The organism is Gemelliphila asaccharolytica (assembly GCF_001553005.1).
In the GTDB taxonomy this organism is placed as follows: Bacteria; Bacillota; Bacilli; order Staphylococcales; family Gemellaceae; genus Gemelliphila; species Gemelliphila asaccharolytica.
Genome location: NZ_KQ959874.1, coordinates 31,200 through 113,818 on the forward strand (window position 1 = coordinate 31,200; position 82,619 = coordinate 113,818).

The 82,619-nt window shown below is 24.2% G+C and carries 79 protein-coding genes and 1 other annotated feature; of the genes, 74 read left to right on the top strand and 5 right to left on the bottom strand.

Features of this window, described 5'->3' with window-relative positions:
* Window positions 1-362: 362 nt before the first annotated feature.
* The 7 genes from HMPREF1871_RS03105 (at window position 363) to HMPREF1871_RS03135 (ending at window position 5,418) form a co-directional block, all read left to right on the top strand.
* Window positions 363-905, top strand: a complete 543-nt coding sequence (locus HMPREF1871_RS03105; protein ID WP_198145756.1) for a helix-turn-helix domain-containing protein — start codon at window positions 363-365, stop codon at window positions 903-905.
* Between the two features lie 28 nt (window positions 906-933).
* On the top strand, window positions 934-2,037 hold the full coding sequence (locus tag HMPREF1871_RS03110; protein ID WP_066129968.1) for an ABC transporter ATP-binding protein: 1,104 nt from the start codon (window positions 934-936) through the stop codon (window positions 2,035-2,037).
* Complete coding sequence (locus tag HMPREF1871_RS03115; RefSeq protein WP_066129970.1) at window positions 2,030-2,839, top strand: ABC transporter permease; 810 nt, start codon at window positions 2,030-2,032, stop codon at window positions 2,837-2,839. Before HMPREF1871_RS03110 ends, HMPREF1871_RS03115 begins: the two co-directional genes overlap by 8 nt.
* Window positions 2,839-3,642, top strand: a complete 804-nt coding sequence (locus HMPREF1871_RS03120) for an ABC transporter permease (RefSeq protein ID WP_066129972.1) — start codon at window positions 2,839-2,841, stop codon at window positions 3,640-3,642. The genes HMPREF1871_RS03115 and HMPREF1871_RS03120 overlap by 1 nt, the downstream gene beginning before the upstream one ends.
* A complete protein-coding gene (locus HMPREF1871_RS03125; RefSeq protein WP_066129973.1) occupies window positions 3,643-4,725 on the top strand; it encodes an ABC transporter substrate-binding protein in 1,083 nt (360 codons plus the stop codon).
* A gap of 281 nt (window positions 4,726-5,006) precedes the next feature.
* Window positions 5,007-5,189 (top strand): hypothetical protein, encoded by a 183-nt coding sequence (locus HMPREF1871_RS03130; RefSeq protein WP_066129975.1) that lies wholly within the window; start codon window positions 5,007-5,009, stop codon window positions 5,187-5,189.
* Between the two features lie 37 nt (window positions 5,190-5,226).
* Window positions 5,227-5,418: a hypothetical protein gene (locus HMPREF1871_RS03135; RefSeq protein WP_066129977.1), complete on the top strand. Its 192-nt coding sequence runs from the start codon at window positions 5,227-5,229 to the stop codon at window positions 5,416-5,418.
* A gap of 47 nt (window positions 5,419-5,465) precedes the next feature.
* Here the strand turns inward: HMPREF1871_RS03135 and HMPREF1871_RS03140 are convergent, their stop codons facing one another.
* Window positions 5,466-5,678: a hypothetical protein gene (locus HMPREF1871_RS03140; RefSeq protein ID WP_066129979.1), complete on the bottom strand. Its 213-nt coding sequence runs from the start codon at window positions 5,676-5,678 to the stop codon at window positions 5,466-5,468.
* Window positions 5,679-6,301: 623 nt separating this feature from the next.
* Between HMPREF1871_RS03140 and HMPREF1871_RS03145 the strand changes: the two genes are divergently transcribed.
* From HMPREF1871_RS03145 to rpmA, 15 genes are all read left to right on the top strand, one after another.
* Window positions 6,302-7,501: a DUF2130 domain-containing protein gene (locus tag HMPREF1871_RS03145; RefSeq protein WP_066129981.1), complete on the top strand. Its 1,200-nt coding sequence runs from the start codon at window positions 6,302-6,304 to the stop codon at window positions 7,499-7,501.
* Between the two features lie 14 nt (window positions 7,502-7,515).
* The gene (locus HMPREF1871_RS03150) at window positions 7,516-8,379 is read left to right on the top strand and encodes a DMT family transporter (protein ID WP_157058048.1); all 864 of its coding nucleotides are present in this window, start codon (window positions 7,516-7,518) and stop codon (window positions 8,377-8,379) included.
* Window positions 8,380-8,385: 6 nt separating this feature from the next.
* A complete protein-coding gene (locus HMPREF1871_RS03155; RefSeq protein ID WP_066129982.1) occupies window positions 8,386-9,327 on the top strand; it encodes a C39 family peptidase in 942 nt (313 codons plus the stop codon).
* 71 nt (window positions 9,328-9,398) lie between these two features.
* Window positions 9,399-10,130 (top strand): MBL fold metallo-hydrolase, encoded by a 732-nt coding sequence (locus HMPREF1871_RS03160; protein WP_066129983.1) that lies wholly within the window; start codon window positions 9,399-9,401, stop codon window positions 10,128-10,130.
* 2 nt (window positions 10,131-10,132) lie between these two features.
* The gene (locus tag HMPREF1871_RS03165; RefSeq protein WP_066129985.1) at window positions 10,133-10,768 is read left to right on the top strand and encodes an NfeD family protein; all 636 of its coding nucleotides are present in this window, start codon (window positions 10,133-10,135) and stop codon (window positions 10,766-10,768) included.
* A gap of 11 nt (window positions 10,769-10,779) precedes the next feature.
* Window positions 10,780-11,772 carry a flotillin-like protein FloA gene (gene floA / locus HMPREF1871_RS03170; protein WP_066129987.1) on the top strand — a complete coding sequence of 331 codons (993 nt, stop codon included), beginning with the start codon at window positions 10,780-10,782 and terminating at the stop codon, window positions 11,770-11,772.
* A gap of 27 nt (window positions 11,773-11,799) precedes the next feature.
* Entirely contained in the window at window positions 11,800-12,123 is a 324-nt protein-coding gene (locus HMPREF1871_RS03175; protein WP_066129990.1) for a hypothetical protein, read from the top strand.
* 317 nt (window positions 12,124-12,440) lie between these two features.
* Window positions 12,441-13,748, top strand: a complete 1,308-nt coding sequence (locus HMPREF1871_RS03180) for a thymidine phosphorylase (protein ID WP_066129992.1) — start codon at window positions 12,441-12,443, stop codon at window positions 13,746-13,748.
* Window positions 13,749-13,756: 8 nt separating this feature from the next.
* Window positions 13,757-14,395 carry a deoxyribose-phosphate aldolase gene (deoC, locus tag HMPREF1871_RS03185; protein ID WP_066129994.1) on the top strand — a complete coding sequence of 213 codons (639 nt, stop codon included), beginning with the start codon at window positions 13,757-13,759 and terminating at the stop codon, window positions 14,393-14,395.
* Window positions 14,396-14,597: 202 nt separating this feature from the next.
* A complete protein-coding gene (locus HMPREF1871_RS03190) occupies window positions 14,598-16,778 on the top strand; it encodes a RelA/SpoT family protein (protein WP_066129996.1) in 2,181 nt (726 codons plus the stop codon).
* Between the two features lie 6 nt (window positions 16,779-16,784).
* Window positions 16,785-17,234: a D-aminoacyl-tRNA deacylase gene (dtd, locus tag HMPREF1871_RS03195; protein WP_066129998.1), complete on the top strand. Its 450-nt coding sequence runs from the start codon at window positions 16,785-16,787 to the stop codon at window positions 17,232-17,234.
* A 9-nt stretch (window positions 17,235-17,243) separates the two neighbouring features.
* Window positions 17,244-18,659 carry an SH3 domain-containing protein gene (locus tag HMPREF1871_RS03200; protein WP_066130000.1) on the top strand — a complete coding sequence of 472 codons (1,416 nt, stop codon included), beginning with the start codon at window positions 17,244-17,246 and terminating at the stop codon, window positions 18,657-18,659.
* 51 nt (window positions 18,660-18,710) lie between these two features.
* Window positions 18,711-18,789 (top strand) — a sequence feature (ribosomal protein L21 leader region).
* A 19-nt stretch (window positions 18,790-18,808) separates the two neighbouring features.
* The gene (gene rplU / locus HMPREF1871_RS03205; RefSeq protein ID WP_066130002.1) at window positions 18,809-19,120 is read left to right on the top strand and encodes a 50S ribosomal protein L21; all 312 of its coding nucleotides are present in this window, start codon (window positions 18,809-18,811) and stop codon (window positions 19,118-19,120) included.
* Window position 19,121: 1 nt separating this feature from the next.
* Window positions 19,122-19,451, top strand: a complete 330-nt coding sequence (locus tag HMPREF1871_RS03210) for a ribosomal-processing cysteine protease Prp (RefSeq protein WP_066130003.1) — start codon at window positions 19,122-19,124, stop codon at window positions 19,449-19,451.
* A gap of 2 nt (window positions 19,452-19,453) precedes the next feature.
* Window positions 19,454-19,738, top strand: coding sequence for a 50S ribosomal protein L27 (gene rpmA, locus HMPREF1871_RS03215; protein WP_157058051.1), 285 nt, complete (start codon window positions 19,454-19,456; stop codon window positions 19,736-19,738).
* 31 nt (window positions 19,739-19,769) lie between these two features.
* On the opposite strand, the gene HMPREF1871_RS03220 is transcribed toward rpmA, so the two are convergent.
* On the bottom strand, window positions 19,770-20,768 hold the full coding sequence (locus HMPREF1871_RS03220) for a hypothetical protein (RefSeq protein WP_066130008.1): 999 nt from the start codon (window positions 20,766-20,768) through the stop codon (window positions 19,770-19,772).
* Between the two features lie 24 nt (window positions 20,769-20,792).
* Entirely contained in the window at window positions 20,793-22,118 is a 1,326-nt protein-coding gene (locus HMPREF1871_RS03225) for a hemolysin family protein (protein ID WP_066130010.1), read from the bottom strand.
* A 271-nt stretch (window positions 22,119-22,389) separates the two neighbouring features.
* Between HMPREF1871_RS03225 and purR the strand changes: the two genes are divergently transcribed.
* The 14 genes from purR (at window position 22,390) to prmC (ending at window position 39,503) form a co-directional block, all read left to right on the top strand.
* Window positions 22,390-23,223 (top strand): pur operon repressor, encoded by an 834-nt coding sequence (purR, locus tag HMPREF1871_RS03230; protein WP_066130012.1) that lies wholly within the window; start codon window positions 22,390-22,392, stop codon window positions 23,221-23,223.
* Entirely contained in the window at window positions 23,223-24,614 is a 1,392-nt protein-coding gene (gene glmU / locus HMPREF1871_RS03235) for a bifunctional UDP-N-acetylglucosamine diphosphorylase/glucosamine-1-phosphate N-acetyltransferase GlmU (protein ID WP_083505629.1), read from the top strand. The genes purR and glmU overlap by 1 nt, the downstream gene beginning before the upstream one ends.
* A gap of 98 nt (window positions 24,615-24,712) precedes the next feature.
* Window positions 24,713-26,020, top strand: a complete 1,308-nt coding sequence (locus HMPREF1871_RS03240) for a DRTGG domain-containing protein (RefSeq protein WP_066130014.1) — start codon at window positions 24,713-24,715, stop codon at window positions 26,018-26,020.
* A 20-nt stretch (window positions 26,021-26,040) separates the two neighbouring features.
* Complete coding sequence (locus tag HMPREF1871_RS03245) at window positions 26,041-27,024, top strand: DHH family phosphoesterase (RefSeq protein ID WP_066130016.1); 984 nt, start codon at window positions 26,041-26,043, stop codon at window positions 27,022-27,024.
* A 48-nt stretch (window positions 27,025-27,072) separates the two neighbouring features.
* Complete coding sequence (locus HMPREF1871_RS03250) at window positions 27,073-30,741, top strand: PD-(D/E)XK nuclease family protein (protein ID WP_066130018.1); 3,669 nt, start codon at window positions 27,073-27,075, stop codon at window positions 30,739-30,741.
* A gap of 65 nt (window positions 30,742-30,806) precedes the next feature.
* Window positions 30,807-31,697: a membrane protein insertase YidC gene (gene yidC / locus HMPREF1871_RS03255; RefSeq protein WP_157058049.1), complete on the top strand. Its 891-nt coding sequence runs from the start codon at window positions 30,807-30,809 to the stop codon at window positions 31,695-31,697.
* A gap of 235 nt (window positions 31,698-31,932) precedes the next feature.
* Window positions 31,933-32,679, top strand: a complete 747-nt coding sequence (locus tag HMPREF1871_RS03260; protein WP_066130020.1) for an RsmE family RNA methyltransferase — start codon at window positions 31,933-31,935, stop codon at window positions 32,677-32,679.
* A 26-nt stretch (window positions 32,680-32,705) separates the two neighbouring features.
* Window positions 32,706-33,008, top strand: coding sequence for a DivIVA domain-containing protein (locus tag HMPREF1871_RS03265; protein ID WP_066130022.1), 303 nt, complete (start codon window positions 32,706-32,708; stop codon window positions 33,006-33,008).
* An 11-nt stretch (window positions 33,009-33,019) separates the two neighbouring features.
* Window positions 33,020-34,192 carry a bifunctional phosphopantothenoylcysteine decarboxylase/phosphopantothenate--cysteine ligase CoaBC gene (gene coaBC / locus HMPREF1871_RS03270; RefSeq protein WP_066130024.1) on the top strand — a complete coding sequence of 391 codons (1,173 nt, stop codon included), beginning with the start codon at window positions 33,020-33,022 and terminating at the stop codon, window positions 34,190-34,192.
* 8 nt (window positions 34,193-34,200) lie between these two features.
* Window positions 34,201-36,555, top strand: a complete 2,355-nt coding sequence (priA, locus tag HMPREF1871_RS03275) for a replication restart helicase PriA (protein WP_066130026.1) — start codon at window positions 34,201-34,203, stop codon at window positions 36,553-36,555.
* 119 nt (window positions 36,556-36,674) lie between these two features.
* Window positions 36,675-36,923, top strand: a complete 249-nt coding sequence (locus HMPREF1871_RS03280) for a type B 50S ribosomal protein L31 (RefSeq protein WP_066130028.1) — start codon at window positions 36,675-36,677, stop codon at window positions 36,921-36,923.
* A gap of 59 nt (window positions 36,924-36,982) precedes the next feature.
* Complete coding sequence (locus HMPREF1871_RS03285) at window positions 36,983-37,564, top strand: thymidine kinase (protein WP_066130030.1); 582 nt, start codon at window positions 36,983-36,985, stop codon at window positions 37,562-37,564.
* 14 nt (window positions 37,565-37,578) lie between these two features.
* Window positions 37,579-38,661, top strand: a complete 1,083-nt coding sequence (gene prfA, locus HMPREF1871_RS03290; protein WP_232297359.1) for a peptide chain release factor 1 — start codon at window positions 37,579-37,581, stop codon at window positions 38,659-38,661.
* Window positions 38,661-39,503 carry a peptide chain release factor N(5)-glutamine methyltransferase gene (gene prmC / locus HMPREF1871_RS03295; protein WP_066130034.1) on the top strand — a complete coding sequence of 281 codons (843 nt, stop codon included), beginning with the start codon at window positions 38,661-38,663 and terminating at the stop codon, window positions 39,501-39,503. The genes prfA and prmC overlap by 1 nt, the downstream gene beginning before the upstream one ends.
* Window positions 39,504-39,680: 177 nt before the next feature.
* Here prmC and HMPREF1871_RS03300 read toward each other — a convergent pair whose 3' ends face one another.
* On the bottom strand, window positions 39,681-40,925 hold the full coding sequence (locus HMPREF1871_RS03300; RefSeq protein ID WP_066130037.1) for a replication-associated recombination protein A: 1,245 nt from the start codon (window positions 40,923-40,925) through the stop codon (window positions 39,681-39,683).
* Between the two features lie 142 nt (window positions 40,926-41,067).
* On the opposite strand from HMPREF1871_RS03300, the gene HMPREF1871_RS03305 reads away from it, so the two are divergent.
* The 3 genes from HMPREF1871_RS03305 to HMPREF1871_RS03315 are packed head-to-tail and all read left to right on the top strand — an operon-like array spanning window position 41,068 to window position 43,984.
* Window positions 41,068-42,822 (top strand): 2-oxoacid:acceptor oxidoreductase subunit alpha, encoded by a 1,755-nt coding sequence (locus tag HMPREF1871_RS03305; RefSeq protein ID WP_066130039.1) that lies wholly within the window; start codon window positions 41,068-41,070, stop codon window positions 42,820-42,822.
* The gene (locus HMPREF1871_RS03310) at window positions 42,822-43,691 is read left to right on the top strand and encodes a 2-oxoacid:ferredoxin oxidoreductase subunit beta (protein ID WP_066130041.1); all 870 of its coding nucleotides are present in this window, start codon (window positions 42,822-42,824) and stop codon (window positions 43,689-43,691) included. The genes HMPREF1871_RS03305 and HMPREF1871_RS03310 overlap by 1 nt, the downstream gene beginning before the upstream one ends.
* An 8-nt stretch (window positions 43,692-43,699) precedes the next feature.
* Window positions 43,700-43,984, top strand: coding sequence for a hypothetical protein (locus HMPREF1871_RS03315; protein WP_066130043.1), 285 nt, complete (start codon window positions 43,700-43,702; stop codon window positions 43,982-43,984).
* A 34-nt stretch (window positions 43,985-44,018) separates the two neighbouring features.
* Here the strand turns inward: HMPREF1871_RS03315 and HMPREF1871_RS03320 are convergent, their stop codons facing one another.
* A complete protein-coding gene (locus tag HMPREF1871_RS03320; protein WP_066130045.1) occupies window positions 44,019-45,161 on the bottom strand; it encodes an FtsW/RodA/SpoVE family cell cycle protein in 1,143 nt (380 codons plus the stop codon).
* A 245-nt stretch (window positions 45,162-45,406) separates the two neighbouring features.
* On the opposite strand from HMPREF1871_RS03320, the gene mutS reads away from it, so the two are divergent.
* The 35 genes from mutS to HMPREF1871_RS03490 all read left to right on the top strand — a co-directional run bounded on the left by mutS (window position 45,407) and on the right by HMPREF1871_RS03490 (window position 82,515).
* A complete protein-coding gene (gene mutS, locus HMPREF1871_RS03325; protein ID WP_083505630.1) occupies window positions 45,407-47,908 on the top strand; it encodes a DNA mismatch repair protein MutS in 2,502 nt (833 codons plus the stop codon).
* A gap of 16 nt (window positions 47,909-47,924) precedes the next feature.
* Entirely contained in the window at window positions 47,925-49,808 is a 1,884-nt protein-coding gene (mutL, locus tag HMPREF1871_RS03330; RefSeq protein WP_066130046.1) for a DNA mismatch repair endonuclease MutL, read from the top strand.
* Window positions 49,809-49,814: 6 nt separating this feature from the next.
* Window positions 49,815-50,723, top strand: coding sequence for a tRNA (adenosine(37)-N6)-dimethylallyltransferase MiaA (miaA, locus tag HMPREF1871_RS03335; protein WP_066130048.1), 909 nt, complete (start codon window positions 49,815-49,817; stop codon window positions 50,721-50,723).
* The gene (locus HMPREF1871_RS03340) at window positions 50,723-51,514 is read left to right on the top strand and encodes a RecX family transcriptional regulator (RefSeq protein WP_066130050.1); all 792 of its coding nucleotides are present in this window, start codon (window positions 50,723-50,725) and stop codon (window positions 51,512-51,514) included. The genes miaA and HMPREF1871_RS03340 overlap by 1 nt, the downstream gene beginning before the upstream one ends.
* Window positions 51,515-51,526: 12 nt before the next feature.
* The gene (lepA, locus tag HMPREF1871_RS03345; RefSeq protein WP_066130053.1) at window positions 51,527-53,347 is read left to right on the top strand and encodes a translation elongation factor 4; all 1,821 of its coding nucleotides are present in this window, start codon (window positions 51,527-51,529) and stop codon (window positions 53,345-53,347) included.
* Entirely contained in the window at window positions 53,340-54,485 is a 1,146-nt protein-coding gene (gene hemW / locus HMPREF1871_RS03350; protein WP_232297357.1) for a radical SAM family heme chaperone HemW, read from the top strand. Before lepA ends, hemW begins: the two co-directional genes overlap by 8 nt.
* A gap of 112 nt (window positions 54,486-54,597) precedes the next feature.
* A complete protein-coding gene (gene pnp / locus HMPREF1871_RS03355; RefSeq protein ID WP_066130056.1) occupies window positions 54,598-56,685 on the top strand; it encodes a polyribonucleotide nucleotidyltransferase in 2,088 nt (695 codons plus the stop codon).
* 12 nt (window positions 56,686-56,697) lie between these two features.
* A complete protein-coding gene (locus HMPREF1871_RS03360) occupies window positions 56,698-56,937 on the top strand; it encodes a DUF2129 domain-containing protein (protein WP_066130059.1) in 240 nt (79 codons plus the stop codon).
* Between the two features lie 14 nt (window positions 56,938-56,951).
* Window positions 56,952-57,503, top strand: a complete 552-nt coding sequence (gene rsmD, locus HMPREF1871_RS03365; protein ID WP_066130060.1) for a 16S rRNA (guanine(966)-N(2))-methyltransferase RsmD — start codon at window positions 56,952-56,954, stop codon at window positions 57,501-57,503.
* 3 nt (window positions 57,504-57,506) lie between these two features.
* Complete coding sequence (coaD, locus tag HMPREF1871_RS03370; protein WP_066130061.1) at window positions 57,507-58,007, top strand: pantetheine-phosphate adenylyltransferase; 501 nt, start codon at window positions 57,507-57,509, stop codon at window positions 58,005-58,007.
* Window positions 58,004-59,095, top strand: a complete 1,092-nt coding sequence (locus HMPREF1871_RS03375) for an undecaprenyldiphospho-muramoylpentapeptide beta-N-acetylglucosaminyltransferase (protein ID WP_066130063.1) — start codon at window positions 58,004-58,006, stop codon at window positions 59,093-59,095. Before coaD ends, HMPREF1871_RS03375 begins: the two co-directional genes overlap by 4 nt.
* Window positions 59,082-59,702: a phosphatase PAP2 family protein gene (locus HMPREF1871_RS03380; protein WP_066130065.1), complete on the top strand. Its 621-nt coding sequence runs from the start codon at window positions 59,082-59,084 to the stop codon at window positions 59,700-59,702. The genes HMPREF1871_RS03375 and HMPREF1871_RS03380 overlap by 14 nt, the downstream gene beginning before the upstream one ends.
* Window positions 59,689-59,943, top strand: a complete 255-nt coding sequence (locus HMPREF1871_RS03385; RefSeq protein WP_066130067.1) for a YhdT family protein — start codon at window positions 59,689-59,691, stop codon at window positions 59,941-59,943. The genes HMPREF1871_RS03380 and HMPREF1871_RS03385 overlap by 14 nt, the downstream gene beginning before the upstream one ends.
* Entirely contained in the window at window positions 59,936-61,396 is a 1,461-nt protein-coding gene (panF, locus tag HMPREF1871_RS03390) for a sodium/pantothenate symporter (protein WP_066130069.1), read from the top strand. The genes HMPREF1871_RS03385 and panF overlap by 8 nt, the downstream gene beginning before the upstream one ends.
* The gene (locus HMPREF1871_RS06275) at window positions 61,393-61,566 is read left to right on the top strand and encodes a DUF6501 family protein (protein ID WP_198145754.1); all 174 of its coding nucleotides are present in this window, start codon (window positions 61,393-61,395) and stop codon (window positions 61,564-61,566) included. Before panF ends, HMPREF1871_RS06275 begins: the two co-directional genes overlap by 4 nt.
* 12 nt (window positions 61,567-61,578) lie before the next feature.
* A complete protein-coding gene (locus HMPREF1871_RS03395; RefSeq protein WP_066130071.1) occupies window positions 61,579-62,037 on the top strand; it encodes a LysM peptidoglycan-binding domain-containing protein in 459 nt (152 codons plus the stop codon).
* Between the two features lie 108 nt (window positions 62,038-62,145).
* A complete protein-coding gene (clpX, locus tag HMPREF1871_RS03400; protein ID WP_066130073.1) occupies window positions 62,146-63,369 on the top strand; it encodes an ATP-dependent Clp protease ATP-binding subunit ClpX in 1,224 nt (407 codons plus the stop codon).
* Between the two features lie 11 nt (window positions 63,370-63,380).
* Window positions 63,381-65,681, top strand: coding sequence for an endopeptidase La (gene lon / locus HMPREF1871_RS03405; RefSeq protein ID WP_066130075.1), 2,301 nt, complete (start codon window positions 63,381-63,383; stop codon window positions 65,679-65,681).
* Between the two features lie 2 nt (window positions 65,682-65,683).
* Window positions 65,684-66,271, top strand: a complete 588-nt coding sequence (gene yihA / locus HMPREF1871_RS03410) for a ribosome biogenesis GTP-binding protein YihA/YsxC (RefSeq protein WP_066130078.1) — start codon at window positions 65,684-65,686, stop codon at window positions 66,269-66,271.
* 24 nt (window positions 66,272-66,295) lie between these two features.
* Entirely contained in the window at window positions 66,296-66,673 is a 378-nt protein-coding gene (gene acpS / locus HMPREF1871_RS03415) for a holo-ACP synthase (protein WP_066130080.1), read from the top strand.
* On the top strand, window positions 66,663-67,799 hold the full coding sequence (gene alr / locus HMPREF1871_RS03420) for an alanine racemase (RefSeq protein WP_066130082.1): 1,137 nt from the start codon (window positions 66,663-66,665) through the stop codon (window positions 67,797-67,799). Before acpS ends, alr begins: the two co-directional genes overlap by 11 nt.
* Window positions 67,800-68,014: 215 nt before the next feature.
* Complete coding sequence (locus HMPREF1871_RS03425; protein ID WP_066130085.1) at window positions 68,015-69,820, top strand: acyltransferase family protein; 1,806 nt, start codon at window positions 68,015-68,017, stop codon at window positions 69,818-69,820.
* A 145-nt stretch (window positions 69,821-69,965) separates the two neighbouring features.
* Window positions 69,966-70,676, top strand: a complete 711-nt coding sequence (gene deoD / locus HMPREF1871_RS03430) for a purine-nucleoside phosphorylase (RefSeq protein ID WP_066130087.1) — start codon at window positions 69,966-69,968, stop codon at window positions 70,674-70,676.
* A 33-nt stretch (window positions 70,677-70,709) separates the two neighbouring features.
* Window positions 70,710-72,425, top strand: coding sequence for a phospho-sugar mutase (locus HMPREF1871_RS03435; protein ID WP_066130089.1), 1,716 nt, complete (start codon window positions 70,710-70,712; stop codon window positions 72,423-72,425).
* Between the two features lie 34 nt (window positions 72,426-72,459).
* On the top strand, window positions 72,460-72,960 hold the full coding sequence (locus tag HMPREF1871_RS03440) for an acyl-CoA thioesterase (protein WP_066130091.1): 501 nt from the start codon (window positions 72,460-72,462) through the stop codon (window positions 72,958-72,960).
* A 3-nt stretch (window positions 72,961-72,963) separates the two neighbouring features.
* Window positions 72,964-74,190 carry a peptidase T gene (pepT, locus tag HMPREF1871_RS03445; RefSeq protein ID WP_066130093.1) on the top strand — a complete coding sequence of 409 codons (1,227 nt, stop codon included), beginning with the start codon at window positions 72,964-72,966 and terminating at the stop codon, window positions 74,188-74,190.
* A 68-nt stretch (window positions 74,191-74,258) separates the two neighbouring features.
* Window positions 74,259-76,103 carry a translational GTPase TypA gene (gene typA / locus HMPREF1871_RS03450; protein ID WP_066130095.1) on the top strand — a complete coding sequence of 615 codons (1,845 nt, stop codon included), beginning with the start codon at window positions 74,259-74,261 and terminating at the stop codon, window positions 76,101-76,103.
* A gap of 26 nt (window positions 76,104-76,129) precedes the next feature.
* The gene (locus HMPREF1871_RS03455) at window positions 76,130-76,861 is read left to right on the top strand and encodes a zinc metallopeptidase (protein ID WP_066130096.1); all 732 of its coding nucleotides are present in this window, start codon (window positions 76,130-76,132) and stop codon (window positions 76,859-76,861) included.
* Window positions 76,862-77,326: 465 nt separating this feature from the next.
* Entirely contained in the window at window positions 77,327-77,665 is a 339-nt protein-coding gene (locus HMPREF1871_RS03460) for an Asp23/Gls24 family envelope stress response protein (protein ID WP_066130098.1), read from the top strand.
* A gap of 11 nt (window positions 77,666-77,676) precedes the next feature.
* Window positions 77,677-78,063, top strand: a complete 387-nt coding sequence (nusB, locus tag HMPREF1871_RS03465) for a transcription antitermination factor NusB (RefSeq protein WP_066130102.1) — start codon at window positions 77,677-77,679, stop codon at window positions 78,061-78,063.
* Between the two features lies 1 nt (window position 78,064).
* Window positions 78,065-79,342: an exodeoxyribonuclease VII large subunit gene (gene xseA / locus HMPREF1871_RS03470; RefSeq protein WP_066130105.1), complete on the top strand. Its 1,278-nt coding sequence runs from the start codon at window positions 78,065-78,067 to the stop codon at window positions 79,340-79,342.
* Window positions 79,335-79,541 carry an exodeoxyribonuclease VII small subunit gene (gene xseB, locus HMPREF1871_RS03475; protein WP_066130108.1) on the top strand — a complete coding sequence of 69 codons (207 nt, stop codon included), beginning with the start codon at window positions 79,335-79,337 and terminating at the stop codon, window positions 79,539-79,541. Before xseA ends, xseB begins: the two co-directional genes overlap by 8 nt.
* On the top strand, window positions 79,528-80,391 hold the full coding sequence (locus HMPREF1871_RS03480) for a polyprenyl synthetase family protein (RefSeq protein WP_066130109.1): 864 nt from the start codon (window positions 79,528-79,530) through the stop codon (window positions 80,389-80,391). The genes xseB and HMPREF1871_RS03480 overlap by 14 nt, the downstream gene beginning before the upstream one ends.
* 42 nt (window positions 80,392-80,433) lie before the next feature.
* Complete coding sequence (locus HMPREF1871_RS03485) at window positions 80,434-81,675, top strand: aminotransferase class I/II-fold pyridoxal phosphate-dependent enzyme (RefSeq protein ID WP_066130111.1); 1,242 nt, start codon at window positions 80,434-80,436, stop codon at window positions 81,673-81,675.
* Between the two features lie 207 nt (window positions 81,676-81,882).
* Window positions 81,883-82,515, top strand: a complete 633-nt coding sequence (locus HMPREF1871_RS03490) for an MBL fold metallo-hydrolase (protein WP_066130113.1) — start codon at window positions 81,883-81,885, stop codon at window positions 82,513-82,515.
* The last annotated feature ends 104 nt before the right edge of the window (window positions 82,516-82,619 follow it).

Below are 82,619 nucleotides of genomic sequence, written 5' to 3' on the forward strand. Positions count from 1 at the left end.
TTTTTTTTTTTTTACAAAATTAGTAATGAAAGAGGAAAAAATGCAAAAAAAGGAGATTAGAAAAATTATATAATTTAGTACTACAAAAAGGGATAAGAAAAAATAAATATTAAAACTCAAAAAATAAAAATAAGAATAAAAAAAGTTCCTAATACTAAATAATTTTAAGATACTTGTTGGATATATTTTATTATAAATAAATTTAATAAGAGTAAAATAAGCATTAATTTTTAAAAAATAATTGATTTAATCAGAAAAATAATGTAAAATACAAAAGGTAAACATCAAGTTTTATTTAACTAAACTTTCAAACAATAAGTTTATTTTTACTAAATATTTTAATTATAATGGGAGAAATAATGATATCAATAGGTAATAAAATAAGGAGAATTCGTATACAAAAGGGATTAACTCAGGAAGAATTAGGAGAAAGAACGGATCTTTCTAAGGGATATATTTCTCAGGTAGAAAGAGATTTATCTTCTCCATCAATGGAAACATTTTTTGCAATATTAGAAGTGTTAGGATGTAACCCTAAAGATTTTTTTGATGAAGATAAAGAAGAGCAAAAAATATTGTATAAGGAAGAAGATCAGACAACTTATGAAGAAGAAGATTTAGGATATAAATTAAAATGGTTAGTTGCAGAATCTAATGAAAAAGAAATGGAATCTGTTATACTGACGTTAAAAAAATATTCAAGTTATAAAACTTTTTTGCCGTCAGAGTCAGAAACTTTATGTTATGTAATAGAAGGCAAATGTAAATTGATATTTGGTAAAAAAGAGTACATAGCAAAAAAAGGAGAAAGTTTTTATTATGGAGCAACAAAAGAACATACTTTGACTAATTCTTTTGATAAAGAATGTGTTGTTTTATTAGTAGTAACAAATTCATATTTGTAGATATATTTTATTTTTATAGGAGAAAAAAATGATAAATATTGTTGAATTTAAAGATGTTTCTATGTCATTTGGAAGTCTTAAAGTTTTAAAAAATATTGATATTGAAATAGAAAAAGGAAAATTTTATACAATACTGGGTCCAAGTGGATGCGGTAAAAGTACTGTATTAAAGCTTATAGGAGGATTTTTAGAACCAAAATCGGGAGAAATTTTTATAAATTCTAAAAAAGTAAATGATATTCCTGCAAATCATAGACAGGTTAATACTGTTTTTCAAGATTATGCATTATTTCCTCATATGAATGTTTATGAAAATATTGCTTTTGGCTTAAGAATAAAAAATTATAAAGAAGATATAATAAGAAAAAAGGTAAAAAAAACGTTAAAATTAGTTAATCTTTCTGGTTTTGAAAAAAGAGAAATATCAGAAATGAGTGGTGGGCAAAAACAACGTGTGGCTATAGCAAGGGCTATTATAAACGAGCCAGAAATAATTTTATTGGATGAATCATTATCTGCATTAGATCTAAAATTAAGACAAGAAATGCAATATGAACTTAGAGAATTACAGCAACAAACAGGAATAACATTTATTTATGTTACTCATGATCAAGAAGAAGCGTTAGCAATGAGTGATTACATATTTGTTATGAATAATGGGAAAATAGAGCAAAGTGGGACACCACTTGATATATATGATGAGCCAATAAATAGATTTGTAGCAGATTTTATTGGAGAATCAAATATTGTTAATGCAATAATGCTTGACGATTATTTAGTTGAAATATATGGAAAAGAATATGAATGTGTGGATGCTGGAATGCCAAAAAACAAAAAAGTGGATGTAGTAATTCGCCCAGAGGATATAACAATAACGGACTTAAATAAAGGAAAGATAAAGGTTATTGTAGATAATCAATTATTTAGAGGAGTACATTATGAAATTTGTTGTCTAGATGATCAAAACAATGAATGGATTATTCATTCTACAAAACCCGCTGTAACAGGAGATAGAGTATCATTAGATTTTGATCCAGAGTCTATTCATATTATGTTACCAGGTGAAACAGAAGAAGAATTTGATGCACGTTTAGAATCATATGAAGGTGATGAGGAGGAAGAAAATGTTTAATAAAAAAACTAGGATAATCTTTTTATTACCTTATCTTCTTTGGATGATATTTTTTGTTATATTACCAATTGGTCTTATTTTTTACAATTCTTTTAAAAATGTTAATGGTGAATTCACATTAAACAATTATTATGAATTTTTTGGAAAAACTTATATATGGATGACTTTTTATAGTTTTTTTTATGCATTTTTAATAACTCTATTTTGTTTAATAATAAGTTATCCCTTGGCTTTTATTATAAGTAAAAGTAAACATAAAGAATTACTTTTATTACTTATAATTTTGCCTACATGGATAAATATTCTTTTAAAAACATATGCTTTTATAGGGCTTTTTTCGAAACATGGAGGAGTAAATCAATTTTTAGAGTTTATAGGAATAGGAAGTCAAGAATTACTTTTTAATTCTTTTTCTTTTGTTTTTGTAGCTAGCTATATATTTTTGCCATTTATGCTTCTTCCTATTTACAATTCAGTATCAAGTATAAATAAAAATTTAATAGAAGCATCATATGATTTAGGAGCAGATTTTAAAACTACTTTATTGAAGATAATATTCCCTCTTACAAAAGAAGGAATAAAAACAGGAGTTCAAGTAACTTTTATTCCATCATTATCTATATTTATGATAACAAGACTTATAGCTGGAAATAAAATTATAAATTTAGGAACGTCAATAGAAGAACATTTTTTAGTTACACAAAATATCGGTTTAGGTTCTACAATAGCAGTATTTTTAATTTTAATTATGGCTATAATAATGGTATTGACATCAAATAAAAAATCCATGGGGGTAAAATAATGAAAAAATTATATTCAAAGATATATTTAGCTATTATTTTTATTATTTTATATATTCCTATATTGTATCTATCTTATTTCTCATTTAGCTCAGGTAGAACTATGCTTTCTTTTGAAGAATTTTCACTTATTCATTATAAAGAATTGTTAGAAAATACTAGAATGATAGTAATTATAATAAATACAATTGTTGTTGCACTTTTATGTGGAGTTTTTTCATCAATTTTAGGAACTTTTGGAGCTATAAGTATATATTCATTAAAAAGGAAAAAATTAAAAAATAAATTTCTAGTAGCAAACAATATACTTATAGTAAGTCCTGATGTAATAATAGGATGTTCATTTTTACTTGTTTTTTCATTTATTGCAGAAAAATTAGGTATAGAATCATTTCAGGGATTTTTCTCAGTTCTTATTTCGCATATAGCTTTTAGTGTACCCATTGTAGTTCTAATGGTTTTACCTAAATTGTATGAAATGCCAATATCTATGATTGATGCAGCTGTTGATCTTGGTGCAAATTATTATAAGGTTATAACAAAAATAATAATACCTTATATAACACCAGGAATTTTATCAGGATTTTTCATGGGATTTACATACTCATTAGATGATTTTGCAGTTACTTTTTTTGTGACAGGAAATGGCTTTCAAACATTATCAGTTGAAATATATTCAATGGCAAGACAGGGAATTAATTTACAAATTAATGCAATTTCAACATTATTAACACTGTTTATTGTAATAGCAGTAATAATTTACTATGTAATAAACGTTACAAAATTAAAAAAAGGAGTAAATTAAATGAAAAAATTAGTGTACTCAGCTTTAGCTATTATATTATTTTCTATTTTATTACTAGAATCAAGACAGTTTATTGATGCGACAGAGCACGGTAGCAATAACACTCTTACCATATTTAATTGGGGAGAGTATATTGATCCAGAATTACTTGAAGAATTTACAAATCAAACAGGAATTAAAGTTATTTATGAAACATTTGATTCAAATGAAGCTTTACTTACAAAAATGAAATCAGGTCATGTTTCTTATGATATTGTCATTCCTTCAGACTATATGATAGAAAAAATGATAAATTTTGATCTGTTACAAAAAATAGATAAGACTAAAATTACAAATTATAGTAATTTAAATGAAGAATTATTAAATAAAAGTTTTGACGTAGATAACAAATATTCTATACCTTATTTTTGGGGAACATTAGGAATTGTTTATAATAAAGAATTAGTAGATAAAGACTTGAAATTTGAAAAATGGGATGATCTTTGGGATGAGAGATTAAAAAATGAAGTGATTTTAGTAGACGGTGCGAGGGAAATGCTTGGTATAGCACTTCAATCTGAAGGTTATTCTGTTAATGAAACTGATGAAATTAAATTAAGATTAGCAGAAAAAAAATTAGAACTTATGGGGTCCAATATAAAAGCAATTAATAATGATGAAAAAACTATGATTATGGTAAATTCGGATGCAAAGGTTGCTGTAACATTTTCAGGAAGTGCAGCTAAAATGATTGATGAAAATGATAAATTAGTATATTCAGTTCCTAAAGAGGGAAGTAATATTTGGTTTGACAATATGGCAATTCCCAAAAATGCAAAAAATGTAGAAGCTGCACATAAATTTATAAATTTTATGTTAGAACCAAAAAACGCTGCAAAAAATGCAAAATTCATAGGATATGCAACACCTGTAAAAAATGCTTATGATATTTTAGGGAAAGAAATAGTAACAGACGAACAGTTTTATCCCAATGAAGAAACGATGCACAATTTAGAAGTATATGATGCACAGTCACAAAAAATTGTTCAGTTACAAAACGATCTTTTTTTAGAATTTAAGATAAATATAGCCAGAGGATATTAAATTTAATAATATAATAAGAGAAAATTTTTATGATTATATTTTTTAATATCATATATATAAACTATACTATTACTATAAAATAAATAATAAAAACTAGACACTTGTTATAAAAATAAGTGTCTTTTATAATTTTTTTCAAAATAATTAAGTAATTATATTAAAAAAATAATAAAATTAACATTTATAAAAATATAATAATATTAAAATATATTGAAAAAAATATTAATAAATGATATATATATTAAAATATTTTTTAAAAAACAAAAAAGGAGGTAAATAATATGAGAAATATTTTTAAAAAATTAATAACAATATTAACGATTTTTGCTTTTATATCTACTACAGTAGTCTTTACAAGTGCTAATGCTATGGAATATAAGGTGAAAAATAATTTAAAAGCTGATGTAAAAGGTCTTAAGAGTAGACTAACTGGTACAGTTGATTTATCTAATGTTATATTTTAGGAACAGTTATATATTATTTTTCTAAATAGGTGGTAATATGAAAAAAATAATAAAAGAGATAGAAGATTTATTAAATAGCGAATTAACAAGCTATAAAATAGCAACAGGAAGTGGAGTAGCTAATAGTATGATACAAAATTATAGAAATGGAAAAAGGAAAGTAGAAAATATGACCTTAAAAACTGCATTGAAATTATATGAATATATACATAAAGAAGATGAGAGTTAATTACTCACTTTTTTATTGGTTAAAATTGGTTAAAAATAAAAAGGGGATTACTCCCCTTTAAGCTCTATTTCTCGTTTTGCTATTGTTTTTTTTATTTCTTCTAAATCTTCTTGTGTTGAATATTTTCTAATAAATGATTTACACGTTGATTTATAATTAGATATTTTAAATTTTATTCTTTTTTCAGGATTGTTTTCTAAATATCTTTTATTTGCTTCGTTTTGTGCTTGTTGGGTCTTATATGCTCGTCTTTTTTCCATGTTACCTACATAACATATTGATTATAGTTAAGATGATTGAAATTATATTAACTACTATTATTGCTTTTAGTAATTTGTCTGTTGTGTCATTGTCTTTTTTCATGTATAATATTGATGAGTAGGCAGGGCTTATTTAAAAGCTTGTATCAGATTTATTATTATTTTGATAAGTTCCATTATTTGTGTTATTAAACTTATTATCAAGGTTATTAGCACTATAAAATGGTTCTTATCTTTTTTTCTTTTACTCATCTTTTTCCTTTTTTCTTCTTTGAATTAATATTACATCATACTGTCGGCAGTATGTAAAGAGTTTTTTCATATTTTTTACAAAAAAAATAACTTTATTCTGGGATAAAGTTTTATATCTTTTTTAATACTTGTTAGATTAATTTGTTTTTTCTTTTTTTAAAATTTTTTTAATTGTTTTTAATTTTATGTAACGTTTATGCAACGTTATTTTTTATTTACTAGTTTTTTATGGCTTTTTTAAAAGTTAAAAACCTTGGTATATAAGCTTTTTAAAAGCTATGATCTTTATTTGAATTGTTGTTGGGTACTAACTATGGTATAATTTGTAAAAAAAGAAAATATAATTGATTTAAGGTTTGAAGGGAGAATAGATGAATCAAATAATATGCCCAAAATGTAAAAATAAATTTTCATTAGAAGAAAATCAATATGAAAAAATATTATCTAATATAAGGAATGAAGAATTTAAAAAAGAATTAGAGATAAGATTACAAGAGATAAAGAAAAGTTATAATAAAGATTTAGAATTAGAAAAACAAAAAATTAAACATAATTTTGATAAAAAAATAATTGAAAAAGATAATGAAATAAATATTTTATCGGAACAAGCAAAAAATTTTTCGAAAGATAAAGAATTAGATATATTAAATGTAAAAAAATATTTTGAAGAAGAAATATTAAAAAAGAATGGAGAATTATCTGATTTAAAAAATTTACTAAAAATAAAAAATGCTGAAAAGGAATTATCCGAAAAATCTTTAAAAGAAAAATTTTCTCTTACAATTAAACAAAAAGATGAAACTATAGCTTTTTACAAAGATTTTAAGTTAAAGCAATCAACAAAGATGATAGGAGAATCATTAGAAAAACATTGTGAAAATGAATTTAATAAAATCAGAATGACAGCCTTTCCTAATTCTGTTTTTGGAAAAGATAATGATATTAAAACAGGATCAAAAGGAGATTATATTTACAGAGAATATGATACTGATGGTGTAGAAATTGTTTCTATAATGTTTGAAATGAAAAATGAAAATGATGAAACTCAAAGCAAGAAAAAAAATGAACATTTTTTTAAAGAATTAAATAAGGATAGAATAGAAAAAAAATGTGAATATGCTATTTTAGTAAGTATGTTAGAAGGAGACAATGAATTCTATAATAATGGTATAGTAGATGTATCTTACCAATATGAAAAAATGTATGTGATACGTCCACAATTTTTTATACCTATAATAACCATATTGAGAAATGCAGCACTAAACTCATTAAAATATAAAAAAGAAGTTGAAATTATTAAAGAACAAAATATAGATATTACTAATTTTGAAAAAGATTTAAATTCATTTAAAACAGCATTTTTGAAAAATTATAATTCTGCTAGTAATAATTTTAAGAAAGCTATTGACGAAATTGATAAATCAATCAAAAAAATGGAAGAAGTTAAAAGATTTTTAACTACTAGTGAAAATCAGTTAAGGCTTGCAAATAATAAGCTAGAAGATGTTACAATAAAAAAATTAACAAAGAAAAATGAAACTATGAAAAAAAAATTTGAAGAATTAAAATAAGGAATTTAAAATTTATGATAAAAAATAATAATTTAACTAAAGGAATATTTTGTATTTTAATATCGGCTTTTGGATTTGCATTAATGTCATTTTTTGTAAAATTATCTGGAGATTTACCAGTTTTACAAAAAGCATTTTTTAGAAATTTAATTGCAGGTTCTATAGCACTTATTCCAGTAATAAAAACCAATAATTTAGTAAGATATCCTAGAGAAAAAAAAGATTGGATAATATTATTTTTCAGATCTATTTTTGGGACTATAGGTTTAATTTGTAATTTTTTTGCTGTAAGTCATATAAATTTAGCGGATGCTTCTATAATACAAAGATTATCTCCATTTGTTATAATAATATTGTCATATTTTATTTTTAAAGAAAAAGTAACAAAAAAACAAATTTTGTTTATTTTTTTGGCATTTTTTGGGGTAGTTTTGGTAATAAAACCCAATTTTGTAACATTTATGAGTATTGGAGCTTTAGCAGGTCTAGGAACGGCATTTTTTTCAGGAGTTGCATACACATGTGTTAGATATTTGGGAATGAGAAAAGTTTCTCCAGAATTTATTGTTTCTTTTTTTTCAATATTTTCTTGTGTTTCTGTTGCTCCCTTTGTAATTTATCATTATGTGCCCATGTCATTATACCAAGTATTAATACTGATATTAGTTGGGATAACAGGAGCAGTAGGACAGTTTGGAGTAACTTATGCATATAGATATGCAGCAGCTAGAAGTATATCTATTTTTGATTATAGTCAAATTATTTTTGCAGGAATTTTGGGATTTTTTATTTTTAATGAAATCCCAGATATCTATAGTTTAATAGGATATTTTTTAATAGTTTTATCAGGTTTTTTCATTAATTTTATAAGGAAGTAGGTTATAATGGAAATTAAAAAATATTTAAAAAAAATTATCTTACCTATACACTTTTCATTTAAAAAATTTATAGCTACTATTTTTGATGAAACAATAGGAATTATAAAAAAAATAGATTACAAGAAAAAATTTATAATTTTAATAGTTGTATTACTTTTTTTAATATTTTCTAAAAATTCTATATATGATGATGCAAAAACAGTTCAGTTGAACAGAGATAATATTAGTGGAGTTGACCAGCCTTTTCCATTTTTAAAAGATGAAAAAGAAATTTATAATGATTTAAAAAAATATTCTGTTAGTAGCATAAAAGCTAAATATATTTTTGATAATTATGATAAACTTTCAGCTATACACAGAAAAATGTTAGCAAATAATAAAGATACTACAGATTATATATATGGTTATTTAACTAATAAAAAAGTTGATTTTGAATTGGGAGAAACATATTTATTAAAAAGAAAATATCCATATTATGCTCAATGGGATAGAAGATGGGGATATGATAAAATTGGGGAAACAAATATTGCTATAGTAGGATGTGGTCCGACATCTTGTGCAATGTTAATATCAGGAGAATTAAATGATGATTCAATAACTCCAAATGTGGTGTCAAAAATAGAAGAAGAAGGTGGATATTTCTCTCAATATGGAACGAAATGGAATTTTTTCGAATACATTGCAAAATATTATAACCTTAATTGTAAAAAAATATCAGTTGATAAGGAAAATATAGATAAGGAATTAATTGAAAATCATCCTATAATTGCATCAGTTAAACCTGGTAAATTTACAACTATAGGGCATATAATATTAATAGTAGGAATTAATGATGATGGTGAATATTTATTAAATGACCCAAATTCATTATATAGAAGTATAAAAAAATGGAAATATAAAGAATTATCTACTGAAATAAATTCTCTTTGGGTAATTAGTAAAAAATAAAATACAATAGAATTATAAATTTTTACAAGATATTATTTATATGATATATTATTTTTTAGAAAGGAGAATATATGTTATATAAAATTTCAGATAATCTATATTATTCAAAACATAGATATATGTATTTAGAACCAAGTATAGGATATATAAAGGGAAAAAATTATTCTATAACTATAGATTCTGGAAACTGCGAGGAGCAGGTAGAAAAATTTTATAAAGATTTAAAAGATAATAATTTGTCAGCTCCTAGTTTCACAATATTAACTCATTATCATTGGGATCATAGTTTTGGAGCAAGTTATATGGATACCAAGTTAATAACATCTAAAGCAACAAGTAATCACTTAAAAAGTTTGAAGGAAAGAGATTTAAAATTAGATAATATACAGAATCTTGTAGATGAAGGTATAGATATACAATTTAATATAGATATGATGAAAAAAGTTTATCATAAATCTAAAAATGATATAAAAATAAAATTATCAGATATAGTAAAAGAATGTGATTTTAGTTTGAATTTAGGGGGCATTATTGTAGATTTTTATAATAATGATAATTCCCATTCTGATGATTCATTATTGATATATGTAAGAAAAGATAAAATATTATTTATAGGTGACAGTCATACAAAATGTTATATGACACAACCTATGTCCTTTAATAAAAAAAAACTTAGAGATTATATAGATTTTATATATAAAATTGATTTTAAATATGCTATTCCGGGACATGGAAATATATATAGTAAATCTGATTTGATAAATGAATTAGAGATTGAGTATAATAAAATATTGGAGGAATAATTATGGTTTTAAACGATACACTTATATTTTATTTAGATATTATCATTTTATTTTTAATGAGTATTTTTTCATGTCAACAGTTGTTTTATAGCAAATTTAATTGTTGTGGTATTTTTTCTATTTTATTATTATCTATATACATAGCAATTCATACCTATAAATCTGGAATTAATATTTTTATATTTATTGCTTTTATTTGTGCAATTATTTTGATAATATTAGAAATGTTTTTACCAGTAGGAATTATGGGAGTATTGGGAACAATTATACTTTTATATTCTTTAGTAAGTTTAAATGAAGAAGTGTCTAGAATTATTTTTATAATAACAATTTCTATTATTTTATTTGTAGCATGGTATCTATTTAATATTTATATTTTGAAAAATAAACCTTTATTTTTGTGTAGACTAATTTTAGAATATAATTTTACTACAGATAAAGGATATGTTGCTAAAGAATCAAATAAAAGTATTTTAAATAAAAAATTGTTATCGTTAACAGATTTAAGACCATCAGGTATTGCAATTTTAGAAAATCAAAAATATGATGTTGTAACAGAAGGAGAGTATATAGAAAAAAATAATTATGTAATTGTAACGAAGGTAGAAGGTATGAGAATAGTCGTTAGAAAAATTTAAGGAGGTTATATATGCCAGAATATGTATTTACAGGAATGTTAATAGTTGCAGTTATTATTATTCTATCCTTGTTTTTTACTTTTTTCCCATTGGGACTTTGGATAAGTGCGATTGCAGCAGGGGTGAAGATAAATATATTTACTTTAGTGGGAATGAGACTTAGAAGAGTTGTTCCAAGTAGAGTAGTAAATCCAATGATAAAAGCTCATAAAGCTGGCCTTAATGCTACTATTAATCAATTAGAAAGTCATTATTTAGCTGGTGGTAATGTAGATAGGGTTGTTAATGCATTAATAGCTGCACATAGAGCGAATATAATGAGTTTAACTTTTGAGCGTTGTGCAGCGATTGATTTAGCAGGTCGCGATGTTCTTCAAGCAGTTCAAATGAGCGTTAATCCTAAGGTTATTGAGACACCTTATATAGCAGGAGTAGCCATTAATGGAATAGAAGTTAAAGCTAAAGCACGTATAACAGTAAGAGCAAATATAGAAAGACTTGTTGGAGGAGCAGGAGAAGACACAGTAATAGCTAGAGTAGGAGAGGGAATAGTTTCTACAATTGGTTCTTCAAATTCTCACACAGTAGTTTTAGAAAATCCTGATAGAATATCAAAAACAATATTAGAAAAAGGATTGGATGCAGGGACTGCTTTTGAAATCCTATCTATTGACATATTAGATGTAGATATTGGAGAGAATATTGGGGCGAATCTTCAAACAGAACAAGCTATTGCTGATAAAAATATAGCACAAGCAAAAGCTGAACAAAGAAGGGCTATGGCAGTGGCACAAGAACAAGAGATGAAAGCACGTATACAAGAAATGAGAGCTAAGGTGGTAGAAGCTGAAGCTAAGTTACCATTAGCTATGGCACAAGCTTTTAGTGAAGGAAATTTAGGGATTATGGATTATATGAACTATAAAAACATTGAAGCTGATACAGGAATGAGAGATTCAATAAAAAGAATGTCAAGCCATTCAAGTGAGCAAGATAAAAAATAATTATTATGATAAATAAGGAGATTAATTATGGATATTTTAAAAGGTTTGCTTTTAGTTATGTTAATAATTTTATTTAATTTTTTAAAAAATAAAAGGGTAAAGAAAAGAAATGAAATAAATAAACAACCAGTATCCTATAAAAAAGATTCTTATTCAAATAAAATCAATAAAAATGTAGACCAATATCAGTTAGACCAATCAATAAAAAATAATAAAAAAAGAAAACAAACAAAAATTTTAAAAGATAGAGAGAATGAAATATTGGGTGAAAATTTTTTAACAGAAAAAAAATTATTACAAGGAATTATTTTCTCTGAAATATTATGTAAGCCAAAAAGTAATAGAAAATAATTGAATTATAGGAAAAGAGGTATTTTAATAAAATTATTAAAAATATTAAATTATTTAATTTTATTACATATGCTTCTTTTTTCTATTAGTATCATTAAATTTATGTAATTTTTTATATTCTTTTTCTTTTTCCATCGTAATTTTTATTTCTTTGAGATATAATACTTATAGAGATAGAAAATTCATAGTATGTTAGAAGAAAATAGAGTTTTAGATGAGTTGAAAAGATATTTATAAATAAAAAATGACATATTATATAGCTTTATAAAATAAAAAATATTTAGAAAAAAATTATATGTATATTATAAGGAGATATTATGAGAACTGTAGACTTAATAGATAAGAAAAAAAGGGGGGGAAATCTTTCAAAAAAAGAAATTGATTTTTTACTAGATGGATATATCCAAGGAAAAGTAGAAGATTATCAGATGAGTGCTTTTTTGATGGCTGTTTATTTTAATGGTATGAGTGATGAAGAATTATTAAATTTCACAATAAACATGAAAAATTCAGGAGAAATAATAAAATTAAAAAGTTCTAAAAAATTTTTAGTTGATAAGCATTCTACAGGAGGGGTAGGAGATAAAATAACAATAATATTATCTCCTATATTAGCATCATTAGGTATGGGAACTGCGAAATTATCTGGGAAAGGATTAGGACATACAGGAGGAACTATTGATAAATTCGAATCATTAAATAATTTTAAATTTTCACAAAATAACAAAGAATTACTTAATATATTAAATAGTACAGGCATAGGTCTTATGGGATATAGTGAAAAAGTAGTTCCATTAGATAAAAAAATATATTCATTAAGAGATGTAACTGCAACAGTTGATAGTATACCTTTAATAGCTAGTAGTATTATGAGTAAAAAATTAGCAGTAGAATCAGATATAATAGTGCTAGATGTAAAAGCTGGTGATGGTGCTTTTATGAAAAATATATCTCAGGCAGAAGAATTATCCAAAAGAATGGTTAATATTGGAAAGAATTATGGTAGAAAAACAATAGCAATAATTAGCGAAATGGACGAACCTTTAGGTTATAATATAGGTAATTCATTGGAAATTATAGAATCAATAGATTCATTAAATGGTAATTTTTCTGATGATATAAAAGAAGTAGTATATGAGATAATATACCAAATTTTATTATTTAGAAAAAAAGTAACTTCGTATAGCGAAGCGAAAGATATTATTGATAAATTGATAGAGAGTAAAAAACCATTAAAATTGTTACAAAAATTTTTGAATTTAAGTGGAGTAGAAGATAATGTAACAGAAAATGTAAATTTAATAAAAATAGCTGATAATAAATTAAAAATTATAAGCAACAAAGAGGGTTATATAAATAAAATATCAGCAAAAAAAATCGGAGAAGCTGCTATGATTATAGGAGCTGGAAGAAGTAAAAAAGATGATAAAATAGATTATTCTGTGGGTATTAAACTACATAAAAAAGTATTAGATTATGTGAAAAAGGGAGAAATATTAGCAGAAATATATTATAATGATAATGCTAAGTTAAGTGAATCTAAAATTTTAGTGGAAGAAGCTTTTTTGATAGAAGATTTTAAAAAAAATAGTATAAAAAAAACAATTATAAAAGTTATACAATAAGGAGAAAAATGAAATTAAATAAATTTATTGACCATACATTATTAAAAGCAAATGCAACCTCTGATCAAATTGACAACTTATGTAAAGAAGCTATAGAGAATGACTTCTATTCTGTATGCGTAAATGGATCATATGTTAAAAGATGTTTGGAGAATTTAAAAAATACAAATATAAAAATAGCTGTAGTCGTAGGATTTCCATTAGGTTCTGTAACTACAAATACAAAAGTTTTTGAGGCGAAGGAAGCTATAAATCTTGGTGCAGATGAGATAGATATGGTTATAAACGTATCTAAATTAAAAGATAAAGACTATGGATATGTAGAAAATGAAATTAGAGAAGTAAAAGAAGCTATAGGAGATAAAATTTTAAAAGTTATTATAGAAACTTGTTACTTATCAGATGAAGAAAAAGTTATTGCATGTAAATTATCAATCAAAGCAAATGCTGATTTTGTAAAAACTTCTACAGGATTTGGAACAAATGGTGCTACATATGATGATGTTAAATTAATAAAAAATACAGTAATGAATAAAATAAAAATAAAAGCTAGTGGAGGAATTAAAGATAAGGCGACAGCAAAAAAATATATAGAACTAGGAGTAGAAAGGTTAGGGACTAGTTCAGGGGTAGATATAGTAAAATAAAAAAATATAATTATAAATAGTTAATAAAATATCAAAGCATTATATAGCTTTGATATTTTATTTTTAATTTTTATTGTTTTTATATTTTAATAGAATATATACAAACATAAATTAAGCCTTTAATACATGATAAAACTGGTATTTATTAAATTAATATGATATTATAAAATGAAATACTTTTATAAAAAAAGAGGGGTGTGTGATGAATTTAGAGTATCCATATACATTTGACGATGTATTTAAAATATGTAGAGAATATATACCGAGTGAGCATTGGGAAATTATAGAAAAATCTTATTTATTAGCTAATAAGGCACATAAAGGGCAAAAAAGAAGGTCTGGAGAAGATTATATATTACACCCTATACAAGTAGCAGGGATACTTGCAGAATTAAGATTAGATTACCAAACAGTATGTGCAGGATTTCTTCATGATGTTGTAGAAGATACAGATTATACAAATGAAGATATTAAAGAAATGTTTACAGATGACATAAGTATTATAGTAGATGGTGTTACAAAATTAGACAAAGTAAAATTTAGGTCTAAAAAACAATCACAAGCAGAAAATCATAGAAAGCTGTTTATGGCGATTGCTAGTGATATAAGAGTTATTTTTGTTAAATTAGCAGATAGATTGCACAATATGAGAACATTGAAGTATATGCCACAAGAAAAACAAAAAGAAATTTCTAGAGAAACATTAGAAATTTACGCTCCTCTTGCTCATAGATTGGGAATAAGTTCTATTAAATGGGAATTAGAAGATAGTTCTTTGAGATATTTATATCCAGAAAAATATTTTTCAGTTGTAGGTATGATGAAACAAAAAAGAAGTGTTCGTGTAGAAAGTATTAATCAGGCCTGTAAATCTATAGTTAAATTACTTGAAGAAAACAATATTAAAGCAGAAGTAAATGGAAGACCAAAGCATATATACAGCATATATAAAAAAATGCAAAGAAATCATAAAAGCTTTGAACAAATATATGACCTTTTAGCTGTTAGAGTTTTAGTAAATACTGTGTCAGATTGTTATGCAGTGTTAGGGCTAGTAAATAATATGTGGCTACCTATACCAGGAAGAATGAAAGATTATATAGCTATGCCTAAACCAAATATGTATCAATCACTTCATACAACATTAATTTCTCCTACAGGTCAACCAATAGAAGTACAGATAAGAACGTATGAGATGCATGAAATTGCAGAAAAAGGAATAGCAGCACATTGGGCGTATAAAGAAGGTAAAAAAGTTACTAAAAATAATGATTTTTATCAGAAATTAAATTGGTTTCAAAAAATAGCTGAAGGAGATGAAACAGCTGCTACAGCTGAAAGTTTTATGGATTCTCTTAAAGTTGATTTGTTAAGTGATAAAATATATGTTTTCACACCTAATAGCGATATAATAGAGTTGCCGAAAGGGTCTTGCGTAGTAGATTTTGCTTATGCAATACATACAGAAGTAGGAAATAGTATGGTAGGAGCTACAATAAATGATAAAATAGTTCCATTTGATTATGAATTATCAACTGGTGAAATTTGTGATGTAAGGACAAGCAAAAATTCAACAGGACCAAGTAGAGATTGGTTAAAAATGGTAACATCATCTCAAACAAAATCTAAAATTAAATCTTTTTTTAAAAAAGCAGCTAGAGAGGAAAATTTAATAAAGGGTGAAATTCTTTTAAAAGATGAAATTAAAAATCAAGGATTTGATGTAGAAGATATTTTAGTAGAGGATTCAATAGAAAATGTTCTAATCAAATATAAGTATAATTCTATAGAGGAATTATATAGAGCAATAGGATATGGAGCATTAACAGCTAATCAAGTATTTATGAAGTTAACTGAAAAAATACGTAAAGAAAAATTGGCACAACAGAAAATAGATAAATTAACTCAAGCAAATGACGATAATGAAAAAATAACTACTGAAACAGGTGTATATGTCAAAGGTGTCGATAATATTTTAGTGAGATTATCAAAATGTTGCAAAGCCATTCCAGGTGACGAAATAGTAGGATTTATTACAAAGGGAAGAGGAGTCACCGTCCATAGAAAAGAATGTCCTAATATTTCTTTTGAAGATAAAAAAAGATTACTAGATGTTGAATGGGTAAAAAGTGCAAAACATAAAAATTATACAGTTACACTACAAATACATGGATTTAACAATGAATTATTGTTGAATAGCATACTTTTAAAACTAAGTGAAAGTAAAATAATGGTTACAAAAATAAATTCTGAGATTAAAGAAGATAAAACATGTACTATAAACGTTAATATAAATGTTAAAAATACAGATGAATGTAAATTTATAGAGAAAAAATTAAGACAAATATCAGATATATATAGTGTTGAAAGGATAGTGAAGTGATCAGATATGAAAGTATTATTACAAAAAGTAAAAAGAGCATATGTAACTGTAAATGGTAAAAAGACTGGTGAAATAGAAAAAGGCTATTGCCTTTTAGTCGGTATACATAAAAATTCTACTGAAGAGGACGCAAAGTATTTAGCAAAAAAAATTTCTGAAGCAAGGCTATTTGAAGATGAAAATGATAAAATAAATTTAGGGATAAAAGATGTTTCTGGTGAGATATTATCCATATCACAGTTCACATTATATGCAAATACGAAAAAAGGCAAGAGACCAAGCTTTACTGATGCAGCAGAGCCATCAAAGGCAAAAGAATTGTATATAAAATTCAACCAATTTTTAGAAGAAAATTCACTAACAGTAAAGACAGGTATTTTTCAGGAGCATATGGAAGTTAATATTGTAAATGATGGACCAATGACGGTAGAATATGAAAAGTTGACAGGAAAATAGGAATAAAAAATGGTAAAAATAAAGAGAAAATCTAATTTTAACTCAATTAATATTTTATTTTTAATTTTTATTATATTATCTATTATTTCTATATTACTTTATTATAAATATAATAAAAGTAGTAGTGATAATAATCTTAATAGGAATAAAATAGTATTATCTAAAAATACTAATTTAAGAACAGGTCCAGGGAATAATTATCCATCTATAAAATCATTATCATCTAGCGAGAGGTTAGTAAAATACGCAGAAGTTGATGATTGGATAGAAGTAAAAACTTCAGACAATTTTTTGGGTTGGATAGAAGGGTGGAACATATTTTCGAGTAATATAAAGGATCCTAAAGAAAAATTAAAAGAAAAATTATCTAACTATTCAGTTTTATTAAACTCTGAAAGTAAAGATGACTTTAATATATATATAATTTCTAAAGTTAAAGAAAATTTGGAAAAAGATGGAATTAAAGTTATTCAAAAAAATATAGAAAAAAATGATTTAAATAAAGAAGAATATAGTAAATTATTGCAAGATAATAATATAAATATAGAAATAAACGTTGATGTTTATGATGATAAAAGTATAAATTCTGGAGTAACAATATGTTATGAAGAAGATAAATCTAAAATATTAGCAAATAATGTAAAAAAATATTTTGATGAAAATTATATATATAAAGTAAACAATTCAAAAAAAATATCATCAAAAGAAATATTAGGTAAAGAAATACCAAAATTATATTTATATATAGGAAATGTTTCAAAAGATATAGATATAGATATATTAAAAAATAAAGTATACAGTTATCAATATGTTTTATCAATAACAAGAGGTATAGAAGATTATTTTTATGATTTGATAAATCAAAATATGATTAATGAAAATAATAAAGAAAAACTAATTAATGCTCCTCATAAAGGAATGGACATACCACTTTACTATACAAAACAAGAAGAGTACAAAGATATATCTTATGGCCTAGATGGAGATAAAAATATAAAATCAAATGGAGATGTTATAATTTCATTAATTATGATTCAAAATTATTTATATCCTGATAAAAAAATAACAGTAAATGATATAGTAAATTGGAGTGGAAATAAATATTATGTTCAAGGGAAAGGAAATTCAGATAAGATAATAGAAGATTTTTGCAAAAAAAACTCTATAAAATATAGAAGTATAAAATCAGATATTTTTAAAAATATAGATGAAGCATTAAAAGAAGGAAAACCTGTAATTGTTAAATTAAAAAAAGGTAGCTTTTCTGAAAACAAGGAAAGTTATAAGGTAATAAGAGGAAAAGAGGATAACAAGTATTATTTTAATGATCCAAACGATGATGAAATTAAACTTAATTCATATAAAGGATTTAGTAAAGAAATTTTTGAGAAAGATATTATAAATATATGGGAATTAGAGAAATAATTCTTGACTATAAATAAAATATATGCTAACATTTTAATGTTGGAGTGGCTTCCGCTACTACAACCGCTCTTAAAGGGTATAAGTGTTATTATAAGTAACCACCCAGCAAAAGGCGAGTCTTAGTATAAAAATTAAGGAGGTGCAAGATAATGTATGCAGTAATAGAAACAGGTGGGAAACAACTAAAAGTAGAAGAAGGACAAACTATCTTTGTTGAAAAATTATCTGTTGATGAAGATTCTATGTATACTTTTAACAAGGTATTATTAGTAGGGGCAGAAAAAGAGTTGAAATTTGGAAAACCTTTCGTTGAAGGAGCAACAGTTACAGCAAAAGTTGTATCACATGGAAAAGGTAAAAAAATTACAGTATTTAAATACAAACCTAAGAAAAATAATCATCGTAAATTAGGACATCGTCAACCGTTCACTAAATTGGTTGTAGAAAAAATTAATTTATAATATGATTAATGTTAATATTTTAAAGAAAGATTGTTTAATTAAAAGAATTGAAATTGAAGGTCATGCAAATTATTCGGTTAAAGGAAGTGATATTGTGTGCGCTGGAGTTTCATCGGTTGTTATAGGTTGTATTAATTCCATAGATGAAATTTGTGAAGATACTATTTTTAAACTGAAAATTGATGAGAAAAAAGGTAGTATTAAATATAATTCAATTAAATCAACTGAAAATGAACAACTTCTTTTAAGGTCATTACTTATTTCTTTGAAATGTATAGAAAAAAATTATTCTGATTATATAAATATTAATATGAAAGAGGTGAAGTACTGATGATGTTAAATTTAAATTTACAATTTTTTGCATCTAAAAAAGGGGTTGGATCTACTAAAAATGGTAGAGATTCTGAATCAAAACGATTAGGTGCTAAGAGAGCTGATGGACAATATGTTACTGCGGGATCTATTTTATATAGACAAAGAGGAACTAAAATTTATCCAGGAACTAATGTGAAAAAAGGAGGAGATGATACTCTATTTTCATTAGTAAATGGTATTGTAAAATTTGAAAGATATGGACGTAGCAAGAAAAAAGTTTCTGTTTACCCTAAAGCACAATAAAAAATAAAAACTATTCTGAAAAGAATAGTTTTTATTTTTTATTTTTTTTACTTTTAACAATTTTATTATTATTTTTAGTATTTTTATTTTCTTTTTTAATAGGTTGTTCTTGAACAAATTCTTGTTCGGAGATTTTAGTAGGATCAATCGGTAAAAAATTATTATCATATGTTTTATATACTAATCTGTTAGATTTTATTAAAAAGCCTACAGCTTTTATTTCAGTTCCTTTATAAACTGTTTGTTTAACATTTTTTAATGTGCTATCTGTATAATCAGTAATATTAGATAATATTTTTAATTTTAGTGGTTTATCAACAAATTCAAAAGAAAAATTATCATTTTTATCAATCACATCTACTAATTTTTCATTAGCTGTAATATAATTTCCTTTGTATTCTCCCTCAGCGATTTTATACATAAGATAACCACCAGGAGAAACTATTTTATCAACAACAAATTCTGTTTCTTCATTTATTATATTATTAATAGAGTTCCAGTCCTCATTACTAAATATATGAACTTTTTTTAAAGTTTTTATTTTTCTATTAACATCAAAGCTATATGAAGATGCATTATATGAATTTTGAGCATTTATTTCTTCATCAAGTGCTATTTCTGAAATTCTTATAGTTTCTGCTTTTTCTTTTTCATCTTTATTATCTTTTTTAGAGTTACTTTCAACTGTATTATTAATATTATTTTGATTAATATTACTATCAATATAATGATCTTTTTTTATTGAAAATATAAGCATAAAAAAAGAAAAAGCGAGAACAATAGCTGATGATAAGATAAAAGAAATTATTAATTTTATATCTAAATTATTTACATAATTTAATATGTATTTTTTATTATTGTCTATCTTTTTGAAAATATATTTTTTAAAAAAATAGATTATAGAATCATATCCTATAAGAAAAATATTTTTTTTTTGATTTTCAATTACATAATAAAAAGAAATCTTTTTATATATGTCTAAAATATTTTTAAAAGTTTTTATTACCATTTTTTTCTTTTCACTAAACATTTTTCACCTATATTATTAAAAAATTTAAATATTATTATTATTATTATTATTGTCTTTCCATACCTCAATTTGTCTTATCTGATCTTCATCAATTGCTCTTACTTTAAATGTAACTCCTTGTATAGTATAGGTATTTCCAACTTTTGCTTGATATTTAATCATATAAATATAAACACCTATTGTATCAACTTCTTCATGAGGTATAGAGATATTAAAGATAGAATTGACATCTTGGATAGAAACCCAACCATCTATTAAATAGTGTCCATTTTTTAATTTTTTAATTAAACTTTGTTCATCATCATCAAATTCATCTCTTATTTCACCTGTAAGCTGTTCTATTATGTCTTCTAATGTTACTATTCCACTTGTTCCACCATATTCATCAGTTACAATTATCATATGTTCCCTATTTTGTTTTATAATTTTTAATACTTGTGATATGGGGGTATGATCAAACACTTTTATAATAGGAGTCATAAATTCTTTGAGTTCTTCTGATGATTCTATTTCTTTATTAGCAAAAAATAATTTTTTAACATTTAATATTCCTAGTATTTCATCTTTATCTCCCCCAACTATAATTGGATATCTAGTGTATTCTTCTTGTTTTATTTGTCTCATTATAACTGCTATGGAGTCTTCAAGATCAAGAGCAAAAACTTCTGTTCTAGGAGTCATGATTTCTTTTGCTATTTTATTATCAAATTCAAATACTCGTTCTACATACCTATATTCAGTATCATTTATTTTTCCATGATCCATAGAAGAACGCATAATAGTTCTCAATTCTTGTTCGCTATGAACTTCTCCTTGATTTTGTAATTCGTGATACCCTAAAATTTTTGCTATAAATGTTGCTAATTCATTCAATATCCATATTACAGGGTGCATTATTTTATTAAATATAAAAAGTGGAATAGCTATTCTAAATGCAGAATGTTCTACTTTTTGTATTGCTATAGTTTTCGGAACTAATTCACCCAAAACAACATGTAAGAGTGTCATGAACGAAAATGAAAAAATATAAGAAATGCTATGGGTAATTGCAGAATTAAGCTCTAGAAGATTAAAAATTGGATGAAATAATGTGAAAAAAACAGATTCTCCTACCCATCCTAATCCTAGTGAAACTATGGTTATTCCCAGTTGAGTAGCAGATAAGAAATTATCTAAATGTTCCACCATTTCTAATAATAATTTGGCTTTTTTATTTCCATTTTTTACTAATTCTTTAATTCTAGTTGGTCTTAATTTAACTAAAGAAAATTCTGCTGTAACAAAGATTGCAGAACCTAATAATAATATAATAATTAAAAATAATTTTAAAATAATAATATTGAGGTCCATTATATGTTTTTTTTATCCTTTCGACTAATCAACTAATCTATTAGTTTAATATTAATTATATAAATTGTACTATATTTTATATGAAATATCAATTTAAATAAAATATGTGTTAAGATACCGTAAGTATACATATTAATCAATTTTTTTTTAATAAAAAATTGGTTAAAAAATTAATTTAAGTAGAAACAAGTGTTTTTAAAAACTTTACTAATACGAACGTTCGTGTTATATTATAAATATTCTTTAGAGTTATTTGAGTTAGGAGAAAAAAATGAAATTAAAAAGAAGTGAACGTATAGTCATAATGACAGAATATTTGTTAAAAAATCCTAATAAAATTATACCTTTAACGTACTTTGTTAAAAAGTTTAACCAAGCTAAATCATCTATTAGTGAAGATATATTTATAATAAAACAAAGTTTTATAGAAGAAAGTATAGGAGAAATTGTCACTCTTTCTGGCGTTAATGGAGGTGTAGTGTATAGACCTGTTCTTAGTCTAGAATCAGCTAAAGATGTAATAAATGAGTTTTTAGAATTGCTTAGATCAAAAGATAGACTTTTAGCGGGCGGATATATTTTTATGTCAGATATAATAGGAAATACTAATTTAATGAATAGATTAGGAGTATTAATTTCTTATATATATAAAGATAAACAGATAGATGCAGTAGTCACTGTTGCATCAAAAGGAATACCTGTAGCATACGCAATAGCTTCTGTTTTAAATAAACCAATAGTGATAATAAGAGAAGATAATAAGGTTACGGAAGGAACGACTGTAGCAATAAATTTTGTATCTGGCTCTAGAAAAAAAATAGAAACTATGGTTCTTTCAAAAAAAAGTTTGAATACAAATTCAAGGGTACTCTTGGTTGACGATTTTTTAAGAGGTGGTGGTGTAATGAATGGTATGCAAACATTAATGAATGAATTTGATGCTCAAATAGTTGGTAAAGTTGTATTAGCTGAATGTTTTGATACTAGATATGATTATGATGAAAATTATACATATTTAGCTAAATTAACAAAAATAAATGAATTCACAGGTGAGTTTGAAATAAGTGAAGGAAATGCTATAAATAAAATTTTGAAGGGGATTTAATGATGAAAAATAGATATGCTGTTGTTTTAGCAGCTGGTAAAGGTTCAAGAATGAAGTCTAAATTATATAAAGTACTACATAAAATTTGTGATAGAACAATGGTTGAATTAGTTCTTGACAGTATTGAAGATTTGGGAATGAAAGAAATAATTACTGTAGTTGGATATGGATCTGAAGAAGTAAAAAAAATAATATCTAATAGATCAAGTTTTGTTTTTCAAGAAGAGCAGTTAGGTACAGCACATGCAGTAAAGATGGCATACGATAAACTTTATGATAAAGATGGAACTACTATTGTTATGTATGGTGATACTCCTTTGATAAAAAAAGAAACATTAGAACAAATGTTAAATCATCATGAGAAAAGTTCAGCGAAAGCTACGGTATTAACGTCATATACATCAAATCCTTTTGCTTATGGAAGAATAGTTAGAGATTCTAAAGGAAACTTATTAAAAATAGTCGAAGAAAAGGATGCTACTGAAGAAGAGAAATTAATTAAAGAAGTTAATTCAGGTATATATTGTTTTGATAATAGAGAACTTTTTAAACTAATATCTTTAGTAAAAAATGATAATAATCAAGGAGAATACTATTTACCTGACGTGTTGAAATTTATAAGGGAAAATGGAGATAAAATAGAAACTTATGTATGTGATGATTTTGATGAAACATTGGGAGTAAATGATAGAGTTGCATTATCTTATGCAGAGAATATTATGAGAAAAAGAATAAATAAAAAGCATATGCTTAATGGAGTTACATTAGTTGATCCATTAAATACATATATAGCAAGTAATGTAATTATAGGCTGTGATACTACTATATATCCGAATACTACAATTAAATCAAAAACTATTATTGGTAGTAATTGTATAATTAAGCCAAATTCATATATTGAAAATTCAATTGTTTCTGATAATGTAATAATAATTCAATCAACTATAATAGATTCAAAAATAGGGAAATATTCAAAAATAGGTCCATATTCACACCTAAGAGATGGGGTAGAATTGGGAGAAAAAATAAGAATTGGAAATTTTGTTGAAATAAAAAATTCTAAATATGGAAATGGAACCAAAACTGCACATTTAAGCTACATAGGAGATGCAACTATAGGAGAAAATACAAATATAGGATGCGGTAGTATAACAGTTAATTATGATGGAAAAACAAAACATAAAACTGTAATAGGGAATGATGTTTTTGTAGGATGTAACTCTAATCTCTTAGCCCCAGTAAATATAGGAGATGGAGCTTTAATAGCAGCTGGAACAACAGTAACAAAAAATGTAGAAGATGATACACTAGCTATTGGAAGAGTAAAACAAGAGAATAAAAAAGGATATGCAAAAAGATTCCCGTCTGCTAGAAATATAAAAAGTAAGTAATAATATAATTATATAACAGAAATAAAAAGTCTTGAATTTATTTTTGATAAGTTCTATAATATATTATAATACAGATGAAAAGTGTTAGGAGTATATAAATGAAATCAAAACATCAAAAAATTTTAGAGTATATAAAGACTTTACCCATTGGAACTAAGATATCAGTAAGGCAGGTAGCTAAAGATTTAAAAGTGAGTGAAGGAACCGCTTATAGAGCAATAAAAGAGGCGGAAAATAGAGGTTTTGTATCTTCGATAGAACGTGTAGGGACAGTAAGAATTCAGAAAAAAGAAAGAGATAATATAGAAAAACTTTCATACTCTGAAATAGTTAATATAGTTGGAGGACAACTTATAGCAGGAAGAGATGGGATACATGAAATTGTTCAGGATTTTGCCATAGGTGCAATGGCTGCTGAGCAAGTTAGTCAACATATACGAAAAGGGACTCTTTTAATAGTAGGGAATAGACCTAATATTATTTCTATGGCACTAGAGAAAGATTGTGCTATACTTGTTGCTGGTGGATATGTACCAACAGAAGAAATAAAAAAGGTAGCAGATGAAAAAAATTTACCTTTAATCGTTACTCCGCATGATTCTTTTTCTGTTGCACATTTGATTAATAGAGTAACAAATGATCAAATAATAAAAAGAGATATAGTTACTGTAGAAAGTATCTACATTCCTTTAGGAAGTATATACTCAATAGATATATCTGCTACTGTAAAAGACTGGTATGATCTTCAAATGAAAATAGGGCATACTAGATTTCCGGTTGTAAATGAATATGGTAAATTAGTAGGGATAGTTACAGCTAGAGATGTTTTTTGCCAAGATAAAGAAACTGCTATAAAAGATGTCATGGAGAGAAAGGTTACTACTACAAAGTTAAATGACCCTGTTTCATCAGTGGGAAATATAATGATTTCTGAAGGTTTCGAATTAATGCCAGTAATTGATGATAAAAACACATTGTTGGGAATAGTTACAAGAAAAATTGTAATTAATTCGATGCTGACAAATAACAGATATCATGATTCACAGAATAGTGATACTTTTGATGAAATAATAAGGAAAGGAATAGTTCCTAGAGCGGATGGATTACAAATTAAGGTTATACCCCAAATGCTTGATCAGTTCGGAACATTTTCTCGTTCTGCTTTGTTGAGCATAATAGATGAATCAATACATATAACATGTTACAATTACAACAGATGTGAAGTACTTATGCAGAATGTAAATATATACTTTATAAGAACTGTTCCATTAGATAGAATAATAACAACAAAAGCTATAATAATGTACATGGGAAGAAAAAATGTTAAATTTGATGTTGAAGTATATGATAAAAATGATTTAGTAGCAAAAGCATTAGTAACATGTCAGGTATTCCAAAGAAATTAGAACTAGAAAGAAAATAATATATGATAAAAAGCAATATACCTCTTTATGAGGAAATTTATAAAAAGATTAAAGAAAGTAATAAAATAATATTACATAGGCATGAAAGACCAGATCCAGATGCTTATGGTTCTCAAGGTTCATTGGCAGAATTAATAAAAATTAATTTTCCAGAAAAAAAAGTTATATTAGTTGGAAAAGAATCTCCTTCTTTATCTTTTTTATTTAATACTGAAGAAGTAGTTTCTGACGATTATAAAGATGCATTAGTTATAACTACAGATACTGCTAATTTTCCAAGAATAGATGGGAAGTTATTTACTAAAAATAATTTTTTAATAAAAATAGATCATCATCCACCATTGGATAATTATGGCGATATAAATCTTGTAAACACTGAAGTTTCATCTACTTGTGAATTGATATATGACTTATATTTATATTTAAGAGAAAGATATAATTTTGTAATTAATTCTAATATAGCTATGCTATTGTATATAGGGATTGTAGGGGATACAGGAAGATTTCTTTTTTCAAATACTACAGAAAACACATTAAAAGTTGCGTCAGAATTAATGAAATACAATTTTAATATGACAGAAGTAATTGATAGAATGGAAACTATTTCAGAAAAGCTTATGAGATTTAGAGCGTTTATATTTGAAAATTATCAAATATATTCAGAAGGAGCAGCATATCTAAAGATAACAAAAGATGATATGGATAAGTATGGAGTTACTCCTGGTGAGGTATCAAGTGGAATTAATCTACTAAGATCTTTAAAAAATCTTCAAGTATGGTGTTTTGCAATAGATGAAGGGAATAAAGTAAGAGTTAGAATTAGATCTAAGGGGCCATGTATAAATGATATAGCAGGTAGGTACAATGGTGGAGGGCATCCTCTAGCCAGTGGAGCTACTGTTAAAAATTTTGAAGAATTTGATTTTTTGTTAGATGATATTGCTAATACAGTTAATAACTACATTAAAAATAATTCTAAATACTAGATAGTTTATTTTTATAAATTATTTGGTATTTTTTTTAGGAGATGACGTATGGAATTAGAATTGCTTATAGCTGGAAGTGGTTTAGGAAAGACATATAATATAATAAGTGATATAGAAGAAAATAGAAAAAATTGTAAAATAGTTATTTTAACTCCAGAACAAAATGGATATAATTTTGAGAAGAAATTGTGTGAGAAATTTGGAGGAACTTTTAATATCGATGTTTTAAATTTTAATTCTTTTATAGATAAAATATCAAAAAAATTAAATTTAGAAAATATTAAAATCTCTGATGAAATAAAATTCTTTAATTATTTAGAAATATCAAAAAAATTGAAAGATAGAGATAATTTTTTAGCGAAAAGAATATTACATGATATAAATTTTATTTACAGTATTGATGATATAATTTCAGAATTAAAAGAATACAATATATCTATTGAAAGATTAGAAAATTATATTAAAGATAGTATTAATATAAAAGATATTTCAAATGAGCATATAGATAAAATAAAGGCAATTGTCGATATATATAAAGAGTATCAAAATGAATTAATACTATGTAAAAAATATGATAAGTATAGTTTAATTAAAATTATTTTAGATTCGATAGATTTGTTAGATTTTTCAGAATACATATTTTATATAGATTCCTATTATAATTTTTCTCCGTTAGAATATGAGATTATAGAAAAATTAATTTTAAAATCTAAAAAAGTTTTATTATCAATAAATTCAGATATAAATAGATATATTAATTTTAATATAAATAATTTATTAACTAAAGAAAAAATAAGTGGTAGTTATAATTTTATTACTTTAGACGAAGTAAGAAACGAGTTTAAATATTCATTAGACATATATAGAAAATCACATGAAGTAATAGCTAATATAAATAATATTATAAAAAGAAATAGTATAGAACTTTTTTCATTAAAATCTATAGTTAATTATGATAATTATAATTATTTATTTAATTTAAAAATAGAAAAAGGTAATATTAATTGTATAAATACAATAAAATTTATAAATAACAGATATAAAAGTAGTGATTTGAATTATTTAGTTCAAGAATATCCAAAAATAAAAAAATCAGGGAAAAGTTATGATGTTTCCTCTATAAAAATAATACAATCAGATAATATAGAATTAGAAGTTAAACAAATCGCAAGAGAAATTAATATATTAAAAAAATCAGGCAAATATTTGGATGAAGATTTTGCTATAATTTATAGAAATAGTAGTTATGAGAAATATTTAGATATTTTTTCAGATTACGGTATTAATGTACATTTAGATAAAGATGTAAATGTTGAAAATCATAGACTTATAAAACTAATTTTTAATATTCTAAATTATAGTAATGAAAATTATAAAGAATCTATAATGAGTATATTAAAAACTCAATTATCTAATTTTGAAAAAATTTTTGAAGATAAAATAAAAAAAGTTGTTACTAAATACGATGTATTAGATATTTTAGATGTAGAAAATATATTAAAAATAAAATTAATAAATAGTTATGATGATATTAATTCTAAATTTTTTACGTTGGAAACTAAAGAATATACAAAAGAAGAATTAGAGATAGTTCAAGAAATATTAAATGATATAAACAAAAAAATAATTAATATTTTTAAATCTAGAAAAGTTGATATATACATAAAAAATATAGTTAAAATTTTAGATTATTTCGACATAAAAATGTTATTAGATAAAAATTCTTTAGATATTGAAGATTACTTTTCATTTTTTCAAGAGGTAATAGATAGACAAGTATATACAAAATTTTTAAAAATATTAGAAAATTTATCTGAAAATTTTAAAGATAAAGAAATTGAATATAACTATTTTAAAGAATTACTACTTATGTCTATAAAAAAAATAAAATATAGAAATATACCAGAATTAAATAATTCAGCAATAATGGCAAAAATGGATTTAGCAAAAATTGAAAATAAAAAAATAGTTTTTATTTTAGGATTTAATAAAGATATTTTGCCAAAAAATCAAAAAAATAAAGATTTTCTTGATGAAGAAGACAAAGAAAAAATGTTCTTTTCTGATATTATTTTATCTCCGAGTAAAAAATCATTGATGATTGATGAAGAATTTGTAAGTTATATTGCAATAAGCAGATGTAGAGAAAAATTATATATTAGCTATAGCTTATTATCTGAAAATTTTAACGATATGTATCCTTCATTATATTTGGAAAATATAAAAAGAATATTACCTAATGTTTTGGTTGATAAAACAAGTAAAATATTAAATTTTTCTCTAAAATATCTTAATTATTATAACAATGTAGATAATTTATATATATATAAAGAGGTATCTTTTTTATATATGAAATTCATTCAAAGTTACAAAATATTAATTAACAATGATAATGGAGATAATAAGTTATTGAAATATCTGTTCAGTTTAATAAAAAAATATAATAATATAATGGATACATATTTTGATAAAAAAATGAGTATTAATTTGGAATTATTTAAAAATTTAAATGATGAAAAATTTTTAAAAGAAAAAGAAAATTTTACCATAATGTATTATGATATTTATAATCAACATAATGAAGAAACTATAGATAATAATTTGGTTAAAAAATATATATTTAATAAAAAAAATTTTTACAATTTTAGTGTATCAAAAATCACAGATTTTTCTAATAATCCATATTTATTTTTCTTAAAAAGAATATTATTATTAAATGATATACTAACAAATGAAATGAATGTTGCAAATGAAGGTAATTTTTTTCATGCAATTATGGATGATAAGAGAGTAAAAGAATTTATTGAAAAAGAATCAGATAGGATATCTAAATTATATGATGAGGAAGAAATTGATGAAAAAATATCATCATTAGATATAAAACCTTTTTTAAATAACATTATAAATCAAAATGAAAATGCAACAATATCAAATTTTATGTTAATAATATTTGGGCAAAAATCAAATCATTATTTTTTAGATAATATTATAAAAAGATTAGAAAATGCCATAAAAATTGAAATAAAATATATGGTAATTACGGGGTATCGATTCTTTGTTACAGAATTGCCTTTTTCTATGACATTAACTGATGATTTTAAAAATATAGAAAGTGGTGATATTTACAAAAAAGCTAAAATAATTGGAAAGATAGATAGAGTTGATAAAAAAGGGAAAAATTTTTTAGTGATTGACTATAAACGAAGTAAAAAAGATTTTTCATTAAAAGAAATTTTAAGAGGAAATATATCTCAGATAATATCATATTTATACATTATAATGAAAGAAAATGGATTGAAGAGCAGTAATGTATTCGGGTCTTTTTATAGAGAAATTTCTGATGGAACTTCATCAGATAAAAAATTTAGACTTAGAGGTATAGTAAATGAAGATTTAATATTTTTAGAAAATTATTCTAGTGAAGTAATGTTTATAAGAGTAACTAAAAAAGGTAAAATTCATTCTAGTGATACTCATAAATCTTATAAATCAAAAGAACTAGATAAACTAATAAAATTAAATTTTAAAAATATCGTCAATATAATAAAAGAAATAGATAATTTTAACTTTTTTAATTTATCTGAAGAAGAACAAGAAGAAATTTTATTTATTTTGGCAAATGGGGAATATTTAAATATAAGTAAAAAAGATGATAAATATGAAAATATTAGTAATAAAGATTTGAAGAAATTGTTTTTAGAAATGGAGATATATTAAAGTAAATTTGACTGGTAAAATCTTATTTGTTATAATTTTAAAAGTAAAAAAGTAAAAGGAGAATTATGTTGAAAAAGACAGTATTAATGTTACTAAGTGTTATTTCTGCAGTTACACTTTCGGGGTGTTCCGCACAAGATAGGTCAGGCTGGTTTTATAATGGATTTGTAGAACCAATGGATAAATTTTTGATGGCTATATATGATTGTGTTGGAAATTGGGGATTAGCTATAATAATAATAACTATAATTTTAAGATTAATTATTATGCCATTTATGTTGAATAATTATAAACGACAAAAACAAGCTAGAATAGGAATGGAAAAAGCTAGACCTGAATTATCAGTAGTTCAAGAAAAACTTAAAGAGTTAAAAAAAGAACAAGTAAGAGCAATAACACAAGAAGATAAAATAAGAATAAGAAAGTTACAAATGGATCTTCAAAGAGAACAAATGTCAATAATGAGAAAATACGATGCTAATCCTATTAGTATAGGAGGAATGTTGCCAATATTTATACAAATGCCATTCTTAACTGGTTTATATTTTACTCTTATAAATCCTGCACATTCTAAAGGTATTGTAGATTCGACATTTTTAGGAATTTTTAATTTAGGTACAAGATCATATATATTACCTATTATTGCATTTATTGTTTATGCAATACAAACACATTTAAATATAAAATTGATGCCACAAACAAATGTTCAACCAGGTCAAGAACAAATGGCAAAACAGATGCAAGTTATGCAATGGATAACTCCTTTCATAACAGCAAGTATATCCTTCACTTTAGCTGGAGCTGTAGGGCTATATTATATAGTAGGGGGGATATTCTTAATTGTCCAAACATTTATAGCGCATAAACTTTATCCACCTTATATTCCAAAAGAAGAAAAAGATAATTCAGATGAAAATAAAATAAAATTAGTATCTAATAAAAAAAGAAAAAAATAATATAATAATTACAATAAAGATGGTTTAAAATAAGTATTTAAACCATCTTTATTAGTTTCATTATAAAAATTATAGATTGTACAAGAAAATCTAAAATAAAATAAATTATTTTTTAATAAAATTATTTAAAAAATTAGTATTTTTACCGAATAAATAATGTAAAACTAATTTTTTTGATAGTTCTTTATAGTAAAAAAATTTTATGATATAATTAATAGAAATATAGGAGGTATTTATGCAACAGTACTTTGTAGATGATGATTTTTCTTTTAAAAATTTTGATTTATCAAAAGATGATAGTTTTCATATTATAAAGGTTATGAGAAAAAAAATTGGAGATAAAATATTTATAGTATTTAGCGATAAAAAAAAGTATGTATCTGAAATAAAATATTGTAAAAATAATATAGTTACAGTTTTTCCAGTTGAAGAAGTTATTATAAAAACAGAACTAGAATCTAAGATAAAAATTGCTATACCTCCATTAAAAAACGATAAAATAGATTATTTAATACAGAAGTCAACAGAATTAGGAGTTGATGAGATAATTTTATATAATTCTCAAAGAAGTGTTTCTAAGATAAAAAATGATAAGATTCAAAAAAAAATAAGCAGATACGAAAAGATATCTAAGGAAGCAGCTGAACAATCTAAAAGAATAACTATACCTAAGATAATATATTATAATTCAGAAGTTGATTTGATAGAAAAAAATAAAAATATCACTTATAAGCTTTTAGCTTATGAAAATGAGGCACATAATGAAAAAAATAGAGTATTGTCAAAAATATTAAATAATGATTTTAAAAATAAAGATTTTTTAGTTGTTTTTGGTTGTGAAGGAGGATTTTCAAAAGAAGAAATAAATTTATTTATAAATAATGATTACAAATTGATTGGATTAGGCAATAGAATATTAAGAGCTGAAACAGCTCCGTTACTTTTTTTAAGTTGTATTGTATACTTTTTAGAATTAAATTAAAAATATAGGAATAGGAGATTTTAACCATGAATTTAACAGCAAGAGAAATATATGAAAAAGAATTTAAAATTAGTAAAGATAAGGGATATGATATAGAAGATATAAATAATTATTTAGATTTAATAATAGAAGATTATATGCAAATTGAAAAAATGCAAATAAAACTAAAGGAATTGGAAATAGAAAACCAAAATTTGAAAATTAAAATAAGTGCTTTAAAATCATCTAATAGAGAAATAGATCATGCAGTTCCTACTGTTAATAATATTGATATATTAAAAAGATTATCTAGATTAGAACAAGCAGTATTTGGAAAAAATAACGAGTAATAGGAGATAAAATGAATATAATAGTGATAGTATCTGGAGGAATAGCAGCATATAAATCATTAGATTTAGTAAGAAAATTAAAAAAAGATGGGCATAATATTAAGGTTATTATGACAGAAAATGCCACTAAATTTGTAACAGAGCTTTCATTTCAAACATTATCATCAAATTATGTGTATACAGATACATTTGTAGAACAAAATAAAAAAGAGATACAACATATAAGTTTAAATAAATGGGCAGATAAAGTAATAGTTGTACCTGGAACAGCAAATATAATAGCAAAGATTGCTTCAGGGATATCTGATGATTTGGCTACTACTTTTATATCAGCTATAAATGATTTTTCAAAAATTTATATTTGTCCATCAATGAATACTAATATGTATGAAAATCCTATAACACAGGGTAATATTTATAAATTACGACAATTAGGTTATAATTTTATTTCACCTACAGAAGGAGAGTTAGCCTGTGGAGATGTAGGTAAAGGGAAGCTACCAGATATAGAAGATATTATTGATGAAATATTTAAAAACAATGATTTTATAGGAAAATCAGTTATAGTAACTGCAGGGGCAACTAAAGAGTATATAGACCCTGTTAGATATATTTCAAATCCATCTTCAGGGAAAATGGGGATATCTATAGCAGAAGAATTTGCTATGCAAGGAGCAAAAGTAATTTTAATTTCATCTACGAATTACAAACCAGTTTTAAAAAATATAAAACATATTAGTATTGTAAGTGCATATGAAATGTTTCAAGCTGTAAAAAAATATAGCGATAATGCAGATATTATAGTAAAAAGTGCAGCAGTATCTGATTATAGACCAGTAATAACGTATGATAAAAAAGTGAAAAAGCAATTAGAAAATTTAGAAATAGAATTGGAAAGAACAGAAGATATATTAAAATATTTAGGTAAAAACAAAAAGGAAAATCAAATTTTAGTAGGTTTTGCAGCTGAAACAAATAATGTTATAGAATATGCAAAAGAGAAAATAAAAAATAAAAATTTAGATTATATAGTAGCAAATGATGTATCTAAAAAAGATGTTGGTTTTGGAACTAATGATAATGAAGTTTTTATAATAGATAAAAATTATAATGTAATGAAAATAGAAAAAACTTCTAAAAAAAGAATTGCTAAAATTTTATTGGAAAAATTAAAAAATAATTAGGAGATATTATGTTTGTCCAAGTTATAGTTGATATAAAAAATAGTAATGTAAATAAAATGTATTATTATGAAATCCCTATTCAATATGATGGACAAAATTTAATTGGATATAGAGTAGAAGTTGAATTTGGAAAAAGATTAATTCAAGGGTATGTAATTAATCAGGTTGAAAATGTTGATTTTGATACTTCAAAAATAAAAAAAATAAAAAGAATTAAAGATGATTTTAATGTCTTGAATCAAGAACTTATATTGTTATCAAAAGAACTTTCAAATAAGTTGTATTGTAGCCAAATTCAGATAATTGAAGCAATGCTACCTAATATTTTCAAAAATAAGTATAAAAAATATTATAAATTAATAATAAATTGTAAAGAAATATTTAATTTAAAAAACTATTTTGTAAATAATGTCATAAAAAAAGACACTTTGGAGAAGATTATTACAAAAGAAGAAATAGAAACACTTTTATCAAAAAAAATAATAAAGCAAATAAGTATTGTAGAAGAACAATTAAAAAAATCGAAAAAAAAATATATAATTTTAAAAGACGAAGCTTTAAATGAAAAATTAACTAAAAAACAAAAAGAAGTTATTAATTATTTATTGAAATATAATATAGCTGAAAAAAAAATAATAAAGAGTACTTTAAATGTCGGATATAGTGTTATAAAAAAATTAATTGATAAAAAAATAATACAAGAAATAGAAATTAATGATGAAAAAAATATAAATAAAAGATATTATAATAATGACAAAAATTTAAATAGTGAACAAAAAAAAATATTTAATAGTATAAAAGATACAATAAAAGAAAAAAAATTCTCGGAATTTTTAATAAAAGGTGTTACAGGATCAGGAAAAACAGAGATTTATATACAATTGGTTAATGAATGTTTAAAATTGGGTAAGGAATCTTTAATTTTAGTTCCTGAAATTATTTTAACCCCCCAAACAGAATATAAATTTAGACAGGTTTTTGGTGAAAATTTGGCTGTTTTACATTCAAGATTAACAAAAAAAGAAAGATATATAGAATGGAAAAAAATAAGAGATAGAAAAGTTAATATATGTATAGGAACAAGATCGGCTATTTTTGCACCATTTAATAATTTATCTCTTATAATAATAGATGAAGAGCATGAAGATTCGTATAAACAACAAGATAATCCTAGATACAATGCAAAGGATGTTGCAAAAAAAAGAGCTATTTATAATAAGGCTACCTTAGTATACGCTAGTGCGACACCGTCTATAGAAAATTATTATCATTTTAAAACAAAAAATCCTAAAAATTTACTAAAGTTAGAAAGAAGTTACAGCGGATTAAGACCTAATGTAGAAATAGAATTGATAAGAAATAAAGAACAAATTTTGTCGCAAAATTTAATATGTAAAATAAAAAAAGTAGTTGATGAAGGGAATCAAGTTTTACTATTTATAAATAAAAGAGGGTATACAAATTTCATTAGATGTTTTAATTGTGGTCATGTTTATAAGTGCAAAAATTGTGATATAAGTTTAAATTATCATAAATATGATAAAACTCTACAATGTCATTTTTGTGGTTATAAAAAAAGAATAAAAGATATAGAAAAATGTTGTAGTAATATAGATTTAGTATCTGGTTCTTACGGAACTCAAAAAATTGAAGACTTTATATATAAAGAAATTAGTAGTGCTAAAATAATAAGAATGGATATGGACACTACTAATAGAAAAGGGATGCATGAAAAATTATTGCTAGATTTTAGAAATAAAAAAGGAAATATTCTTTTAGGAACTCAGATGATATCAAAAGGTTTAGATTTTCCAGATATAACTTTGGTGGGAATTCTTTCAGTAGATAGCATTATATCATTTCCAAGCTTTAAATCAAATGAAAAATTATTTCAATTATTAACTCAAACAGCAGGGAGAACGGCAAGAAGTAGAAAAAAAAGTGATGTTATCGTTCAAACTACAGAGTATAATAATATAATAAAATATGCATTATTAAATGATTATGAAGAATTTTATGATTATGAAATAAAAAGAAGAAAATTAATAAATTATCCACCGTTTTGCAAAATTTCTTTAATTAAAATAAAGGGATCAGTGGAAAAAAAAACATATATTATTTCAAAAATAGTTTATAATTTTTTATATAAACATTATGAAAAAGATAAGCTACTGGGTCCAACAAAGAGTACATTTTATAAAATAAATAATGAATATACCATGAATATTTTTGTAAAGTATAATGAAGAATCTTATAAAAAAGTGCATTCACTTTTAAATTATATTAAAAATTATTTTTTAGATTTATATGGTAAAGAACAAATATATATAATCATAGACGATGAACCATTAGATTATATATAAAAATAACATATAAAATACTTGATTTTTATTGTATTATTTATTATAATATTCTAGTATGTGAATAGTCACAAAAATAACTCTGTTCATATTATAAATGTTCAGGGCAGGAGGAAGAAAAAATGAAACAAGGAATACATCCAAATTATAGAAAGGTAGTATTTATGGATACTACAAGTGGATTTAAATTTTTAAGTGGTTCTACAAAGCCATCAAAAGAAACAATTAAGTGGGAAGATGGAAATGAGTATCCTCTTATTAAAGTTGAAATAAGTTCTGATACACATCCATTTTACACAGGTCGACAAAGATTTGCACAAGCAGATGGAAGAGTTGAACGTTTCAATAAAAAATATGGAATCAAAAATTAAAACAGACAATATTTTTTGTCTGTTTTTATTCTATATTAAGAATTTATTTGGAGATATGAATGTTTGAAAAAAGAGAAATAGGTTGGATAGAATGCATATGTGGGAGTATGTTTTCAGGAAAGTCAGAAGAACTAATTAGAAGGATAAAAAGAGGGCTTATAGCAAAACAAAAAATATTATTATTTAAGCCTAAGATAGATGATAGGTATAATGTTGATAAGATTTCTACGCATAATGGAAACACTTTTGATTCTGTAGCTATATCTAGTTCCGAAGAAATTTATAGTTATATTGAAAATAAAAAATATGATATTATAGGAATTGATGAAATACAATTTTTTGATTATAATATTATAAAAGTAATAAATTATTTAGCTGAAATAGGTATTAGAGTTATAGTAGCTGGCTTAGATATGGATTTTAAGGCAGAGGCATTTCACCCTATGCCTGAAATAATGGCTATTAGTGAAATTGTAACAAAGTTGCATGCAGTTTGTAGTAAATGTGGTGGAGAAGCTAGTAGAAGTCAAAGATTGATAAATGGTTTACCAGCAAAATATAATGATCCAATTGTTGTTATAGGAGCAAGTGAGACTTATGAAGCTAGATGTAGACATTGCCATGAAATAAAATATGATTAGGAGTAATAATGGAAATATTAACACAATTAGAAATAGTAGAAGAAAGATATGAGAAACTTAATGAACTACTAAGTGATCCAGATATAATAGGCGATTCAAAAAAATTAATGGAATTGTCAAAAGAACAAAGATCTATAGAAAAAACTGTATTTGTTTTTAGAGAATATAAAGATATATTAAGACAAATAAAAGAAATAAAAGAGTTATTAGATATAGAGAATGACAAAGACATGAAAGAAATGATGCAGGAGGAAGTTAAAGAATTAGAAAATAAAATAAATCCTTTAGAAGAAAAATTAAAAATCTTACTGTTGCCAAAAGATCCTAATGATGAAAAAAACGTTGTTGTTGAGATAAGAGGAGCAGCAGGAGGTGATGAAGCTGCATTATTCGCATCAGATTTACTTAGAATGTACACAAAGTATGCAGAATCACAAGGTTGGAAGATAGAAATTTTAGAGTATTCTGAAATAGGTATAGGTGGTATAAAAGAAGCAATATTTACTGTGTCAGGAGAAGAAGTTTATTCTAAAATGAAATTTGAAAGTGGGGCACATAGAGTTCAAAGGGTTCCTACGACTGAATCTAGTGGAAGAATACATACCTCAACTGCAACTGTAGTTGTATTACCAGAGGTTGAAGAAGTTGAAGTAAATATAAATGAAAATGACATTCGTGTTGATACATTTGCATCATCAGGAGCAGGAGGACAATCAGTCAATACTACAATGTCAGCTGTTCGTCTTACTCATATTCCTACAGGAATTGTGGTATCTATGCAAGATGAAAGATCCCAAATTAAAAATAAAGAAAAAGCTATGAAGATTTTAAGAGCTAGAGTATATGATAAATTTCAACAAGAAGAACAAGAAAAATTTGATGCGGAAAGAAAATCAAAAGTAGGTACAGGTGATAGATCGGAAAGAATAAGAACATATAATTATCCACAAAATAGAGTTACAGATCATAGAATAGGCTTGTCACTTCAAAAATTGGATCAAATAATGGAAGGGAAATTAGATGAGATAATGGAAGCTTTGAGAATAGCAGAACAAACAGAAAAAATGAAAGAATTAAATAAAGGTAATTCTCTGTAATGAAAAGAGAGGAAGCTTTAAAAAAAGCTAATTTTCTTTTGTACAAATCAGGAAAAGAAGTAAGTTTATCGAATTTTTTACTCATGTATTTGTTAGATGAAAATCCTCAGCAATTCAAAAAAAATATCAATAAATTTTTGAATGAAAAAGAAGTAAATAAGTTTTTTTTACTTTTAAATGAGCATATTGAAGAAGATAAACCTTTAAGTCATCTTTTAGGATTTGATTACTTTTATGGAAGAAAATTTTTGGTAAATAGTTCTGTTCTTTCTCCAAGAATGGAAACTGAAGAATTAGTTTATATAATTTTAAAAAATATAAAAGATTGTAATAATAAATATTACAAAATATTAGATTTATGTACAGGTAGTGGAATAATAGCAATAACATTAAAAAAAGAAATTGAAGTTGAAACAGATATATTTGCTTCAGATATTTCAAAAAAAGCATTAGAAGTAGCAAAAAAAAATGCTATTAATTTAGATGCTGATATAAATTTCATTGAATCTGATATTTTCGATAATATAAAAAATAAATATGATATATTAGTATCTAATCCTCCTTATATATCGTATGAAGATAAGAATAAATTAAAAAAAAATGTTTTGAATTATGATCCACATATAGCACTATTTGCAAAAGAAAATGGAATGTATTTTTATAGAAAAATATTGGAAGATGCTAAATGTTATTTAAACAATGATGGAGTTATTTTTTTGGAAATAGGGTGTACACAAGGGGAATTTATAAAGAATCTAGCAAAAAAATATAATTATAATATAAATGTAATAAAGGATTTGAACGGGTTAGATAGAATTGCAATATTAAGGCCAATATTTTAGTATATTTTTGATAATATTATATTTTCTGGTTATAATATTCGATTAGTCATTTTTTAGATATAAATTCTATTGATAATTCATTTTATATATTTTTAGTTGTTATAAAAGGTTAGTTTTTATTTATAAAAACTAACCTTTTAATATATTCTATTGTAAAAATCGATTATTAATTTATTTTTATTTTAATTTTTTTAAAAATTCATTATATAAATATAAACTTTTTTCATTTTTGTTATTTTGATTAACTTCATAAAAAATTTCATTTTTTAAATTATTAGGTAAGTATTCTTGATAAACATAGTTATATTTGTAGTCATGAGGGAATTTATATCCCACCCCATTTTTTAAATTTTCTGCACCAAGGTAATGATTATCCTTTAAATAATTAGGAATATTAAACTCTGGATTATTTTTAATGACTTTTAATGCTTTATCGATTGATTTTATTGCAGTATTAGATTTTTTAGATAACGACATTTGTATTACTACATTAGAAAGGGGTATTCTTGCTTCAGGGAATCCTAAAGATTTAGCAGATTCTATTGCATTATACACAAAAGGTCCTATATTAGGATTTGCAAGTCCAATATCTTCATAACAAATAACTAATAATCTACGGCATATAATTTCAAGATCTCCACTTTCTATTAATAAAGCTAGATAAAATAATGCTGCATTAACATCACTACCTCTTATAGATTTTTGTAATGCACTTATTGTATTATAAAAATAATCTTCATTTTTATCATATTTTTTAAAGTTACATAATGAGAAATTTTTAAAAGTTTCTATATCAATATTTTCATTATTATTTGATAAATTATATATTATTTCTAAGGAATTAAGTGCAAATCTTAAATCACCAGATGAACTTTTAGAAATTAAATTAAAAACAGAATCGGAAATTTTTATATCTTTATTGAAAATATCTTTGTTATTAAATATTTTTTTTAGATAATCAGAAATTTCATTGTAATTAATAGGTTTCAATTCAAATATTTTTAATCTTGATCTTACTGCAGGTGATATAGAATGATAGGGATTATGTGTTGTGCATCCTATAATAAAAATATTTTCAAATTCTATTTCTGGTAATAAGACGTCTTGCATAGGTTTTGTCAATCTGTGAAATTCATCTATAAGCAATAGAATTTTCTTAAAATTTTTAGATTCATATATTATGTCAGTTAAATCTTTTTTTGTACAATTTACTGCGTTTAATATTTTAAATTTGTAATCTAGTTCGTTAGCTAAACACATAGCTATCGAAGTTTTACCAGTACCTGTAGGCCCATATAATATAAAAGAAAACATGGCTTTAAATTGTACAATTTTAGTTAAAATTTTATTTTCCCCTATTAAATGTTTTTGCCCTACAATATCTTTTATTAATTTTGGTCTTATACTATTTATCAGACTCATATTATATTTCCTTTCTTATTAAGTGAAAAAAATTTTAAATATGATATGATAATATAATATCATATTATTGTATCAATGTAAATGATATTTTTCTAACCAATAAAATATTATATTAATAATTTCTATTTAAGAGGAGATTTAAATGATTAATAAACTTTCATGGAAAATAGGTGGAGAACAAGGAGAAGGTCTTGAAAGTACTTCAGAAATTTTTTCTACAGTTATAAACTCTCTAGGGTATAATATGTGTTCTACAAGAAATTTCTCAAGTAGAATTAAGGGAGGACATAGTAATAGTAAAATTTGTATATCAGAAAATAAAACAAACGTTATAGAGTATAAAACAGATATCTTGGTTGCTTTTGATCAAGAGTCGTTAGAAAATTATATAAGCGAATTACATGAAAAAAGTATTGTAATTGTCGATAAAAAAATAAATCCTGTAATTCCAGAGGAAATGAAATGTAAAATTGCTATTTTTGAAATAACAGCTCTAGCAAAAGAAATAGATAATACTATAATAAAAAATGTTCTTACTTTAGGAATATGTTCTAAATTATTAAATATTGATATAAACATTTTTAAAAAAATGATAGAAAATAAATTTTCAAGTAAAGGTAAAGCAGTTGTTGATAATAATATAAAAGCATTTGAAGTAGGATATGATTTAATGGCTGATTATATGAAAAAAAACAATATTAATGACGAATTTTTCTTGAAAAAATTAGTAAAAAACAAAAAAAATAATATGTGGATTATGGGAAATCATGCAGCAGCAATAGGAGCAATAGCAGCAGGTTGTAGGCTATTTGCTGGATATCCAATAACTCCAGCTACAGAAGTAATGGAATATATGTTTGAAAATATAAGCAAAGTAGGAGGAGCGTATATTCAAACAGAAGATGAATTATCAGCATTAGGAGTTGTAATTGGAGCAAACTTTGCTGGAGTAAGGTCTATGACAGCAACTTCTGGTCCTGGATTAGCACTTATGACAGAATTTTTAGGCTTAGCTACTATAAGTGAACAACCAGCTGTAATATATGATGCACAAAGAGGGGGGCCAGCCACAGGGATGCCTACAAAAATGGAGCAATCAGATATTTTATTTGCAACATATGGAGGTATGGGAGATTCTTCAAGAATAGTTTTAGCTCCAACATCAGTAAAAGATAGTTTTTATATCATGTGTGATGCCTTTAATATATCAGAAATGTATCAAACTCCAGTAATAGTTCTTACTGATCAGCAATTATCTATGAATAAAGAAACTATATCTAATTTTAATTTTTCAAATATAAAGATAAATAGAGGAAAATTACTTTCTGATAAGGAAGTTTTGAATGAAAAAGAAAATATTTATTTTAAAAGATATGGCTTAGATAGTTTAGTATCTAATAGAGCAATACCAGGACAAATAGGAGGAATACATAATGCAAATAGTTCTGAGCATTCAGAGTATGGACTTCCTTCAGAAAATCCGACAATGAGAAAGTTACAAACATCTAAAAGAATGGAAAAAATTTTATCTGTAAAAATAGACAATACTTATTTTTATAATAAACATAATGAAGAAAAATATATTTTATTAGTAGGGATAAACTCTGTATGTAGTACCATTGACGAGGTGTGTAGAATTTTAAAAAAAGAAAATATTTTTTGTGATACGCTACATATAAGACAAATATTTCCAGTAGATAAAAATATAAAAAAAATTATGAGTATGTATAAAAAAGTATATATAGTAGAACATAATCATAATGCACAATTAAAAACTGTTTTACAAAATGACTTAAAACTAGATTTTGAATTAAATAGTATAAGAAAATATAGTGGCGAAATATTTTATACACATGAAATAATAGATGAATTGAAAAAGGGGATAATAAAATTATAATGGTTACTTTAAAAGAATATAGAAATGGAGAAAAACCTGATTGGTGTCCTGGTTGTGGAGATTATTCGGTATTAGCTGGACTAAATAAAGCTGTGGTGTCTTTAGGAATAGAACCTCATAATTTAGTTATTTCTGCAGGGATTGGATGTTCAGGTAAAATTAGCGGTTATACAAGAGCGTACGGATTTCAAGGGTTGCATGGTAGAGCATTACCAGTAGCTCAAGGGATAAAATTAGCTAATAAGAATTTAACAGTAATAGCAATGGGAGGCGATGGAGATGGCTATGCAATAGGAGTAGGACATTTTATTCATGCTATGAGAAGAAATATTAACATAACATATATAGTAATGGATAATCAATTATATGCATTGACTAAAGCACAAGCATCTCCTAGATCTGATTTAGGATTTATTACTTCTACTTCTCTTGAGGGTGCTACAGATGAGCCAATATTTCCTACTAGATTAGCATTATCTATGGGAGCAACTTTTGTAGCACAGGCTTTTACAGGAAATATGAAACAAATGGTAAATATATTTGAGCAAGCCATATCGCATGAAGGTTTTTCTATTGTTAATGTATTTAGTCCTTGTCATACATATAATTATAAAAATACTCCTCTTTGGTTTAAACAACATTTAACTAATTTAGATAATTTGACTGATTATGATATTAGTGATAAATATAATGCATATAAGGTAATAGATGAATATAATAATTTAATAACTGGAGTAATATATAAAAATGAAAAAAAAGAAATTTTTGAAAAAAAAATACCAGGATTTAGTGAAAATTTACCCATTTCAAAAATGGATATAAGCGTAAAAAATGATATTATTGAAAAAATGTGTGATTGTTTTAGATAGGAGAAGAAGTGAAAAATAAAAATAGAGTGTGCATTTTATTTGTTTTAATTGTTACTGGATATTTAGTATATAAAAAAACAAAAGTATTAAATGATTTTGATAATTCAATAAATGAATGTAAAAAACAAATTCTTCAAAAAGGATATAAGATAAAAGATAGTTGGAGTTATAATGTACCAAAAAATACATATCTAGAATTTGGATTTTCCGATTATGAAAATATGAATTATGAAGTTATTTTTAATAAATTTAAAAATAGTATAGTTTATATAAAAAAAACAAATAAAAATTAAAATACTAAATTGAAGTTGTACAATGTACAAAGAATTAGTTATCATTACTTAATTCTTTGTATATTGTATTATTTATTTTAATAATTATTCCTAGTAATATAGTATTGCTAATTAAAGAACTTCCTCCGTAGCTGATAAAGGGGATACTAACTCCTATTACAGGAATTAGTGAAGTAGTAGAATATGTATTAAAAATGAAACCAAATAAAAAGGAAAAAGAAGATAAAAATAGAAAATAATAATAAAAAGTTCCATTTTCACATTTTTTAGAAATACGTAATATTTTATAAATAAAAACGAAAAAAATAAAAATAAAAAATGTAGCACCTATAAATCCAAAATTTTTTGCAATAATTGACAAAATAAAGTCGTTATATTGTTCGTCTATATAGTTAATATTTTTACTAAATGTACCGTAAAGCTTACCTTTTGACATTTCATTTATTATTTGGGTTATTTGATAAGAAAAATTTTGAGTGAATTTTTCAGGAAAAATCCAAGAATTTACTCTTTTAATTTGGTAATTTTTGAATCCAAAAATTGTTAAATACTTAGGAAAGTAGATGGAAAGGAAAATAAATAGAGAAACAATAAAAGAAATTATAGAATAAATAATTAAAGAAATTTTATTTTTTTCACAAACAATAAATGTTAAGATTAAAAATAAAAATAAAAAAAATAATGCATTCCCTATATCATTTTGTTTTGTTATTAGTATAAATGGCACCATAATGATAAGAATAATTTCAAATAATTTTATTATATCAGATGTTAATTTAAAATGTTTTTGAGAAATAAGATAGCTCATCATTAAAACAGTAGAAGTTTTTACAATTTCAGAAGGCTGAATACTAAAAAAACTAAAATTAAACCAACTTTTAGAACCATTTACTTCAGGAGCTATAGTGTTAGATGAAAACAATAGTATAACTAAAATTATTATTGTTAATATAAAAAAAGGTATACTTATTTTTTTATAAGTATGAATATTAATTTTTTGAATTATATATAGTATAAAAAAACCTAATATATAAAAGAATAACTGTTTTACAAAAAGCATGGAAATTTTGTTATTATTATATTCAGCTAAAAATATAGAAATAATACTTATAATTGAAAATAAAAAATAAAATATTAAAAAAGAAAAATTTCCTTTTGAAAAGATAAATTGTTTCATATTTAGCTCCTTTTACTAAAAAAATAATACTTTAATATATCTTGTTGGTTTTATAAAGAAATAATACGAAAAAACAACTTGTTTGTCAAGGAAATATTAAATTATATAAAATTAATTAATTTTAACAAGGATATTTTATTTTACTAGATTTTTGACTTTATATTATTTATAATAAAAGTAGCATTTGGCTAATATTAAATTAAAAATGTTTATAATGAATACTTATATGAAAAAGAGGTAATATTTTGAAATATACACCAATGGTAGAACAATATTTGGAAATTAAAAAAAACTATCAGGATTGTTTTTTGTTTTATAGATTAGGCGATTTTTATGAGATGTTTTTTAATGACGCAATAGATGCATCCAAGATATTGCAGATAACGTTAACAAGTAGAGATGCAGGGAATAAAAATAAGATTCCAATGTGTGGAGTACCATATCATTCTGCAAATAGTTATATAGATATATTAATAAACAAAGGATATAAAATTGCTATATGTGAGCAAGTATCGCCTCCAGGAGTAGGTAAAATAGTTGAAAGAAAAGTTATTCAAGTTATAACTCCTGGTACCTATATGGATTATAAGAATTTAAATGAAAATAATTATATAGGTTTAATATATTATGAATATCAAAAATATTATCTTATTTGTATAGATATAATGACAGCGGATGTAAAAGCAATAATATTAAAATCTTTAATGTCATTATTGGACGAAATCAATAAGAATAACATAAAAGAGTTAATTAATATAAATATAAAAGGTATAAATTTTACAGATAAATATGTAACAAATAAGGAAATAGAAAAAAATTTAAGATATAAAAATACAGAAAATATAACAGATGAAGTAATAAAAACTTTAATTAATAATTTATATAATTATGTAGAAAAAACACAATCTATAGGTGTGGAAAATTTTAAAAATGTAAAAATATATAACAAAAATGAATATTTATACATGACTAGCTATTCTCTAAAAAATTTGGAAGTAATACAAAATATTAACACTAATTCTAAAAAAGGTTCTTTATTATCAGTTATAGATAAGACCAAGACATCACATGGATCAAGAAAATTAAAGCAATGGATAGAAAGCCCTTTAATTGATATATATAAAATAAAAAATAGACAAGAAATTGTTTCTATATTTTTAGATGAATTTTTTATTAGATATGAATTGCAAAAAAAATTAAATGATATTTGTGATATTGAAAGATTATCCTCTAAAATATCTTATGGATTAATAACGCCAAAGGAATTGATAAATTTAAAGAATAGCTTAAAAAAAATACCTGAAATAAAAAATAATTTAAAAATAATTAATAAAAAAGAAATAAATATATTAAATGAAAAAATTATATTACCTGAAGAGCTTTTATTACTTTTAGATAATGCAATTGATGATAAAGCAGGACAAGTATTAAAAAATGGTAATATAATAAAATATGGATATAATGAGGAACTAGATAAATATAAAGATGCAAAAAAAAATGCTGATATAATGTTGCTAAATGTAGAAAAAGAGCAAAAAGAAAAAACAGGTATAAAAAATTTAAAAATAGGTTTTAATAAAGTTTTTGGATACTACGTAGAGATATCAAAAACAAGTTTAAAAAATGTAAATATCGAAAATTTTGGATATATAAGAAAACAAACTCTTTCAAATTGTGAAAGATACATTTTTGAAGATTTAAAAAAACTGGAAGAGTATATTATTAATTCAAATCAAAAAATAGAAGAACTCGAAACAAATATATTTAATAGTGTTAAAGAAAAAGTAAAAAAATATGTAAAAAAAATACAAATATTAGCTAATTTTATTAGTGAATTAGATGTATATATATCCTTATCGTCAGTAGCTGAGGAATATGGATATACTAAACCTACTTTTAATTCTAATAAAAAACTAGATATAAACGAAGCAAGACATCCAATAGTAGAAAGAATGATAGAAAATAATGTGTATATAAAAAATGATTTTAAAATGCAGTCTGATGATAATATATTACTTATAACTGGTCCTAATATGTCAGGGAAGTCAACGTATATGAGACAATTAGCACTTATAGTTATTCTGGCACAAATGGGTTCTTATGTACCATGTAGTAAAGCAAATTTACCTATATTTGATAAAATTTTTACAAGAATAGGAGCTTCTGATGATTTAGCTGGTGGCAAATCTACTTTTATGGTAGAAATGATTGAAGCAAAAAACGCTTTGGTAGAATCAACAGAAAATTCATTATTAATATTTGATGAAATAGGTAGGGGAACTTCGACATATGATGGTATTGCATTAGCAAGAGCTATCTTAGAATATATAAATACTAAAATAAAATGCAAGACATTATTTTCTACACATTACCATGAATTAACTAAACTGGGAAAAAACAATGGAATTAAAAATATTCATGTGACTGCAAAAGAAGAAAATGGAGAATTAATTTTTCTTTATAAAGTAGCAAAAGGAGCAATAGAAAAAAGCTATGGTATTCATGTCGCAAAACTTGCTAATATTCCTGACGAAATAATCTCTAATGCTAACAAAATATTAAAAAAATTGGAGAATGATTCAAAAAAATTTAATTATAATAAAAAAAGTGAATTAGGTATGTGTCAAAATAATTCATCACAAGACAAATATAGAAATTTAGCTAAAAAATTGCAATCAGTAGATATAATGAATACAACACCATTGCAAGCAATAAAAATAATAGATGAATTAAAAAAAAGTTTATAAAATAGTTAGGAGATAAATGGGAAAAATAAATATATTGTCAAAAGAACTTTCAAATAAAATTGCTGCTGGGGAAGTAGTAGAAAGACCCGCTTCAGTAGTAAAAGAACTTTTAGAAAATTCTATTGATGCAGGTAGTAAAAATATTAAAATAATTATAAAAGAATTTGGTGTTAAAGAAATAAGAGTAGTAGATGATGGAGAAGGTATTTTGAATGAAGATATAGAAAAGGCATTTACTAGACATGCAACAAGTAAAATAATAGATGATTATGATTTATTCCATATAAATACTTTAGGTTTTAGGGGAGAAGCATTAGCAAGTATTTCATCTGTTAGTGAAATAGAAATTAATAGTAGCACTAAACATGAAAAGCAAGGAAAAAGTTTGCTAATAAAGGGAGGAGAAATAGTAAAAAATACTTATTGTCCGCCCATAAATGGTACAGATATAAAAGTAAAAAATTTATTTTATAATACTCCTGCAAGATTAAAATATTTAAGAAGTAAATATACAGAACAAGCTAATATATTAAATATAATAAACAAATTAGCGTTATCGTATATAAATATATCTTTTGAAGTCATTATAGATGATAAAGTTATGTTTAGGACATTTGGAGATGGAAATATAAGTAAAATCATATCTTCGGTATATAATTACAATATAGCAAAAAGTATGCTGGAATTTAAGACAAGAAATGATGATTATGAAATAATAGGATATATTTCTAATCCAGAACAGACTAGAGCAAATAAAAATTATATAAATATATTCGTGAATGGTAGATATATAAAAAATTATTTAATACAAAATGCTGTTATTTCTGCATATGGAACTTTTCTTATGAAAAATAGATATCCCATAGTAGTTATAAATATTAATATGAACTCATCATTAGTAGATGTAAATGTACATCCTACAAAACAAGAAGTAAGATTATCAAAGGAAAAAGATTTAATTTTTTTAATAGAAAATAAAATAAAAGAGAGATTAAAAAGTAATATATATATACCAAATGGATTGAATAATTTGGTAAGAAAAAAAAATGAATATAATTATTTTCAGACAGATTTTGATGAGGACTTTAATAAATCTTTTTATATAAATGAAGATAAAGAATATTATGATGAAAATAATAAGGATAATAATGAAAAATTAAGTCGAGATAATTTTAATTTTATTATAAATAAAACTAATGGATTTTCAACTTTAGATAAAAAAGAATGTGAAAAAGAATATGTAGAAAAAAAAGAAAAAGATGTGTTCGCATATGAAAACAAAGAAAAAACACCTGAATTTATAAAAAAAGATGTTAATAAATCATTACCTAATTTAGTTATCCTTGCACAAATTTTTAAAACATATATATTAGCACAAGCAGATGAAGACCTTTTTTTAATAGATCAACACGCAGCACAAGAAAGGTATAATTTTGAAAAAAATCAAAAAAATTTTTTGAAACTTAAAAAGCAAGTAAAACAATTATTGATACCGATAATAATTAATTTTGAAATTCAAGAAATTCCAAAAATTAAAGAGATTTTATTTAAATTAGAAGAATTAGGAATTAATTTGGAAGAGTTTGGGGAAAATAACTATATTTTACGAGAAGTTCCTATTTGGATCGAAGTAGATGAAGAATTCACGGTAAAAAATATAATAGAAAAATTGTCTTTTAATAAAAATATAGGAATATCAGAATTAAGGAATGATGCTATAGCAATGATTAGTTGCAAATCGTCTATAAAAGCAAATCAATTTCTTACAGTGGAAGAAATGCAAAAGGTAGTAAATGACTTATATAGTTGTGAAAATCCTTTTACTTGTCCACATGGACGCCCTGTTATTTCAAAAATCAGAAAAAAAGATTTAGAAAAGATGTTCAAAAGGATAGTTTAGGAAAAAATGAAAATACCAATAATAGCTATAGTAGGACCTACTGCAGTAGGGAAAACAGAATTAAGCATAAAAATAGCAAAAAAATATAATTGTGAAATTATTTCTATTGATAGTGTACAAATTTATAAAAAATTTGATATAGGATCTGCAAAGATATCAAAAGAAGAAATGTCTGGAATAAAACATCATTTTATAGATTATTTAGACCCTAAAGATAAATTTTCAGTATTTGAATTTCAAAAATTAGTTAGAAATAAGATTAAAGATATTTATTTTAGAGAGAAAATTCCATTATTAATTGGGGGATCTGGATATTACATGAGTGCAATATTATATGATTATAAATTTGCTAATTATGATAAGCATAATAAAGAAGATGATATAAGTATATATAAAATGTTAGAATATCTAAAAGAAAATTATCTGGAAACCTATGAAAAAATAGATAAAAATAATCATAGAAGAATTATTAATGCTTATAATTATGTTCTCAACAAAAAAGAAAATACAACTGAAAATATGGGATCATGTAGAATATATAATCAATTTAATCCTTATATTATAGTTTTAAATATGGATAGAAAAAAACTATATGAAAGAATTAATTTAAGAGTTGAAAAAATGTTTGAAATGGGATTAATAGAAGAAGTACAAGAAATAATAAATAATTATGGATATAAAATACAACCTATGAATTCCATAGGGTATAAAGAATTGATATCTTATATATTATCTGAAAATGTAGATATTGAAACAATAAAAGGATTAATATCAAAGAATACAAGAAATTATGCAAAAAGGCAAATAACATGGTACAAAAATAAGATGTTTAATACTAATTGGTATGATGTCGCAAATAATCTAAATATTGAAACAATTTTTAATGATATAAGATGTTTTTTAGAGGGAAAATAATGAAAATAAAAAATATTAAGAAATTAAAAAGTAAGTATAAAATAGAATTTGAGGATAGTGAACCTATTTTTATATCAGAGGATACATTATTAAAAAATAATATAATTAAAAAAATTAATATCGATGAAAAAAAAATTTCAGATATATTATTAGATGAATCAAAAGAACAAGCATTCAAGAGTGGATTAAATTATCTTAGTTATGGTATGCGAACAGAATTAGAAATGATTAAATATTTAAGAAAAAAAAATATATCTGAAGATAATATTTCTTATTCTATAAAAAGGTTAAAAGATAGTGGATATATAAATGACAGTAACTATTCAAAAACCTTTATAGAAGAATATTTTTGTTTTAGAAAGAAAGGTCCTAATTACATAAAGATGAAGCTCAAAAATAAAGGTGTTTTTAAAGAATATGTAGATGATTTTATTGATGAAATATGTACTTATGAAAAACAAATAAAAAATATTATAGAACAAATAGAAAAAAATTATAGAAATAAAGAAATACCAAATAATAAAAAAATTCAAAAAATAAAACATAAACTTTATTTAGACGGCTATTCATTTGATAAAATAAATTATGCATTTAATTCAATAGAAAACGAATTGGAAAATTTAAACTGCGATAAATATATAATTGAAAAATATTATAACAAAGCATATAATAAATTTTGTAATAAATATCATGATAAAAGAATTTTAAAACAAAAATTGGTTGAGAAACTTTTGAGAGATGGGTTCTCATATGGAGAAATACAAGATTATTTTTTAAATATACAAGTTTAAAGGAAAATATATATGGATAATAAAAGAGATATAAGACAAAAGAAAATCAGAAATTTTTCTATAATAGCACATATAGATCATGGAAAGTCAACTTTAGCAGATAGAATATTAGAAAAAACTAAATCTGTAACAAGTAGAGAAATGAAAGATCAGCTTCTTGATTCTATGGATATAGAACGAGAAAGAGGAATAACAATCAAATTGAATGCAGTTCAATTAAAATATACTGCAAAAAATGGAGAAAATTTTATATTTCACTTAATAGATACACCAGGACATGTTGATTTCACTTATGAAGTATCAAGATCGTTAGCAGCTTGCGAAGGGGCAATTCTGGTTGTAGATGCAGCTCAAGGAATAGAAGCACAAACATTAGCTAATGTTTATTTAGCTTTAGATAATGATTTGGAAATCATACCTATAATTAATAAGATAGATTTGCCAGCAGCAGATCCAGAACGCGTTAAAAAGGAGATAGAAGATGTCATAGGATTGCCTACTGATGATATAGTTCTTTGTTCAGCAAAAGCTGGGATTGGAATTGACGATATTTTAGAACAGATTGTAGAAAAAATACCATCTCCAAATGGAAAATCTGATGAACCATTACAGGCATTAATATTTGATTCTGTTTATGATCCATATAGAGGAGTCATTATCTCAGTTAGAATAAAAAATGGTAGTATTAAATCTGGAGATAAAATATTGATGATGTCAACTGGAGGGATTTTTGAAGTAACAGAAGTAGGAATACATAATCCTAAAGAACAAGAAGTGCCAGAATTGACAGTTGGTGATGTAGGATACATATGTGCATCAATAAAGAATGTTAGTGAAACTAGAGTAGGAGATACTATAACACTTGCAGATAATCCAGCATCAAAACCTTTACCAGGATATAGAAAATTAAATCCTATGGTATATTGTGGATTATACCCTATAGATTCTTCTAAATATAATGATCTCAGAGAGGCATTAGAAAAATTGGAATTAAACGATTCATCGCTTCAGTATGATCCTGAAACATCTCAAGCTTTAGGATTTGGTTTTAGATGTGGCTTTTTAGGAATGTTGCATATGGAGATAATTCAAGAGAGAATAGAAAGAGAATTCAATATTGATATTATTGCAACAGCTCCTTCTGTTATTTATAAAATTGAATTGACTGATGGAACAAAAATAGATGTTTCTAACCCTTCAGAAATGCCAGATCCTCAAAAAATAAATCAAATAAAAGAGCCTATAGTTAAATCAAGTATAATGGTTCCTAATGAATATGTAGGTTCTGTTATGGAACTTTGCCAGAAAAAACGTGGTACTTTTAAAAATATGGATTATATCGATGACACTAGAGTTAATATAATTTATAATATGCCATTATCGGAAATAGTTTTTGATTTTTTTGATCAATTAAAATCTAGTACAAAAGGATATGCATCTTTTGACTATGAAATGAGTGGATACCAAAATAGTAATTTAGTAAAAATGGATATATTGTTAAATGGAGAGCAAGTAGATGCTTTAAGCTTTATTGTTCATAAAGAGTTTGCTTATCAAAGAGGAAAAGTAATAGTTGAAAAATTAAAAAAATTAATTCCTAAACAACAATTTGAAATACCAGTTCAAGCAGCTATTGGGAATAAAATTGTCTCGAGAGAAACAATAAAAGCTGTTAGAAAAAATGTATTGGCGAAATGTTATGGTGGAGATATAAGTAGAAAAAGAAAATTATTAGAAAAACAAAAAAAAGGTAAAGAACGAATGAAATCTGTAGGAAGTGTAGAAGTGCCACAAGATGCGTTTATGGCAGTTTTAAAAATGGATAATGAATAATATAATGAGAAATTTAAAAGGTATATACATACATATACCTTTTTGTAAATATATATGCACGTATTGTAATTTCAACAAGTTTTATATACAAAATCAACCTGTAGATGAATATATAGACTGTTTGGTAAAAGAGATAGATAATATAGGTAATTATGATGATATTATAACAATATATATTGGAGGGGGAACACCTAGCTCTTTATCATTTTCTCAAATTATAAAATTATTAGAAATAATAAAAAAAAATATTAATATAGATAATATAAAAGAATATACGTTTGAAGCTAATCCTGAAGATTTAACTATTGAAAAAATTAAAATACTAAAAAAATATGGAGTTAATAGAGTAAGTATTGGTGTTCAGACATTAAATGAAGATATTCTAAAGTCCATAGGGAGAGGACATAGTAAAAAAGATGTAGATAATGCAGTGAAAAATTTAAAAAAAGTAGGTATAAATAACATTAATATTGATTTAATGTTTTCATTACCTAATCAGACTATGCTAGATTTAAAGAAAAGTATAATAGAAATACTGTCATATGATATTTCACATATATCTTGCTATTCATTAATTTTAGAACAAAGAACAAAATTATACAATCAAGTAAAAAAAAATAAAATAATTTTACCTGACAACGAAGTAGAATTAAATATGTATAAATATGTTATAAAGACTCTCTCTGAAAATGGATTTAATCAATATGAAATAAGTAATTTTTCTAAAAAAGGATTTGAGAGTATACATAACACAAATTATTGGAGAAATATGGAATATTATGGAGTAGGAGCTGGAGCACATGGCTATATAAATGGCGTAAGATACAGAAATATAGCATCTGTTAAATTTTATATTGATGAAATAAATAAAAAGAATAATGCTATAATTGAAAAAAATAAACTAACATTAAAAGAAAAGGTAGAAGAAGAATTTTTTCTAGGTTTAAGATTATTAAAAGGTGTTAATCTTGATAACATAGATGAAAAATATCATATTGATTGCAGAAAAATTTATAATGAAACAATTTTTAAACATCTATCAAATGGAAATTTAGTTTTGAAAGATTCTATATTAAAATTTGAATATAAGGGATTGTTTAATGGTAATGATGTTTTTTCTGATTTTATCATTCTTTAGCTTATTTTATAATTAATAATATTTTTAGTTTTATTGTATTTTGTTTTTATAAATAGTATAATAAAATGGTGATTTTGTATAATAACAAACTTAAAATATGGAAGGAAGAACTATGTTTGAAGATAAAAAAGTATATAAAACTGAATGGTGTGGAAAACCTTTAGTAGCAGAAATAGGAGAAATGGCTCGACAAGCAAATGCTGCAGTTTTAATTAGATATGGAGAAACTGTTGTTTTAACAACTGCAGTATCTTCAAAAGAACCTAAAGATGTCGATTTTTTCCCACTTACAGTCAATTATGAAGAAAAAATGTATTCAGTTGGGAAAATCCCTGGTGGTTTTTTGAGAAGAGAAGGTAGGGCAGGTTATGAAGCAACCTTAGCTGCTAGATTAATAGATAGACCTATAAGACCACTTTTCGAAGATGGATTTAGAAATGAAATCCAAGTAACCTCTACAGTTTTATCTGTTGAATACGATTGCGATCCTGTAATGGCTGCCATGCTAGGAAGTTCGTTGTCTTTATCTATTTCAGATATTCCCTTTAAAGGGCCTATTGCTGGTGTTACTGTAGGTTATGTAAATAATAAATTTGTAATTAACCCTAATGTTGAATTATTAGAAAATTCACTTATAGATTTGAAAGTAGCTGGAACAAAAGATGCTATAAATATGGTAGAAGCAGGTTCAAAAGAAGTTTCAGAAGATATTATGCTAGAAGCAATAATGTTTGGCCATGAAGAAATAAAAAAATTAATAAAATTTCAAGAAAAAATAATTGAAGAAATAGGTAAGAATAAAATCGAAGTGCTTATAAAAGAAATAGATAATCAAATATATGATAATATATATTTAAATTATATTAATAAAATACAAAAAGCAATAATGATTAAAGATAAAAAATCAAGAGATGAACAGATATCTAGCATAAAAAATGAAATTATATCATTATATGAAAATAAAGAAGAAGATTTTGATATAGTTATAAATGAAGTACAGAAAGCATTTGATAAAATTGTAAAAAATGAAGTTAGAAGAGAGATTATAGAAAATAAAAGACGACCAGATGGTAGGGGTATTAGAGAGATAAGACCATTAGAATCAAGAATTGATATCCTTCCACGAGCACATGGGTCGGCTCTATTTACAAGAGGTCAAACTCAATCTTTGGGGGTAGTAACATTAGGAAATATATCAGATGAGCAGATAATAGACGATCTTACTTTAGAAGAAAATAAGAGATTTATGTTACATTATAATTTTCCATCTTTTTCAGTGGGAGAGATAGGTTTTAGTAGAGCTCCAGGAAGAAGAGAAATAGGACATGGTGCACTAGGAGAAAGAGCTTTAAGCCAAGTTATTCCGTCTAAAGAAGAATTTCCGTATACAATAAGAGTGGTTTCTGAAATACTAGAATCTAATGGTTCTAGTTCTCAAGCAACAATATGTTCTTCTTCTATGGCATTAATGGCAGCAGGAGTGCCAATAAAAAAACAGGTAGCAGGAATAGCTATGGGATTAGTAAAACAAGAAGAAAATTATACTATTCTTACAGATATTCAAGGAATGGAAGATCATTTAGGAGACATGGATTTTAAAGTTGCTGGGACTAAAGATGGGATAACAGCTCTACAGATGGATATAAAAATAGATGGTATAAACAGAGACATACTGAAAGAATCTTTAGAACAAGCAAAAGAAGGAAGATTTCAAATATTGGAGCATATGAATAAGATAATTTCTGAACCAAGAAAAAATGTATCAAAATACGCTCCTAAAATAAAAACAATAAAAATAAAACCTGCTAAAATAAAAGATGTTATAGGATCAGGTGGAAAAACCATTAACGAAATTATAGAAAAAACAGGTGTGAAAATAGATATAGAACAAAATGGTGATGTATTTATAAGTTCTCTAAATATAGAAGAAATAGAAAATGCAATTAAAATAATTAATGAAATTGTTAGGGAAGCTGAAATAGGAGAAAAATATTTAGCTACAGTGAGAAGAATTGAAAAATTTGGAGCATTTGTAGAATTATTCCCTGGTACAGATGCATTAGTTAGAATATCAAAATTATCTAAAAAACGAATAGATAAAGTAGAGGATGTTGTTAAATTAGGAGATAGTATAAAAGTTAAAGTTATAAAAATAGATGAAAAAGGAAGAGTTGATGCAGCAGTAGTTTTTGAAGATTAGGAAGGAATATGAATGAATTTATTCTTAAAAAAAAGAAAAGGGTTGTACATATATTTTAAGCATACGAAAGATATAAATAAATTAAAAAAATATGGAAATATAATTGTTTGTTCAGCAAAAAATAGGTATTTATATATGTATACAGATGAGGATAAAATAGATGATGTAATTTATGAACTTAGTAATAAAAGATACATAAATAAATTAATAAAATCTGAGTTAGCAGAATTATATTCAAGTTTTGATAAATAATTTTATGAGGGTATATGAGGGTAATATCTGGAAAATATAAATCTATAAAATTGAATAGTTTAGCTGGTATGACTACTAGACCAACAACAGATAAAGTAAAAGAAAGTATTTTTAATATGATATCATGCGATAATGATAATATTTTAGATCTTTTTTCTGGTAGTGGAGCATTAGGAATAGAGGCCTTAAGTAGAGGTGCGAAATATGTTGTATTTATTGATGGTAGTTCAGCTGCCATTAAAGTTATAAGAAATAATTTAAAAAAATGTAATATAGAAGATAAAAAATATTCACTATATAGAAATGATTTTTTACGTTCAATTAAAATATTTTCTAAAAAAAGTGAAAAATTTGATTTAATATTTCTAGATCCTCCTTATAATAAAAATCTTTTAAATATTTCATTAGAGAATTTAATAAAATATGATATTTGTAATGAAAATTGCAAAATTATTTGCGAATATTCAAGTGATGAAAAAATAAATTATAAAAATGAAAAATTACATACATATAAAGAGAAAAAATATGGTAAAATTACTGTAAGTATTTATGTTTATAGGAGATAAAAATTGAAAAAAATAGCTATAGTACCGGGGAGCTTTGATCCGATAACAAATGGTCATTTAGATATTATAAAGAGAAGTAGCAAAATATTTGATGAAGTTATAATAGCAATACTTGTAAATCCAGAGAAAAAATACTTGTTTACAACAGATGAAAGAAAAAAAATGATTGAAAAAATTTTAGACGATATGCCTAATTTAAAAAATGTAAAAGTTGATAGTTTTTCTGGACTTTTAGTACATTATGCTAAAAAAGTAAAATCAAATATAATAGTAAGAGGACTAAGAGCAGTAACGGATTTTGAATATGAAATGCAATTAACATCTATGAATAAAGCATTAGATAAGAATATAGAAACGTTCTATATGATGACAACAACAAAATATTCTTTTATAAGTTCTAGTGCAGTTAAAGGAGTTTCGGGCTTTGGTGCTGATCTTACAAAATTTGTCCCCAGAATTGTAGCTGAATGTTTAGAAAAAAAAATAAGAGAGGTTAGTCATTGAAAAAAGTTTTATTTACAGGTGGAGGTTCTGTAGGACATGTTTCTGTCAATATAGCACTAATACCAGTATTCAAAAAAAATAATTATAAAATTTCTTATATAGGAAGTAAAAAAGGAATAGAGAAAGAAATGATTCGAACTATAGATGGTGTGGATTATTTTGAAATAAGTACAGGAAAGCTTAGAAGGTATTTTTCATTAGAAAATTTTATAGACATATTTAAAGTTATAAAAGGTATAGTAGATTCAATATTTATATTAAAAAAAATAAAACCAGATTTTATATTTTCTAAAGGCGGTTTTGTTAGTGTTCCAGTATGTATAGCAGCAAAAATTTTGAAAATACCTACTATATTACATGAATCAGATTTAACACCAGGGTTAGCAAATAAAATAAATATAAAATTTTCAAAGTTTATTTTTACTACCTTTAAAGAAACGCTTAAATTTCTACCTCCAAATAAATCAAAACAAATAGGAGTTATAGTAAGGGAGAAAATTTATTCTGGGAATAAAGAAAAAGCATATTGTTTATTGAAATCGAAATCAAATAAACCTACTATTTTGGTTATTGGAGGATCGTTAGGTTCTAAGGTAATAAATGAATATATTTGGAATAATGTAAAAAAATTTACTGAGTATTTTCAAATAATTCATGTTGTTGGGAAAAATTTTTATAATTACTCAATAGAAGAAAAAGGATATTATCAATTTGAATTTTTGAAAGAAGATTTATTTGATATTTTTAAAATTACAGATTTTGCTATAACAAGAGCCGGTGCAAATTCTATTTATGAATTTTTAGCATTAGATATTCCTACAATATTGATTCCTTTGGGAACAAATCAAAGTAGGGGAGATCAAATACAAAATGCAAACTATTTTAAAAATAATAATTTTTCAAAAGTAATAAATGAAGAAAAAATTCATGAACTAACTTTACCTTATTTACAAAAATTTTATGAGAATATAGATAATATAAGAAATTCAATTAAAATTTATAAAGAGAATAATAATATAATAAATAATCCAGAAAATTTTTATAATATTATTATTTCTATTTTAGAGGAAGACTATGGAAAAAAATAATTTTAAAATGTATTTAAAAATACTAGCATTTATTGTTATATTGTTTGTTATAAAAATTTATCCTAATAATTTTTTTGATGAATTTATATCAAACATAATGATAACAACTTTTAATAATAATTTTGTGAGTATATTAGCAAAAATTTTATCTACAATATTCTATGATAAATTTTTAATTTTATTAATGCTAATTATTTTTATTTTATTAGTTAAAATAAAAGAATATAAAAAGGCATCATTTATTTTTTTTGTATTAGCATTTGGCACAGTTATAACATTGTTGATTAAAAAAATTGTTATGAGAGTAAGACCCTTGCCAGATATATTTTCGGGAGGGAGTTTTCCAAGTGGTCATTCAGTTGTAATTGTTTTATTTTTTTTATCGATGTCTTTGTTGATAAATAAAAATTACTTATTTAAGAGAATAGGATACGTATTTATTTTTTTGATACCTCTATCAAGAGTTATTTTAGGTGCTCATTATCCTACTGATGTTATAGGAGGAGTATTATTAGGACTTATTTCAATAGATATTGGAAAAATATATTATTTAAAATTATATAAATTTGTTACCAAATTAAAAGGAAAATTTTATGAAAGTAAATAAAGATTATATATATGCAATTTTTTTAGTTATAATTCATTTTATTCTCTGGTACTATTTTGCGTATGTAAAATTTGCAAATCAAAGTGTAAAAGATTATAAATATATATTAGGTTTGCCAGAATGGTTTTTTTACAGCACTATAGTAACAAGTATTTTTGTAATTTTGTTACTTATTATATTTTGTCATATTATTTTTAAAAATGATAATGTGAAAGATGAAGAAGGAGAAGACTGTGATTAATCATATAAATATAAAAATTTTACTATTATTAATGATTATTTTTTTAACAATAGTTTTTTGCCCTTTAATTTTTAATCTTTTAAATAAAACTAAAATAAAAAGTTCATTTTTGGAAAAATATTATTTAGCTGATAGGAATATTTCAGGATTAGTTTTGGCTATAACATTAATGTCAACTTATGGGTCAGCATCGACATTTCTTTCTGGGCCTGGAATGGCTTATAGATTGGGATTAGGATGGGTTTTATTAGCAGTAATTCAAGTTACGGCTGGATATTTTGTTTTGTTAGTTTTAGCCAAAAAATTTAAAAAAGAGGCAAAAAAAATAAATGCAATAACTATTACAGATTATTTAAAATATAGATATAATTCAAAAAAGTTAGCTTATGTTTCCACATTTTCAATGCTTTTATTTTTAATAACATCTATGTCTGGGCAATGGATAGGAGCAGGAAAACTTTTATCATCATTATTAAATATTGATTATAAATTTTGTATATTAATATTTTCTGTTTTAATATTCTTATGTGTATTTTTTGGTGGTTTAAAAAACATTTTAATTACTGACATGATACAAGGACTTATAATGATTTTTTCTACTATTATACTATTAATTTTTATTTTAAATTTTGGTGGTGGTATCAATAATATAATGGATAGTTTATACCAACAAAATGAAAATTTATTAACCCCATATGGATCTAATGGAAGCCTTACGGCAACATATGTATCATCATTTTGGGTTTTGGTAGGTGTAGGATTAATAGGAATACCTCATGTCGCTATAAATTCTATGTTGTATAAAAATAAAAAAAGTTTAAAACAGTCTATTTTGATAGGTACTGTAGTAATATTTATTGTTATGTTCGGAGTTCATTTTATAGGGGTTTTAGCAAGAGGCATATTTTCAGATATAAAAGATTTTGATTCTGTAATACCTATTATTTCTCTTAGAATTCTTCCGTGGTATCTAGCAGCAATTGTATTATCAGCACCGATGGCTGCAATAGTTACTACTGTAAATGCACAATTTTTACTTATTTCGTCAAGTTTTACTAAGGATATAATACAAAGTATAAATTATTTTAAACAAAAAATTAAAGATAATAAAATTCGTTATGTAATATATATATCAAATTTAATTATTATTTTATTAGCAATAATGATTAGTTTAAGACCAACATCATTAATAGTAGAAATTAATTTATTTGCATTTGGGGGATTAGAAGCTACTTTCTTGTGGCCTATACTTTTAGGATTATTTTGGAGTAAAGCAGAAAAAAATGGTGCGTTTTTATCAATTATATCAGGTTTAATATCTTATATTTATTTTAAAAAAATATCTAAAATAACATATATAGAGCCTGTTGTAATATCACTTTTAATTTCACTTATTATTTTTGTATTAGTGTCAAGTATTATATATAAAAAACAAACAAGGAGAATAAAATGAAAAAAGTTAAAGTAACAAATGTAAATTCAAAAAAATTTAAAGTTAATAGTGTTTTAACAATAGGAAAAGTGTATGATGTTATAAATGAAACAGATGATTATATTTTTATAAGAGATAATTCAGGTAAGATAGGAGGATTTTATAAAAATTATTTTGAAGAAGTAAAATAATTAGGAGGAATTATGAATAAAAAATTTAAAGAAATATTTGTTTGGATAATATTAATAGTAATTTCACCAATATTTTTATTCCTATTTACTAATATTGGGAATATTGTGGCAAATAAAAATAATAAAAATGTGACAGAAAATAAAAAAGAAATTTACCAAGAAATACCAAAAGAAAGTAAAAAAAATTCTAATCTTCCATCACCTGATGAAAGCAAAGAAAAGGTAGAAAATAAAAATGAAGTTAAAAATGATGTAAATGAAGAAGTTAAAAAGCAAGATAATGGAAAATTGGAAAAAGATAAAGAAATACAATATACTATAAAATCAGGAGATACTTTATATTCTATATCTCAAGAACACTATGGAAATGATAATATTCAGAAAGGTATAGATTTAATAAAAAAATCAAATGAATTAGAAAATGATAATTTACATGCAGGAGAAATCATTAAAATACCCAAATTAGATTAATAACTTATGAGTGTTATAAATGATGAAATTTACATTTAATTTATGATGCTCATTATTTTATATTTATAAGATATTAAATAAAATGATAAATTTTTTAGAGGAGAGAAAATGACAGAAAGTAAAAAAATTTATTGTTCATTTTGCGGAAAAGACTCTAGTGAAGTTTTTAAGATAATAGCAGGAAATAATGTATATATATGTGATGAATGTGTAGAATTTTGCAAAGAGATGATAGATGAACAAAAACATTTAGATGAAGAAAAAGAAGTTAAAAATTTTAATTTACTAACACCACAGCAAATTTCAGATAAATTAGATGAATATGTAATTAGTCAAAAACACGCTAAGAGAGCTGTATCTGTTGCGGTTTATAACCATTACAAAAGAATAATGTTTGGTAAACAAAATGATGAATTGGAAATACAAAAGAGTAACATAGCTTTAATAGGAAGTACAGGATCAGGGAAAACATTAATAGCTCAAACTCTTGCTAAAATACTAGATGTTCCATTTGCTATATCCGATGCTACTACTCTTACAGAAGCAGGGTATGTAGGTGAAGATGTAGAGAATATACTTTTAAGACTCATACAAAATGCAAATTATGATATTAAAAGAGCGGAAAAAGGAATAATTTATATAGATGAGATAGACAAAATAGCAAAAAAAGGAGAAAATGTTTCTATAACTAGAGATGTATCTGGAGAAGGAGTTCAACAAGCATTATTGAAAATTCTAGAAGGTACAGTAGCTAGTGTTCCTCCTAAAGGAGGAAGGAAACATCCAAATGAAGAAACAATAAAAATAAATACTAAAAATATTTTATTTATAGTAGGAGGAGCATTTTCTGGTATAGAAGAAATAATTAAAAGAAGATTGGGAAGCAAAATTATAGGATTTTCTCAAGCAGAAACAGATATAGCAGGAAGTAGTGATAATAATGAAAATATTATTTCTCAAGTAAGACAAGAGGATTTAATAAAATATGGTATTATTCCTGAATTTATAGGAAGAGTTCCGATAATATGTTCTCTTAACGAACTTAAAGAGAAAGATTTAGTTAAAATCTTAACAGAACCAAAAAATTCTATTGTAAAACAGTATAAATATTTATTTAGTTTAGATAATGTAGATTTAGAAATCAAACCAGATGCATTGGTAGAAATATCAAAAGAATCTATTAAAAGAGGTACAGGAGCAAGAGGTTTACGATCAATAATAGAAGAACTTTTACAAGATGTTATGTTTGAAATTCCTAGCAATTCTAAAGTAAAAAAATGTGAAATTACTAAAGAAAACATCTTGAATAAAACTAAACCTAAATTGTATTAAGGAGAATTATTTTGAAAAAATATTACTTACTGGAAGATAAAGGGGTATATGTTCCAGGCAAAACATATTCTATAAACATAAAAGATAGTGTATTTTTAAAAAATTTTAATAAAGTAAAATTTGATAAGTTAGAAATTTTTATAACTAGTGATAGAAATCAAATTGAAGATTTTGATGATAAAGATATTTCGAAAGAAAATATTTATGATAAGAATGGTTTTAATAAATTATTTGGTTTTTATGGTGAGTTAAAAATAGATGAAAAAACAAAATCATATTATTTTAGTTGTAAAGGTATTGCAGAAATAATTAATATACTTTACGTAGAAAATAATGATATAAATGTGCATATAGTAGAGATGCAGATGCACAATAAAAATTTTAATCAACAAAAAATATTTACTAAAATAAAAGGATTGTTGGATGAGTATATTAGATTAGAAAATATAAATATTAACTTAGAAAGTAAAAATGATTTAAATAGTTTTATAAATTATAATTTAGAAATATTATTTTTAAATCCATTAGTAATAAAAAAAATTCTTTACTTTTCTGATTTAAAAGAAAAAGCAGAATATACTATTATGACATTGGAAACTTTAATAAACATGAAAAAATATGGCGAAAAAATAAGAAATAAGGTAAAAATTAATTTGGATAATCAGCAAAAAGAATATTTTTTAAGAGAAGAAATTAAAGTAATTCAAGAAGAACTCGATGAAATTAATCCCGAAACCAGTGAAATAAAAAAACTGGAAAATATCATAAAAAAAATAAAAATTTCTGATGATGATAAAAAAATAGTATTTAATGAAATTAAAAGATTACAAAGTACACCAGTAATGTCTCCAGAATATTCTATAATAAGAACTTATTTAGAAACAATTATAGCACTACCATGGGAAAAAGAAACAACAGATGATGTATCATTTGATATCTTTGAAAAAAATTTTAGAAAAACTCATTATGGATTAGAAGATGTTAAAGAAAGAATTATAGAATTTCTTGCTGTAAAAAAATTAAATCCGGCTATAAAATCTCCTATTATTTGTTTGGTAGGTCCTCCTGGAGTTGGGAAAAGTTCACTTGCTAAATCTATAGCTACTTCAATTAATAGAAAGTTTATTAGAATATCATTAGGAGGAGTAAAAGATGAATCAGAGATTAGAGGCCACAGAAGAACATATGTAGGTGCAATGCCCGGTAAATTTATTCAGTCATTAAAAAAAGTAAAAGTAAAAAACCCATTAATTTTACTTGATGAGATAGATAAAATGGAATCAGGATATAGGGGAGATCCCGCTTCTGCTATGTTAGAAATAACGGATCCAGAACAAAACAAAGAGTTTGTGGATCATTATTTAGATATTCCTTTTGATTTATCTAAAATATTATTTATAGCTACTGCAAATAATTTAGCAGATATACCGGCTCCATTAAGAGATAGAATGGAAATTATAAGATTGTCTTCTTATACAATTAAAGAAAAAGAAAATATTGCAAAAGAATATTTGATAAAAAAACAAATTGAAGAAAATGGTTTAAATAAGGAACAAATTTCATTTACAAGTAATGCAATATTAAAAATAATAACAGGATATACATATGAAGCAGGAGTTCGCGACTTAGAAAGAAAAATTGCAACGATATGTAGAAAAGTTGCTATTAAAATTTTAAAAGGTGAAAAAAAGATAAAAGTAACTTTATCTAATATAACGGAATTATTAGGAAATTCTAAATTTGATTTGAAAACAAAAAATAAAAAATCACAGATAGGTGTTGTGAATGGATTAGCATATACTTCTTTAGGAGGAGATATTTTAGAAATAGAAACCGTTATTTCTGCAGGAAGTGGGAAATTAATATTAACAGGGAAATTGGGAGATGTAATGAAGGAGTCAGCACAAGCTTCATTATCATATATAAGGTCTAATTCTAAAATTTTAAAAGTAGATAATTATGATTTTAACAAAATAGATATTCATCTTCATGTTCCTGAAGGTGCTATTCCAAAAGATGGTCCTTCTGCTGGTATCACAATATTAATATCTATTTTGTCAACATTAAAAAATAAAGCTGTTGATTCTAATATAGCTATGACAGGAGAAATAACCCTACATGGTAAAATTATTCCTATAGGTGGAGTTAAAGAAAAGCTATATAGTGCTGAAAAAATGGGCATTAAAGAGGTAATTTTACCTTATAAAAATAAGATTGATATTAATGAAATTTCAAAAGATGTATTAAAAAATTTAAAACTTGATTTTGTAAGTGATGTAAAAGAAGTTTTAAATATAATTTTTAAGGAATAAATATGGAAAATATAAATATAAATAATGTAGATTTAATTATAAGTGCGGTTGCAAAAGAGCAATATCCTGTTCATGATTTAAAAGAGATTGCTATGTGTGGAAGATCAAATGTAGGAAAATCTTCATTTATTAATTCTATTTTAAGTAGAAATAATATAGCAAGAGTATCTTCTAAACCAGGAAAAACAAAAACTATCAATTTTTTTAATATTGATAATAAAAAAGTTTTAGTAGATATTCCAGGATATGGATATGCTAAAGTTTCTAAAAATATTAGAGAAAAACTATATGATATGATTGTAGAATATTTTATTAATAGTAAAAATTTAGCTTGTGTATTTCATCTTTTAGATTCAAGACATAAGCCTTCTGAAGAAGATATTATGATGAACGAATTTTTAAATTATTATAAGATTCCTTTTTATGTAATATTAACTAAAACAGATAAAATATCAAAAAATGAATTGTCTAAAAATCAAAAAAAAATAGAGAATTTATTAGATTTATCATTTAATTTAGGAATTATTTCTTATTCAATAATTTCTAAAAAAAATAAAAATTTTATACTTGATAAAATTATAAATATTTAGAATTTAAGTAATTTAGAGGTATATATGATTTATGGAATCGGAGTAGATATAGAAAATATTAAAAAATTTTATGACTTTCTAAATAAAGAAAATTATATAAAAAAAATTTATACAAAATATGAGATAAATGAGTTAAATAAAATAAAAAATAAAAGAAGAAAAGCAGAGTTTTTAGCTAGTAGATATGCAGCGAAAGAAGCAATGAGTAAAGCATTGGGTGTAGGTATTTCTAATGAATTTTCTTTTAAAGATATTGAGGTAGTAAAAAATATATTAGGAAAGCCTGAAGTAAAATATAAAAATTTTAATGTTCATATAAGTATAAGTCATACAAAGGAAATAGTAACAGTATTTATTGTAGTAGAAAATTATAATAGAAAAGGTGAAAAAATTGATAAGTGATAGACCTACATACATAAGAATAGATTTAGACAATATATTAGAAAATTACAAAAATATACAGAAAAAAAGTGGGAATAAAAAGGTTTTAGCTGTAGTAAAGTCAGATGCTTATGGATTAGGTGCAAAAATAATTGCAGAATATTTGTATGAAAATGGAGTTAATTATTTTGCAGTTGCTACATTAGAAGAAGCAATTGAATTAAGAACTGTTGTTCCAAAATCTTTAATTTTGGTATTAGGAATAATAAATATTAAAAACATAAATCATGCTATTGTTAATAATATATCTATAACTTGTCCATCTGTAAATTGGCTAGTTAGTGCAATAAGCGAAGTGAAAAATTCAAATGGAACCTTAAAAATTCATTTAAAAATTGACTCTGGAATGTCTAGAATAGGCATAATAAATGAAAGAGAAGCAAAAGTTATCAATGATTTAATTTGTAAGAATAACAATATATATTTAGAGGGTATATTTACACATTTATCAAATGCTGATGGTATAGATAGCTTTTATGATAACTATCAATATAAAAAATTTTTAAATATTAAATCTTTTATAAAAAAAATCCCTGAATATACACATATTGAAAATTCAGCAGCTATATTAAAAAGAACAATAAACAATAAAGAAATAAATATTTGTAGAGCTGGGATAGCAATATTCGGACAATATCCTAGTAATATAGTTAAAGAAAAAACTGATGTAGTATTAAAAAATGTTTCATCTTTAGTAAGTGAAGTAGTTCATGTAAAAAAAGTTCCTAATAATACCTATGTTGGATATGGCTGTAAATATAAGACTGATGATAATGAATATATAGCCACAGTTCCGATTGGTTACAGAGATGGTGTATTGAGAAGAGCATCAGGATTTAGTGTTTCGATTAATAATAAATTTTATAAAATTATAGGTAATATTTGTATGGATCAACTAATGATAAAATGTGACAAAGATGTAAAAGTAGGAGATAAAGTATTATTTTTTGGTGAGTATGGTGATCAAAAAATTAATATGTTTGATTTTGCAGAATTTCAAAATACTATATCATATGAAATATTATGTATTATAGGATCTAGAGTGCCAAGAAAGTATTTTATAAATGATAAAGAAGTAAAATTTTAATTAAATTATTTTTATTTAATAATATAAATTTACATAAAAATATAATATACTATTTAAATTATATTTTTTAAAAGGTATAATTGTTATATATAATTATCATTATGATATTTTTGTTAGATTAAATAAATTGTAAAAATTATTGTTGTTTATGTTATAAATATTTTTAGAAATTTGGGGTTATTATATTATCATTATTAGATAATAAGGAGAAAATTATGAAAAATAAAAGAAATATAAAATATTTACCGAGCATTGATGCATTAAGGGCATTAGCTGTTATATCGGTAATTATATATCATATAAATCCACTGATATTACCTGGTGGTTTTTTGGGGGTAGATTTATTTTTTGTAATATCTGGTTATTTGATTACATCATTATTAATAAATGAATATGAAAAAACAGGTAAAATTAATTTAATAAAATTTTATATAAGAAGAGCTAGAAGACTTTTACCAGCGTTATATTTTATGATAACATTTGTTTTAATATTTATGGTTATCTTTAATAAATTTTTATTAGAAAAAACTTATTTAGACTCTTTATTTGGTTATTTTTACTTAAGTAATTGGTGGTATATTTTTCATAAAATAAATTATTTTGATAAGTTTTCATTGTCAACTCCTTTTAAACATTTATGGTCATTGGCGATAGAAGAACAATATTATTTATTATTTCCTATAATATTTTTATTATTCAATAAAATTTCTACTTTTTTTAAAAAAAATAATATATTAAAATATTTTATTTTAATACTAATTTTATTATCAATATTTTTACATATATATCTGTTAGATTTCAAAAATGTTAATAGAGTATATTTTGGTACTGATACAAGAATATTTTCAATATTAATAGGGGCTTTATTTGCAGTTTCTATTCCAATAAAAAAATTATATGAAAAGATAAATAGAAGAAAAAGCTTAAAATTCACTATAATGTCATTATTATTGCTGATTTCGTTATTGTCTATAATGATATTTGTTAATGAATATAGCAGATTACTCTATCCTTATGGATTTGTTTTATTTTCAGTTTTATCTTCTTTATTGTTTATTTTTGTATCTCATCAAAATACTATAATTTCAAGATTATTTTCTTTTAAACCATTAGTATATATAGGAAAAATTTCTTATAGTATGTACTTGTGGCATTTTCCTATAATTATTTTAGTAACATCATTAACTGAATATAATTCACTTGATAATTTACATATAATCATTACATTAATTTTAATAATAGCCATGTCTTGTTTTAGTTATTATTTTATAGAAAAACCCATAAGAGATAAAAGTTTTATTTTTTATATTAAAGATGCTTTTTTAAAATTGAAAAATCTATCACCAAAAAGAAAAAAAATAATAATAGTATCTACAACTATTTTAAGTTTTTTGTTTTTGATGGGAATTTTCGGGAAATCTATACCGATATTATCTACATCATTAGTTAATAATTATAAAATAGAATTAGCAAATGAATATAAGACAGATAATAATAAAGAAAATAAAGAAATATCTAATGATGATTCTAATGTTAATGAATACAATAAAATGCTTTTAATTGGAGATTCTTTGGCCATTAATATTGGAGAAGAGATGACAAATAGATTTAATGGTATTACAGTAGATGGTAAGGTGAGTCGACAAGCATATGAAGCTGTTGATTTATTAGGGAATTATGAAAATTATAATACAAAAAATTCGGCTATAATTTATGTTTTAGGAACAAACGGAGTACTAACAGAAGAAAATATAAAAAATTTGATAGAACCATTTCAAAATGCAGATATATATTTTGTAAATGTTAAAGTTCCAAGAGTTTGGGAAACTAATAATAATAAGTTATTGGAAAATTCTAAAGAAAAATACAGTAATATAACTGTTATTGATTGGTACTCTCTTGCAAAAGATCATCCAGAATACTTTAGTAATGATAATGTTCATTTGAAAGAAAATGGAGTTATAGCAATGGTTGATTTGATTCAAGATAATTTAAAATATGATGTTAAAATAGATATCTAGATATTTTATATTTAATAAAGGTAAACATGCTAAAAGTTTACCTTTATTTTATTATCGAATTTATAAAAATATAGTTTTACTTGTTAGAAAATAAAAAAAAATGTATAATAAATTAATGTAAAAAATAATAAAATTAGGAGTTAAGATGAAAAATATACAAACACCTCATATAAAACCAGAAGGAGTAGAAATAGCAGAAACTATATTATTACCTGGAGATCCTCTTAGAGCAAAATTTATTGCTGATAATTTCTTAGAAAATTCTGTTTGTTTTAACAAAGTAAGGGGAATGCTAGGATATACTGGTACATTTAAAGGTAAAAAAATATCAGTTATGGGTACAGGTATGGGCCCAGGAAGTATAGGTATATATTCATATGAATTAATAAAATTTTTTGGTGTTAAGAATCTTATACGCATTGGAACATGTGGATCGCTTCAAAGAGATGTTAATATTTATGATGTAATATTAGCGATGGCTTCATCTACTGATACAAATTACATGCATCAATATAATTTGCCTGGTCAGTTAAGTTTACATGCTTCATATGATTTATTATCAAAATCACATGAAATAGCAAAAGAGAAAAATATAAATGTTCACGTAGGTAATATACTAAGCACAGATATATTTTATAGTGCAGATAAAAAATCAATAGATAATTGGAAAAAAATGGGAATATTAGCTGTAGAAATGGAAAGTGTAGCATTATATGCTAATGCTATTGCATTAGGAGCAAATGCTTTGACTATATTAACAGTTAGTGATTCACTAATTACTGGAGAAGAAACTACACCTGAGGAAAGACAAACTGCATTTACAAAAATGGTAGAGATAGCAATGGAGCTAGCATAAGTATAAATTAATATCAGTTAGAAAGGTATAAAAATGAAATTTGAAGAAAATTATGAAAAATGGTTAACAAGTAAACTTTTAAAAAAAGGAGAACTTGAAGAATTAACATTAATAAAAGACAATAAAAAAGAAATTGAAGATAGATTTTATAGAGAATTGGAATTTGGGACTGCTGGACTTAGAGGAAAAATGGGAATGGGAACCAATAGAATGAATAGATTTGTGATTTCAAGGGTTTCTAATGCATTAGCTAAAACAATAATTGAAAGTGGAAAAAAAGAAAAAGGAATTGTTATTGCATATGATTCTAGAATTCATTCAAAAGAATTTGCTAAAATAGCAGCACTTGTTATGGCAAGTAATGGTATAAAAACTTATTTGTTTGAAAGCTTAAGACCTACTCCAGAATTATCTTTCGCTGTGAGATATTTAAATACAATAAGTGGTATAAATATAACAGCTAGTCATAATCCAAAAGAATATAATGGATATAAAGTTTATTGGGAAGAAGGCTCTCAAATAAAATCTAATATAAGTGATAAAGTTTTATCATATGTAAAAGATATGGATGTATTTTCAAATTATATTACAATTACGGAAGAAGAAGCTATTAGTAAAGGTTTGTTAGAATTTATAGGGAAAAATGTAGATGAAGCATTTTATAAAGAAGTATTGTTAAGAACTATAAATGATTCTAATATAGATAAAAATATTAATATTGTATACACTCCTTTAAATGGTGCTGGGTATATACCAGTTACAACAATATTAGACAGAAGAGGATTTAAAAATGTATATATAGTAGAAGAACAAAAAGAACCAGATGGTACATTTCCTACTTTAGAATATCCAAATCCTGAAAATATTGCTGCATTTGAATATAGTGAAAAATTAGCAAAAAAAGTAGATGCTGATGTTATTTTAGCTACTGATCCTGATTGTGATAGATTAGCTGTAGAAGTAATTCATGAAAATAAAATAGTTCCTATAAATGGTAATCAAACAGGAGCAATATTAGTAAAATACATTCTTGATAATTTATCTAAATCAGAAGAAAAAATTACTAAACCATATATTGTTAAATCAATAGTCACATCAAAAATGATTGAGCCTCTATGTAAAGAATATGGAATAGAAGTAATTGATGTGCTTACAGGGTTTAAAAATATAGCTGAAGTAGTAAATAAATATGAAAAAACTAAAGAGAAATATTATGTAATGGGATATGAAGAAAGTATAGGATATAATGTAGGAACATTTTTAAGAGATAAAGATGGAGTAACAATATCTATGCTTTTGGTTGAGATAGTAGCTTATTACAAAAATATGGGTAAAACTTTAATAGATGTACTAGAAGATTTTTACAAAAAATATGGATATTATTCTGATAAAACTATTTCAATAACATATGAAGGGATAGAAGGTGCAAAAAAAATATCTAGAATAATGGAAAAAATTAGAGACGTTTACCCTAAAAAAATAGGTAAATCTAAAATCAAAATGATAACAGATTACTTGGAATCAAAAGAAATTTATATCGATTCAAAAAAAGAGAAAAATATAGATATTGAAAAAACAAATGCTATAAGATTTACTTATTCAGATGAAACTTGGTATACACTTAGACCAAGTGGAACAGAACCTAAGATAAAATTATATATATATACAAAAGGTGAAAATAAAGAAGAAACTTTAGAAAAAATATGTTTAGTAGAAAAAGAAATAATGAGTATATTTAAAGACATTTAATAAGTATATATAAAAGGAAAAAAATGAGGGTATTATGAATGTAGATAAAACAAAAGTAATAGGTAATTACACAATTTATAAAAAAAATATGAATAGACATAATACATTATTTGGTGGATATATTTTATTTTGGTTAGATGAAATAATGGGTATGACTGCAAGAAAATATTCTGAATTATTTTTTGTAACGGCAAGTATTGATACTTACCAATTTATTGACAAGGTTTGTGAAAATGAATTTTTAAAAATAAAATCATATGTATCAAGTGTTGGTAAAAAAAGTATAGAGATTTTTGCAGAAGTAACAGCTTATAATGGAGAAACAAGACATGAAAGACTTGTAGGGACAGCATTTTCTACTTTTTCTTTAAGAAAGGATCAAGTATTAAAACATAAATTAGAAGAAATTGAGTATAATACAGAAATTGAAAAATTTGTTCATTTTTCACACGAAGAAAGAAAAAATTATAAAATAACAAATAGAGAATTTTCTAAAGAATATTTAAAAAAATATAATCAATATTATGGAGCATAAAAAATGAAATATGAAAAAATGTTAGATAGATTTATAAAATATGTAAAATTTGAGACAAGATCTGACGAAACTCAATTTACTATACCTTCTACAATGCAGCAAAAAGATTTTTTAAAAATGTTAAAACTTGATTTAGAAGAGATAGGCTTAAAAGATGTTTACTTAAATGATAAAAACTGTTTTTTGACAGCTACTTTACCTTCTAATTCAAATAAAAAATTTGACAAAATAGGCTTTATATCACATGTAGATACTGCAGATTTTAATGCTAAAGGTGTTTCACCAAAAGTAATAAAAAACTATAAATGTGAAGATATTATTTTAAATGAAGAAAAAAATATAAAAATGACTGTAGATAAATTTCCTAATTTAAAAAAATATGAAAATTTAACATTAATAACTACTGATGGTACTACACTTTTAGGAGCAGATGATAAAGCAGGGATATGCGAGATTATAGAAGCAATAAAATACTTGATAGATAATCCGGAAATAGAACATGGAGAGGTAAAAATAGCCTTTGGTCCAGATGAAGAAATAGGAAGAGGTGCAGATAATTTTGACGCTAAAACTTTCAATACAGATTATGCATACACAATAGATGGTGGTGCATTAGGAGAATTACAGTATGAAAGTTTTAACGCTGCTCAGATAACTTATAAAATAACTGGAATAAGTGTTCATCCTGGAACAGCAAAAAATCAAATGAAAAATGCCAATATGATAGCTGTAGAATTAGCATCATTATTTCCAAAAAAAGAAGTTCCAGAACATACTTCAGGATACGAAGGATTTTATTTTTTGGTAAATATAGATTCCAGAATAGAAGAGGCTAATTTAACTTATATTATAAGAGATTTTGATAAAGAAAATTTTGAAAAAAGAAAATTATTTTGTATAAATTTAGCTAAAATAATAAATAAAAAATATGGTGATGTAGTCGAATATAATATTTTTGATCAATATTATAATATGAAAGAAATAATACAAAAAGATAAAAGATGTGTTGAACAGGCGAAAATAGCTATGAAAAATGTAGGAATTACACCGAAGATTATACCAATTAGAGGCGGGACAGATGGTTCAAAAATTTCTTATATGGGAATACCCACACCTAATATATTTGTAGGTGGTGAAAATTTTCATGGACAATATGAATTTTGTTGTTTGGAACATATGAAGAAGGTATCTGATATAATAGTTGAAATAATTAAAATAAGTGATAAGTAGTTATAAATATAAATTTATTGTTTTGTATATAAAACACACAATAAATAAAAAAAACAAGGAGAATTTTAATGTCTATTAAATATAGAGAAAATATTAGAAATATTGCAATAATTGCCCATGTCGATCATGGTAAAACAACGTTGGTAGATGAATTATTAAAACAGTCAGGAATATTCCGTTCAAATGAACATATTGAAGAAAGAGCAATGGACTCAAATGATTTAGAAAGAGAACGTGGAATAACTATATTGGCTAAAAATACGGCTATAAATTATAAAGGTAAAAGAATAAATATACTTGACACTCCGGGGCATGCAGATTTTGGAGGAGAAGTTGAAAGAATAATGAAGATGGTGGATGGAGTTTTATTGGTTGTTGATGCATATGAAGGAACTATGCCACAGACTAGATTTGTTTTGAAAAAAGCTTTGGAACAGAATCTAAATCCAATAGTTGTAGTTAATAAAATTGATAAAGATTCTGCACGTCCAAAACAAGTAGTTGATGAAGTTATAGATTTATTTATTGAATTAGGCGCTAATGACGAACAGTTAGAATTTCCTGTAGTATATACTTCAGCAGTTAATGGAACAGCATCATTAGAAAGTGACCCAAAATGTCAAGAAGAAAATATGAAGTGTTTGTATGATACAATATTGGATTATGTTCCAGCACCAATAGATAATTCTAACGAACCACTACAATTTCAAGTTGCTTTATTAGATTATAATGAATATGTTGGAAGAATAGGTATAGGAAGAATTTTTAGAGGGAAAATGTCAGTTGGAGATTCCGTTTCTTTAACTAAGCTTAATGGAGAAATAAAAACTTTTAGAGTAACAAAAATTTTCGGCTTCTTTGGTTTGAAAAGAGAAGAGATACAAACAGCTTATTCTGGAGATATTGTCGCTGTTAGTGGAATGGATGATATAAATGTAGGTGAAACTGTCTGTCCTTCTGACAATATTGATCCATTACCAGTACTTCACATTGATGAACCTACATTACAGATGACATTTTTAGTAAACAATTCTCCATTCGCTGGTAAAGAAGGAAAATGGGTAACTGCAAGTAAAATAGAAGATAGACTAATGCAACAATTAGAAACAGATGTTTCTCTTAAGGTTGAACAATCATCTGCAGATTCATGGATAGTTAGTGGTAGAGGAGAGTTACATTTATCAATATTAATAGAAAACATGAGAAGGGAAGGATTTGAGCTCCAAGTATCAAAACCACAAGTTATTGTAAAACAAATAGAAGGTAATTTATGTGAGCCAATAGAATTAGTACAAATTGATACTCCAGATAACACAGTAGGAGCCGTTATAGAATCTATAGGTCAGAGAAAAGGTGACATGATAGATATGCAAGCTAATGGGAATGGACAAACTAGACTTACATTTAACGTTCCAGCAAGGGGACTAATAGGATATAGAACAGAATTCATGTCTATAACAAAAGGTTATGGAATTTTAAATCATACTTTTGATTCATATAAACCTCTTCAAAAAGGAAAAATAGGAGGAAGAAGGAATGGAGTACTGGTAGCACTTGAAAATGGACAAGCTACAGCTTATTCTATATCTAGTATAGAAGAAAGAGGTACGATATTTGTTGAGCCTGGTACTGATGTTTATGGTGGAATGATTGTAGGAGAAAATAATAGAGAAAACGATATTACAGTTAATATAACAAAAGCAAAAGCTCAAACAAACGTTCGTTCTTCAACTAAAGATCAAACAGTAACATTGAAAAAACCAAGAATAATGACTTTAGAAGAAAGTCTAGAATACTTAAATGATGATGAATACTTAGAAGTAACTCCTAATTCTATAAGACTTAGAAAAAAAGAATTAGACAAATCAATAAGAGAAAAAAATGCAAGAAAAGCTAAATATTCAGAAGAATAAAATAACGTAGAACAAGAGGTGTAATAATGTATGGATTAGGTTATGGTTTTTCATTTAATTATTTGATATATTTTATTATTCTTATGATAATTCCACTATATGCACAATACAAGGTTAAAGGAACATATAGTAGATATAAAAAAATTAAAAATAATTCGGGAATGACAGGAAAAGAAGTAGCAGAATTAATTTTGAAAGCAAATGGTATAGAAAATATAAAAATTGTTAAAGGAGATGTCGAACTATCTGATCATTATAATCCAAAAGATAATGTTGTAGTTTTATCTCCGGTAGTATATTCTCAATCTACAATTGCTTCAGTAGCTATTGCGGCACACGAAATAGGTCATGTAATACAAGATAAGATTGCAGATTATAAACCAATGAGGATTAGACATTCTTTAGTACCATTGGCTAACTTAGGAGGGAACTTATCTGTAGTATTGATAATGGTAGGTATGATGCTTACATATTTTATGTCTTTAGGTATAGGAATATCATTGGCATGGGCAGGTGTATTTCTTATGTTTTTTGCTGTGTTATTTCAAATAGTAACTTTACCTGTTGAAATAGATGCATCAAATAGGGCTTTAAACCAAATTAAAGATTTAAATATAGTTAATGAGCAAGAAAAAAGACATTGTAAAAAGGTCTTAACAGCAGCAGCATTTACATATCTGGCAGCAGCAGTAGTTGCTTTAATGGAACTTGTTAGATTTATATTAATAATTATAAATATGTCAAATAATAGAGATTAAAAATATTTTAACATTAAAGGGTTTATAGTAAATTTAATTTATCATAATATTTTTGTTATATATTTTGTTTTGCTAATTTAATTTTATCTCACAGTAAAATTTTCACAAATTATCTAAAATTAATAATAAATAATGGTAAATAAATTTTAATAAATCTCCTAAATTGAAAAAAAAATTAAAAAAACTATCTAATGAAAAATTATTTTTTAGGTAGTTTTTTTGTTTTATAATATAAAGGGGACAATTAAATCTCCGATAACGTCTTAGAAAGGTAACTAGTTTAAAAATAAAAAATAAATATCATAGAAAATAGCAACTTATATAATTAATTAAAATCTATTTTCAAAAAAAATCTTTATAAAGGTGATTCAAATAGATTTAATATGGTTTTATAAATTATTGTGATTTTTAGGGATTTTATAGTATAATTAAGTAAAGTTTTTAAATCTTTATATGAGGTATTTTATGGAAAAAAATAAATTAGGAAATGTAGAAATAAAACCAGAAGCATTAGCTGTTATTGTAAGCATTGCTACTAAAGAAATAGAGGGTGTTTCTAAATTGGTAGGAAATTTAAAAAATTCTACTTTGGAAAAAATAGGCAAAAAAGAATATACAAAGGGAATAAAACTGTTTTTAGAAGATGATGAATTATATGTTGAAATTTCATGTACTGTTAAAAGTGGATATACAATTTCTAAAATAGCAACAAAAATACAATCTAATGTAAGAAATTCAATTTATAATATGACAGATATTGTAGTAAAATCTATAAATGTAAATATTATAGGAATAGATTACTAGGAGTTTTATAAATGAAAAATAAAAGTGAGATAAGAGAAAAAGTTTTTAAAATATTATTTCAGTTAGAGAATAAAGATTTATATTTAAATGATCTATCTGAATTAGATAATGATATTTTTTCTGATGATATCATTATAGAAACTTTAAAAGATATTAAAAATAATTTAAAAGAAGTAGATTTAATAATTAATAAAAATTTGAGAGAATGGACATTGAGTAGGTTGTCAAAAATGGATAGACAAATTTTAAGGATAGCTACGTATGAAATATTATTTACAGATATACCATATAAAGTATCAATAAATGAAGCATTGGAGATTTCTAAAAAATATAGTGAAAAAGATGATAGTTATAAATTTATAAATGGAGTTCTAAGAGGAGTGTTACAAAATACATAATATGTTAGATGAAAAAAAAGTTTATTTAACGGTTTCATCATTAAATAAATATTTACAAAGAAAATATGTTAATGATCCATATTTGAAAGAGATATATTTAAAAGGGGAAGTTTCTAATTTTAAATTACATTCTAGTGGAATATTATATTTTACTATAAAAGATGGTAACTCCAAAATTGATGCGATTAAATTTGATTACGATAAAAATGATTTTAAAGATGGAGATAGTGTACTTGTAAAAGGAGAAATAAATTTCTATTTTCCAAAAGGAGAACATACTTTTATTGTTTATGAAATAAAAAAAGATAATATAGGAGAACTATATAAAAAATTTATAAAATTAAAAAATAAATTAGAAAATGAAGGCTTATTTTCTATCGAAAACAAAAAAAAATTAAAAAAGATAAATAATAATATAGGAATTATATCATCATCAACGGGTGCCGCACTACAAGATATAAAAAGGACTATATATAGGAGATTTCCTATGGCAAATATTAAGTTGTATTCTTGTTTGGTACAAGGAAATAATTCTTCTATTGATATTGTAAAAAAAATAAAAGAAGCCTCAAATGATAAAAATGATGTGATAATAATAGCTAGAGGTGGAGGCAGTATAGAGGATTTATGGAGTTTTAATGAAGAAATTGTAGTGAAAGAGATTTTCAATTGTAAAATTCCAGTTGTAACAGGAATAGGGCATGAAAATGATATTACATTATCTGATTATGTAGCAGATATTAGAGCATCTACGCCTACTGCAGCAGCAGAAATAGTCACGCCTATAACTTTAGAAGAGCTTATAAGAATTATTGATTATAAGTATGAACAAATGACGTCTAATATAATTAAATTTTTTTCAAATAAGAAAAAATGTGTTAATAATTTATTAAATATTTATAAAATAAAAACATTAGATAATATTTTATTTAATTATGATGTAAAATTAAATAATAGAAAAGATAAATTAAATTTAGTAATGGATACTTTAATATACAGTAGAAAGGCTCTAGTAGATAATAATAAATTTTTATTAGTAAACAAAAACATATTAAGCAATAAAAAAAATAAACTTGTAATATTAAATAAATTTTTGGAAAATAATTATCCAATTAACATATTGAAAAAAGGATATATAATAGCAGAAAATATTAAAAATGAAAAAATAATTTCGATAGATAACGTTTTTATAGATGATAATATTAAATTATATCTAAGTGATGGTGAAATTCAAGTTAATGTAAAAAAAATAATAAGAAAAAGAGGAAAAGATGTCTAAAGAAAGTTTTGAAGATTTTTTATCAAAATTAGAAGATATAGTTGCTAACTTAGAGAACGACAATATTTCTTTAAATGATGCAATAAATCAGTATAAAGAAGGAGTTAATATAATTAAAAAATGTAATAAAATAATTAAAAATGCAGAAGAACAAGTAGAAAATTTAAAAAAGGAACTGGAAGATAATGAGTTACATTGATAAATTTATAGAAGAAAATAAAGAACAATTTAATTATTATGCAAAATCTAAAATAAATAAAATGAATATTCCTACCGAATTAAAAGAATCTATTTTATATTCATTAATAAGTAATGGAAAAAAAATAAGACCACTTATTTTTTTAATGATGTTAGATTATTATAAAATTGAATATAAAAAATATTATGATATTGCACTATCATTAGAATTGATTCATGTTTATTCATTGATACATGACGATTTACCTGCTATGGATAATGATAATTATAGATGGGGAAAATTAACAAATCATAAAAAATTTGGAGAAGATGTAGCAATATTATCAGGTGATGCAATGCAACCTCTAGCTTATGAATTAATAGTAAATAATGACTATGTTATGTGTTCTAATAAATTACAATTGGTAGATTTATTAGCAAGGTATTCTGGTTCGGAAGGCATGGTAGCTGGACAGATATATGATATAAAGGAATCTAACTATAAAATATCTTCTGATTATCTAAAAAATATGCATAAATTGAAAACAGGTAGACTTATAACGTTACCTTTTTTATTTTCTGCAATAGTATCTGATAATTTATGCGATTTAAAATTACTTAAAAGATTTGGTGAAGAGTTAGGAATAGCATATCAAATAAAAGATGACATTTTAGATTACTATGGAGAATTTAAAAAAATAGGAAAATTACCAAGTGATGAAAAAAAAATAACATATTTAAGTTTTTACGGAATAGAAAATTGTCAAAAAATGTTAATTGAGCATACTAACGAAGCAAAAAGAATATCAAAAAAATTAAATAATAATTTTTTATATCAATTATCAGAAATTTTATTAAAAAGAAATAGTTAGTAAAAAAACTTAAAAACAATATAGTAATTTTAGGAGGTTTATATGAATTTTTTTTCAAAATTAGGAAATGATTTGATTTTACCAAAAGATGTTCTTATTCAATCACAGGAAACAAAAAAAGTTAAAAATTCCATAAATGCCACAATAGGAATGGCTATGGAGGCTGGAAATACAATGTTTTTGCCTACTTTATCAAATATAATAAAAAAATTAAGTGTTGAAGAATATTTACCTTACGCTCCTACAACAGGATATGCAGAGTTAAGAAAATTATGGAAAGAAAAAATAATAAATCAAAATAATAATATAAATCATGATTATCTTTCCTTGCCTATAGCTACTACAGGTATTACACAAGGTATTGATATAGTAGCAAGTCTTTTTGCAGAGAAGAATACTGCAGTAATTTTACCTAATCTATATTGGCAAAATTATAAATTGATTTTTTCAATTAAAAGACAATCTACTATATATACATATAGCCAATTTAAAGAAGAAAAATTTTATTATGATAACATAGATAAAGTATTGAACGAAATAAAAGAAGAAAAAATTATTATATTATTAAACTTTCCTAATAACCCTACTGGATATACACCTTCTGAGTATGAGTTTGATAAATTAAAGGAAATTTTCAAAAAATTTCTTAAAAGAAATCCAGCTAAAAAATTAATTTTTATTTGTGATGATGCATATTTTAGTTTATTTTATGAAAAAAATAATAATTGTTCATCATTTAATAAATTTTCTGAATTAGCAGAATTTGATAATTGTTTGATAGTTAAGGTTGATGGTGTAACTAAAGAATTTTATGCATGGGGGTTAAGATTAGGATTCATTAGTTATTATTTAAAAAATGATAATATTAGAGATTTAATTTTAGAAAAAACTCAAGGATTTATTAGAAGTGTAAATTCTTCTGGTTCTGCTCTTTCTCAAAACGCTATAATTAAAGCGTTAAAAAATGAAAAAATATCACAAGAAATAGAAAATAATTATTCTATTTTAAATAATAGATATATATATTTAAAAGAACAAATAGAAAAAGAAAATCTTAAAAAATATTTAAAAATTTTACCATTTAATTCAGGATATTTTTTTACTATTTTATTACCAAAAAATATAAATGCAAATAGTTTTAGAATTAAACTTTTAGAGAATTATAAAATTGGGGTATATGCTATGGATGATAGACATATAAGAATTGCATTTTCTTGTCTAAGCATTAAAAATATAGAATATTTAGTAACTTCTTTAAAAGATTGCATAAAAAAATATTATTAATTTTATATTAAAGAATGAAAAAAAATTTATAATAAATGATTTTGTTTAAATATTAAAATAAAAAAGCTAACATTAAGTATCAATAAAGATTTTTTTAAAATTTTCTATTAAAGTTATATTTTTTAACAATTAAAATATGTTATTTGAAAAATATTTAATAAAACTGTATTAATATTATTGTATATAGAAAATGGAGAATGGAAAAATATGAATAAATTAAAAGTTGAAAAAATAGTTATGGATATGGTTGATGAAAATTGTTATATAGTTCATAATGAAATTAATGGAATAATAATAGATCCTGGATATGGATTTAAAAAAATAAAAAAAGAAGTAGAAAAATTAAATTTAAAGATAGTAGCTATTATGCTAACACATGCACATTTCGATCATATAGCATCTTTAGAAGAATGTAGAGAATACTTTAAGGTAGATGTTTATGCTTCTAAGGAAGAAAAAAACTGGTTAACTTCTCCAAAATTGAATTTATCTGATTTTTTTGGTATAAAAAAAGGAATTTCTACATATCTTCCAGAAAAAGAATATGAATATTATAAAGATTATGATATTCATGGAATTAAATTCAAGGTATTGCCAACACCAGGGCATTCGCCAGGAGGTGTATCATTAGATTTTGGAGATTTTATAATGGTAGGTGATACATTATTTAGAAGTGGTATAGGAAGATTTGATTTTGAAGGATCTAATTATTTTGATTTAAAAAATTCATTAAATAATGTTTTATTTAAATTAGATGGAAATAAAATAGTTTATCCAGGTCATGGCTATGAAACATATATAAAAAGAGAAAAAGATTTAGACTTAATCTCTAGATATTAAATTATATTAGTTAAAATAACTATTGACAATTGTCTATATAATATGTATAATATAACTTGTTCTGTTGAACATTAATAATCCACAGTAGCTCAGTTGGTAGTAGC

What these genes read in the sequence shown, in the direction of transcription:
- HMPREF1871_RS03110 (WP_066129968.1), top strand. Translation starts at nt 934, where the DNA reads ATGATAAATATTGTTGAATTTAAAGATGTTTCTATGTCATTTGGAAGT.
- HMPREF1871_RS03115 (WP_066129970.1), top strand. Translation starts at nt 2,030, where the DNA reads ATGTTTAATAAAAAAACTAGGATAATCTTTTTATTACCTTATCTTCTT.
- HMPREF1871_RS03120 (WP_066129972.1), top strand. Translation starts at nt 2,839, where the DNA reads ATGAAAAAATTATATTCAAAGATATATTTAGCTATTATTTTTATTATT.
- HMPREF1871_RS03125 (WP_066129973.1), top strand. Translation starts at nt 3,643, where the DNA reads ATGAAAAAATTAGTGTACTCAGCTTTAGCTATTATATTATTTTCTATT.
- HMPREF1871_RS03130 (WP_066129975.1), top strand. Translation starts at nt 5,007, where the DNA reads ATGAGAAATATTTTTAAAAAATTAATAACAATATTAACGATTTTTGCT.
- HMPREF1871_RS03135 (WP_066129977.1), top strand. Translation starts at nt 5,227, where the DNA reads ATGAAAAAAATAATAAAAGAGATAGAAGATTTATTAAATAGCGAATTA.
- HMPREF1871_RS03140 (WP_066129979.1), bottom strand. Translation starts at nt 5,678, where the DNA reads ATGGAAAAAAGACGAGCATATAAGACCCAACAAGCACAAAACGAAGCA.
- HMPREF1871_RS03145 (WP_066129981.1), top strand. Translation starts at nt 6,302, where the DNA reads ATGAATCAAATAATATGCCCAAAATGTAAAAATAAATTTTCATTAGAA.
- HMPREF1871_RS03150 (WP_157058048.1), top strand. Translation starts at nt 7,516, where the DNA reads ATGATAAAAAATAATAATTTAACTAAAGGAATATTTTGTATTTTAATA.
- HMPREF1871_RS03155 (WP_066129982.1), top strand. Translation starts at nt 8,386, where the DNA reads ATGGAAATTAAAAAATATTTAAAAAAAATTATCTTACCTATACACTTT.
- HMPREF1871_RS03160 (WP_066129983.1), top strand. Translation starts at nt 9,399, where the DNA reads ATGTTATATAAAATTTCAGATAATCTATATTATTCAAAACATAGATAT.
- HMPREF1871_RS03165 (WP_066129985.1), top strand. Translation starts at nt 10,133, where the DNA reads ATGGTTTTAAACGATACACTTATATTTTATTTAGATATTATCATTTTA.
- floA (WP_066129987.1), top strand. Translation starts at nt 10,780, where the DNA reads ATGCCAGAATATGTATTTACAGGAATGTTAATAGTTGCAGTTATTATT.
- HMPREF1871_RS03175 (WP_066129990.1), top strand. Translation starts at nt 11,800, where the DNA reads ATGGATATTTTAAAAGGTTTGCTTTTAGTTATGTTAATAATTTTATTT.
- HMPREF1871_RS03180 (WP_066129992.1), top strand. Translation starts at nt 12,441, where the DNA reads ATGAGAACTGTAGACTTAATAGATAAGAAAAAAAGGGGGGGAAATCTT.
- deoC (WP_066129994.1), top strand. Translation starts at nt 13,757, where the DNA reads ATGAAATTAAATAAATTTATTGACCATACATTATTAAAAGCAAATGCA.
- HMPREF1871_RS03190 (WP_066129996.1), top strand. Translation starts at nt 14,598, where the DNA reads ATGAATTTAGAGTATCCATATACATTTGACGATGTATTTAAAATATGT.
- dtd (WP_066129998.1), top strand. Translation starts at nt 16,785, where the DNA reads ATGAAAGTATTATTACAAAAAGTAAAAAGAGCATATGTAACTGTAAAT.
- HMPREF1871_RS03200 (WP_066130000.1), top strand. Translation starts at nt 17,244, where the DNA reads ATGGTAAAAATAAAGAGAAAATCTAATTTTAACTCAATTAATATTTTA.
- rplU (WP_066130002.1), top strand. Translation starts at nt 18,809, where the DNA reads ATGTATGCAGTAATAGAAACAGGTGGGAAACAACTAAAAGTAGAAGAA.
- HMPREF1871_RS03210 (WP_066130003.1), top strand. Translation starts at nt 19,122, where the DNA reads ATGATTAATGTTAATATTTTAAAGAAAGATTGTTTAATTAAAAGAATT.
- rpmA (WP_157058051.1), top strand. Translation starts at nt 19,454, where the DNA reads ATGTTAAATTTAAATTTACAATTTTTTGCATCTAAAAAAGGGGTTGGA.
- HMPREF1871_RS03220 (WP_066130008.1), bottom strand. Translation starts at nt 20,768, where the DNA reads ATGTTTAGTGAAAAGAAAAAAATGGTAATAAAAACTTTTAAAAATATT.
- HMPREF1871_RS03225 (WP_066130010.1), bottom strand. Translation starts at nt 22,118, where the DNA reads ATGGACCTCAATATTATTATTTTAAAATTATTTTTAATTATTATATTA.
- purR (WP_066130012.1), top strand. Translation starts at nt 22,390, where the DNA reads ATGAAATTAAAAAGAAGTGAACGTATAGTCATAATGACAGAATATTTG.
- glmU (WP_083505629.1), top strand. Translation starts at nt 23,223, where the DNA reads ATGATGAAAAATAGATATGCTGTTGTTTTAGCAGCTGGTAAAGGTTCA.
- HMPREF1871_RS03240 (WP_066130014.1), top strand. Translation starts at nt 24,713, where the DNA reads ATGAAATCAAAACATCAAAAAATTTTAGAGTATATAAAGACTTTACCC.
- HMPREF1871_RS03245 (WP_066130016.1), top strand. Translation starts at nt 26,041, where the DNA reads ATGATAAAAAGCAATATACCTCTTTATGAGGAAATTTATAAAAAGATT.
- HMPREF1871_RS03250 (WP_066130018.1), top strand. Translation starts at nt 27,073, where the DNA reads ATGGAATTAGAATTGCTTATAGCTGGAAGTGGTTTAGGAAAGACATAT.
- yidC (WP_157058049.1), top strand. Translation starts at nt 30,807, where the DNA reads ATGTTGAAAAAGACAGTATTAATGTTACTAAGTGTTATTTCTGCAGTT.
- HMPREF1871_RS03260 (WP_066130020.1), top strand. Translation starts at nt 31,933, where the DNA reads ATGCAACAGTACTTTGTAGATGATGATTTTTCTTTTAAAAATTTTGAT.
- HMPREF1871_RS03265 (WP_066130022.1), top strand. Translation starts at nt 32,706, where the DNA reads ATGAATTTAACAGCAAGAGAAATATATGAAAAAGAATTTAAAATTAGT.
- coaBC (WP_066130024.1), top strand. Translation starts at nt 33,020, where the DNA reads ATGAATATAATAGTGATAGTATCTGGAGGAATAGCAGCATATAAATCA.
- priA (WP_066130026.1), top strand. Translation starts at nt 34,201, where the DNA reads ATGTTTGTCCAAGTTATAGTTGATATAAAAAATAGTAATGTAAATAAA.
- HMPREF1871_RS03280 (WP_066130028.1), top strand. Translation starts at nt 36,675, where the DNA reads ATGAAACAAGGAATACATCCAAATTATAGAAAGGTAGTATTTATGGAT.
- HMPREF1871_RS03285 (WP_066130030.1), top strand. Translation starts at nt 36,983, where the DNA reads ATGTTTGAAAAAAGAGAAATAGGTTGGATAGAATGCATATGTGGGAGT.
- prmC (WP_066130034.1), top strand. Translation starts at nt 38,661, where the DNA reads ATGAAAAGAGAGGAAGCTTTAAAAAAAGCTAATTTTCTTTTGTACAAA.
- HMPREF1871_RS03300 (WP_066130037.1), bottom strand. Translation starts at nt 40,925, where the DNA reads ATGAGTCTGATAAATAGTATAAGACCAAAATTAATAAAAGATATTGTA.
- HMPREF1871_RS03305 (WP_066130039.1), top strand. Translation starts at nt 41,068, where the DNA reads ATGATTAATAAACTTTCATGGAAAATAGGTGGAGAACAAGGAGAAGGT.
- HMPREF1871_RS03310 (WP_066130041.1), top strand. Translation starts at nt 42,822, where the DNA reads ATGGTTACTTTAAAAGAATATAGAAATGGAGAAAAACCTGATTGGTGT.
- HMPREF1871_RS03320 (WP_066130045.1), bottom strand. Translation starts at nt 45,161, where the DNA reads ATGAAACAATTTATCTTTTCAAAAGGAAATTTTTCTTTTTTAATATTT.
- mutL (WP_066130046.1), top strand. Translation starts at nt 47,925, where the DNA reads ATGGGAAAAATAAATATATTGTCAAAAGAACTTTCAAATAAAATTGCT.
- miaA (WP_066130048.1), top strand. Translation starts at nt 49,815, where the DNA reads ATGAAAATACCAATAATAGCTATAGTAGGACCTACTGCAGTAGGGAAA.
- HMPREF1871_RS03340 (WP_066130050.1), top strand. Translation starts at nt 50,723, where the DNA reads ATGAAAATAAAAAATATTAAGAAATTAAAAAGTAAGTATAAAATAGAA.
- lepA (WP_066130053.1), top strand. Translation starts at nt 51,527, where the DNA reads ATGGATAATAAAAGAGATATAAGACAAAAGAAAATCAGAAATTTTTCT.
- hemW (WP_232297357.1), top strand. Translation starts at nt 53,340, where the DNA reads ATGAATAATATAATGAGAAATTTAAAAGGTATATACATACATATACCT.
- pnp (WP_066130056.1), top strand. Translation starts at nt 54,598, where the DNA reads ATGTTTGAAGATAAAAAAGTATATAAAACTGAATGGTGTGGAAAACCT.
- HMPREF1871_RS03360 (WP_066130059.1), top strand. Translation starts at nt 56,698, where the DNA reads ATGAATTTATTCTTAAAAAAAAGAAAAGGGTTGTACATATATTTTAAG.
- rsmD (WP_066130060.1), top strand. Translation starts at nt 56,952, where the DNA reads ATGAGGGTAATATCTGGAAAATATAAATCTATAAAATTGAATAGTTTA.
- HMPREF1871_RS03380 (WP_066130065.1), top strand. Translation starts at nt 59,082, where the DNA reads ATGGAAAAAAATAATTTTAAAATGTATTTAAAAATACTAGCATTTATT.
- HMPREF1871_RS03385 (WP_066130067.1), top strand. Translation starts at nt 59,689, where the DNA reads ATGAAAGTAAATAAAGATTATATATATGCAATTTTTTTAGTTATAATT.
- HMPREF1871_RS06275 (WP_198145754.1), top strand. Translation starts at nt 61,393, where the DNA reads ATGAAAAAAGTTAAAGTAACAAATGTAAATTCAAAAAAATTTAAAGTT.
- HMPREF1871_RS03395 (WP_066130071.1), top strand. Translation starts at nt 61,579, where the DNA reads ATGAATAAAAAATTTAAAGAAATATTTGTTTGGATAATATTAATAGTA.
- clpX (WP_066130073.1), top strand. Translation starts at nt 62,146, where the DNA reads ATGACAGAAAGTAAAAAAATTTATTGTTCATTTTGCGGAAAAGACTCT.
- yihA (WP_066130078.1), top strand. Translation starts at nt 65,684, where the DNA reads ATGGAAAATATAAATATAAATAATGTAGATTTAATTATAAGTGCGGTT.
- acpS (WP_066130080.1), top strand. Translation starts at nt 66,296, where the DNA reads ATGATTTATGGAATCGGAGTAGATATAGAAAATATTAAAAAATTTTAT.
- HMPREF1871_RS03425 (WP_066130085.1), top strand. Translation starts at nt 68,015, where the DNA reads ATGAAAAATAAAAGAAATATAAAATATTTACCGAGCATTGATGCATTA.
- deoD (WP_066130087.1), top strand. Translation starts at nt 69,966, where the DNA reads ATGAAAAATATACAAACACCTCATATAAAACCAGAAGGAGTAGAAATA.
- HMPREF1871_RS03435 (WP_066130089.1), top strand. Translation starts at nt 70,710, where the DNA reads ATGAAATTTGAAGAAAATTATGAAAAATGGTTAACAAGTAAACTTTTA.
- HMPREF1871_RS03440 (WP_066130091.1), top strand. Translation starts at nt 72,460, where the DNA reads ATGAATGTAGATAAAACAAAAGTAATAGGTAATTACACAATTTATAAA.
- pepT (WP_066130093.1), top strand. Translation starts at nt 72,964, where the DNA reads ATGAAATATGAAAAAATGTTAGATAGATTTATAAAATATGTAAAATTT.
- typA (WP_066130095.1), top strand. Translation starts at nt 74,259, where the DNA reads ATGTCTATTAAATATAGAGAAAATATTAGAAATATTGCAATAATTGCC.
- HMPREF1871_RS03455 (WP_066130096.1), top strand. Translation starts at nt 76,130, where the DNA reads ATGTATGGATTAGGTTATGGTTTTTCATTTAATTATTTGATATATTTT.
- HMPREF1871_RS03460 (WP_066130098.1), top strand. Translation starts at nt 77,327, where the DNA reads ATGGAAAAAAATAAATTAGGAAATGTAGAAATAAAACCAGAAGCATTA.
- nusB (WP_066130102.1), top strand. Translation starts at nt 77,677, where the DNA reads ATGAAAAATAAAAGTGAGATAAGAGAAAAAGTTTTTAAAATATTATTT.
- xseA (WP_066130105.1), top strand. Translation starts at nt 78,065, where the DNA reads ATGTTAGATGAAAAAAAAGTTTATTTAACGGTTTCATCATTAAATAAA.
- xseB (WP_066130108.1), top strand. Translation starts at nt 79,335, where the DNA reads ATGTCTAAAGAAAGTTTTGAAGATTTTTTATCAAAATTAGAAGATATA.
- HMPREF1871_RS03480 (WP_066130109.1), top strand. Translation starts at nt 79,528, where the DNA reads ATGAGTTACATTGATAAATTTATAGAAGAAAATAAAGAACAATTTAAT.
- HMPREF1871_RS03485 (WP_066130111.1), top strand. Translation starts at nt 80,434, where the DNA reads ATGAATTTTTTTTCAAAATTAGGAAATGATTTGATTTTACCAAAAGAT.
- HMPREF1871_RS03490 (WP_066130113.1), top strand. Translation starts at nt 81,883, where the DNA reads ATGAATAAATTAAAAGTTGAAAAAATAGTTATGGATATGGTTGATGAA.